We start from the raw sequence: 115,343 nt of genomic DNA, 5'->3' as shown, positions 1-115,343 counted from the left end.
ACATAAGACTCTGAATCAAATGGTAAATGGTAATTAAATACATGAGTAACATCATTTACATCTAAACCACGAGCAGCTACATCTGTTGCAATTAAAATTTCAAGTTTAGAAGTTTTAAACGCTCTAATTGCTTCTTCTCTTTGTCTTTGCTCCATATCTCCATGAAGACCTTTAGCCATGAATCCTTGAGAAACTAAGAAAGTTGATAATCTATCAACTTCCTTTTTAGTGCGACAGAATATAATTGATTTTTTTGGATTTTTAAAATCATAAAGTCTAATTAATGCATCATCTCTTTCTCTTTCATCAACAACATAGAAAGTTTGAGTAATTTTTGCATTTGTTACATCACTTTTAGTTAAAGTAACAAATTCTGGCTCATTTAAAATTGTTTTTGCAAGATTTTTAATAGCAACTGGCATAGTTGCAGAAAATAATAAAGTTTGTCTCTCTTTTGGTAAAAAAGTGAAAATTTCTTTTATATCATCTAAAAATCCCATATCAAGCATTTCATCTGCTTCATCTAAAATTACAAAGTCAGGCTTAATATCTATTTTTTCACCTCTTAATAAATCTAGAAATCTTCCAGGAGTTGCTACAATAATACTTGCATTTTCAATAAGTTTAATTTGTCTAGCATATGCTTGACCACCATAAACTGTTGCAGTATTTATTCCTAAGAATTTTCCAAATCTATATAATTCATCAGAAACTTGCATTGCAAGTTCTCTAGTTGGAACGATAACTACTGCTTCAACACCTGATTTACCTTTTAATCTGTTTAAAATTGGAAGTCCAAATGCTGCTGTTTTACCTGTTCCTGTATGTGCTTGTCCAACAATATCTTTTCCATTTAAAATAAATGGCATTGCTTGTTCTTGGATAGGACTTGGTTCTTTAAAACCTGCTTCTTCAATTGCTTTTTGCAATTGTTCTTTAAAATTGAAATCTTTAAAAGTCATTTTTTACCTTAGTATATATTTGTTAAAAAATACACACGGTTATATAAGTTAGATTTAAATCTCCCATAAATGTACAATTAAAACGCAATTTGAGTCTTGCAAGTAAGTCAGTTTAATGAAAATGAATCTTTGAAAATCTATCAAAGTAAAATGGGTATATAAATGTGTATAATTTTGCGGATTATAGCTAGTTTTATATAAATTTAAGCTTTAAGAAAAAGAGCTAAGCTCTAATTCTTATAATTCATCTAGACCTTTATAATTTTCTAGATATTTAGTGTCATAATTATTTGAAATAAAATCTTCATTTTGCATCATTTTTTGATGGAATGGAATAGTTGTTTTAATCCCTTCTACTTCAAACTCATTTAAAGCTCTTTTCATAATATTTATAGCTTTATTTCTATCTCTTCCCCAAACAATTAATTTTCCAATCATTGAATCATAATATGGAGGAACAACATAATTTGTATAGATATGAGAATCAACTCTTACATTTCTTCCCCCTGGAACCATCCATTGTGTTATTTTGCCTGGACATGGTAAAAATGTATTTGGATCTTCTGCAGTAATTCTACACTCAATAGCATGACCTCTAAATTTAATTGATTCTTGAGGAGGAACTTTTTCACCTTCAGCAACTTTAATCATAAGTTCAACAATATCAATACCTGAAACCATTTCAGAAACTGGATGCTCAACTTGAAGTCTTGTATTCATTTCCATAAAATAAATATTTTGTTTGTCATCAGCTAAAAATTCAAAAGTTCCTGCACCTTCATATTTTAAATATTTAGTAGCTTTTACAGCAACATCATGAAGTTTTGATCTAGTTTCATCATTTAATAAAATTGCAGGTGATTCTTCGATAACTTTTTGATGTCTTCTTTGTAATGAACAATCTCTTTCCCCAATATGAATAGCATTACCATGAGAATCACCAACAACTTGAACCTCAATGTGTCTTGGATTATTAATAAATCTTTCAAGATACATTGTTCCATCACCAAATGCTGCAAGTGCCTCACTTGATGCTGCCATAAACAGTTGTTCAAATTCTGATTCTTCTTTAATAAGTCTCATTCCTCTTCCCCCACCACCAGCAGCAGCTTTTGCCATAATTGGATAACCAATTTCAGCAGCAACTTTTTTACCTTCAGTTACAGAATGAACAGAACCTTTACTTCCTGGAACTACTGGAACTCCAGCTTTAATCATCTCTTCTTTTGCTTTTGATTTATCAGCCATTTTTTCCATAACTTCAACAGATGGACCAATAAATTTGATATTGTGTAATCTACAAATTTCAACAAAATCTTGATTTTCAGATAAGAAACCATATCCTGGGAAAATTGCATCACAACCTGTCATCTCTGCAGCTGTGATAATTGCTGGAATATTTAAGTATGATTCACTTGATTTTGCACCACCAATACATACAGCTTCATCAGCATGTTTTAAATATGATGCATTTTTATCACCAGCACTATAAATAGCAACTGATTTTTTTCCCATTTCTCTTATTGTTCTAACAGCTCTTTGAACGATTTCTCCTCTGTTAGCTATTAAAATTTTTTTAATTTCTGCCATATTTAACTCTTATAATTTTTCAACAACAAAAATTGGCATATCATACTCAACAGGAGAACCATCTTTTACTAAAATCTCTAAAATTTTACAATTAAATTCAGCTTCAACTTCATTCATAATTTTCATTGCTTCTAAAATACAAAGTGTTTGACCTTTTTTAATAGTATCACCTACATTTACAAATGCTGGAGATTCAGGAGATGGTGATGAATAAAATGTACCAACCATTGGTGAATTGATAAAATCTCCACTTTTAGTTGTAGTTGCCGTATCAGTCGAAACAACACTTGTAGTTGCAACTGGTGCACTAATTGCTGCAACAGGAGCTGCAACTGCAGGAGCTGCTGACACAGTAGTTACAACACCTTCAAAACCTCTTTGCATAGAAATTTCGAATTCACCCTCTTTAACTTTTAATTTGTTAAGTTCGCTTTTATCGAAAACTCTTATTAATTCTTTGATGTCTTTAAAATCCATACTTAGCCTTTTTATTTAGTAAAATTTTTTCTGATAATAGCACAATTTTTCTGATAAATATATTTTTAACTATTTAAATAAGCTTTATTTAAGTTTTAAAATAAAATATCTTAAAATATCTTTTAGATATAATTAAAAAAATAAATTTTAGGAATATTATGTTAAATGATCAAAGTTTTATAAACATAGCAAGAGAGATTGCACTTGCTTCAAAATGCGTATCAAAACAAGTAGGAGCAGTGATTGTAAAAGATGGAAGAATCCTTTCAACTGGTTACAATGGTACACCTGCTGGTTATATAAATTGCAGTGAACATTGGAATGATGAATATACAAAAGATCATCATGAGTGGTCAAAAACTTATGAAATTCATGCAGAAATGAATGCAATAATTTGGGCAGCAAGAAAAGGAATTTCAATTGAAGGTGGAACAATTTATGTAACTTTAGAGCCTTGTAGTGAATGTTCAAAAAATTTAATTGCAAGTGGAATAAAAAGAATTGTTTATGAAAAAGCTTATGAACATACAAATTCTGAAATTATTTCAAAATTCATAAAAGATAATGGTGTAATTATCGAACAAATTTCTTTATAGTCTTTTTAATGTCAAAAAAAAATAACACTCTATTTTATCAAAAAGCTATAAAAGAATATGGAGTTAGTGCAGAAGGTGTACATTGGAACTCTAAATATACTCAATATAAAAGGTTTGAAATATTAACAACTTTTATAAAAGATATAAAAAAATCAACTCTTATAGATGCAGGCTGTGGTTTTGGAGAATATTATAATTATTTAATAAAAAATAACAAAGAACCAAAAAGTTATATAGGTATTGATTGTGAAGATATAATGATAAATATAGCATCAAAAAGATTTGAAAATATAATATTTAAAAAACAAAATATTTTAATAGATAATCTAAAAATATCTGATTATTATGTTTGTAGTGGAGCTATGAATATCTTAGATAAAGAAGAAGTATTTTTATTTATAAAAAAATGCTTTGAAGCTTCAAATAAAGCTTATGCTTTTAATTTTTTGAAAAATGATTCCCTTACAACCATCCAAATAAATGAGATTTTATCTTTTTGTAAAACTCTAACTAATAACATAGAAATAAAAGAATATTATTTAGAAAATGATATATCTATATTATTAAAAAAATAAAATATCATATTTATTTCATACTTTAAATATAAAATTACTTTATTAAATATAAGGAGAAAGTATGAAAATTGGTTTATTTATTCCATGTTTTATGAATGAATTGTATCCAGACATTTGTAAAGCTACATACAAACTACTAAAAAATCAGGAATTAAACATAGAATATCCTCTAAGTCAAACTTGCTGTGGACAACCTATGGCAAACTCTGGCTGTTCAAAAGATGTAAAGACTTTAGCTATAAATTTTGTGAAAACATTTAAAGATTATGATTACATTGTAGCACCAAGTGGTTCATGTGTTTCAATGGTAAAAGAGCATTATGCAGAATTTTTTAATGATGATAAAGATTTTAATAAAGTAAAAACTTCAATTTATGAAGTTTGTGAATTTTTACATGATGTAATTAAACTTGAAAATATTAAATTTGACCACTCTTTCCCTTATAAAGTTGGAGTTCACAACTCTTGTCATGGACATAGAGTTTTAAAACTTGCAACTGCAAGTGAACTTAATATTCCTTATAATTCAAAATTAAAAAACCTATTAAATAAAGTAAATGATATTGAATTAGTTACATTAAGAAGAGAAGATGAGTGTTGTGGATTTGGTGGGACATTTAGTGTTGCAGAAGAAGCAATTTCAGTAGCAATGGGAAAAGATAGAATAAAAGATCACTTAGATTCATCTGCAGCAATTATTACAGGTGCTGATATGTCATGTTTAATGCATATGGATGGAATAATAAATAGAGATAAAAATCCTATAAAAGTTATGCATATAGTTGAAATTCTTGCAGGAGTTCGACCATGAGTACAAATCACAACCACTCAGATAATGCAACAAAGTTTGTAGCTAATGATGAAAGAATGCATTGGCATGACCAAGCATTATGGTTTGTAAGAGAAAAAAGAGACAAAGCTAGTAAATCTATTCCTGAATGGGAACAATTAAGAGAATATGCAAATCAAATAAAAACTCATACAATGGCTAATTTAGATAAATATCTATTAGAATTTGAGAAAAATGCTACAGAAAAAGGGATTACTGTTCACTTTGCATGTGATGCACAAGAGCACAATGAAATCGTTCACAAAATTTTAAGTGAAAATAACGTAAAAAAAATTGTTAAATCAAAATCTATGTTAACAGAAGAGTGTCACTTAAATCCTTACTTAGAAAGTAGAGGAATTGAAGTAATTGATACAGATTTAGGTGAAAGAATTGTACAACTTAGAAATGAACCACCTTCACATATAGTTCTTCCAGCAATTCACTTAAAGAAATCAGATGTTTCTGATACATTTCATGAAAAACTTGGAACCCAAAAAGGAAACTATGACCCAACTTATCTTACACGAGCTGCAAGAGCCGCGCTTAGAGAAGATTTTTTAACTGCAGATGCTGGATTAACAGGAGTTAATTTCGCAATTGCAAACACTGGTGGTGTTGTAGTTTGTACAAATGAAGGAAATGCTGATATGGGAGCTAGTGTTCCTAAACTTCATATTGCTTCAATGGGTATTGAAAAAATTATTCCAAGACTTGAAGATTTAGGCGTATTTACAAGATTACTTGCACGTAGTGCAACAGGACAACCAATTACTTCATATACTTCACATTTCCATGGAAGTGTCGAGGGTGGAAAAATGCACATAATTATAGTTGATAATAAAAGAACTCAATTTTTAAGTTCAACAAAAAATAAAAAAGCTTTAAATTGTATTAGATGTGGTGCTTGTATGAATACTTGTCCAGTTTATAGAAGAAGTGGTGGTCACTCGTATGAGTATGTAATTCCAGGACCAATTGGTTCTATTTTAGGAAGTGCAAGACATCCAGAACTTCATAACTCTTTACCATTTGCTTGTACATTATGTGGTTCTTGTTCAAATGTATGTCCAGTTAAAATTGATTTAGATTCACAACTTTATAGCCTAAGACAAGATTTAGGAAATATGGATTTAATTGGTAGTAAAAAGAAAATGGCTATGAAAGTAACCACTTGGCTTATGAGTAAACCAGCTTTATTTGAAATTGCTGGAAAAATGGCAAGAGTAATAGTTCCAAAACTACCAAATTTCATACTTTACAATAAAGCAAATGTATGGGGAAAACAAAGAGATTTACCAAAATTCCCAGAAAAAAGCTTTAAAGAGATGTTTAAAGAAGGAGAATTAGATGACTAGTAAAGAAAAAATTTTAAATGCAATTAGAGAAAACAATGTCGTAAAAGATGTAAAACTTCCTTCATATGATAATTTTGGAATAAAATTTGAAGATAAATTTCAAACATTTTCTACAATGATTGAAAGTGTTGGTGGAAAAGCTTTAATTATTGATAAAAAAGATTTAGACCAAACTATAAAAGATTTATATCCTGAAGAAAAACAAATAGCTTCTAATGTAGATTTTTGTAATTTAGGAAATTTTTATGCAAATAGCTTTGAAGATGCACATGATTTAAAAGATATTGATTTAGCTGTTGTAAAAGGAAATTTTGCAGTTGCAGAAAATGGTGCAATTTGGATGAAAAATCCATCAAATAGACATAGAGCTTTATATTTTATTGCACAAAATATCGTAATTGTTATAGATGAAAATGATATTTTAAACAATATGCATGAAGCATATGAAAAAATCTCTTTTGAAAACCAAGGTTATGGTGTATTTATTTCAGGTCCATCTAAAACTGCAGATATTGAACAATCACTTGTTATTGGAGCACATGGTCCAAAATCTGGATATGTGATTTTTGTGAAATCTTGATATAATAGCTAAATAGGGGATTTATGATGAGGTTTATTTTACTATTTAGCATTCTTTTTTTTAATTATCTCTTTGCTTCTAGCAAAGAGGTTCTTCTAATTCACTCTTATCATAAAGGTTATATTTGGAGTGATGATATTTCAAAAACAATAGAAAAAAACTTCAAACCAATAAAAGATATTGAATTAACAACTGTTTATATGGATACAAAAAGAATTGATACACCAGAATATATATCTAATCTAGTAAAATTATATAAACAGCAATTCGAACATAGAAAGTTCGATTTGATTATTGTTAGTGATAATAATGCTTTTGATTTTATGATTAAATATCATGAATACCTTTTTAAAAATATTCCTGTAGTTTTTTGTGGAATAAACAACTTTGATAAAGTTTTACTTCATGAAAATGATATGAAAAACTATATGACAGGAGTTGCAGAAGAAGTTGATGTTGCAAAAAATATAGAACTTATTTCAAAACTTCATCCAAATCTAAAAAATCTTCTAATAATAAATGATAAATCAACAACTGGTTTTGCTGTAAAAAGAGATTTAAATCCAATAATTGAAAAATATTCAAAAAAATTCAATATTGAATATACAGATAATCTTGAAATAAATAATCTAAAAGAAAAAGTATCTAATTTGGATAAAACAAATAGTGCAATTTTATTTGTACTTTTGTTCAAAGATACAACAGGAAAATATTTTACCTACAAACAAAGTTTTCAGGAGGTAAAAAAAGTAAGTCAAGTACCAATTTATGGACTTTGGGATTTTTATCTAAATGATGGAATAGTTGGAGGTCTTTTAACATCAGCTGTAGCACAAGGTGAAGCAGTTTCAAAAATGGCATTAAAAATATTAAATGGGGAAAAACCAAAAGATATACCTATTTTAGAAAAATCACCAAATCTTTATATGTTTGATTATAATGAATTAAAAAAATTTAGTATAAATATTTCAGATTTTGTAAATGACCCAATAATTATAAATGAACCAAGTTCTATATATAAAGAACATTATAAATTTTTTATAATATCAATTCTTACAATTTTAATATTAAGTATTATAGTAATTATATTAAAAGCGAATATTCAAAGAAGAGAAAAAGTAGAATTAGAACTCTCTAATAGACTTGAATTTGATAAAGTCTTACTTGATACTATTCCAAATCCAATTTATTATAAAAATATTGATGGCAAATTTTTAGGATGCAATACAAGTTTTGAAACTTTAGTAAATAGCACAAGAGATGAAATTATAGGAAAAACTGCTTTTGATTTTTTTCCATATAAAGTCGCATATGCAAATACACAAATGGATAAAGAGTTATTAAAAACTTTTTCAACTGGAACATCAGAATTTACTTTTTATACAAATTCTAATGAGATGAAACATATTATTTTAAATAAAGCTGTTTATAAAAATATAGATGGAAGTATAGGTGGAATTGTTTGTATTATGGATGATATAAGTGAACGTGTTCAACAAAAACAGTTTTTAATTCAACAAAGCAAATTAGCAGAAATGGGTGATATGATTGCTGCCATTGCTCATCAATGGAATGAACCATTAGTTGAATTATCCGCACTTGTACAAGATATTCAAACTTCATATTTATTAAATGAATTAAAAGATGTTGATGTAAAAGATTTTGTAAATGATTCTATGGTTCAAATAAAATATATGTCAAAAACACTAAGTGATTTTAGAAATTTTTTAAAACCTTCAACAAAGAAAAAACTATTTTCCATCTCTAAAGCTTTAAATGAAATAAATGAAATTATTGGAAAACAAATATTTTATTCTAATATAAAAATGAGTTTTAATTACAAAAATGAAAATGAAGAACTACTAATCTATGGTTATGAAAATGAATTTAAACAAGTCTTACTAAATTTAATAAATAATGCAAAAAATAAAATTGTAGAAAAATATAAAGATAATGATAAAAAAACAAAAATTGATATAAATATTCAAAGATGTACAAATTATAATACAATTGAAATTATAGATGATGGTGGAAGAATAGAAGAAAAAATCATAAAATCTATATTTGAACCATATTTCACAACAAAAGAAAATGGAACAGGACTTGGACTTTATATGGCAAAGGTTATTGTTGAAGATAAAATGAGAGGAACAATAAACGTAAAAAATGATGGTGAAAATGTAATTTTCACTATAAAACTTCCTCATAAAAAGGTTTAAAAATGAAGATTTTACTTTTAGAAGATAATAAAAAACTAAATGAAACAATAACAAAAAGATTGAAATTAAAAGGTTACAATGTATTATCTTTTATTGATGGAAAAGAAGCTTTTGAGAAGATAACTGAAGGATTTTCATGTTTTATTTTAGATATAAATGTACCAAATATTGATGGTATAAAAATACTTAAAAAGATTAGAGAATTTTATAGTTCACTTCCTGTTATTATAATAAGTGCAAGCGTTGAACTTGATGTTATAAAAGAAGCTTACGATTTTGGTTGTAATGATTTTCTAAAAAAACCATTTTTTATAGATGAATTAGAGATAAAAATAGAAAAACTTTGTAAGATACAAAATGAGAAAATCTATTTTGATGAAAACTCTTATTTTGATTTTAAATCAGCTTTAATTGTAATAAATGATGTTGAAATAAGATTAACAAAAAAAGAAAAACTCTTGATAAATCTTTTTTTAACTAAAAAAAATCAAGTTATTTCTTATGAATCTATAGAAAATTACGTTTGGGAAGGAAATTTTGCTTCACTTGAATCAATAAGAAGTTTAGTAAGACGCCTTAGAAAAATTTTTAACAATGAATATATCCAAACAATAGTTGATACTGGTTATATATTTAAATGTTCTTAATCTTAATAGGAGTTAACCATCATAATATAGCCTCTATTTGAAGATGATTTTATTGTTGAATTATCCATTTTTTTTCTCAATCTTCGAATAAGTGTTCTTATAGCATCTATTGAAGCATATTCACCTTTCCAAACATAATTTTGTATGCTTTCATAACTCACTAATTTATTTTTATTTAATAAAAATAAATTTACAAGTAAATTTTCTTTTTCAGTAAGATTTTTTTTACTACCAGCAATTGAAATAAAACTTTCATTAAAATTAAATGAACAATTATCATTAAAAATAACTTCATTATTAGGAATATTACAAAACTTATCAACTTTAATTTCTAATTCATCTATAAAAAAAGGTTTTTTTAGATAGTCATTACAACCAAAACTATATGATTTTTTTATAATATCAAGCTCAACAGTTGATGAGATAATTATAACTGGAACATTATCATAAAATTCTCTAATCTTTTTAAGTATTTTTATACCATCAATATTAGGAACATGTATATCAAGAAGAAAACATGAAAAACCATTTGTGATATTATCATAAGCTTCTTTACCACAAATATAAGAATAAACTTTATAACCTTTTAATTCAAATTTTAACTTAATTGCTTCATTAAGTGTTTTGTTATCTTCTAATAAAAATATTTTCATTTTTGTGCTTCTTTATTTTTAGGATTTTGATTGAGAATATTACATTATCACCATCATTTTTAACTTCAATTTTTCCAGACATTTTATCTTCAACTATAATTTTTGCCATATACAATCCAAATCCTGTACCATTTTCTTTTGTTGTAAAAAAAGGATCAAATAGTCGATCTAAAATACTTCCTTCAATTGCACCTGCGTTATCTATTACTTCAATAATATTGTATTTTTTGTTTTCAGTTATTTTAATTATTATAATTCCACTAAATGGTACTTTTTCATTGATTCTTATTATTTTATTTTTTGCATTATTTATAACATTTAATAAAACTTGTTTTAATTCATTTTTATAACCATAAAGATAAATTTCATTATCTATGTCATACTCAAAATTTACTTTTATATTAAAGTAAAAAATTTGTTTTCCAACTATTTCAAAAATCTCTTTAATAGCTCTTTTAATTCCAAATTCTTCTTTAACTACTGATGGTTTTAAGAAATTCCTAAAATCACTCAAAGTCTCAGACATATATTGAATTTGTACCATTGAATCTATTACAAAATTAGATACTCTTTCTTTATCTATAACATTTGAAGAGTAAAAAAGTTGCATTTTTTGAATTTGTGCAGAAAGTTCAACTAAAGGTTCATTCCATTGATGTGCAATTGCTGCAATCATTTCACCCATTTCTACAAATTTACTTTGTTGAATTAAAAGTTCTTTCTCTTTTATTCTTTCAGTGATATCTGTCATAATACAAACTATTCCAGCTACCATTCCTTTATAATCCAAACATACAGCTTTACTAAGATTGTAATATCTTACTTCTCCATCTTTTTTTATAAAATGAACTTCATCTTCATATGGTTCAAGAGTTTTCATAATTTGTCTATCAATCAGTTTGTGTCTATCAGCAGCACTCTTTGGAAAAAATTCATAAGCAGATTTACCAATAACTTTTTTTTTAGATGTACTAGCTAAATCCGCAAATCTAGTATTACATCTAATAAAATCTCCTTTTATGTCTTTATAATAAATAGGATTGGGTAATGCATCCAACAATACATCCTCAAAATTTAATCTTTTATTTAATTTGCTATAATATTTTTTACTCATTTATATCCTAATTAGTATATATAAATATAATATCATAATAATATAATCTCATATAAATTTATTATACTTTTTTAAGTAAAATAGCCGTACCTAGTCCCCCACCGATACATAATGAAGCTAAACCATAAGTTGAATTTTGTTTTAACATCTCATAAATTAGTGAAACAATAATTCTATTTGCACTAGCTCCAACAGGATGACCTAAGGCAATTCCACTTCCATTTACGTTCATTTTTTCATTTAATATTTCATCTGTTAAATTTACTTTTTCTTTTAATAATTCAAATACACCTAAAATTTGTGCAGCAAATGCTTCATTTATTTCAATTACATCAATATCGCTTATATCAACACCTGTTTTATTTAATAACTTTTCAATAGCATAAGCTGGGCTTAATCCCATAACAGAAGGTTCAATACCAACTTGGGCAATATCAACAATTTCAACTAAGGGTTTTAAATTATATTTTTTTACTGCATCTTCTGACGCTATTAGTGTGAAACTTGCACCATCATTTATTCCAGATGCATTACCTGCTGTAACTGTTCCATCTTTTTTAAAAACAGCTCTTAGATTATCTAGTTTCTCTAAAGATGTATTTCTATTAATATATTCATCTTTATCAAAAATAATCTCACCTTTTTTTGTTTTTACAGTGATTGGAGTTATTTCATCCTTAAACTTTCCAGCATCATCTGCTTTTATTGCTTTTTTTTGAGATTCTAATGCATATTCATCTTGCATTTGTCTAGTTATATTAAATTTTTCAGCAACATTCTCTGCTGTTATTCCCATATGATAACCTTCAAAAGCATCTGTTAATGCATCACTTATAGAATCAACCAATTTCCCATCACCTAATCCTAAACTTGTTCTTGCTTTTGAAGAAACTAAAAATGGTGCACCAGACATACTTTCAACACCACCTGCAACTATAACATCACATTCACCTGATTTTATTTGAGCAATGGCATTCATAACTGCTTTCATTCCAGATCCACATAACATATTTAAAGAATATGCAACTGTTGATTTTGGTAAGCCTGCAAAAATAGCTGCTTGTCTTCCGATTCCTTGTAAATGACCTGCACTTAATATATTTCCAACAATAACTTCATCAACAATATTTTTATCAATATTTTTTGTTAAATCTTTTATAACTTGTCCTGCTAAATCACCAGGTGTCACATCTTTTAAACTACCTAAAAAACTTCCTATTGCACTTCTTTTTGCTTCAACTATATATACTTTCAATTTCTTTATCCTCTTTTATTAATTTATCTTAAAGCTACAACATATGAAGCTAATGTAGCCTCTTCTATTTGTTTCAATGTTGTATCACCCATCAATTCTACAAGATGTAATTTTCCATCTATAAATTCAAAAACACCCATTTCTGTAATAATCATTTTTATTACATTTTTTCCAGTTAAAGGAAGAGTACATTTATCTAATATTTTAGGCATTCCTTTATCTGTATGAAGCATTGAAACAATTACTTTTTTAACTCCATTTACTAAATCCATAGAACCGCCCATTCCTGGTACAAATTTTCCTGGAATATTCCAACTAGCAAGACTTCCTTCTTGATCAACTTCTAATGCTCCCAAAACTGAAATATCTATATGCCCACCTCTAATAATTTCAAAAGAAGTACATGAATCAAAGAAAACTCCGCCTTCTCTTAATTTAACATTTGTACCACCAGCATCAATTTGATCTTTATCTATATTGGTTTCATCTGCTTTATCCCAAAGACCTGCAAATCCATTTTCTGAATGAAGCACAATATTTACATCTTCGGGTATATAATTAGCAACTTTTGTAGGAAGTCCTATACCTAGATTTATAAAATCTCCATCTTTAAACTCTTTTGCTACTCTTTGAGCAATAATATCTTTTGCTTCCATTTTATGCCTTTACAATATGATTTATATATACAAATGGAGTATGGATGAAATTAGGATTAAGTTCACCATTTTCAACAATTTCTTCAACTTCTGCTATCGTAACTTTAGCAGCTCCAGCCATTGGAACATTAAAATTTCTTGTTGCACCGTTATAAATCAAATTACCTGATTTATCTGCTTTTTGCGCTTTTACTATTGCTAAATCAAGATGTATAGGTTTTTCTAAAATATAATCTTTTCCATCAATATTTATTACTTCTTTACCTTCTTGGACTAAAGTTCCTAAACCTGTTCTTGTCAAAACGCCTCCAAGCCCAGCAGCTGCTGATCTAAGTCTTTCAGCAAGAGTTCCTTGAGGTATTAACTCTAATTCAATTAAACCTTCATTTACTTGTCTTTGAGTATCTTTATTTGTACCTATATGAGTAGCCATAAGCTTTGATATTCTATTATCTGCGATTAACTTGCCAATACCTTGACCATCTCTTACAGTATCTGATGATACTAATATCAAACCTTTTACATCTGTTTTTAATATCTCATCTATAATATTATGAGCATTTCCACAACCTAAGAAACCTCCTATGGAGATAGTCATTCCATCTTTTAGGAATTTTCCAATTTCAGACATTTCTATTACTTTTCCCATATCTCTCTCCTTTTTTATAAATGAATTACTTTACCTTGAAAGTATATGTATAAATAATGATAAAAAAATGGCAAATTTATTCCAAAAATAAGAAATTTAGAAATATTTATTTAGTAAAAATAATTGTTGTAGAAAATAGAAAAAGTAGTTAAAAGTTTGAGATAATTAATAAAAAAAGAGAAGAGTAATTATAGAATTTCTATGATTACTCCTTTAAGATTTGTATAGAATATTAATATTATTTGTTTTCTAAAATTTTAAAAATTCTATCTGGTATAGTTATAGCTTTGTAATTTTTAACATATACTAATACTACTTCTAATGAGCAAATAAGTTCTTTATCTCTTAAAATATCATGTTTTAAAATAATAGAACTATTTTTTCTTTTTAATATTTCTGTTTTAATATCAAGTAAATCACCTAAAAAAGCTGTTTGAAGGAAATCACATATAATATTTCTAATAACAAAATGCTCATTATTTTCTTTATCATGAGAACTAAATCCTTGTCGAAAAAATATCTCAGACCTAGCTCTTTCACAATATTTAATGAAATTTGCATGATACACTATTCCTGCTGCATCAGTATCTTCGTAATAAATTCTCACTTTCATAAAAATCACTCTTTTTCTTGTATAACAGCTACTGTTAAACGTGAAACACAAACAATTTTTTTTGTTTCTTTATGTGAGATTTTAATATCCCAAACTTGTGTAGTTCTTCCAATATGTATTGGAGTTGTTATACCAATAACCTCTCCACTACTAACTCCTCTTAGATGATTTGCATTAATATCTAAACCAACAACAGTAAAACCTACTTGTGAAGCCATTACACCCGCCATACTTCCCAAAGTTTCAGCAAAAAGCACAGAGGAACCTCCATGCAAAATACCGTGAATTTGATGTGTTCTTGAATCAATAGGCATTTCACCTTCTAAAAAATCACTTCCTATTTTAGTAATTCTTATACCTAAACTTTCAATTGCGGTGTTTGAACACATTTCATTAAGTTTTTCTAATGATATTTTTTTATTCCAGATACTCATAATAATTCTCCTAAAAAATCAAATTCATTATATAAATAATTTTAATAATAAGTTAAAATAATTTAATATATCTATCTAGTAGGAACAGGTTTATCCCCTGAATAATCATAAAAACCTTTTCCAGATTTTACTCCATACCATCCAGCTTCTACATATTTAACTAATAATGGGCAAGGACTATATTTTGGATTACCAAATCCTTCATATAAAACATTTAAAATTGCAAGACAAGTATCAAGTCCAACAAAATCTGCTAATTCTAATGGTCCCATTGGATGTCCCATTCCAAGTTTCATAGAAGTATCTATTGATTTAATATCCCCTACACCTTCATATAAAGCATAAACTGCTTCATTTATCATTGGTAATAAGATACGATTTGCTATAAACGCAGGAAAATCTTCTGCTGTAGCAATAGTTTTACCTAAAGATAAGGCAAATTGTTTTGTTGTTTCAAGCATTTCATCACTTGTTGCAATTCCTGGGATAATTTCTACTAATTTCATCACAGGAACTGGATTCATAAAATGTAATCCAATAAATTTATCAGGTCTGTCTGTAACAGCAGCTAATTTAGTAATAGAAAGACTTGAAGTATTTGTTGATAAAAGACAATCTTTTTTAATATGTTCTAAAATATCTTTGAATATTTTAACTTTTAAATCAAAATTTTCAGTTGCTGCTTCGATAATTAAATCTGCATTTTTAAGTGCTTTAGAATCAATATTTGTAGAAATATTCCCCAATGCTTTATCCATCTCTTCTTGAGAAATTTTTTCTCTTTGAACTTGTCTTTTTAGATTTTTTTCTATAGTTTCAAGAGCTTTTGTTAACGCTGTTTCGGCAATATCTATTAAAACAACTTTGTATCCAGCTAAAGCACTTACATGAGCAATACCATTTCCCATTTGACCTGAACCTATAATTCCTACTTCTTTAATTTTCATTATCTCTCCTTTTAAACTTTTTTATCATTTTTTAATAACCATACTTTTTCGATTCCATTTGATTTTCTTTTTAAACCACTTGGAAGATTCTCATTTTCTTCAAGTAAAATCAACGAATATTTATCTATATAGTAATTTCTTATTTCCATACTATCAACACAAAAAGGTGGTCCTTTCATCATATTTAAATCATATTCATAAGTTAAAAGTAGTTGAGAAGCTCCACTTGTAATATTTAATAAATGTGCTGAATATTTTTTTCTCATATTTTCAGGTAGAGCAACAAGTGCTGCTCTATCATAAATTAAATCAATCTTTCCAAGAATAGTTTCAGATAGATTAAAAAAATCACCTACAAATATATCTATATTTTTGTGTTTATAAATTATGAAATTATCTATTTCTAAAATCATTGGTTCAATTTTTAATTGATTAAATAAACTTTTTATAGCTAATTCATTTAATTCAACACCAACTATTCTATAATTCTTTGCTAATAACCATTCAATATCTAATGTTTTTCCACATAGAGGAATAAAGATTCTTTTTCGTTTTTCTAAAAATAATTCAGGAAAATACTTTATAAGCATTGGATTAACTTCATTCATATGAAAAGCTATTTCCTCTTTTTCCCATCTTTCATTCCAAAAATCTTTATCCAAAGTATCAACCTTTATTAAACTTTTTATAATTTATTTGTTAATGCAGGTACAAATTGAAGTACATCTGCAACTATTAAAACATCAGCTATTTCACCAATTGGGGCATCTTTATCTGTATTTATAGCAACTATAAATTCAGATTTTTTCATACCTGCAAGATGTTGAATTGCCCCTGAAACTCCACAAGCTATATATAATTTTGGAGATACTGTTTGCCCAGTAGTTCCAACTTGATGACTATGGTCAACCCACTCATTATCAGCAACTGGACGACTAGCACCTAATTCTCCACCTAGTTTTGTAGCTAGTGCTTGAATAATAGGAATATTATCTTTTTTCCCAATACCTCTACCAGCTGTAACGATAATATCCGCCTTTGTTAGATCTAAACCTTTTGCTTCTGCTGCTTCATAACTTACAAATTCTATATTTGAAGCTCCATTAGGAGTAATATTCTCAACACTTACAGAACCGTTTGGTTCTTCTAAAGGTGAAAATGCACCTGCTTGGATAGTTATTACAGTTTTATTAGTTTTTGCTTTTAATTCTCTTCTTAATTTTGAGTTACAAGAAGGAACAATAAAAGAGTTATCTTTAAAATCAATTACTTCTGTAAATTGTGCAGCTTTTAAAGCAGTTGCAACTCTTGGAGCTAAATCCCAACCAAAAGAAGAGTGAATAAATACAATTACATCTGGATTCTCTTTTTCAACCACATCCAAAATCATTTGTTTATGTACGTTTGGATTATATTCTCCAACATCATTTGCATTTGCCAAATATAGTTTTCCATCAAATTTTGGTAAATCAGATTCATAACCTGAGGCAACCATTACTTTTTCAGCTCCTAATTTATTTGCAAATCCAACTAAATCATAAGTTACATTTAATAACTTCTTTTCTTGATATTCACCAACTAATAATAATTTCATAATTACTTCCTTTCTTAAAGAACTGATGTCTTTTCTTTTAATATTCCGATTAATTTATCAACAAGTTCTGATACATCACCTTCTAAAATAAGGCTTCCTCCACTTTTTTGTGGGTGGTAAAAATTAACTGTTTCATAAGAACTATCAACTGAAAAAAGCTCAGTAGATGGAATCGTAACTAACTCTTTTTTCTTAGCTTTCATAATATTTGGCAAAGTAGGGTATCTTGGAGTGTTTAATCCTAATTGACAAGTTAAAACAACTGGTGTTGCAACTTTAATTACAGATTTCAATCCACCTTCAAGTTCTCTTTTAACAGTAATTCCATCTTTATACTCAAAATCTGCAATTGTTGAAACACAAGACATATTTAATAATTCAGAAAGGATAATTCCCACTTGTCCAGAACCTCTATCTTGAGACTGCATACCTGTAAATACAATATCAAAACCTTTATCTTTAGCAAAGTCAGCTATCAAATTTGCAATTTGGAAAGGCTCTTTTAAAGATGATTGCTCATCTTCAATATGAACTGCATCATCACAACCCATTGCTAATGCTTTTTTTAAAGCCTCTTTTACTCTTGCTGGTCCAACACTTAAAACTGTAATATCTACATTATTTAACTGCTCTTTTAACTGAACTGCTTGTTCAATTGCATACTCATCGTACTCATTTATACGATATGCTAAATCATTTTCATCAAACCAATTTGCATTAGCATTTATTTTAAATTTTGATTCCATATCTGGAACTTGTTTAATACATACAAGTACTTTCATATTTTTATCCTTTTACGATTTTTTAAGTCTTTCAACAATTATTTCTGATAAATCTTTTACTACTAAGCTATCTTCACAATCAGCCATTTTTATTCCATCTTCAAACATTGTAAGACAGAATGGACAATTTGAAATCAAAGTAGGGGCTCCTGTCTCTTGAGCCATATTAACCCTTGCAATATTTATCTTAGTTCCAAGATGTTCTTCTGCAAGGATTCTTCCTCCTCCTGCACCACAACAAGAAGTATTTTTTCTACTCTTATCCATTTCTATAATATTTGCACCAGCTGCATTTAAAAGAGATCTTGGTTGGTCATCTATATCATTGTGTCTTACTAAATAACAAGAGTCATGATATGTACAATCAAATGCTTCTTCTTTCATAGGAATTCGATTCTCTTTTTCTAATCTATCAAGGAAAACAGTATAGTGTTCAACTTGTGTTTCAAAACCTAAATCCCTATAATCTTTGTTTAGTGTATTAAAACAGTGAGGACATGTTGTTACAATTTTAAGAACATTATATTTTCCTAAATTTTCAATATTTTCTCTTGCTAATTCTTGATATAAATATTCATTACCCATCTTACGAATAGGCTCTCCACAACATTTCTCTTCTTTTCCTAAAATACCAACTTTGATTCCTGAGGCATTACATATTTCAACAAAATTCTTTGCAATTTTTTGATTTCTTGCATCAAAAGAAGCATAACATCCAACATAATAAAGAACATCAACAGGATTTTTAACTATTTCATAAGTATCACTCATGATAACTACATCAAGTCCTATTGCCCAGTCTCCTCGTGAAGCCATTGCTAATCCCATTGGGTTACCATTTACTTCAACATTATCCATAGCTTGCATAACCTCATCACCTGCAAACTCACCTTCCATAAGAACAAGATTTCTTCTAAAATCAATGATTTTATTTACATGTTCATTATTAGCAGGACAAATATCTTCACAAGCTCTACAAGTTGTACAAGACCAAATAGAGTCTCGTCCAATATCATCAATTAAATTTATACTTGGGTCATTAAATGCAGCATTTCCAATTCTGTTTATTACATTCATTGGAGATAATGGTTTCCCTGTTGCATTTGCAGGGCAAATATCTTGACAACGACTACAATTAATACACGCATCTGCATCAAATATATCTTTCCATGTAAAATCTGTTACTTTTGAGACACCAAAACTTTCTATATTTTCATCTTCCATATTCAAAGTTACAAGTTTTCCTGTAGGTCCATTATCTTTAAATACATAATTAGCTGTTATTGTAAACATATGTCTTAATTTTGTAACTGGTATTACAATAAAAAAAGCTAAAACTATAAATAAGTGTACCCACCAAATTATTTTATGAGAAAGAAGAAGAACTCCATCACTAACATCTGAGAGCATATTTGCGATAACCATACCAACTGGTGAAAAAATCATCCATTCAGGATTAGTTTTTAATTCAGTTGCGGCCATTCTTACACCTTCAATTAAAAATCCTGTAATAAGAATTGCAAATAAAAGAATATGAATAATAGTATCTTCTTTTGAAGTTACTAAACTTTTAGGTTTAAATACAAATCTTCTTATAAATAAACCACCTAACATAATAATTCCAACTAAACCTGCAATATCTAAAGAAAATGAATATACTTTATAAAAGTCTCCTTTTAAAAATACATAATCAAAAAATAAATCTGTAATATCAGCTTGAACAAAAACTAAAAATGTCCCAATAAACAAAATAGTAAATGACCAAAAGAATATACTATGTGCAATACCAGGACGACTTCTTCTTCTAACTTTAATCTGTCCTGCCATATTAGTTAGCATATATTTAATTCTTTCAGCAAGATTATCTGTTCTATTTAAAGGTTTCCCTAATTGGTATACTTTATATCTTTTGTAAAAAAGATATACAACATATCCCATAGCTAAAAAAGTAAAGAAGTACATAAGTGCGATTGTTGTTAAACTATTTCCAACATTCCAATATATTTCTCTAGATATTTCCATAATACTCTCCACATAAATCTAAAATCAAATCTCAAATAATCTAGGAGTAAAATATTTTTACTCCTAAAAAGATTTATTTAATCAACATCTTACCTATGATAACTCTTTGAATTTCACTAGTACCTTCATAAATCTCTGTAATTTTTGCATCTCTATACATTCTTTCCACTTCATATTCACAAATAAATCCATATCCACCATGAACTTGAATAGCATCTTTTGTTACAAAAGTAGCCGTTTCAGAAGCTGAAAGTTTTGCCATTGCTGATTCCATAATGTATGGTTTATTATTTTCTTTTAACCAAACAGCTTTATAAATCATCATTTTACTTTGTTCAATTCTAACTTTCATATCTGCTAATTTCATCGATACTGCTTGGAAAGCAGAAAGCGGTTTACCAAATTGTTTTCTTTCTTGAGTATAATCAACTGATCTTTCAAATGCACCTTCTGCAATACCTAAAGCTTGTGCCCCAATACTGATTCTTCCAGCATTTAGAGTTTCCATTGCTATTTTAAATCCATCACCTTCTTTTGATAATAAATTCTCTTTAGGGACTCTAACTCCATCTAATCCAAAAGCTGTTGTATAACTTCCTCTAATACCCATTTTTACTTCATTTTTCATAACTTCAACCCCAGGAGTTGATAAATCAACAATAAATGCTGATAATCCTTTATGTCCTAATGATTTATCTTTTGTAGCAATCACAATACCTGTACCTTTATAAGCACCATTTGTAATAAATATTTTAGAACCTGTAATTACATAACAATCTTCTTCTTCAACATATTTAGTTTCAATATTTGCAACATCGCTTCCTGCATTTGGTTCAGTTTGTAAAAAACATCCGATTTTTTCACCACTTGCAAGAGCTGGAAGAAATTTCTTTTTTTGTTCTTCTGTCCCATAAGATAAAATTGGTCCACAACATAAAGAAGTATGTGCGGCAATTAAAACTGCAGAAGAAGCGCAAGCTTTTGACACTTCTTCCACTGTTAAAATATAAGAGAAATAATCCATACCAGCACCACCATACTCTTCAGGTATATAAGTACCTAAAAATCCAAGTTCACTCATTTGAGAAATTAAAGATTGTGGGATTTCATGTTTTTCATCGATTTCTAAAGCAATAGGTTTTATTTCATTATCAACAAAATCTTTAATGCTATCTATCAAAACTTTGTGATCTTCACTTAATTCAAAATTCATAATTATTCTCCTTGATTTGTTTAATATAAGGCAGTATATTTAGAAAAAATGACATTTTAATGATATTGATTAAGAAGAAATAAGAAATAATCAGCCCTTAAAATAAGGCTGATTATATTAAAAAGTAAAAAATAATTATGATTTATTAGATAAAGAATTTTCTGTATCTTCTCCTAAAAGAACGCTACTTTCTTGATGTTTACCTAATAATTTTGGTCTTTCCAATAAAAAATATAGTACTAAACCAATTACAATTGCATAAATTGTAGATTTAGGATCTGGCATAGATAAAGTAATTGCAACAATTCCAGAGACACCTCTTTCTGTTGAATTTTTTAGTTGTTCCATTCCTACAAGAATACAAATATATGCTGTTAAAATTAATGTAAGTGAAAGTGCAATTGGTAATACTGGTTTGAAAAATGTCACAAGTGGCAACATAAATAATGCTATCATTCCGCTAAGCCAAAAAGTTCCTCCTCCACTATAAATAGAATCCATTGATTTTCGCCCCATTGCATATCTTTCTGCCAAAGTAGCATGAGCAGCTGTCCATAATGGACCAGCAAGTCCAGGCCAAGGAGCGAAAAAAGAGTGTAATCCATTTCGTATTGCTGTAATCAAATGAACTCTATCAACATTTTCTTCTATTTTTTCATCTGTTCTAATATGGTCAACTCTTTTTACTAAGGTAAAGCCAACAATAATATCTCCAAAAGCGATAACATAAGCAATAAGTGCAGTTGGTATTGCTAATAAAAATACATCCCAAGAAGGTAAACCTGTAGAAAATATTAAATAATTCCACATTAATTGGAAATCAGGTTGAGTTATTCCCATTTTAATATCAGGTAAGGGATATTCTCCAACTACCCAACCTATTATTATTGCTATAATCATTCCTGACACTAAACCAAAATTTGCTATTTGTTTTGCAAACTTATTATTTTGAATTACATTTTTAAATGATAATGAAAATAACACATAAGCAGAAACTAAAGAACCAATTATAATAGAAATAGGTGTCGTATCAACTCTACCACCAAATTTCAACTCACCCATAAGTGCAGCTATTCCAGCTCCTATAATAACTCCTGATTTAAGAGAATTAGGGATAACTTCAACTAACTTTGATCCTAACCTTGTTACTCCTAAAAATAAGAATATAATTGTCACCTCAATTTGTAAAACAAACATAGCCTTGATTGCTTCTGGACCTGGTTCAAATCCTTTTAAGTAAAGTAAAACTACAGGAATTGCAGGAGTAATCCAGCCTGGAACTAAAGGAACACCCAATAATGCAGGTAAAAGGTAACAAATTCCTGCTACAAATGTAAATGCTAATGCAGCTTCATATGGCATTCCTAAATAAGTTTCTAACAATGGAATCATTGCTAAACCAACAACAAACATAAAAAATCCCTGAATCATTTCAGGTAATTCCCAACGATAGTGAATAAATGGAAATCTTACTTTAAAAGGACCTAATGGCCAAAAAGGTTGTTCTTCACCTTGGTTTCTCTTGTTAAATTGCATGGATACCTCTTTATAACTTGATTTTAAATTAATAATTGTCTTAATCTCTCCTTATTAATTTAAAAAAGTATATTTATAAAACATGACAATTTAATGATATTGGATTATTAAATAAGTGGAAATTTAAAAGGAATAATATTGTTTAGGAAATCTGTTTTTGTGGGCTTAGTATAGCTATAAAATAAATATCTTATAGCTATACTAAAAAAGAAAAATTATACTTTAGGAACAAATACTTCACCTTCTCCATCTATCACTATTTCACCTTTTACGCTACATACTGTTCGTAAAAAAACTCTTCTTCTTTCTAAATTGATTTCTCTAACAATAACTTTTGCAGTAACAGTATCACCAATATATACTGGTTTTAAGAATTTTAATGTTTGAGAAACCCAAACACAACCAATTCCAGGTAACTTTGTTCCAAATAAACCAGAAAAGAATGATGCTGAAATCATTCCATGTGCGATTCTTCTTTCCCATCTTGAATTTGCTGCATATTCATCATTTACATGAACAGGATTATGATCACCTGACATTCCAGCAAAAGTTTTAACATCAGCATCAGTTATTGTTTGAGAATAACTAGCTTCCATTCCTTCAATAATATTTTCAATTGCTATACCATCAACTATAAGTTTATTAGACATATTTTTCTCCTGCTTTTAAAATTAAATTAGTATATTTTTATAAAATGACAATTTTATGGCAACATATGAAAAATTAAATAAATTTAATTTTATGACTATATGTAACAAATTTCTTTATTAGATGTGCAAAATAACCATCAACAAAATATTTATTATAAATAAGTCCAATTGCATAATTTCCACCTAATGAGATTAAAACACCATTTAATTTTGCAGAAAATTCATCTGTATATTTATATGATAATTCATTATGAATATACGTAGATACATATTCTCCTGATTGTATAGCAAGTTGAGCAGTTGGAGCTAAATATTTATCATCTGACATTATTTGAGCAGCATCTCCTATAACAAAAATATCATTTTCATCTTTTAATTGTAAATTTTTATTTACAACATATTGATTTAATTTATTTATTTCATAATCTTTATTAGATTTAATATTTACAGCTTTGATTCCACCTGTAAAAATAAAATAATCATATTCAACTATTGTTTCATTCGTTAAATAAATTTTATTTTCATCTACATCTTTTATAAAGGAACCTAAATATATTTTTATATCTAATTCTTCTAATCTTTTGTTACAAGCTTCAACTAATCGTTCATCCATATTTGGCAAAACTGTTTTCATACCATCTACAATTATAATATTTATCTTAAAATTATTATTTATAAAATTTGAAAACTTATCTTTTATCAAAGCTGCCATTTGGGCTGCTATTTCTACCCCAGAAAGACCAGCTCCTCCAATTACTATATTAAATTCATTGGGCTCATTATTAAGATAAACTTTTTTATTTATTAAAGAATTAAATGTTTCAACTACTTTACTAGCACTTTGAAGAGTTTTGATACCAACTGAATATTTTTGTATATTTGGAACCTGAATAGGAAAATTTGTAAGAGCTCCTGTTGCAATTATCAAATAATCATAAGAATATTTCATATTATTAGACGTAACAATTTCTTTTAAATCTGAATCAAAAAATTCAACTTTTTCTTTATGAAATTTTATATTTGTATTTAAACTATTTATATATTTGTTTATATCTATAGTAACATCTGAAATATCATAAGTAGTTGACACAAAACCATAAGATTCAACTTGTATATAGTGATAATCATTTTTATCAAATAATAAAACCTCTACATTTTTATACTTTGAAAATTTTTTAACTGCATAAAGCCCCGCATAACTAGCTCCAATAATAATCACTCTTTTCATTTTAAGCCTTAATTATATAATTTCTGAATATTAATTAAAAATAATGATAAAAATATGTCAAGCTTTAGTTAAATAAAATTTCTTTTTAAAGTAAAAATATCATATCATTTTCATTTCTAGCAGTTAGAATTAAAAAATAACAAATCTAAGGAGAAATGAAATGTTAAAAAAAACTACAAAACTACTTGTTACATCTGCACTTATTGCAGGGTTAGCTACAGTTGCAAATGCAGCAGAAAAAGTAAAATGGACACTAGCAACAACTTGGGGTTCAACTCTTAATCCATTTATTGATGCACCAGTAAATATGGCAAAACTTGTAGAAGAGATGTCAGATGGAAGATTTAAAATAAGAATTGATGCAGCTAATAAACACAAATCACCACTTGGTATTTTAGATATGGTAAAAGGTGGTCAATATGATATGGGACACTCAGCATCATACTATTGGAAAGGTAAAGATGTTGAATTATTACCTTTTACAACTATGCCTTTTGGTATGACTGCACCTGAACAATACGCTTGGTTTTACTATGGTGGTGGTATGGAGTTAATGCAGAAAGCCTATAAAAAACATGGTGTTTTATCTTTTCCAGGTGGAAATACTGGTAACCAAATGGGTGGTTGGTTTAGAAAAGAAATTAACTCACTTGATGACTTAAAAGGTCTAAAAATGAGAATTCCAGGATTTGCTGGAGAAGTTATGGCAAAACTAGGACTAACAGTTACAAACATTGCTCCAGGTGAACTTTATACTTCACTAGAACGAGGAACTATTGATGCATTAGAATGGGTTGGCCCAGGTATGGATATAAATATGGGATTCCACAAAATTGCACCATATTATTATACAGGTTGGCATGAACCAGCTACTGAATTACAATTTTTGATAAATGAAAAATCTTATGCAAAATTACCAAAAGATTTACAACAAATTTTATTAACGGCTATGAGAGTAAGTGCTTATGATATGTATATTCAAAACTATCATATGAGTAGTGAAGCTTGGGATACAATGTTAAAAGAGTATCCAAATATAAAAGTTAAAACTTTCCCAAAACCAGTTATGGATGCTATGAAAAAAGCTAATGATGAGTTATTAACAGAATTAAAAGCTCAATCACCATTATTAAAAGAGACTTTAGAATCTCAAGAAGCTTACCAAAAAAAATCTAGAAAATGGACAGAAATGTCAGACTATTTATACCTAAAAGACAATTTATAAAAAACACTAACCCTTAAAAAGGGTTAGTTACTTAACTTAAAATAGATATAATAAATTTGATAAATATATAAACTATTTATATTTATTTGACTTATTTATAATTTCAAAAGGATTTTTATGTTGTTAAAACTAGAACGAGGTTTTGATAAATTTGCTGATATTATAGGCTATTTTACTGCTTTTATAATGGTACTTATGATTTTAAATGTAACTTATGACGTAGTTATGAGATACTTTTTTCATACAGGAAGTATCGCTATGCAAGAGATGGAATGGCATCTATTCTCAGTTATTATTTTATTAGGAATATCTTATACATTAAAAGAAGATGGGCATGTAAGAGTTGATTTAATCTATGATAGATTGACAAATAAAAAGAAAGCAAAAATTAATATGGTTGGAGTTGTTTTATTTATAATTCCTGTTGCTTTACTAATTGCAGTTGAATCTATTCCATTTGTTATTGAATCTTTCACATCACACGAACAAAGTGGAGATCCAGGTGGTCTTCCTTTTAGATGGATTGTAAAATCATTAATTCCCTTATCATTTTTCTTATTGATTATTACATCAATTGGATTTTTTATAAAAAATCTAAATGTTTACATAGGTTTGCATGATATGGATGGATATAATCTAAAAGGTGAAATAGAAAATTTAAAAAATGAATTAAATAAACATACACATCATGTAGTTGATATTGATGGAAAAGAGGAAAACAAATGATTGGTATAATTATGTTTTTTGCTTCATTAGCAATGTTACTATATGGTTTTCCTGTAGCATTTACTTTTGCAGCTGTCTCTTTACTATTTGGTGTAATTGCAGGAATTGTTGAGGTTGGTTTTGATGATGGAGTATGGCAAGGCTTAGTTGATGGACTTGATGAAGGTCTTGGGCTGTTTGATTTTATGCCATATAGAATTATGTCAATTATGCAAAATACTATTTTAATGGCTGTTCCTATGTTTATTTTTATGGGGATTATTTTACAAAAAACTGGACTTGCTGAAAAACTTTTAGAATCTATGGGTTTTTTATTTGGTGAAGTAAGAGGTGGAGTTGCTATTTCGACTGTACTTGTAGGAACTTTACTTGCTGCTTCTACAGGAGTTGTTGGAGCATCAGTTGTAGCTATGGGAGTTATTTCACTTCCAGTTATGATGAAATACAAATATAATTTACCACTTGCAACTGGAACTATCTGTGCTTCTGGAACTTTAGGACAGATTATTCCACCTTCAATTGTTTTAATCATATTAGGAGATGTTTTCCAAGTTCCAGTTGGTGATTTATTTGCTGCTGCTGTTTGGCCTGGACTTTTTTTAGTAGGAGCTTATATTTTATTTATTTTGATTGTTTCATACTTTAAAAAAGATATGGCACCATCAATTCCAAAAGATCCATCAAGAGGTTCTAAATCAAAACAAGTAATAAGTGCTTTAATTGCAATTATTCCTTCTTTAACTTTAATTATTTTAGTTTTAGGTTCTATTTTTGCAGGAGTTGCAACACCAACTGAATCTTCAGCTGTTGGATGTATTGGAGCTATTTTACTTGCAGTTTTATATAAAAGTTTTTCAATTAATATGGTAAAAGAAGCAGCTTTTGAATCAGTAAAAGTAACTTCAATGGTATTTGGTATCTTAATTGGTGCAACAGCTTTCTCAATGGTATTTACTTATACTGGTGGAGATGAGATTGTTGAACATTTTATGACAAATCTTCCAGGTGATGAAAAAATTGCCTTTATTTTATTTACTATGTTAGCTATTTTTATTTTAGGATTCTTTATTGATTTTGTTGAAATTTCATATATTATTGTTCCAATTTTAGTACCAATAGCTGATGCTTTAGGAATAAGTCCTGTTTGGTTTGCGATTTTAATTGCGATGAATTTACAAACATCATTTTTAACACCGCCATTTGGATTCTCCCTTTTCTATCTAAAAGGAGTAGTTCCACCAAGTGTAAGAACAATAGATATTTATAAAGGTGTGTTACCATTTATTTTTATACAAGTGGCTGTTTTACTAACCCTTGTATTTTTCCCAGAATTTTTTGGAATAACACAGTAATATTGTAAGAGGTTTTTCCTCTTACCTTTAATCAAGAAGAGATATGAAAACTAAAAATTTTTTTATACTTATTTTAAATCTAATCTTTAAAACAAAAGATAAAATGTTCTCTTTTATAAATGACCCTCAACAAAGAATTTATACTGTACCAAGGCTTGAATAATTAAATCTTTTTTTCAAAACAAAACAACAATTAGAAAAAGGAAAAAAATGTTAGATAGCAAATACCAAAAATTTTTTGATGAGATTTCATTGAAAATCTCAAAAGATAAAATCTTCACAGATAAACTACACACTTTAGCATATGGAACGGATGCCTCTTTTTATAGATTGATTCCAAAGATTGTAATCAAAACTGATAACGCAAAAGAGGTTCAAGATATTATTGAATTATCTAATTCTATGAATTTAAGCATTACATTCAGAGCAGGTGGAACTTCACTTTCAGGTCAAGCAATTAGTGATTCTATTTTAGTTATAACTTCTAGAAATTTTTCAAACTTTAAAATAGCAAGTGATGCAAGTTTTATCTCACTTGAACCAGCACTTACAGGTGCTCAAGTAAATGGATTGTTAGCAAGATATTCTAAAAAAATTGGACCAGATCCAGCAAGTATAAATGCTGCTATGATTGGTGGAATTGCTGCAAATAATGCATCAGGAATGTGTTGTGGAATTTCTCAAAATTCTTATAAAACTTTAAAATCAATGAAATTAATCTTTGCAGATGGAACTAAACTTGATACAGCTTGTGAAGAGAGTAAAAATGAATTTAGAAAAACTCATGCAGATTTCTTAAAAGATTTAAAAAGCTTTTCAGATGATACAAAATCAAATGAAGAATTAAGAGCAAAAATTGAGAAAAAATTTAAAATCAAAAATACATGTGGTTACTCTTTAAATGCATTAATTGACTTTGATGATGAGTTTGAAATACTTCAACATTTAATAATAGGAAGTGAAGGAACTTTAGCATTTATTGAAGAAGTAACTTATTACACAGTTGAAGATTTAAAAGATAAAGCAAGTGCCTTGATTTATTTTAAAGATATGAATGAAGCCTGTCATGCGGTTACAAAACTAAAACTTGCAAGGGATTCTAAACAAATTATAGTTGATGCTGTTGAACTTATGGATAGAGCAGCTTTAAGAAGTATTGAACAAGACCCAGCAATGCCAAAATTTATAAAAGATTTTGATGATGAAGTAACAGCACTTTTAATTGAAACAAGAGCAATTAGTGATGAAAAACTAAATATCCAAATAGCACAAATAGAAGATTTATTAAAAGAATTTAGTGTAAAAAGAGAAATTTATTTTACAAAAGATGAACAAGAATACACACTATATTGGAAAATTAGAAAAGGATTATTCCCAGCTGTTGGAGCTGTAAGAGTAACAGGAACAACAGTTATTATTGAAGATGTTGCTTATCCTATTGAAGTGTTAGCTCAAGCTACACTTGAACTTCAAGAATTATTCCAAAAATATGGTTATAGTGAAGCTTTAATTTTTGGGCATGCACTAGAAGGGAATTTCCACTTTGTATTTACACAAGATTTCTCTGATGCTAAAGAAGTAAAAAGATATGATGATTTGATGAATGAAGTTGTTAATTCAGTGGCAGTTAAATACCAAGGAAGCTTAAAAGCAGAACATGGAACTGGGCGAAACATGGCTGCATTTATTGAAGTAGAGTGGGGACATGATGCATATATCATGATGAAAAAAATTAAATCTCTATTTGACCCAAAAGGTTTATTAAATCCAGGTGTTATAATAAATGATGATAAAGAAGCTCACTTAAAAAATCTAAAAACACTTCCAGCTACAAATGAAATTGTTGATAAATGTATTGAGTGTGGTTTCTGTGAACCAACTTGTCCATCAAATGAATTAACATTAACTCCAAGACAAAGAATTGTAATAAATAGAGAAATATCAAGACTTGAAAGTATTGGAAATCATAAAGAAGCCAAAGAGTATAAAAAACTTTATCAATATGATGGAATAGAAACATGTGCAACTTGTAGTTTATGTTCAACTGCATGTCCTGTTAAAATTGATACAGGAAGTTTAACTAAACATTTAAGAGCTGAACAACTAACTCCTGGGGCAAAATCAATTGCAAATTTTGTAGCAAATAATTTTAGTGGTACATTAAAAGGTATAAGATTTGGTCTTCATAGTGCAAACTTTATGCATAAAGTTTTAGGAACACCAAGTATGGAAACATTCACTAAAACTATGAGAGATTTAAGTAGAAATTCTTTACCAAAATGGTCTATAACAATGCCAAAAGGTACAAATATAAACTTAAACTTTGAGCAACAAGTAAAAGATAAAAAAGTAGTATATTTTCCATCTTGTATTAGTAGAACAATGGGATTAAATGATGCTTCAAAAGAAGAAAAAGAACTATTTGATGTTACAGTTGAACTATTACAAAAAGCTAATTATCAAATCATTTTTCCCGAGAATTTACCAAATTTATGTTGTGGAATGCCATTTAGTTCAAAAGGATTTAATGAAGCAGCCCATACAAAATCAAGTGAATTAGAAGAAGCACTTTTAAATGCAAGTGAATTTGGAGAGTATCCAATTTTATGTGATACAAGTCCATGTACTAAAAAAATGATGGAGAGTTTTTCACATAAATTATCTATTTATGAACCAATAGAGTTTGCATTAACTTTTTTAACAAAAGATTTAGAATTTACTCCAATAGATGAACCAATAACTATTCACACAACTTGTAGTTCAAGAAAAATGGGACTTGAAGATAAATTTAAAAAATTAGCACTTTTATGCTCAAACAATGTAATAATTCCAGCAGATGTAAAATGTTGTGGATTTGCAGGAGATAGAGGCTTTAATTTCCCTGAATTAAATGATTCTGCACTAAGATATTTAAAAAAGCAAACAAATGGTGCTAAAATGGCATTTTCTACAAGTAAAACTTGTGAAATAGGATTGAGCGAAAAATCTGGGCTTGATTATAACTCTATTTTTTATCTAATAAATAAAGTAACAAAAGCAAAAAATTTATAATCTTTTTTCCATAAAAACAGATATTTACCATTTTTTTGGTAAAATATCTGCTTTACGAAAGAAGGAATTATAATGTACAAACTTTTTTTATCTCTAATTATTGGTTCAAGTATTACTTATGCAGCAATGGTAAATGGTATTGCATTGACTGTAAATGACGAGCCAATCACTCTTTATGACATTGATAGAACAATGGCTGTTAACAAAGTTAGTAAAAATGAGGCTGTTAGTTACTTGATTGACAAAATTTTATATGATCAAGTAGTTCAAGAAAACAATATAACTGCTGATGTTTTTGATGTAAATGATTATATTGAAAAACTTGCAAATGCAAATGGGATGGATGTTTATTCATTTAAATCAATTGTAAAACAAAAATATCCTGATTATTCTGTTTTTGAAAATGAAGCCAAAAATGCGGTAATTAGACAAAAACTTGTTCAAAAAATTGTAAAAGGTCAATTGGCAATTGCAACTGAAGAAGATATGCAATTATATTATGAAAAAAATCAAAATCAATTTATGACTGCAAAAAGTTTTGATGTAATTCAATATGCTTCAAAAAATAAAAATGCATTATTAGAAACTTTAAAAAATCCTTTAATCATCTCTTCAGAAGTTCAAAAAGCACCTTTGACTTTAGAGACTCAAAGTTTACAAGCTCAAATGCAATATTTATTAAATGAAACAAAAATAAACTCTTTCACTCCAATATTTACAGCAAATAAACAGTTTATTTCACTATTTATTACAAGAAAAAATGGCTCAACAGCTCTTTCATTTGAAAGTGTAAAAGCTAGAATTTTCAATGATATTATGAGTACAAGAGAAAAAAAATATCTTAAAGATTATTTTGAAAAACAAAAATTAACAGCAGATATAAAAATAGTTAGATAAAGGGAAATTAGATGTCGAGTATGTTTGAAGTAATAATTGGACTAGAAGTTCATGCACAATTAAATACAAAAAGTAAACTATTTTGTTCTTGTGCAACAAGTTTTGGAGAAGAGCCAAATACAAATGTATGTCCTACTTGTTTAGGATTACCTGGAGCACTTCCTGTTTTAAATAAAGAAGCAGTTCATAAAGCTATTATGCTAGGTACTGCACTTAAATCAAAAATTAATCAAAAATCAGTATTTAATAGAAAAAACTACTTCTATCCAGATTTACCAAGTGGTTATCAAATTTCTCAATTTGAAGTTCCAGTTGTTGGACTTGGTGAATTAACTATTGATTTTCCAGATGGAAGACAAAAAACAATTGGTGTAACAAGAGCTCACTTAGAAAATGATGCAGGTAAAAATATCCATGCAGGAACTGTTTCTCATGTAGATTTAAATAGAGCTGGAACACCTCTACTTGAAATCGTAAGTGAACCTGATATGAGAAGTGCAGAAGAAGCAATCTTATATCTTAAAAAACTTCACTCAATTGTTAGATATCTTGGAATTTCTGATGCTAATATGCAAGAAGGAAGTTTTAGATGTGATGTTAATGTTTCAATTAGACCAAAAGGTGATACAAACCTATATACTAGATGTGAAATCAAAAATATGAACTCTTTTAGATTCATTGAAAAAGCAATTCATTATGAAGTAAATAGACATATTGAAGCTTGGGAAGATGGAGTTCATTCAACTGAAATCGTTCAAGAAACAAGACTTTTTGACCCAAGCACTGGTGAAACTAGAAGTATGAGAGGAAAAGAAGATGCTGCTGATTATAGATATTTTCCAGATCCAGACCTTTTACCTTTAATTATTACAGATGAAATGATAAGTGAATACTCAAATATTCCTGAGCTTCCAGATGAGAAAAAGGAAAGATTTGTAAAAGAGTATGGACTAAAAGAGTATGATGCTTCAGTTATCACAGCTTCACTTGAAATGGCTAACTTCTTTGATGAAATGATGAAAGAAGGAATTAGTGCTAAAAATGCGACTACTTGGTTAACTGTTGAATTACAAGGAAGATTAAAAGAGGGTGTTACAATTGAAGAATCTTCAATAACATCAAAAACTTTGGCAACACTTGTAAAAAGAATTGAAGACAATACAATTTCTGGAAAAGCAGCTAAAGAAGTTCTTGATTATTTAATGGAAAATGATAGTGATGTTGACTCAGTTATTGAAAAACTAGGACTAAAACAAGTAAGTGATGATGGAGCTTTATTAGCTATTATTGATGAGATTTTAAATGCAAATCAAGATAAAGTAGCTGAATATAAAGCTGGTAAAGAAAAAATGTTTGGATTCTTCGTTGGACAAGCTATGAAAGCTAGTAAAGGAAGTGCTAATCCAAATAAAATCAATGATTTATTAAAAGAAAGATTAGCTTAATGAATCAAGGGTCTATTGCAGTAATTGGTGCAGGTAAGTGGGGACAAGCTCTTCATTTTGCACTAAGCCAAAAACAAAAATGCCTAATATCTTCAAGAAGTAAAAGAGAAATAGAAAATTTTGTTGATTTAGAAACTGCAATGGATTGCGAATATTTAGTAATCGCCATTCCTGCTCAAGAGATTAGAGGTTGGTTAAAAGAGAATTTTGTTTTTAAAGGACAAAAAATTTTAGTAGCTTCAAAAGGAATAGAAGCAAAAACTGGCGAATTTTTAAATGAAATTTATTCAAATTTTGTTCCTGATAAAAACATTGGATTTATTTCAGGTCCTTCATTTGCAGCAGAAGTTATAAAAGGTTTACCTTGTGCTTTAGTAATAAACTCAAAATCAAAAAAACTTTATAAATCCTTTCAACCATTTTTCCCAAATTTTATAAAAACTTATTTTAGTGCAGATGTAATTGGAGCAGAAATAGCAGGAGCTTACAAAAATGTTTTAGCAATAGCTAGTGGAATTTGTGAAGGTTTACAACTAGGCAAAAATGCACAAGCTTCACTAATTGCTAGAGGACTTGTAGAGATGCAAAGATTTGGAAAATATTTTGGTGCAAAAAAATCTTCATTTTTAGGATTAAGTGGAGCGGGAGATTTATTTCTTACTGCAAATTCTACTATGAGTAGGAACTTTAGAGTTGGACTTGGATTATCTCAAAATAAAAAATTAGAAGATATATTAAAAGAGTTAGGAGAAGTTGCAGAAGGTGTTAAAACAGCTGATGCAATTCATAATTTATCAAAAAAATACTCTATTTATACTCCAATTGCAAACGAAGTAAAACTAATATTAGATGGTAAAAATCCAAAAGATAGTCTAAAAGATTTATTGAAAAATTAGAGTTATGAATAGAATAATAATTCTAATATCTTTTTCTTTTGTATTAGCTATCCACCTTTTACTCCTATATTTTTACAAAAATTCTCAAATTCTAAAACCATATACAAAAGAAAATTCTAGTGTACAAATTCAACTAACTAAAATATCAAAAGTTGAAAAAGAACAAGAAAAACAACAACCCCAACAAGAACAAACAATAGTTAAAAAAGAGATACCAAAAATTCCTCAAAAAGAACCATTGAAAAAAAGTGAAAATGTTAAAAATATTGAAAAACAAAAGGTTATTGAAAAACAAGAAACAATAAAAGAAGAAACAGTTACAACAAAAACTGAAGAAAAAAATATAACACAAGAAAACATCACTAAAAAAGATTCAACAATAGATGAAATTAACGAAAATGTAAATAAAGAGATTGAAGCATTAATTGATGATTATGGTAAAAAACTCAGAGATGAAATAAATAAAAATAAAAACTATCCAACTATTTCAAAAAAGTTAAAAGAACAAGGTAAAGTAATAGTACGTTTTAGAGTGCTCAAAAACGGATTATTTGATGATATTAGTATTTTGATATCAAGTAATAAAGAAAGACTTGATAATGCAGCTTTAAATGCTTTATATGATACAAAAAAATATTTGCCCTATGATAATAGAATAAAAAAAGAGTTTATTGAATACAATTTGCCTTTAGAGTTTGTATTAAATTAACTCTAAAAAATGATAAGATTTAATTTATGAAAACAATATCACTTTTAAATCTTTTATATGCACTAATACCTTTGAGTTTAGTATATATTTACTATGTTAGATTAACAAACAACAAAACAGAAATAATTTATGCAACATTTAGAATGGTTATTCAACTTTTAGGTGTTGGTTATCTGCTTATTTATATTTTTGAAGAAAAAAATATTTTTATAGGAAGTTTAATACTTCTATTTATGATATTGATTTCAACATTTATTAGTATTAGAAATACGTCAAATAAAACATCAACTCATTTTATAAATATCTTTCTTTCTATATTACTATCAGGAATTTTTCATCTTATTCTAATGATTTATTTTATTCTAGATTTTGATACATTTTATGAACCAAGATATGTTATTCCAATTGCAGGGATGATATTTGCAAATTCTATGAATGTTTTGTCACTGTGCATAGAAAGATTTGAAAAAGAACTAATAAGAAATGATTCATTTGAGAAGTCAAAAGCAATAGCTTTTAAATCAGCGATGATTCCTCAAATAAACTCTTTTTTAGCAGTTGGATTAGTTACACTTCCAGGAATGATGACAGGACAAATTTTATCAGGTATAGATCCATTAATTGCTGTTAGATATCAAATAATGATAATGAGTACAATACTTTCAAGTGCAGGTTTATCAATGATGATATATTTTGCACTTAAAAAGAATTAACTATTTAATTTTTTATGAGTATCGCCCCAAAGGTAAAGCTGTTTTATAATTGGTTTTAATGTTTTTCCATATTCAGTTAAAGAGTATTCAACTTTGGGAGGAACAACCGGATAAACTTCTCTATGAACTAAACCATCCATTTCTAACTCTCTTAATTTTTGTATTAACATCTTTTGAGTTGCATTTGGTAATAATTTTTGAAGTTCACTAAATCGTTTTTTTTCATCCCTTAAATACCAAATAATTAATATCTTCCACTTTCCTGCTAATACGTCAATAGCTGTTTCTACGGGACATTTAAAATCTTTATCAAAATTTTCATTTTCAATTTTTTTATTCATCTTTTCTCCAAAAGTATCTTTTTAGATAGTACCTTACTTTAAAGTCAGTTCTTGTTCTTTTGTTATATTTTAGCTAAAGTTACAGTTGAAGTAAATAAATTAAGGAGAAAATTAATGAAAGCTTTTGTAGTTGAAAAAATCACAGATAAAGAATTTACAACAGAAATAAAAGAGTTACCTATACCTAAATGTAAAGAAAATGAAATTGTTATAAAAGTAAGTTACTCTTCACTAAATTATAAAGATGCATTAAGTTCAGTTGGAAATCCAGGAGTTACAAGAAAGTTTCCTCACATAACAGGAATTGATGTTGCAGGAACTGTATATGAATCAACATCTACAATATTTAAAGTTGGTGAAAGAGTTTTAGTAACTGGTTATGATATGGGGATGAATACAGATGGTGGACATGCTGAATATGTAAAAGTTCCAGCTTCTTGGGTTGCTAGAATTCCTGATTCAATCACTGATAAAGAGATAATGACTTTTGGAACAGCTGGATTAACAGCAGCATTAAGTATTAATGAACTTATTTCAAATGGTGTAAAAGCTGAATCTGGAGATATTTTAGTAACTGGTGCAACAGGTGGAGTTGGTTCAATTACAGTTTCAATATTAAGTAAATTAGGTTATAACGTAACAGCACTTTCTGGGAAAAAAGAGAAAGCTGAATACTTAAAAAGAATTGGAGCAAATGAAGTTATATCAAGAGAAGAATTTCTTGATTCATCTAATAAACCATTATTAAGCGAAAAATATGCAGGTGTAATTGATACTGTTGGTGGTGAAATTTTAGCACAAGCATTAAAACAAATAAAATATGATGGAGTAGCAACTTGTTGTGGATTAACATCTTCTCATGAGCTAAATACAAATGTATTTCCATTTATTTTAAGAGGTGTTAGATTAATTGGTATTGATTCAGTTGAATGTAAATTAGAGAAAAAACAAGCTGCTTGGGAAAAACTTGCAAGTAGATGGAAAATAAATACTTTAAGTAATATAACAAATGAAATAACATTAAACGAAATAAAAGAGGCTTATGAACATTTATTGTCAGGAAAAGCAGTAGGAAGATATGTAGTAAAAATAAAAGAGTAGATTAATTTTAATCTACTTTTATTTCGCCTGTTTCAACTTTTTGACTATATATAGTCTCTTTCCCTAATTGTAAAATTTTTGCTTGGTCAATCCATTGAAGATTTTTTGCATAACCAGGAAGAAGTAGAAAATTCTCAATCCATTCTGCATTTTTATTTGACCATCTTGCAATTTGTTCAAAGTGATAAATTCCTAAATTATTTAAATCATTTTCAACTTTTGAGTCAATACCTTTTATTTTTTTTAGATTATCTTTACCTGTTGGTTTTGGAGAACTTAAAACTAAAGGTTTATAATCTAAAGGAGAACTTCTCTTAAAAATAGGATTAATTGAGGTTCTTGTTCCAACTTCATCTTTTGTTTCTGACGAACTATCACTTTTAATAGGTTTTATATTTGGATTAGACGCTTTTGCAACAATATATCCTATAAAAAAACCTATAATTAAAGCTATAACTAAGTTTGTCACTATAAGTGGAGCAATCTCTAACATTATATTAATCTCCTAAAATATTAAATTCAACTCTTCTATTTATCTCTGACAAACCATTTTCATCATCTTTTGCAATAGGAAATTCTTCACCATATCCAATAGCAGTAATTTTATCTTTTGAAACACCTAAAGAAACAAGAAATTCTTTTACACTATTTGCTCTATCTTGAGAAATTTGTTTATTAAGTTCATCTTTCCCTCTTGAATCCGTATGACCTGCTACTTCAACTTTTAAAGTTGGGTTATCAATTAATATTTTTGAGATATCTTGAATTACCAATTTAGAATCTTCTGTTAAAGTTGTACTTCTTCTTTCAAAAGTAATCTTTCTAGTTTGTAAAAGATTATTTATTAATAATTGTACATCTTCTTTTGTTGAAACTTGATTAGAAGTCTGTTCATTTTGTACTTTAATTTCATTATTTGTTTCATTTTGTACAGTATTTGTAGTATTTTCTGAAATTATTTCTTCTTTTTTAGGTGTATTATTTTGAACAATTACATTTGGAAGTCTAATATCTGTTTTTAAATCTATATTTAATCTTGAAATAAGAGTTTCTAATAAGTCTTTATAATTTGAATCTTTCAACTCACCAGATAAAGTAATTTCATTATCAACTACAGTAATTTTTGAATTATCCGAGAAAAAATCTTTAAATGGTATTATTAATGGTGAAACACTTTCTAATACATTTTCATCTAAAACTCTATTATCTTCAAATTTATAATCACCTTCTCTATTTACATTTAAAAAATCAGCTACTATTGATGCATCTTCTTGATTTGCAAACAAACCACTCATTTCAATAACACCAGATTTTTTTTCAAGTACAAAATTAGCTGGTTTATCCTCTTCTTTTTCACCGAATAAATTGAAGATTTTATCTTTAAAAGATATTAAATCATCTGTAAAAGTATCCTCTTTTATAGAAGTTGAATTTGTTTTTTTACTAAAATAATCATTGTAATCAAAACCATAAATTGAGAAAACATTCAAAAGAAGAAAACACACAAGTAAAAAAAATATTTTTCGCAGAAGAGACATCCAAACCCTTTTTATAATATAATTTGCTTTATTATATCTTTAGTATACTAACTATAAGTTAAATTGGTTTTACATTATACACAAAAGAAAAAGAAATATGTAGAAGTTTTACTTAGTAAAATAAATTAAATATAGAATTTACAGAAGAGATATAAGATTTAAACATACAAATCCAGATAAAATGTACGGATTTGGATTTGAAAAAGCTGATTCAATTTTAATTGCAATTAGTCAAACAGCAAGGATTTAATCGTAAAAATAATACAGGATTAAGTCTTGGAGAAAATAGTTTATTACAAAGCGATGAAAATGGAGTTACAACTAGACGTGGAGTTTTCGCTTCTGGTGATGTGGTAACAGGTGCACGAACAGTTGTAGAAGCAGTTGCAATTTCAATTGAAGAGTATATAAATACTTTTCCACCTAAAATGAAGCCTTATTAGGCTTTATTTAGGATTTCTAACCAAAAATATTTATTTGCTACACCTTTTTCTACTGGCTTCCAACCATAAGTTATAGAATGTAAATATAAAACATCATCTAATAATTTAAAAGTTAATTCTTTATTTGTATATTTTCCTAAAATTTCTGAAAAAATTGCATAAACATGATTTTCATCTTCATCAATTTTGTAATTAAAATTATCTAAATTTTCTAATTGTTTATCTAAAAAATCTTTGATTCTATCTTTTGACATAATTATCCTTTTTGTAATGAAAGCGCGTATTGTATAGTTTTAATACTTGTATCTATATAATTTATATACTATTGATTACAATCAATGATTGACAAAATCTAAACACCTATAATTTCTGAAAAATTTTTAAGGATTATAAATATGAGTATGTTTTGTTATCAATGTGAAATGAGTCAAAAAGGTGGTTGTGGAAGTACAGGAGCAACAGTTGGAACGTGTGGAAAAGATGAAAATCTTTCAAGGCTTCAAGATATTATGATTTTTGGTTTAAAAGGTCTTAGTGCATATAGAGAACATCTAAACACTTTTAAACCAGAACTTACAAAAGAGATAGATGATGTTATGAGTGAAACTTTATACTTTACTCTTACAAATGTAAATTTCAATTTTAATGACCATATAAATCAACTAATGAAAGTTGGAAGTGCTGGAGTTAAAGTTATGAATTTATTAGGTGAAGCACATACAAATAGATTTGGTATTCCAACACCAGTTAGAGTTCCTCAAAATAAAGTTGAAGGAAAAGCTATTTTAGTTTCTGGACATGATTTAGAGTTTTTTGAAAAACTATTAATTGCAACTAAAGATAAAGGTATAAATGTATATACACACTCTGAAATGTTACCAGCTCACGGTTACCCAGAACTAAGAAAATTCAAACACCTAAAAGGAAATGTAGGAAAAGCATGGTTTGACCAAGCAAAACTAATGGAGAAATTTACAGGAACATTTGTAGTAAATACAAATTGTATTGTTCCTCCTAAAAAGAATTGTTCTTATATTGATAGAGTATTTACACATAAAATTGTTGGAATTGAAGGTTCAACTCCTATTGAAAATTATGATTTTACTGCATTAATCGAAAGAACTTTAGCTTGTCCTGACGCGAATGGAATTGATTTAAATGAAAATACAACACTTGTAACTGGTCACAACTATAAAACAGTTCTAACACTAGCTCCTCAAATTTTAAAAGCAATAGAAGAGAGAAAAATCAAACAATTCTTCGTAGTTGCAGGTTGTGATGCACCAGGGAAACCAGGAGAATATTATAGAGAATTAACTCAAAACTTACCAAAAGATACTGTGATTTTGACTTCATCTTGTGGGAAATTTAGATTTAACGATATTGATTTTGGAGAAATTGAAGGAACAGAAATTCCAAGATATTTAGACTTAGGACAATGTAATGACTCTTATGGAGCAGTAGAAATTGCTAAAGCTTTAAGTGATGCACTTAAAACTCCAATCAATGATTTACCAGTATCAATTGTATTATCATGGATGGAACAAAAAGCTGTGATTATTCTTTTAGCTTTATTCTCACTTGGAGTGAAAAATATCTATCTTGGACCAAAACCTCCACAATTTGTAAATGAAGATATTTTCAACTTCTTAGCTGAAAATTTCAACCTTACACTTACAACAAATGCGAAAGATGATTTGAAAAAACTTCTTATTGCATAAAAATAAAGGGACTTTTTCCCCTTTATTTATTCCAGTTTTTATATGGATTTTTCATCAAATTTGAGTTGTAATATCTTTCATCTGATGTAACTTCTTCTTTTATCCAAGAAGGAAGTTTTATAGTTTCATTTTCATCTAAAAGTTCAACTTCTGCAACAACTAAACCATCATTGTCGCCATAAAAAATATCAAGTTCAAAAGTATGATTTTCATAATCTATCAAATATCTTGTTTTATCAATAACTGGCTTTTGACAAAGTTTATCAAGCATCTCATTTGCTTCATCTACTGGTATTTCATATTCAAACTCCAATCTAGTTGCTCCAATATTTGAACCTTTTATAGTTAAATATGCTTTATCATTTTTTACTCGCACTCGAACAACTGCATCTTTATTTGTTGATAAATAACCTTGTTTTATTCTATTTCCATTTTCTAAAGTTCCAAGTTTTTCCAAATCTACAAGGTATTTTCTTTCTATTTCTAAGGCCATATATATCCTCTTTTTTGTTTTTGTAATTTTATCGAAAAAATTTATTTGAAACTATTTTTTTGTGATAGAATTAAAAAAAGGAGTTATAATGAAAACAATAGTAAGTTTATTGGTGTTTTTAAGTGCTATTTTTGCTTCAGATGTTCCTGAAGAATTTGATAAACTTCTTTACGAAAAAGGTGAAAAAGTTTTTGAAAAAAAATGTATGGAATGCCATGAAAAATATATGGATATTCCACTTTTAATGAAAAATTTTATAGAAGAAAATAATAAACTATTAAATCTAAAAGCTCCAACTGGAAATGAAATCTCTTTTAGATTAAAACAACAAATCGGTCATAGAGATGATATAGAGTTCCAACTTCATCAAACAGAAGAGTTTATGAAAGATTATCTATTTAATCCAGATAGAGCAAAAACTATCTGCTTAGAAGGTGTAATAAGACACTTTAAAACTATGCCAAGCCTTGAAGGAAAAGTTAGTGAAGAAGAAATCTATCAAGTAAATCACTACTTATACTTTTTAGAAGGATTCAATGGAATTAATAGCTTCTTCCACAAAGAAGAATTAGAATTAAAATAAGGAAAATATATGAAAAAATTTGTTTTATCTATGGTTACTTTAGTTTCACTTGCTTTTGCAGATGGAAATATTACTTATAAAATTGATGGAAAAGATTATGAAGGCTACTATGTAAGTGCATCAAAAAATGCACCATTAGTTTATATGGTTCATGATTGGGATGGAATTACTGATTATGAAATAAAAAGAGCCTCTATGTTAAAAGATTTAGGTTATTCAGTTTTTGCAGTTGATTTATATGGAAAAGGTATTCGTCCAACTGAACTAGCAGATAAAAAAGCTATGACAAAATCTTTATATGATAATAGAGAAGAGATGAGAAAAAGACTAAATGCTGGATTTGAAGAGGCGAAAAAACTAGGTCTAAATACAACTAATTCATTAGGAATGGGTTATTGTTTTGGTGGAAGTTCTATTTTAGAAATGGCAAGAAGTGGAGCTGATTTAAAAGCATTTGTTCCTTTTCATGGAAATTTAGCGACACCAGCAGGAGAAGACTATAAAAATACAAAAGGAAAAATTGTAGTTTTCCATGGAAGTGCAGATACAGTTGTGCCTTTTAGTGAATTTGCTGATTTAGCAGTAGAACTAGAAAAAACTGGACTTAACCATGAAATGATAACTTATAGTGGAGCACCTCATGCTTTTACAGTATTTGGAGCAAAAAGTTATAGGGAAGATGCAGATAAAAAATCTTGGAAAAGATTTACAGAAGTTTTAGAAGAAACTTTAAAATAAAAGCAAGTTTTACTTGCTTTTATAGTTTGATAATTCTATTAGATTCTTATCTGGATCTCTTACATAAATAGATTCTATTTCGCCATTAGCTCCTGTTCTACTTACAATTCCTTCTTCAATTTCTATACCTAAATTCTCTATATGATTTTTTGCTTCACGTAAAGGTGTTTCTATTATGAAACACAAATCAGCACTACCAGCTTTAACATTAAATGCTTTTGGCTCAAATTCGCTTCCTAATAGATGTAGATTAATTTTCTGATTGCCAAATTTTAAAGCAACTCTTGTACCTTTGAAAATCTCTTTTTCCATACCTAAAACATTTGTATAAAACTCTACTGTTTTATCTATATTTTTTACAGTTAAAACTAAGTGGTCTAATCTATTTATTTTTATCATCTTAACTTTCAAGTATATCTAAAGTTGATTCCCAAGTATCTATAAAGATATGTTTTTCTAATCTTGCTTTTATTTCATCAGGAATTTTTATAGCCATTTTTGTAGTAAAATCATAATGAATCAAAACTGATTTTGAAGAAGTACATAAAACTCCCTTTTGATAAACTGCATGTTTTAATTCAAAAGATGAATTTCCTATCTTTGAAACTGCAGTTTTTACAACCACTTCATCACCCCAAAAAACCTCTTTTAAAAAGTCATTTGAACTGTGAGCCATCACTAAGTTCCATTTTTTTACATCTAAGTTTGGTAAAAATAGTTTGTATATTGGCTCTCGTGCCGCTTCAAACCAAACTCCGTAAGTATTATTATTTATATGCCCTAAAGCGTCTGTTTCGCTAAATCTTGGCATTATATTTTGTGTTAACATTATTTTCTCCAATCAAAAAAAATAGTTTAACAAAATGAGTTTAGAGAAAAGTTAATTACTATTTAGTTTCTTTTAATTCTTCATATCTTTTCAAAATCTTCTCATTTTTTCCAAAAGCTTTTTTATCATATTCTAATAATTGTTTTTCAATATATTCATTTAATATAATATGTTCAAAAAACTCATAATATTCAACTAGTTTTTTAAATCTTCTTTTTCCAATATTTCCTAAACAATGATAAAACAAAAATTCTAATTCATCTTTTGTAAATTGTGCTCTGAAAATATTTATATATCTTTGTTTATTTTGAAGATTACTTTTATCTATAAATTTTAAGATTTGATATATTTGACCAAAATAGACTCCTGTAATAAATTCATAATTTTTATTAAAATCATCATAATTTGGATATCTTTTTAAAACTTTAAATAATTTAGTAAAAGCTACATAACCTGAATCATCACCCAAAGAAATACTTCCTTTAGTATTTGATAATAACTCTACTAATTTAAAAAAGTATTCTCAAACATTTGTAATTTTGTAGCTTCATTCTGAAGTTTTAAAGATTCACTCTGTTCTTGTTGTGCAATACGTGATTCTTTTAATTCTTCCTTTGTTTCTCTTAACTCTTCTCTTGATAACTCTAATTCTTCAGTCTGTATTTTAATTGTATAAATTATTGCAAATAAGCTAAATAAAGCAAAAATTGGATTTAAAGTTCCACCTATGAAATCTCCAAATGTTCCCCAATCAGCTTTTTTTGTAGTATCTAAATCGAATATATTAAAAAAATAAAATACTAATAAAGCAATAAATAAAAATATTGCAAAACCTAATATCAGATTTAAAAAATTTAATTTTGATGAGTTTTTTTCTTTAGAAGCCATAAAAATCCTTTTTAATAGTTATTTTATTCAAGGTCAAGGCGGGGTGATTTTTTTGCGAGGGAGCATACAAGCAGTATGTGACTGAGTAAAAAAATTGCTCCAACGCTGAGATTGGGTAAAAGAACTATTAAAAATCGTCGAAGTCAATAGAACCTTTTGAGTAGTTTACTACATTCCCTTCGAAGAAATTCGTTCTTTGGTCATTAAAACTTGCATAACCATCAACCCATGGAATAGGGTGTTTTACATTGTATTCTGGTTTATATCCAACAGCTTCAAGTCTTCTATCTGCTAAATATTGAATATATTGTTTGATTATTCCATCTGTAAATCCAAGAATTTGTCCTTGAGTGATATACGCTCCCCAAGATGCTTCAAGCTCTACCGCTTTTCTAAACATTGCTCTTACAGTTTCTTCTAACTCTTGTGTGAATAAGTCAGGTCTTTCTTTTCTAACACTATTTATCATATTTTGGAAAAGTAAAAGGTGAGTCACTTCATCTCTTTGGATAAATCTAATCATTTGTGAAGACCCAAGCATTTTTCCTGATTTTCCAAGGGCATAAATAGCTGCAAATCCTGCATAAAAATATAAACCTTCTAAAATCTGATTTGCAAAAAGTGCTAAAACAATCTTTTCATCAGTGATTTCACCTGAAAGATTTTTATAAACATCTGCAATATACTTGTTTTTTTCTCTCAATTTTGCATCATTTTTCCACATATCATAAATCAAATCTGTATTATCTGAAATAGACTCAACCATAACCGCATAAGATTTACTATGATTCGCTTCTTCATAAGATTGTCTTGCTAAACAAGCATTTATTTCAGGTGCAGTTATATATGGATTTATATTATCCATCAAATTATTTGTTTGTAATGAATCCATAAAAATAAGCTGACTTAAAACTAAATCATACATTCTTTTTTCAGCTGGTGTTAAAAACTTATAATCCTTTGCATCACCTGTCATCTGAACTTCTCTTGGAAACCAAGTATTTGCTTCCATTGTATCCCAAAGATTCAACGCCCATTGATATTTCATTTTTGTGAAATTGATCATTCCATCACTATTTCCACCAAAAACTCTTCTATCATTTAAGCTCTCTTTAGAATCAGGGTTATAATTAGTTTTTCTTTCCATTAGTAGTCCTCTATATTTTCAATATTTTATTCAAATCTATTTTATGAAATGAGGTTATCTTATTGACAACCTGCACACTCCATACTTCTATCTTCTACATCATTTTTTGCTTCTGGACTTTGGCTTCTTAAATAATATGTTGATTTAAGTCCGAGCTTCCAAGCTAATGTATAGATTTCATGTAAATATTTCCCACTTGCTTTATCTAAACTCATAAAAATATTTGTTGATTGCCCTTGGTCTATCCATTTTTGTCTAATTGCAGCTGCTTTAATAACTTGTAATTGATCAATTTCAAATGCAGGTGTATAATATGCCCAAGTTTCAGGTGATAATTTTGGTACAACAACAGGGATTAATCCTGATAAATTCTCTTCAAACCATTTTCTTTTGTAAACTGGCTCAATTGCTTGTGTAGTTCCAACTAAAATTGAAATAGATGAAGTAGGAGCAACAGCCATTAAGTAACCATTTCGCATACCATCTTTTTTAACTTTTTCTCTTAATACATCCCAATCATAAGAAGTATCAAATAAGTCTTTATCTACAAGTGCATTTACAGCTTGTGGTGCATGATCATGAGGCATAATTCCTAAAGACCATTTTGAACCTTCAAATGTTGGATAAATACCTTTTTCAATTGCTAAATCTGAACTTGATTTAATTGCGTTATATGAAATTGCTTCCATAACTTGGTCAATTTTTTTGAAGTGTTCATTTGAACCCCAAGCTAGTTTATATTCAGCTAACATTTCAGCTTCACCCATAACACCAAGACCAATACTTCTTGATTTTAGGTTTGTTACTTTTACTTTTTTAAGTGGATAGAAGTTTAAATCTATTACATTATCAAGCATTCTAATAGCAATTGGAACTACTCTTTCGATGTCTTCTTTTGTATTTATTCTTGAAAGATTTACAGAAGCTAGGTTACAAACAGCTGTATCTCCATCAATTTTTTCTTTCTCAACTATAAATACTCTTTTTCCATTGATACTATCAAGTGCAGAAACTTTGTTTGCTTTTTTAGTAATTCCACCATCAACTAATACTAAATCTTCTTCATCAAAAGTTTGAACAGAACCATCTACAAACTCTAATCTGATTTTGTAGTAGTTAGGATTTGTATTTTGGAAAATCTCTGTACAAAGATTTGAGCTTCTGATGTGTCCCACGTGTGAATTTGGATTTGCTCTATTTGCATTGTCTTTGAAACATAAAAATGGACTTCCAACTTCAAAATATGAAGTTAAGATTTTTTTCCATAAATCTTTAGCTTTCATTCTATCTTTTGTGATAGATTCATCATTTTCATAAGCAATATATTTTGCTTTGAACTCATCACCATAACATTCACTTAAATCTTTAACTTCATAAGGATCAAACAAAGTCCAATGAGAATCTTCTAAAACTCTTTCCATAAATAAATCTGTAATCCAAAGAGCTGGGAATAAATCGTGAGCACGTCTTCTTTCTTCACCAGAGTTTTTCTTTAAATCAACAAAATCTACAATGTCCATATGCCATGGTTCCATATAAACAGCAATTGCACCTTTTCTTGTACCTAATTGGTCAACAGCAATTGCAATATCATTTGTAATTTTTAAAAATGGTACAGTTCCACCAGCAGCACTTTTGTGGTCATCAATAACTCCACCTAAAGCTCTGATTTGGTTCCAATCCCAACCAATTCCTCCACCATATTTAGATAGAAGTGCCATCTCTTTGTATCCATCAAAAATACCTTCTATGTTATCAGGACTTGACCCAATATAACAAGATGATAATTGATGTCTATTTGTTCTAGCATTTGATAATGTTGGAGTTGCAAGCATTACTTCAAATTTAGAAATAACATCATAAAATTGTTTTGCACATTGTTGTTTATTTTTTTCATCTTGAGCTAAGAACATTGCAATTGCCATAAACATTTGTTGAGGAAGTTCTATTGGCTCTGCATTTCTATTTTTGATTAAATATCTATCGTATAAAGTTTTAATACCTAGGTAGTTAAATAAAAAGTCTCTTTCAGGTTTAATATATGCATTTAAGTCTTCTAAATCATAACCTTCACCCAAACTTGGAATTAATCTTCCAGCTTCTTTACCATATCTTAGATAATCTCTTAAATGGCAATATGGCTCACCTTTAATACCATGAGTTACTTTTCCAACCCTATGGTATAAATCAAATACAAATAATCTAGCAGCTACAAATGTCCAGTTTGGAACATCTATATCTATTTTTTCAACTGCTGTTTTTATTAAAGCATCTTGAATATCTGAACTACTCATACCATCAATAAATTTGATTTGAGCATCAAGCTCTAACTCACTTTGACTAACACCATCTAAATCAGCTGTTGCCTCTACAGTCATTTTTTGAATTTTAGTAATATCTAAAACTTCTTTACGACCATTTCTTTTTTGAATCATAATTCCCATAAAATACTACCTTATTATTTAAAAACTCTATTAAAAATAGCGTCTACATTTTTTGTGTAATAATCAAAGTTAAAACACTCTCTAATTTGCTCTTCACTTAATGATGCTCTTAACTCTTCATCACCTAATAGATATTGAAGATATAAAGATTCACCTTTTTCATTTGTAGTTGGTTTTCCTTTTTGAATCTCTTCCCAAACTTTCATAGCATTTCTTTGAACAATTCTATAAGCATCTTCTCTACTTACACCAGCAAGTGGAAGTTCTAATAAAACTCTTTGAGAGAATACTAATCCACCAGTTAAGTTTAAGTTTTTCATCATATTTTCAGGCATAACTGTAAGATTTGCAATAACGCTATTCATTCTGTGTAACATAAAATCAGTTGTGATAAAAGCATCTGGTAACCAAAATCTTTCAGTTGAAGAGTGAGAAATATCTCTTTCATGCCAAAGTGCAACATTTTCCATAGCAGGAATTGCATATGCTCTTATCATTCTTGCAAGTCCTGTAATATTTTCAGTTAATATTGGGTTTCTTTTATGTGGCATTGCAGAAGACCCTTTTTGCCCTTTTGCAAAATACTCTTCAGCTTCGTAAACTTCTGTTCTTTGTAAATGTCTTACTTGAACTGCAAATTTTTCAACAGAAGATGCTAAAAGTGCTAAAGCCGTAGCAAGTCTAGCATATCTATCTCTGTGAATTACTTGATTTGAACAAGGTTCTGGTTTAAGACCAAGTTCTGCCATCGCATACTCTTCAAGTTCAAGTGGTGCGTGAGCAAAGTTACCCATAGCTCCTGAAATTTGTCCAACTGCAATAACATCCATAGTTTCTTCTAAATTTTTTAAGTGCCTTGCAACTTCATCATACCAAACAGCTAATGTTAAACCAAAAGTAATTGGCTCACCATGAATACCATGGCTTCTACCTACCATTAGAGTCATTTTGTGTTCAAATGCTCTTTTTTTGATAGATTCCATCAACATTTTTACATCTTCAATAATAATTTTTAAAGAGTCTCTCATTTGAAGTGCAACACCTGTATCAACAGCATCTGATGAAGTCATACCATAATGGAACCATCTTGATTCATCACCTAATGATTCAGATACACTTGTATTAAAAGCAATTAAATCATGTTTTGTAATAGCTTCGATTTCTTCGATTCTTTCAACTGAAAAAGTTGCATTTTTTACAATTTTCTCACAATCAGAATCTGGAATAAGTCCTAATTTATTCCAAGCTTTTACAGCAGCCTTTTCAACTTCAAGCCATGCTGCATATCTTGCATGTTGCGTCCAATTCTTTGCCATTTCTTCTCTTGCGTATCTTTCAACCATCTAATGTCCCTTGTAATCATATTTTCTATAAATTTTATTAAAAATTTTCATTAATTTTAGTATGATATTGTATCTAAAAAGACAAAATCTAAAATTAAAAAATCTAATAAAAAATAATAGAATTTGAAAAAAAACATAGGAAAAAAATTTGCCATTTACATTAAGAAAACATAAAGCAATTAAAGATAAAAAAATACAAATATTTTTAATTCAGAATTTAGGATTAGACCCAAAAGTAGGGCAAAGACTAACATCAAAAGGAAGAATTTTTGATGAAAATATGAATACAATAAATACAGGAGACGTTATACCTACTGATTATATCTATATTGCTGTTTTTGAGGGAATGACAAAAGGATTAAAGCCTCTTTTAGAGTTCAAAGATTTTGCCATATTTGATAAACCTACAAATCTTATGGTTCATCCTATTTCAAAAAATACTCCTTACTCTTTACTTGATGAAATTCGTTACCATTTTGGAGAAAATGCAAATTTAATACATAGAATTGATGCAGAAACATCTGGGCTTGTAATTGTAGGAAAAAATAAACAAAGTGAGATTGATTTAAAAGAGATGTTTCAAGAGAAAAAATATCATAAATCTTATTTAGCAATTGTTCAAGGTGAATTAAAAGAAGAGATAACAATTAATAAAGGACTTGATAGAGAAGGAAAAGCTATTGGGGTTAGAATGATGGTTTGTGATAAAGGCAAAGAATCAATAACAATTATAAAACCTATCAAATATAATAAAGAAAAAGATTTAACACTAATTGAAGCTTTACCACTAACTGGAAGACAACATCAAATTAGAGTTCATCTTCACTCAATTGGTCATACGATTTTAGGTGACCCAATTTATGGAGTTGATGATGAAAATGCAGAAAACTATCTAAATAAAACTTTGAGTGAAGAAGATAGATTTACTGTAACAAAATCAAATCGTTTATGGCTTCATGCAAATTATTTAGAATTTGAATATAAAAATGTTACTTATAAAATCTTCTCAAAAAATAGAGATTTATATAAAGAATTTCTATTTTAGTGATATAAATTTTTATTATAAATTAGCTTTACACAAAAAGATTATTTTATTATTTAAGAAAAATACACATCATAGATATAATCGCCTATGTGAACCTTCATTCATTGATTTAATATATATTAATAATTTTTATCAAATATTATTAAAAATAAATATTTATCATTTTTTAAGGGAAAAATATTAAAATCACTAATAAAATTTAACTGTTAAAGAAGAGAGATGCATTTGAAAAATAGAGAAATTGAACTAAATAAAAAAACGATGATTGTTTCTGAAACAAATGAAAAAGGGATAATAACTTACGCAAACAGTGACTTTTGCATAATTGCAGGCTACACAAAAGAAGAATTAATTGGAAATCCTCATAGTATGGTAAGACATCAAGATATGCCAAAAGCTGCTTTTGAAGATTTATGGAAAACAGTAAAAGCAGGTAAGATTTGGAATGGAATAGTTAAAAATAGTACAAAAAATGGTGGATATTATTGGGTAAATGCAACTGCGTATCCATCAAAAACTAGAAATGGGGAGATTCGTTACATTTCTGTTAGAGTAAAACCTACAAAAGAAGAAATAAAAAAAGCCGAAATGCTTTATAGAACAATGAAATAAGGAGCTTTATGTTTTTTTCAAATAAAGGTAATATTGACATATTAGAAGCTCTTGATAACATTGATTTATTTATAAATAATAAAATAAACTCTCTACCTGAAATAACTGGTACTTGTACAGGATTTAACGAACAAATAAAGAATAAAATAGAAAAAATAAATAACTCTTTAAAATTAAAAAATGAAGAAGAGTTAAAAGTATTTGGCGAAATAATGCTGATATCTGAGAAATTAGCAGATGGAAACATTGATGATGAAATTCATCATGTAGAAACATCAAATGAAAAATTAAACTATATATCAAACACATATAACACTTTAGTAGAAAATCTACGAGTTATAATAGAAACTATTCTTCAAACACTAAAAGATTACTCAAATCATAATTACGTAAAAAAAATCGAAATGCCACATCTTCAAGGTGAATTTAAAATGCTTGTTGATGGAGTAAATGATTTAAGAAAAACAATTACTACTATGTTAATTGAAAATAAATCTAATGGTTTAACTTTAGATATAAAATCAGAAATCTTACTTGAAAATATTGATAAGCTAAATAAAAGCTCAAATCAAACAGCAGCATCATTAGAAGAATCTGCTGCTGCATTAGAAGAGATTACAAGCAATATAAGAAATACAACTGATAAAATATCTAAAATGACAGAATTATCAAAAGAGTTAATTCTTGTTTCAAATAATGGTGAAGCATTAGCAAATAAAACGACAATTGCTATGGAAGAGATAAATACTGAAGTTAATTCAATAAATGAAGCAATAACTGTAATTGATCAAATAGCTTTTCAAACAAATATTCTTTCACTAAATGCTGCTGTTGAAGCAGCAACAGCAGGTGAAGCAGGAAAAGGATTTGCAGTTGTTGCACAAGAAGTAAGAAATTTGGCAAATAGAAGCGCTGATGCAGCTAAAGAGATTAAAAAAATAGTTGAAAATGCTACACTAAAAGCTAATAATGGAAAAAATATTGCTAATAATATGATAGAAGGTTATAAAGAATTAAGTGAAAATATTTCTTCAACAACAAGTATAATTAATGATATTCAGAATGCATCAAAAGAACAATTATTAGGAATTGAGCAAATAAATGATTCAATAAATCTTTTAGATAGACAAACTCAATTAAATGCAACAATTGCAAATGAATCTTATGAAGCAACTCTTGTTACAGATAAAATATCAAAATTAATTGTTGCAAATGCAAATGAAAAAGCATTTGTTGGGAAAGATTCTGTGCATCCTAAAGATAACTTATAATTTTACTCATAAATTAGAAAAAAAGACATTAAGATAATAGTTACCTCAAAAGAGACTAAAATAACTAAATCCTTATTACCCGAGACAAATCTCTGAGGTAAAAGGATTTCTTTATTCTCTTTTTTTTCTGGATTTAAAGTGCAGTTAAAACAGTTTGAAATATCTCCACAAGTGGCACATGCAGGTGCTGTTTTTCCTATACAATCATATAAATATTTTTTCCATCTAATATCTTCTGGTTTTAAATTTGCTAAAGATGTGAAATTTTTTGACATAAGTTCTCCCATCTCTTTTCTGCTTGCTAATCCCAAATCTGAATACAAATGTCCTAATTCTAAAGATGTTTTAGCAATTAATGGAGCTAGTTCATCTTTTGCATAATCATCATTTGCATGAAATTGTAACAATTGTAAAATTTGTTTTTCCATTAATACTAAATCTCTCATCTTCTTCTCCTACTTGACATCACAAAATTCTAATTCTAATTTTTCTGGTTTCTTAAGATTTTTGTTATTATCTATATACAACTCTTTTAGATTTTCTAACTCTTCTATTGATTTTGGTAAAGTTTCAAGCTCATTATCTTCCACATCCAGCTCATGAAGAGTATTGATATTTCCTATATTTTCAGGAAGAATTTTTAATTTATTTGAACTAACACTTAAACTCATAAGATTTTGTAAATTACAAATTTCATTAGGAATTGATGTTAAAAGATTATTATCAAGTCTAAGAATTTTCAAATCTTCTAATTTACTAATATCAAAATCTAAACTTTCTAAATTATTATCACTTAAATCAAGTTTCAAAAGCATATCATGACTCTCTAAAGATGGCAATTCTTTTATAGTGTTCCCTTCTAAAAGTAAAGTTTCTAACTCTTTAATTTTTGATAAAGAAGATGGTAAATAATTAAGATGATTAAAAGATAAATCTAAATAATAAAGTTGTTTCATCAATTCAAAGATATCAACAGGCAACTCTTCTAATTCATTTGTTTCTAAAGATAAATATAAAAGCTTTGATAAGTTTTTAAACTCTGAATCTAATCTTTCAATTCTGTTTGAAGCAAGAGTCAATCTTGTGAGTGAATCTAGTTTATAAAATCCTTTTGGTAAAACTTTTATTCTGTTTACATTTAGATTTAAAATCATTAGATTTTCTAAATCACCTATAGTTTCAGGAAGTTCTTCAATCAAATTATTTTCACATTGTAAATTTCTAAGTTTTTTTAACTCTCCAATTGCTTTTGGAAGTTTTCTGATTCTATTATTTGATAGTTTTAAAACATTAAGATTTTTTAAAACGCCTATAGATTCAGGTAAATCTTTAAGATTTCTTTTTGATAAATCAAGATGTGTTAAAAACTCCAAATCATCACTATGCGTTGACATTATTGGAGTTAAATCATTTGCTCTAATCCATTTAACGAAGTTTTCAATATCACTTCCCATAGCTTAATCCTTTAACCTATCATTTTTTGCATCAATTAAAAAAGCTATCTCTTCATAGTCGATTTCACCAAATTCAACCATATTAAACAATGCCATTAAAGGTCTTCTACAACAGGTTTGATTACAACCTGTTACGAGTTTTTTTGCTTTTTTATATGGCAAATCAGTATGTTTGAAGATTTCTATAGCTTGGGCAACAGTTTTTTCACCGCACTCACAAATGACTTTATCTTCTAATTTTTCCATGGTATACTACTTATTTTAAATATGGATGTAGTTCTTGAAAATCAAGGACCTCTTTCATAGCAAGGTTTATCTCTTCACTTAATTTAGGTAAATTTACATAATCTGTCCAGATTCTATCTTCAACTATATCATGTACTTCACCAGCAAGTTCAACCACTTTTCTTTTGTATTTTGCTAACTCTTTCTTTAGTTCTTTTTGCTCTTCGTGAGTTGGTTCCATTTTATCTCCTTATAATCCATATAGGTTTTCAAGTTTTATATCTGGCAATTCAGTCAAATACATAAGTTTAAAATCTCCATCGATTTTAAACTTATAGCTTTGGTAAAGTTCAATAATCTCTTTTTCATTTGACGGTGCATATGCATAAATCTTTTTTAATCCTCTATAATATAAAACTCCTCGAAGAAGTTTTTCTGCATCAATAAAAGCTTCACTATCCATAAGCCATGGAGAGATCTTGATAAATCTTTTATTTACAACATAAGAGTGTAAAAATCCATGCATTGTAGAAAGTTTTAAAGAATTTGAGAAAACACAATCTTTTTTTATGTAATCTTCTCTATTTTGATGAAAAACTTTTTTATCAATTCTTTTTGAAACTTCGTCATAAAACTCACCACTTACTTGTTTTGCAGTTGAATTTGAAAAATTAAAAGCAACTGCCTCACCAGAATGAGTCATTCTTGAGAAATTACAAAACTCTTTAAAACCTAATTCAATTAATTTTATACATTTTTTATTTTCAACTAAGAGAACAACATTTTCATTTGGTATATTTTTTAATAAAAGTGAAATCAATCTAGTAAATACATCTTCATATTTTTCTAGAACTTCAAATACATTTACATAAACATACTTTTCAAAAACATAAGCACTTAATATCCCAACAATTTCTGCTTTTTCATAAGCAGCAAAGCAGTATTCAGGAAAAACTGTATATGTTTGTTTTAACAACGATATGTCTAAAAGAGGATTTTGAGTAAATAACTCTTCTAAATTCTCTTCAAAATCACTTTTCAAATATCCAATGAACATAGGTATAACTCTTTTAATTCTTTTGTACTTAATACTTTTTTTCTATTAGTTACAATTTCTCGAACTTTTGGAAGTATTTTTTGTACGATTTCCATATTAGGCTCAATACCTAATGATTGTAGATGATAAACCAAAGTAGAACTTCCTGAGTGTTTTCCTATAGGAAACTCTCTTTTTAATCCAACTTCGTCTGGATTAAAAGGTTCATATGCAGCTTTTGATTTCATCATACCATTTACATGAATTCCAGATTCATGACAGAATATATTTTTTCCGATAATGGGTAAATTAGCATCAACTCTTCTATTTGATGCGCTACTTACTGTTTTTATCAAAGATTTTAGAGCGTTTGAATTAATCTCTTTTTTCACTTCAAGTAATCGAACAAGTGACATTAAAACTTGTTCAAATGACGCATTACCAGCTCTTTCGCCTATGCCAATAACAGTGGTGTTCGCGCTGATAGCTCCTGCTTCATAACCAGCTATGGCATTTGCAGTCCCCATCCCAAAGTCATTATGTGTATGCATTTCGATGTCTAATAAATTAGCAGAACTTAAATTTTTTATGTTTTCGTATGTCGTGTTTGGTGTTAAAATACCAACAGTATCACAATATCTAAATCGATTTGCCCCTAGCTCTTTTCCTAAAGTCATAATCTCTTTTAGGAAATCTAGATTTGCTCTACTTGAATCTTCTCCACCAATACAAACAAATAGATTCTCTTTTTTAGCTTGTACAACTACTTTTTCAAGTTGTTTTAACAACCTGTTTTTATCGCCATTAAATTTCACGTCAATTAATATATCTGATACAGGGATTGATAAATCCACAGCTTTAAGTCCACACTTCAATGATTCATCCAAATCGCTCAATGTAGCTCTATTCCAGCTCATTATTTGAATAGGTAAATTAAGTGCCAGAATCTCTTTTAAATCATCTTGTTCTTTTTTACCCATAGCAGGAATCCCAACTTCTAGTTCATCAGCTCCAGCTTCATAAAGAAGTTGTGCTATTTGTAACTTTTCTTTTGTGTTAAATGCTACGTATGGCGTTTGTTCACCATCTCTTAAAGTTGTATCATTAATTATTGACATATACTAACCTTTAATTTCGATATTAATTTATTTGCAAATAGTGTTCCGAAGTGAGAATTATTGGAAAAGATTTGTTAAAGTAGATATAAAAGTATTGATTGATATTGAGATATTGACTAAAGTATATTAAATATACATTCCCAAACTAGATTATGAATGAAAAACGAAGAATAAAGAAATAAAAAAGATTATTGACTAGTTTTCTACTGATTAAGATTATTTATTATCATCGATAAGTTTATTCCAATTAACATATTGTCCTATGCTTTTAAAGCTTACAATATCAATATATTTTTTTTCTAATTCTTTTTCACATCTTTCTAGATATTGTAAGATTGAATTATAAATTTCATCATTTGTTTGATTCATAATATTAATCTCTGATACTAATTTATGTGTTATATAAATAAATGACTTCTTTCTAGTTTTTACAATTCTTTTTGATTTATGTTGAAAATATTCACCTCTAATTTGAGTACCTAAAATATAAAGTCTTATATATCCAATAATTTCATTATATCTCCACATATCACGAAATATTGATGATTCTTCATAAAATTTTTCATATGAAACTAATGGATTCCGCTTAGTACCATCAATTCTTGTATAAATGTATTCATAAAGTTTTTTAGAGTGATTTTTTTCTTCTAAATAATATTCTTGCTCAGATAATCTATACACTAGCACATCAAAAAAGTATTTTATGATTTATTCTTCAACTAAAAATATTCTATCTGCCCAATAGTTTGGTTTTCTACTGTTATGCATAACTACAATTATAAATATTTCTTCATTTGCTTCTTTGTATATTATGGAAAAAGGGAATTTATTTAGGATATATCTTTTAAAATCATATTGATAATTAGCCCACGCATTTGGAAAGTTTTGAATAGCTTCAAAACCATTTTCTAGCTCATATAAAAACTCTTTTCCTAATCCCTCAAGTTGCTTTTCATACCAATTATATGAGCCTTTAATATCTATTGCTATTTCAGGGTGAAAAGATAAGGGTTTCATTTTAAGATAAAACTTGTTGTTTTATTTGATTCCAATTTAGAGTTTGAACTTTTTTTGATTCTATTTCTTCAAATCTATTTTTAGCTATATCTGCCCAAAATTTATCAGAATCATTATCATGATTTTCATCCATAGATGCAATAAGAATTTTCATTAAATCGTTTTTTTCATTTAAAGACAATATTTGTATATCTTGTAAAACTCTATTCATGATTTTAGTCATTTTCAAATCCTTATAAAAAGTTAACTGATTCTAACATTTTGGAGCAAAATTTGCTATAAAGAGTTAAAAATTATTTTAAAATTTCTAACTCTTCTGATTTAATAAGGTCAAAATCTTTTGATTGTAATTCGTCGTAAGAAAATATAAAACAGCAAGGTTTTGTTGTGATTTCTTTTTCAATTGTTAAGAATTTGTCATAATCATTTAAAACAACAACTTTTTGTGCACGAAGTTGTTTTAGAGGAAAACCAATAAATCCATGAGAGGTAGTTATTGTGATTAATTCCATTAATTCATTATTTATAGAAACTGGACCATTTCCTTTTAAAAGTATGACTGTAGGTTTGTTCTTCATTGACATAAAAAGTTAGGTTTTACCCTAACTCTTTTTCAGATTTTGCAGTATCTGAATAAAAATATTTTTGAACTGCTGCAAATACTGATTTTTCAATTGGTTGAAGTGCATAAGAATCATCACAAATCAAGTTAATTGATTTTAATTCATCCATTGGACAACCACCAATTTTTTCTGTTAATAAAATATCAACATCTTTTAGTGTATTTTTAATCTCTTCAATTGGATAAGAACCATCACAATCTTCAGGTCCTTTACAATATGGATTTTCAACTTTTCTGTGCATTACAAATTTGATAGCTTTGTCTCCAGCTTCATAGATTAGGAACTCTTTAGCATTACCAAAGTGTAAGTTGATAGTTCCCTCACCAGCAGTTGTAACAGCTACAAGTTTAGTCTCACCTGTTGAACTTAATTGCTCTTTGCTAGCTTGTGCAATTTTGATTTTTTCATTTGCAATTTCTAGTGCAGCTCTCCAGTTTTCTATAACTTGATGTTTTGCAGCTCGTGCATTGATATCATATTTTTTAGTTAATTCTTCCCAATCCATTTTTACAAATGAATCTTTAGTGAACTCTTCACCTCTATCTTCACCAATTAGACCAACAGCATCAGCTCTACATTGTCTACAGTGTGACATTAATTTCATATCCATTCCACAAGCTTCTTGAGCAGCCATAACTTCTTGGTCAGTTGCACTTGCTTGCCCATTTAGTCCATAATATGTACCAAATTCAGGTTTTGATAATAAAGGCATGATATTATGTAAGAATACACCTAATTCTTTTAATTTTTTAGCAACATTTGGTAATTCTTGGTCATTAACACCTGGAATTAAAACAGAGTTAGCTTTTACTAAAATTCCTCTTTCAGTTAACATCTTGATTCCCTCAAGTTGTCTTTGTAAAAGGATTTTTGCTGCTTCTTTTCCAAATACTTTTTTGTGATTCCATAAAATCCATGGATAAATTTTTGAACCAACTTCACCAGTTTCATCAACAGAATTGATAGTAACCGTTACGTGGTCAACATTATATTTTTGGATTTGATCAATATAATCTGGTAACATAAGTCCATTTGTTGATAAACACATTTTTAAATCTGGTGCTTTTTCATATAGCATTTTAAATGTTTTAAAAGTTTTTTCAGGATTTGCTAATGCATCACCAGGTCCTGCAATTCCTACAACAGAAAGTTGTTGAATTTCACCACCAACATATAAAATCTTCTTAACTGCTTCTTCTGGTGATAATTTACTACTAGTAACACCTGGTCTACTCTCATTTGAACAATCATATTTTCTATTACAGTAGTTACATTGAATATTACAAGCAGGTGCAACGGCAACATGAATCCTTGCATAGTGTTGGTGAGCACCTTCACTATAACATGGATGATTATTAATTTTTGCCATTATATCTTCTTGGATTGATTCTTGAGAACTACTTGAAGTACACGAACAACTCATAGATAACTCCTTATTTGATTTATCAACACAATGCATTTAATGTTCCATACAAAAAATAGGAATAAAAAATGCATATAAAATCCATATCAAATAAGGAAGATATTATGAGAGTTCAAGAAGAGATAAAAAAAGAGTTATTAAAAGAGATATATGGAAATATAGATAATATTTATGACTTTATAGAAGCAAGATACAAATTAGATAAACCTTGTAATGATGCAGTAATAAAAAAATTAAATGAGTTAAAAGATATAATTTACAAAGTTTCTAATTTAAGTGACTTATCATGATGAGAGAATAAAATAAAAACCAAAAAATATTAAAATAGCTCCTATAACTTTATTTATAATATTTGAATATTTATCAAAAAGTTCAATACTCTTTTTTCTAGTAAGAAAAAGAGCAATTAAAGAATACCAAACAAAATTTGCTATAACACAAAAAAGACCAAATAAAAGTTGAACATACATAGGTGTTGATTCATTTACAATGATTGAAAATATAGATAAAAAAAACATTGTTGCTTTGGGATTAAAAACATTACAAAAAAATCCTAACATAAAAGCTTTTTTGATAGTCATCTTTTTTTGATTATCTTTTTCAATTTTTATGTGAGAAGATTTAAAACTTTTATATCCTATGTATATTAAATAAGTAGCTCCAATGTATCTTATAATATCTAAGAACATTGGAAAAACTTTTATTATAAAAGAAAAACCTAAAATCGTATAAGCTAAGTGGAAAACTATTCCTATACTTATACCAAAACTACTTATAATTGCATATTTTCTTTCATGATTTATACTTTGTTTTAAAGTAACCATAAAATCAGGTCCTGGACTCATAAGAGCCAAAAAAATTGCACTAGCTAAAAATACAAATTCGTTTAAATACTGTTCCAATAAAATTCCTAAATTTTTTCCGTTTCAAATTTTTTGGCAATAAAAAGTAATAATACTCCTCCAAAAACTATAAAAGCAGTTAGATATAAAGCATAATCATAATTACCAAATTTTTCAATCAAATATACACTATAAAGTGGAGCAATAACTTGTCCAATTCCATAAGAAGTAGTTAAAGCTCCCATTAAAACAACTGGATTATGTTTTGCAAGTTGCCCACCAAGATTCATAAAAAGGGCAACTAAACCAATAAAAGTTCCACCATAAAAAATACCACTTAAAAGATTCAAATAGATATTATTTGTAAATGTTGGTATTAAGATACCTACCATTTGAATCAATAAAGCAATAATAATTATATTTATACTTCCATATTTGTGAGCTAATCTCATCCAAATAATACAAGAAGGAATTCCAGCAAGTCCTACTAAAGTCCAAGTTAAATTTCCATAACCTGCAAGTCCTGGAAGATTATTTATAATATCAGGCAAAAATGTTCCTTGAACAACAAAACCAACACCTTCTGTAAAGTATGCCATAATCAATAAAATAACAAATATTGTAAATATTGAGATATCAAATTTGTGTTTTACCACATTTTGTTTTACTTCTTTATCAAATGATAAGATATAAATCGAATAAATTGATAAAATTGCTCCAAAAATAGCCAAAATCTTCCAAGATTCTTGCCAAGTTCCACCACTACTTAAAATATATCTATTTATTAAATCTGTAGTTAAAATAGAAAATCCAATACCACTAAAGTGTATCCCCATCGCTTTAGTTTTACTCTCTATTTTCAATTTTGTCATAACAATAGCAGAACCAACTACCAAAGCCATGGCACCTGCAAATCCAGCTATTATTCTTGCAATTATCCAATATGTTTCATTTGTACTAAATCCTAAAACAAAAGTTGTAAGTATTGCTAAAACTAACCCAATTCTAAACAATACTACTTTTTGATTTATATCTTTTATAAATACAGATAAAATTGAACCTGTTAAATACCCTGCAAAATTTAGTGAAGCTAAAATTCCTGCAAAAGTAATATCTAAATAATCCTGCAACATTGAAGGTATTAAAGAAGTAAAGGCAAATCTTGCAACTCCAATACCAACAATAATTGCAAATATACCAGCGATTAAGATGGATAAATTATCATCTTTATTTAAAAGTCTATTCATGTTTAAAGCCTTCGTCTGTTAAGTTACGGTATCATATCACTAAAGGTTATCTAGTGTCAAATAATCAATAATGATAGGTGATATAAGGGAAAATGATATGGATATGAATTTATTAAAAGTTTTTGTTAGTGTTGCAAATAAAAAAAGTATTTCTCTTGCTTCAAATGAACTAAAATGTGCCCAATCAAACGTAACTTCAAGAATAAAACAACTTGAAAAGATTTTAGGACTTGAACTATTTTATAGAGTTCCAAAAGGTGTGATTTTAACACCTTCAGGTGAAAAATTTTATCCACAAGCTTTAGAAATAATAAGTAAGATGGAAAATGCAATATCAAGTTTAAATCAAGATGAACAAATGAGTCATTTAAAAGTTGGCTCAACTGAGTGTAATGCTGTTGTTAGAATCTCTCCTTTTTTAATACAACTTCACAAAGATTTTCCAAAAATGCAACTAGAACTTTTTACGGGAACAACTAAAGATATTATGCAATTGATATTAGATTATAAAATTGATATTGCTTTTATTAGTGGTGAACCTAAAAATGATTCTCTAATGATTTTAAAAAAATATGAAGAAGAGATAGCCATTTTAGAACCACAAGAAAACAACACTCCAAATGTAACTCTAACTTTCAAAGAGGGTTGTGTTTATGATGAATTTTTAAGAGATTATTATAAACAAAAAGATATTTTTGTAGAAAAATCTCTATGCTTTGGAAGTTTAGAAACTATTCTTTCTTGTATAAAAGTGGGAATGGGAAAAAGTTTACTTCCTACAAGTATTGTAAAAAAAATGGGTTATGATAAAGATATTAAAATCACTGTTTTACCAAAAAAAGAGGCAAATATCCCAACTTGTTTAGTTTGTAGAAAAGATTATATTCCCAAAATTAGTGAATATTTAAAAGATATGGAGTTGTAAAATTAATAAGCGATGAGTATCGTTTTAGTTAAACCCCTGTAAAGTTTTATACTCATCGGTAATTAATTTTTTAATTCATATCTATTTCAATCATTTTGCCATTTACAATTTGAGCAAACTCCTTTCCAAAATTAAAACAATTTTCTAATTCTTCATCATTAGGAATAAGTCTTATTTTCATTGGCTCTATTGGAGGAACTCTAAAATGAAGTGATTTCATTCTATCTAAAATCATATTTACAGCTTCACCACTCCAACCATAACTTCCAAAAGCCTGTCCTGTTTTTCCTCTTTTTTCTAAATACATCATACAAGATAATAAATCCCAAACAGGTTTTGGAGCATCAGCGTTTATTGTTGGTGTTCCAATAAGTATTCCATCACTCTCTTCAAGAATATTTATCATATTTTGCTCTTCTATTGAAGCTAAATCATATAAACTAGCCCTTATAGTTTTTATACTTTCTGCCCCATCAAAGATAGCTTCTGCCATATCCCTTGTATTTTTATAACTTGTTAAATAAAATATAGAGATTATTTTATTTGAAGAACTAATATTTTCAGGTCTATCTAAACTCCATTTTCTATAAAGTTCAATATATTTATATGGTTTTTCTCTAATTATTGGTCCATGTAAAGTTGCAATAATATTAATCTCCAGTTTATCATATAACTTTAGAGCATTCAAAACATATGTTTTAAAAGGTCTCATAATATGGTCATAATAATATTTGAAAGCATAAGAAAAATCTCCAACTAAATCATCAAATAATCTATTATCATAAAAATGGCTACCAAAAACATCTCCACTAAAAAGAAGAGAGTCTTCAACAACATAAGAACTCATTGTTTCTGGCCAATGTAAATATGGAGTAGTTAAAAACTTAATTGTTTTTTCTCCTAATTTCAACTCTTTATTTGTCCAAACGGTTTCAAAATCAATATTTTCATTATTTGTTATTGCTTTTAACATAGGAGTTGCTTGAGGAGAAATCAAAACTTTTGCTTGAGGAGCTCTTTTTATAAGTTCTGGAATTGCACCTGCATGGTCAGGTTCTAAGTGGTGACATAAAACATACTTAATTTCATCATAAGAACAAAGTTGTTCTATTTTTGAAAAAAACTCTTGTTGAAACTCTAGTTTTACAGTATCAACTATTATTACACCTTCAGAAGTTTTTATCAAATAAGCATTATATGAAGAACCATTTGCAGTTTTCATAATAATATCAAATGTTCTAATATCAGGATCAAAAGCACCTATAAAATAAATATTTTCAACTATTTGTATTGGTTTTTTATGATTCATTTTGTAATAACCTTCTCATCCAAAGAGGAGGATTTTTTTGCATTTTTATAAATTGCTCCAAAATATCAATAATTTTTTCATTTTCTCTACTTGATTGCATTGGAAAAATTTTACATGATTTAACCATCATTGAAGCCTTTGGTCCAATTTGCTGTACATATAAAATATCACTATCTTCAAGACACTCTATTTTATATGAAAGTTTTTCTATTTCATCATCAATTTCAAGTGAAGAATCAACTGATTTTAAAAAAGTATAATCTTCACCAATTATTTCATAAATAAAAAACTCTTTACACCAACCAAAATGTTGATTAACATGAATATTGTCTTGTGAAGCAAACGCAATTTTCATAATATAAAAATCCTAACCCTTTTATCTATTATTTGTTCAATAGTATTTTTAATCATCTCATATGTTCCAGTTGAAGCTATTGAACAGCCAACACAAGCCCCTTGATATGCAAGTCTTAACTCAATTTCTGGTTCATTTTTATAATCAATTAAAACTATATCTCCACCATCTTTTTTCAATATTGGTCTTATATATCTTTCAAGAGCATCATTTACTGTAATTAGTTGTGTTTCTAAATCTTGTGCTCTAAAGAATTGGTTTAATTCATTTATATCAGTTATATTTTTGTCTGAACCTGTTAGTTGAACTTTTGCCATAACATGCCCATTTAATGCAGCTTTTATCATACAGTCAAAACCTTCTTTTAATCGCTCAAGGTTTTGTCTATCTTTTAATAAAATTAAAGCTAATCTAAACGCTGCTTGAATGTGATTTTTCCTAACAGCTTTTCTAAAATATTCTATTGCTTTTTCAATATCTTCTTCAACACCAATTTTTGTTTGATACATCAAAGCTAAATTGAAATTTGCTGAATCATTATCATAAATACTTGCTTTTTCAAACCACTCTTTTGCCTTTGAGAAATCTTTTTCTACACCTTCACCTTTTAGGTACATTAAACCTAAATTTGCCATTGCTTGATCATTTTTATGATTAACCTCTTGGCTCCAAATTTCAAAAGCCTTTTTAAAATCTTGATTCTTATATGCTTCTAATGCTGTTCTATGTTCCATAAATCTCATTCCTTCATTTGGATTTGGTATCTCTTTGTTTAATTCCAATTGTTTTTTTATATATTCTTTTAGATAGGATTTTGCAAGTTCTACTGCTTCTTCATAATCTTCACTTGCAGCTTTTATATCAAAATCTAAATATTGAACTAAATAAGCATCACCTATCTCATTTTCACCAAAATAACTTTCAAAGGGATACTCTAAATTAAGATAATATTCCAAATCCTTTTTCATAAATTATTCCTATTTTGCTGAACTACAAGCACAACTACCACTTGGCATTCCTGAATCCAAAAGAGTAGAACAATTTGATTTTGTTACAAGTTTACATTTGTCAGATAATATCTGTCTGTAAATTTCATCTATACTTAGATAGTTTTTTACGCAACTATAAACTTTCAATTTCTTTTCTTGAAAAAAGTTGAAAATTCCTTCTCCCATATGATAAAAAATTGTACTGTCAATATTTTGTTTTGAAAGAAACTTAGCTGTTTCTAATCCATCTCCACAAGCTTGATTTTTAACTACTTTAAAATGTCCTGTTTCTTCATTTAAAAAAGCAAAATAAGCTGAATTTCCAAACAATTCGGATATTGTTGTTGAATCTTTTTTGTCTAATGGTATAGCAATCATTGTAAGACTCCTTTTGTTTAACAAAAAGAGTAATGCAAATACTATTCCTTAATAATGAAAGAGTGATTTTTTATTTTAAATAATACAATTTATGTCAGGTCTTTCTTTATAACCCCATTCACACATTGCATCTAAAATAGGAATAAGAGATTTTCCTCTTTGTGTTAAACTATATTCAACTTTTGGTGGAATCATTGGATACTCTTTTCTTGTGATTAATTTATCCGCTTCTAACTCTTTTAATTGTGAACTGAGCATTTTATAAGTAATTGCACCTATTTTTCTTTGTAGTTCATTGTATCTTATAACTTCATACTCTGATAATAAGTATAAAATTATCATTTTCCATTTCCCAGAAATTAGGGATAAAGTATAACCAAATGGTGTTTGCGTGATATGATTTTCTTCATTTTTTTTCATTGACACTTTCCTAATTGATAGTATATTACATAAAAGTACATACTTACATTTTATTTTATATTTATATATAATCCAATTAAATTTATAAAAAAGGCTTTAATTATGAAAAAAATATTAGTAAATTTAGTTCACCCAAATATTGAAAATTCAATTGTAAATAAAAAACTTACAAATGCAATTAGTAACTTAGAAAATGTAACTATAAACAATTTATATACAAACTATCCAGACTTTAAAATAGATATAAAAAAAGAGCAAGAGTTATTGTTAAAACATGATGTAATAATTTTTCAATTTCCAATGTATTGGTTTAGTTCACCTTCACTTTTAAAAGAGTGGTTTGATCTTGTACTTGAATATGATTTTGCTTATGGTGCTAATTATAAATTAGAAAATAAACCTTTTGCTGTTGTTGTTAGTTGTGGCGGAGATGAAAAAGCGTTTAGTGAAACTGGAAAAGATAAGAAAAGTGTTGAAGAGTTTCTTTTTCCGTTTTTAGGTACGTCAAACTACATAAAAATGGATTACAAAAAACCTTTTATTATTTATGGAACAGAATATAAACTACCAGAAGAAATATTAAATAAATACACAGAAGATTATATAAAATATATAAATCAACTATCTAAATAATTCTTTTAATTCTAAACGTCTAAACAGACATTTAGAACTTATCTCTTATGGGAATAGAATTTGCATAAATCATAAAAAAATCCAAAACAAAAGAGGACGTTATGGTAAATAAAAAATTAATCAAAGAATTATTAAGCGAAAGTGCATGTTCTCATAATAAAACAAAAAAATCATCATGTGATAAACCAAAACCAGGAGCAACAAGTGGAGGTTGTGCATTTGAGGGAGCTCAAATCGCACTTTTTCCTTTTGCTGATGTTGTTCATTTAGTTCACTCTCCTGCAACTTGTATTGGGGCTTCTTGGGAGACAAGACAAACTTTAACTTCTCATCATGGTGAGAATAACACAGTAACAGGATTTACAACAGATGTTAATACAAATGATGTAATCTTTGGTGGTGATAAAAAACTTGAAGAAGCCATAGATTATATTGTTGAACATAAAAATCCAAAAGGTATTTTCGTATATGAAACTTGTGTAACTGCAATGATTGGTGATGATATGGATAATACATGTGATAGAATGGAAAAAAAACATGGTATTCCTGTAGTTGTTATTCACTCTCCAGGTTTTGTTGGTGGTAAAAATTTAGGCTCACGTCTAGGTGGTGAATCTGTTTTACATCAATTAATTGGAACACGAGAACCAGAAGAGATTCATCCTTTTGGAATTAATCTGATTGGAGAATATAATGTAACTGGTGATATGTGGCAGTATACACCACTACTTGAAAAAATTGGAATAAAAGTTGTTTCAACACTTGCAGGAGATGGAAGAATTGAAAATATTCAAATGGCTCACACTGCAAAATTAAATGTAATTGTTTGTGCAAAATCACTTATAAGTCTAACAAGAAAAATGCAAGAAAAATATGAAATTCCATATATCTCTATCTCATTTTATGGAAAACGTGATACTTCAAATGCAATTAGAAGTATAGTTAATGCTTTTGGAGATGAAGAGTTATCAAAAAGAGCTGAAGCTGTTATTGCTGAAGAAGAAGCAAAACTTGAAGTTGCACTTATTCCATATAGAAAAGTTTTAGAGGGCAAAAAAGCAATTTTAAATACAGGTGGAAATAAAACTTGGTCAATTGCTTCTGCACTTCAAGATATAGGTATTGATGTTGTTGCTACAAGTGTTAAAAAAGCTACATTAGAAGATAGAGAAATCTGCGCTCAATATGTAAAAATTTTGATGGAAGACCCAAGTGAACAATCAAAACTTATTGATGAACATAATATTGATATTTTACTTGCAGGTGGAAGAAGTTTATATACAGCAATTAAGAAAAAAGTAGCTTTTGTGGATGTAAACCAAGAGAAAAAAGTAAGTTATGGAGCTTATGCTGGACTTATAAATCTTGCTATTGATGTATCTAATGCAGTTAATAACAAAGTATTTAAAATAGTTGGTAACCCTGAACCTTGGGGAGAAAATCACTAATTGTGTAAAAATTATGTTAAAATTACAAATAAATAATATATCAAAATATATTAGTAATTTGTTTATAATTTATACATTTTTCTTGATTATTTGATAATTAAGTTGAGTTAGAATTACCCTTTTAAAGGGGTAATTAATGAGTGAATATAAATTTGTTTATGGTAATAAAACTTATCATTTCAAAGATTTAAAAGATTTGATGGCAAAAGCAACGCCAAAAAGATCTGGAGATATATTAGCTGAAGTTGCAGCTAATAATGAAGAAGAACGTGTAATTGCACAAATGAGACTTTCAGAAGTTCCATTAAAAGAGTTTTTAAACACTGCATTAATTCCCTATGAACAAGATGAAATCACTAGACTTATTATTGATGAACATGATAAAAAGGCATTTGAACCAATTTCAAATTTAAGTGTTGGTGAGTTTAGAAACTGGCTACTTTCAGATAATACAACAACAAAAACTTTACAAGCTGTAAAAGATGGTTTAACACCTGAAATGGTTGCAGCTGTTAGTAAAATCATGAGAAATCAAGATTTAATAATGGTTGCTAAAAAATGTGAAGTTATAACAAAATTTAGAAACACTATTGGTCTGAAAGGACATTTATCAACAAGACTTCAACCAAATCACCCAACTGATGATGTTATGGGAATAGCTGCAAGTACACTTGATGGATTATTATATGGAAATGGTGATGCTGTTATTGGAATAAATCCAGCAACTGATAATGTTAATCAAGCTACAAAACTTTTAAAACTACTTGATGAAGTAATTTCAAAATATCAAATCCCAACACAATCTTGTATCTTAACACACGTTACAAATACAATCGAATGCATTGAAAAAGGAGCACCTGTTGATTTAGTTTTCCAATCTATTGGAGGGACACAAGAGACTAATTCAAGTTTTGGATTTAATCTAGCAACACTAAAAGAGGCTCAGGAAGCTGCACTTAGTCTAAATAGAGGAACAGTTGGAAACAACGTTATGTATTTTGAAACTGGACAAGGAAGTTCTCTTTCAGCAAATGCGAACTTTGGAGTCGACCAACAAACATGTGAAGTAAGAGCTTATGCAGTTGCAAGAAAATTCTCTCCACTTTTAGTAAATACAGTTGTTGGCTTTATTGGACCTGAATATTTATATGATGGAAAAGAGATAAGTAGAGCAGGGCTTGAAGACCACTTTTGTGGAAAACTTTTAGGTGTGCCAATGGGTTGTGATATTTGTTATACAAATCATGCAGAAGCTGACCAAAATGATATGGATAATTTATTAACTCTTTTAGGAGTTGCTGGAATTAATTTTATTATGGGAATTCCTGGAAGTGACGATATTATGCTTAACTATCAAACTACATCTTTTCATGATGCACTATATGCTAGACGAGTATTAAATCTTGACCCAGCTCCTGAATTTAAAGCATGGCTTGAAAAAATGGAAATTTTTAAAAGTATGGATGGCTACCTTTTAAACAATAATATTCCTCCTCTTTTTGCAAACTCTTTATCTAAAGTTATAGGAAATTAATATGAATGAATTAGTGATTAAAAATCCTTGGGAAGCTTTAAAAGAATATACTGATGCAAGAATAGGACTTGGAAGAACTGGGGTTAGTTTACCAACTGAAAAGTTATTGGATTTCCAATTGGCTCATGCAAAAGCAAGAGATGCTGTTCATTTACCACTTGATATAGAAAAACTTGAAGATGACTTTTCAAATATGCCACTGGAACTCGAACTACTTGGAAGTAACAATGCAAAAGGTTTATTAAGTGAAGGAGTAACTCCAATATTACTTCATTCTCAAGCAACAAATAGACATATTTATCTTCAAAGACCTGATTTAGGAAGAAGATTAAATAAAGAATCAAAACATAAACTACAAAATCTTCAAAAAGAAGAATCCTATGATTTAGCAATTGTTGTAGTAGATGGACTTTCATCACTTGCAATAAAAGAAAATGCAACAAACTTTATTCACAAACTTTCAAAAGAACTTGTAACTGATGATGAAGAGTGGTTACTTGCACCTTTTACAATAGTTGAGCAAGGAAGAGTTGCGATTGGTGATGAAATTGGTGAACTTTTAAATACAAAAGCTGTTTTAGTTTTAATAGGTGAAAGACCTGGGCTAAGCTCACCTGATAGTTTAGGTTTATATCTAACTTATTCACCAAAAGTTGGGCTAAATGATTCAAATAGAAATTGTATTTCAAATGTTCGTATGGACGGACTAAGTTATGAGGAGGCTACAAAAAAGAGTGTTTATTTATTAAAAGAATCAAGAAAACTACAATTATCAGGTGTAAATATAAAAGATAGAACATCAGATGATGAAATAACAAATGTAATAGAACAAAAAAATTTTTTATTAAATTAATTAAGGAAATAAAATGAAAAATAAAATCGACGAAGAATATCTTGCTAAACGTCAATTGAAAAAAGGAACTGCTGGTTGGATGTTACTTGCAGGACTTGGAATATCTTATGTAATTTCTGGTGATTTTGCTGGATGGAATTTTGGTATAGCTGAAGCTGGATGGGGAGGATTTTTAATCTCAGCCATTCTAATGGCACTTATGTATGTATGTTTGGTATTATCTTTAGCTGAAATGTCAGCGATGATTCCAGCTGCTGGTGGTGGATATAGTTTTGCTAGACAAGTTATGGGTCCAATAGGTGGGTTTTTAACTGGTCTTGCCATACTAATAGAGTATGCTTTAGCACCTGCTGCTATAGTTATATTTATAGGTGCTGCAACTGAGAGTTTATTAGGTGTTAATGGTCCAATTGTTTATGCAATATTTTATATTGTATTTATTGCTATTCACGTTTTAGGTGCTGGTGAAGCATTAAAAACAATGATGGTAATTAGTGCTTTAGCTGTATTTGCCATTATTGCAACTGCAATTGCTTTAATTGGTGATTTTAATACAGCAAATTTATTTAATATTGCACCATCTGCTGATGTTGTAGGTGCAACTGAATTTTTACCATTTGGTTGGCATGGAGTATGGGCTGCGCTTCCTTTTGCTATGTGGTTATTTTTAGCAGTTGAAGGTGTTCCATTAGCAGCTGAAGAAGCAAAAAATCCTGCTAAAGATGTACCAAAAGGTATTATTGGAGCTATGATGTTCCTATTATTTACGGCTGTTTTAGTTTTATTTTTACTTGCAGGAGCAAGTGGCGCTGAAATGATTGGGAAAAGTACAGTTCCATTAGTTGATGCCTTAAATTTTACAGGAAATGAAACTTTAGGAACAATTGTAAATGTTCTTGCATTAGCTGGTCTTGTTGCATCATTCTTCTCAATTATTTATGGTTATAGTAGATTAATCTTTGCTTTATCAAGAGCTGGATATTTACCACAATTCTTATCACTTACAAGTAAAAGAAAAACTCCAACTTGGGCACTTATTGTTCCTGGTGTTTTAGGATTTTTAGCATCTTTAAGTGGAGAGGGTGATTTAATGCTTGGTATGGCAGTTGTTGGGGCAACTATCTCTTATGCTCTTATGGCATTAAGTCATATTTTATTAAGAGTTAAACAACCTGATATGAAAAGACCTTATAAAACTCCTGGAGGAATGGCAACTTCTGGTGTGGCATTAGTTTTATCACTTATTGCTTTAACTGGGGTTTATGCATTTGACCCAAGAGCATTTAACTACACAATTATTTTATATGTAGTTTGTTCATTATATTTCTTCTTATATAGTAAAAATCATCTTGTTGCAAAAACTGCACAAGAAGAGTTTGCTATGATTGAAAAAGCTGAAAAAGAGTTAGAACACGAACTATAAAATTATATTCAAGTACATTTAGTACTTGAATATAAACTACATTTTCTTTATTTATAAAATTCCCTTAGCTTAGGAACACTTCTTGCAAGTTTTTAAAAAAAACCTAGGAAATTCCATGGAAGCTATTAGTAAAAAACCTTTACAACTAAACCCTATTAAACTATCACAGCCAATGGGAGCGATGCTATTTTTTTTAGGAATAAAAAACTGTATGCCATTGATGCATGGTGCTCAAGGTTGTGCCTCATTTACAAAAGTATTTTTCACTAGACACTTTAATGACCCAATTGCTGTTCAAACAACAGCTGTAAATGATATAACTGCTGTTATTGATGGTGGAGATTATGCTATTAGTGAAAGTATTAAAAATATCACAAAAAAAGTAAAACCTGATTTAGTTGGTCTTTTTACAACTGGACTTACTGAAACAAAAGGTGATGATATAAAAGGTGCAACTTTACTTGTAAAAGATCAACAACTAATGGTTTATGTAAATACACCTGATTTTGAAGGCTCAATTGAGAGTGGTTTTGCAAAAGCAGTTGAAGCAACTATTGACCAACTTGTTGAAAAAGATTCTGAAATAGATACAAATAAAGCTTTAATAATTCCAAACGTAAATCTAAAACCAATAGAAATTGAAAAAATCAAAGATACTATTTCACTTTTTGGATATGAAGTTTTTGCACTTCCAGATTTGAGTGAATCACTTGATGGTCACTTAGGTTTAAAACAAGGAGCTTTAAGTAGTGGAGGAATAAGTGTTGAAGATATTAAAAAATTGGCAACTTCACATTTAGTAATTACTATTGGACAAAGCGTTCAAAAATGTGGACAAAAAATGCTTGAAAAAAATACAAATCTAAATCTATTTCATTTTGATAGTTTAGGTGGATTAGAACAAAGTGATAATTTTTATAAAGCTTTATGCAACTTAAAAAATATTTCTCAACCGCATCCATCAATTGTTAGATGGAGAAAAAGATTACAAGATGCCCTTTTAGATACACACTTTGCAATAGGTAGTTCAAAAGTTGTAATTGCTCTTGAACCAGACCAAGCAATCAGTGTTGCAAATACAATAATAGAAGCAGGAGCTACAATAAAAGCGATTGTTACTACTCATAGAAATGACCTATTAGATGAAATCCCATGTGAAAATCTTTTAATTGGAGATTTTGAAGATGTGGAATCATTTTTGCAAGAAAGTGATGTATTAATTTCAAACTTTCATGGAGAAAGACTTACTATAAAACATAAAAAAGCCTTGATGCTAAGAGGTTTCCCAGATTTTGAAGGATTAGGAAATCAACTAAAAAATGATGTTTTATATGAAGGAAGTACTTATGTACTTTTTGAATTAGCAAATTTGATAAATCACCATAAACTAGGAGAGAGTCATGAGCATTAATCCAAATCTTCCAATAGTTCCATTTACATCAATAAAAATGTTAAATGAGAGTACAAAGCTACTTGGTCTTCCAAAATTACAAGCTCAAGTGATTGTTATTCTTCCAAATATATTGGAGTTTAACGATAAATTAAAAGAGAGCATAAACTTTTCAAAAGACAAAATTGAGTGTTTTATTATAACTTCAAGTTCACAAAATGAAATAAAAGAGCTTATTGAAAAATATGAATTAAATGAATCATTTATTTCAAATGACTTTAAATCATTTGCAAAACAGTTTAATCTAAATGATGAAAAAAACAATTTAATAAAATCATTAATAATGATAAATAAAGATTGTCAAATAATACACAAGGAAATTTTATAATATGGAAATTACATTTAAAAATAATAAATATACATTAGGTAAAAAAGAGAGAAAAGTTGAAGGTGAAGCACCTGCTGTTAGAGTAAAAATGCTAAATGATGAAGTTAAAGTTATTGGTTTGATGGCACCTTCTGTTCAAGTTATGATTACTTTAAATGATGTAAGTAAATATAACTCTGATTTACATCAAATAATTAATACAACAAAAAGAAAAGTTTTCCCTTATATCATCACTTCAAGTAGTCAAGAAATAATTGAAGACATTGCAGAAAAGTATGCTTTAGATAGAGAATTTATTTCAAATGACTTTGTTGATTTTTCAAATAAATTTGGAGTAAATATAGATGATTCAATGGTTGCAAACTCGATTTTCGTAATTGATAAAGAGGGTGTTATAAAATATAAAGAGATTCCAACAGATTTAGAAGATGATTTTAAAATGGAAGATTTTTCACAAACTTTAAATGAAGTTGTTAACTTTAAACCAAAAGGTCACACTCACGAAAATTGGATGGGTGTTTAAATGACAACTCAATTAAAAAAATGGTTAGAAGAAAACGAATATGATTTAACTAATCTAAATAGTGCAGGAAAATATGGAAATTCTGCACTTATGAAAGCATGTCGTGAAGGGGAAATAGAGTTAGTAAATGAACTTTTATCTATGAATGTTGAATTAAACATGAAAAATGTAGATGGGAACTCTGCACTTTGGAACTCATGTTTTGCAAACTCTTATGAATGTTTTGAAGCTGTTATCAAAGCAGGGATTGATATAGATTCACAAAATGTAAATAATGTAACTGCATTAATGTATTGTGCAAGTGCAGGAAAAGATGATTTTGTAGAACTTCTTTTAAAACATGGTGCAAAAACAGAATTTGAAAGTTTAGATGGATTTAAAGCTATTGATTTAGCGGTTACTCCAAAAATTGTGAAACTATTAAAAAATGCAAAAGTTTCATGATAAAACTGATATTAATGCTAAAAAGTATTTAACTGGCTCAAATTTTATAGATTATAGGACTCAACCAAGAGCCTATAAATCTTATCCTTCCTTTTTTTTATCCTTCAATTTAGATGATTTTGAAGAATTAAAATTTATTAAAAATATTGGAAAAATTACAGCATCTAAAACCTATGGAAATGTAAAAGTTGATTTAAGAGCAAATCCAAGTGCTGGAGGTTTATATCCAAGTGAAATTTATATCCAACTTCGAGGAATAAAATCTTTAGTAAATGGAATTTATCACTATGAAGCAATAGAAAACAGAATCACTTTAATCCATGAATTAAGTAATGATGGAGTTGAATACTATTTTGAAGATAAATTTCAAAAGAAAATCATATTCTTAATAAGTAATGCCTATTTCCGCTCAGCTTGGAAATATGAAAAAAGAGCAATAAGATATATTTTACTTGATACTGGTCATCTTTTGGGTTCTATTTATGCTGCTTTAGAACTTGAAAATTTACCTTTTAACATAGATTTTAATTTTGATAAAGACTCTTTAAATGAGGATTTTTCATTTGATAAATTTGAATCATTTTATACTTCTGTATTCACTCAAATTCATAAAGAATTGGAGTGTAAAAAGTTAAGAACTCCAATAGTAAATGTAAGTGCTTGTGATTATCAGTTAAAAGAAAATTTTATCGAAGAGTTTTACATAAAAGCACAAAAAGACTTTTTTCCTATTGTTTCAAATATAAATTTATTAAATGATTTAAAAAAAGAAGATTTACAAGAAGCTATAAATAATCGCCGTTCAATTAGAGCTTTTAAAAAAGATGAAATCTCTAAAGATGATTTTTTATTTATTACAAAAAATATTTTTGAATTTGCACAAAAATATGAAATAGAGATTTACTTTATAAATAACAATCTAAAAGATATGAAAAAAGGTCTCTACAAAAATGTGGATTTACAAAAAGAGGGCGATTTTAAAGAAATTGCAACTAAATTAGCTTTAAATCAAAAACTTTCAGGTGATAGTGCAATAAGTCTATTTTTTACAGCAAAAAATAGTGAAGAATATTTTTATTTATATATCTTAACAGGATTTATTTCTCAAATTTTATATCTACGCTCAACACACTTAAATATTTCATGTAGTGGCTTAGGTGCTTATTTTGACGATATTTCTAAAGAATTTCTTGAAACTGAAAATAATATATTTTATCTTTTTGCAATAGGAAAATAAAACAAAAAAAGTTGTGGAACACTAATTGCATATAGGTCTTTATATATAACTTTTAGGATATAACATGAAAAGCATAAAAATAAAATCAAATGAACCGTCAACTGGTAATCTAAAAGTTGCATTTGCAACTAGCGATTTAGAAAATATTGATTCACATTTTGGAAGTGCTAAGCAATTCGCTGTTTATGAAATAGGGAAAGACCTTACTAACGTTTGCGAAATCATTAAAATTGAAGATAAAGATACAGATAAAACTGTTGAACTTTTAAAAAATATTGATATTGTTTATTTTACAAATATTGGAGCAATTGCTGCTGCAAAGATTATAAATAGTGGAATCTTTCCTATTAAATACAAAGAAAGCGTTTCAATAGAAGAAGAAATAAAAAAACTAACAACTATGCTAAATACAAATCCACCTCCGTTTATTAAAAAAATCATTGAAAAAAAGGCTGCATAATGGACGCTAAAAAACTATTTATTGATACATTAATCGGTCAGATTAGAGCCTTAGACCAGTTTGGAACTTGGGCAAATAAAAGTGATAAAGACTTAATAGAAGAGAAATATATCAAAACAAAAGAGGATTTGAAAAATATCCCTATTATTGCTGATATTGATGAAATGCAAATCAAAGATATAAGACTTATCTATCAAGCTGTTGCACTTGCTTTTGAAAAATTAACAGGAATTATGTGTTCTGTTGTTATGGAAATGAGTCACGAAGGTTTTGGAAGAGTTGTTGTTTTCACAGATAAAATCGTTATTTGTGAAAAGTTCTTTAAAGATGCACATAGATTCTCATTTAGAGCTTATGAGGATTTAGAAAAAGAGGGTGAAAAATACCTTACAAATGCGCAAGAAACTTACAATAAATATAAAAACGTATAAGGATTGAGAAATGTCGAAAATGGGAATATTTTGTGGAACTGCAGGTGGTACATCTATGAAAGTAGCTAAAGCTTTAGCTAAAGAGTTTGATATAGATGAAGATGATGTAATAAACATGGAAGAAGATTTTGATAGCATCGAACAATTTGAAGACTACGATATCTTATTCATAGGAAGTTCTACATGGGGACAAGGAGATGTACATTTCTCATGGGTTGATGTTCAATTAGAACTAGAAGATGAAAAACCAGACCTTTCTGGAAAAACAGTTGCTTTCTTTGGAGCAGGTGATAGTGTAAAACATGGTGAACAATTCTGTTCAGCATTAGGGAAGTTATATAAAACTTTTACAGATTTAGGAGCAACAGCTGTTGGATTTGTGGATAAAGATGATTATAAATATGAGTTTTCTTTGGCTGAAATGGATGGAAAATTATGTGGTTTGGCTATTGATGACCACAATGAAAAAGGTAAAACTAAAGAAAGAATCAAAAATTGGATAGAACAATTAAAAGGTGAATTAGACCTATAAAAGGATGAATTATGGGAACTGTAGAAGAATTTTATAAATTAAGAGATACGGAAGATTTTTTTAACTTTTTTGGTATTGAATTTGACCAAAAGTTAATAAATGTAAAAAGATTTCATATGATGAAAGAGTATGGAAGTCTAATAAAAAAAGGTTTAGAGTCAATTGCAGAAGAAAATAAACTTTTAGAATTTCTAAAATTTTCTTTACTAAGAGTATATGGTGACTATAAAAATGGTCATGCACCAAGTGCAGCTGAAGTTTGGAATATGTATGAAACTGGAAAACTAGAAGGTTGTTCTTCTTGTGGTTCAAGTTCATCATCTACAGGAGGAAGTTGTGGCTGTTGATCATAAACAAATCGTTGATGCAAACACTTTTTTGCACGATAGTGTAACGGCTAACCGTTCAGGAAGAGATGAAGAAGTTGCAAAATTTGGAATAGGGCAAAAAGTGCAACTTCTTGAAGATATAAAAAATGATGGAACATATCCACATGCACCAATTGGAGCCATAATGGTTCAAAAAGGTGCTATTGGTTACATCAAATCTATTGGAGAATTTTTACAAGTAATTAGAGTTTATGAAGTTCATTTTTTAGATGTAAATGCACTTATTGAAGTTGTAGGTTGTAGGGAACATGAACTACTTGCAATGGAAGATTATAGGGATGAAGTTCAAGAAGAATTAGAGTTTATGAAAAAACATAGAGAAAAATACTATTCAAAATAGTATTTTTACTCAAGTCAAATGAAAGGATTTAATGAATCTTATCACTTGGCTTGGTAAATTTTATACAAGTCTAAAAAAAGTAGGAGGAAAATATGGCAAAAGTAATTTTTATGCATTTTGACATGGAAACTGACGGAGTGTATGAGGGAAAAATAGGAGAGCCTATTGTTAGGTTAGCAAAGGAAAAGAATATTCCAATTCCATTTGCAGTTGATGGTGATTATTCTAATTGTTTAATTTGTGTTGAAAATTTAAGTAATGAAGAGCCAACTAGCTACATGGAAGATGAAGAGTTAGACATCTTAGTTAAACTTGGAGCAATCAGTCAAAAAGAAGCTGATCAATGTCAACAATTCACAATAAGCCCAAAAATCAGAATTGCACCAATGATGTTAATCAAAGGTGATATTTTAGTAAAACCATTCAAATTAAAATAAGGAATATAAAATGACAACAAGAGTAGAAATCGTAAATGACTTTTTAGCAATCAACGTAAAACCTGGAAGTACAATTCAAGATGTAGTTGAAGCATCAGGTTCAGCTTTACCATTTGGTTGTAGAGATGGACAATGTGGTACATGTTTAGTTTCAATTGAACAAGGTATGGAATTTATTTCTGAAATAAATGAAAAAGAGAAAAAAGTAATCGCAGAAGCAGGTGCTGGAACAAACACTGAAAAAGCTAGATTATCTTGTCAAATGAAAATAATTAAACCAAATGGTGTAGTTAGAATTAAGTATTAAAAAATATACGAAGGAAAGTCCAAATTCTTTTTGAATTTGGGCATAATAAAATTATGGCACAAACATTATCTATATCAACTTCTCAAAAACAGAATTTAAATTTATCATTGAAATTGTGGCTACCAATGCTACAAACATCAATACAAGATTTAGAATCATATCTTACTAATTTATCTTATGAAAATCCATTTTTGGAAGTTAAAAAACCAAAAGAGTTTTATAATAATTTTACATCAAATGGAACAAGTGGTGAATTTATTGAATCACTTGCTTTTTATGCAAAATCTTTAAATGATAAATTAAGTGAACAAATAGAAGATGATACGCTTTTCCCTACACCAAATTCAAAAAAAGTTGCACTTGAAATTTTGTGTGATATAGATGAAAATGGTTATTTTGATGGAGATATAGAAAAAATTGCTATAACTTGTAATGTTTATAAAGAGTATGTTGAATCAATTAGACAAAGATTTTCAAGGCTAGAACCAAGTGGAGTTGGGGCACTTAATCTTGAAGAATCATTTTTATTTCAGCTTGATTCAATTGATAGAAGTATTGATGATGAATTATATAATTTCACTAAAAAAATCATAAAAGACATAACACATATTGATAAATATGCTGCACATCATAGATTTAATGATGCAAAAGATATTATTAAATATTTCAACAACCCTCCAGCTATTGATTATATAAATGACAATGTTCAAGTTATACCTGATTTTTTTGTTGAGATTAATGAAGATATTGAGATAAAAATAAACAACTCTTATTATCCAGATATAAAAGTAAAAAATCCTTTTAATACAAAAAACGAAAATATAAAAGAGAAACTAAAAGAAGCAAAAGATTTAGTAAATTTATTAAACCTTAGAAAAGCAACTTTATATAAAATCGTTTTAATTATTGTAGAAAAACAAATCTCATTTTTTGTTGGAGGAGAACTTAAACCATTTTCTATGCAAGAAATAGCCGCAGAATTAGGATTTGCAGAATCAACTATAAGTAGAGCTGTTTCAAATAAATATATAGAGTGTAACTTAGGAATTTTTCCATTAAAATATTTCTTTACAAATGCTGTTGATAAAGATTTATCATCTTCACAAATAAAAAGCTATATAAAAAGTTTAGTTGATTATGAGAATAAAGACGAACCTTTGACTGACGAAGCTATTTTGGAGTATATTGAAGAAAAATTTTCTCTAAAAATGGTAAGACGAACTATCACAAAATATAGAAAAATATTAGATATACCTTCATCTAAAGAGAGAAAAAAACTCTACAAAGTTGAGAATTTGTAAGATTATTGCTATTTTATTTCTATATAATGACGATTATATAGAAAGGACTTCTATGAACATTCAACAACAAACTTTGTTATCAACTTTATTTAATGAATCACTTGATGCCATTTTAGTTCTTGATTTAAAAACACAAAAATTTATTTTATTTAACCAAAAAGCTTTAGAATTATATAACTATACAAAAGAAGAGTTCAAAGAAATCACTCCAAAAGATTTAACTTTAGAATTTCTGACACTCGAAGAGATGGAGAAAAGACAAAAGAATATTTTGGAAAAAGGTTGGGATAGATTTAAAACAAAACATAAAACAAAAGATGGAAAAGCATTAGATGTTTTAATCAAAAGTAAAAGAATTGAATTAAATGTAGAATCTATTTTGTTATATATAACAGTTATTAATTTAGGAAAAGAACAAAAAATTGAACAAGAGTTTGAGACAATATTTTATAGCTCAAAAGATGGAATTGCAACTATTGATTTAGATGGAAAATTTATAAGATTTAATGATTCATTTAAACAATTGAGTGAATATAGTTACAATGAACTTATTAATATTCCGGTTTTTGATTTATTCCATCAAGAAAACAAAGAAAAAATAAAAGAACTAATACCGCAAGTAATTAAAAAAAAATATATAGAAAACTTTGAAACTACCTTTATTACAAAATATGAAAAATCAATGATTACTTATATTACAATGAATTTAATGCCAAATCAAAAAGAGATTTTATTAATTATTAAAGATTTCACTCTTTTAAAACTTATTGATTTGGAGAAAAAATTTAAATCTTTAAATGAATTAATTCAAAATATTTCACATCAATGGAAACAGCCATTAAGTACAATTTCAATTATTGCAAGTGGAATAAAACTACAAAATGAATTAAAGTTATATGATGTTTCAAATTTAGATAATGATATGAGCAAAATTGTAGAAATTACAAATTATTTATCAAATATAATTAATAATTTTGATGATATGGCTTTTGAGAATCTTGAAAAATCTTATAGCCTTTGCCAATTAATGAACGAAATCTTGCATGATATGAAAAATCTTTTGAACAAAAATCATATAAAAATTATTACTGATTATAAAATTGATAATAAAGTATATATAGATAAATTTAGATTCTCTGAAGCAATAAAAAATATTTTAAATAATTCAATTGAAGCTTTTATTGAAAAAAATATTGATAATAGAATTATTCTAATAAAAACTGAAAATATAGATAACCATATTACTCTAAAAATCCAAGATAATGCAGGAGGAGTTGATGAAGATATACTTCCTAAAATACTTGAACCATATTTTACAACTAAACATCAAAGTCAAGGTACGGGATTGGGATTAACAAATAGTTATAAAATAATAGTAGAAATGCATAAATATTTATTCTCTTTTGATAATTGTCATATAAAATTTGATAATGAAGAATATAAAGGTTTTATTGTTTCTATAACTTTTTAAAGTAGGAGTTCTATAAAAGAAATCCTACTGCTATTGTTAAAATTCCTAAAATTAGTAGCAAAATAAAACTTGTATATGTTTTATCTTTTCCAAACCAAAAAGTATAAATTGCTTTTAAAATATTATTGCTACCAGAAGATATGATTATTGCTGATGCGATATGAGATGACTCAATTGTATATTTTCCAGTTAATAAAGACAAAATAAATGGATCAATATCGGTAAATCCAATAATTGTAGATAAAAATTGTAATCCACTTGTTCCATAATTTTCAACAACAAAATTTGTAATTAACATAGTAATAATAAATAAAAATGCAAAAATAAATGCTGTTCCTAATTCTAAAGGATTTGAGTCTTTCATTTCAATATTATTAATTGATTTTGATGCTCTTTTGTAATAAATAAATGTAATTACAGCAGTTAAAACTATAAAACATAAAAAAGGTAACAAAATTGTTTTTGCAACTTCAAAATTGAAAATATATGAAATTATAAGTATTCTAATATACATCATAGATGTTGCAGCTATTATTGAAGCTGTTATAATATGATTTTTATCTAAAGTTTGTGCTTTTTTTGATAATACAACAGTTGTTGCTGTTGAAGAATAACTTCCACCTATCAAACCTGTAAGAAAAATTCCTTTTGAAGGGAAAAGATATTTTTGAACTAAATATCCAGTATAAGAAATTCCAGAAATTACAACTACAGTTAACCAAATTTTATAAAGTGAAATTCCCAAATAAGGAATTAGTTTGTCTTCTGGAAGTAAAGGAAGAACAACTGCTGAAAGCAAAATCATTTTACCTAAAGTTTCAAATTCATAAATATTTATATTCATATTAAAACTTAATATTTTATTTTTTGCATTTAATAAAAATATAGTTAATACAAAAACTAAAGAAGTCAGCCATAAAGGGAAAAGATTTGACAAAGGACCAAAACTATAAACTATCAATAAAACTAAATATAAAACAATACTATGTTTTCTTTCATCCAATAATCTATTATAAAAAAGTGAAAATAAAAGAGTAATTCCAATAAATCCAGCGATATAAATTGAAAAATTAACGGGTTCTATTTTATAAAAAATAAAACCTAATATTCCTACAAAAGTGTAAGTTCTTGCTGTTCCAAAAAACTCCTTATCTGTGGGATGGAATTTTAATTTATAAGCTCTTATTTCTAAACCTATCAAAAAACTAAACAAAATTGTAAAAATTAAATGTGTAAAAAGTGAATCTATTATCATTTTTTAATTAATCCTTTTTCATAACAAATAGGATCGAACTTACAAACAATATCACCACTAAAAGCTAAAAGTTTTTCATTCTTTTTATCATAATCCATATTTGACAAAAAATGTTTTATCACATTTAATCTAGCTTTTTTCTTATTATCTGCATTAACTACATACCAAGGAGCAAAACTAAAAGAAGTTCTAATAAACATCTCATCCCTTGCTTTTGAATATTCATCCCAATACTCTTGAGCTTTATTATCTATAGGACTTACTTTCCACTGTTTTAGTGGATTTGTTTTTCTATCTTTTAATCTTTCTTTTTGTTCATCTTTTGATATATCAAGATAATATTTAAAAAATATCACACCTGAATGAGTTAGCATTTGTTCGAAACTTCCAACCTCTTCAAAAAAAGATTTTAACTCCTTTTGAGTACAAAAGTTCATAACTTTTTCAACTCCTGCACGATTATACCAACTTCTATTAAATAAAATAATCTCTTGCTTTGAAGGTAAAAAATGAACATATCTTTGAAAATACCAAGACATATGATCTTTATCACTAGGTTTATTAAGTGCTACAGTTCTTACTTCTCTTGGACTTAAATGTTGTAAAAATCTTTTTATAATTCCATCTTTACCTGCTGTATCTCTTCCTTCAAAGATAATACACACTTGTAATTTTTTCTCAATTACCTCTTTTTGAAACTTTACAAGCTCAACTTGTAAATCATATAACTCTTTTTTATATTCTTTTATTTTCATTTTAAACTCTTTTTGTAATGAGATTTGAAAAATAGTATACATTTAATCTATTTGAATTACATTTAAATATTAAAGACTTTATTATTTTTTTGCCAAAAAATCTATTCTTTATTTTTAAATTTACAAAATTATTTACAAATTTTGTTCTAATAAAATAGGATAAAAAAACTCCAAAAAAGAATATTCAAAAAAAGATTTTATTAAGAAGTTCCTATTTTAGGGCTTTTTAAAAATTTCAAAAAAAATTTCAAAAAAAAACTTTCTGTGGAACACAAAGTGCAATTACCAATTTCGTAAACATAAAAATCAAAGGAGATAAAATGTCAGCATTAAGACAAATCGCGTTTTACGGAAAAGGTGGGATTGGTAAATCTACTACATCTCAAAACACATTAGCAGCTATGTGTCATTATTATGGTCAAAAAATATTAATCGTTGGATGTGACCCAAAAGCAGATTCAACAAGATTAATCTTACATGAAAAAGCACAATCTACAATTATGCAATTAGCTTCTGAAGCTGGAACAGTTGAAGATTTAGAATTAGAAGATGTATGTAAACCAGGTGCTGGTGAATTCCACTACGATAACAATGAAATAACTGAAGGTTATATCAATTGTACTGAGTCTGGAGGTCCTGAGCCAGGTGTTGGATGTGCAGGTAGAGGAGTTATTACAGCTATTAACTTCTTAGAAGAAGAAGGTGCTTATGATGACGAATTAGATTTCGTTTCTTATGACGTTCTTGGAGACGTTGTATGTGGTGGATTTGCTATGCCAATTAGAGAAGGTAAAGCACAAGAAATCTACATCGTAATGTCTGGAGAAATGATGGCTATGTATGCAGCTAACAACATTTCTAAAGGTATTTTAAAATATGCAAATACTGGTGGGGTAAGACTTGCTGGATTAATTTGTAACGCTAGGATGACAGATAAAGAGTATGACCTTGCAAAACACTTAGCAATGCAAATTGGTACTCAAATGATTCACTTCGTTCCAAGATCTAACCACGTTCAAAGAGCTGAGTTAAGAAGAATGACAGTTGTTGAATTCGCTCCAACATCTGACCAAGCTATGGAATACAAAGAATTAGCAAGAAAAATCATTGCTAATGACTTAAAAGTTATCCCAACTCCATTAGAAATGGATGATTTAGAAAACCTATTAATGGAATTCGGTTTAGAAGAAGAAGCAGATTTAGATAACATCGGTAAAAAAGCTGAAGAAGCTTAATAATTAAAATTCAAAAATAAATAGTAGTAAGGAGAAAATCATGTTTATATGTGGATACCACTTCCCAGCAAGTGAAGGAAATGATGTAAGTTTTGACAAAGTTATTGAAAAAGTTCAAGAAGGTATAGATGCAACTGGGAAAACTGTAACTTTGACAAGTGAAACAAGAGAAGGTGTTAAATTAGAAGAACTTTCTGTGCCAGCTGGTACTTTTTTACATACAGCTTTAGTTGATTATTATACAAACACAGAATGTGCACCTAAAGACGATTTCAAAATGATTTATTACACAAATAAATATCAAATTTCTGAAATTTCAAAAAACGTAGATGGTGATTCAACTAAAGATATTTGTAAAAAATTAGATGACATGAATCTATACAGAGTAAAAGTAGCGTAAGCTACTTAACTCTTATATAAAGAGGAGAAAACTATGGGACCAGAAACATTAGAAAGTCTACAAAAAGAAGCTCTTGCTGAAGTACTTGAATCATATCCTGAGAAAGTAAAAAAAAGTAGAGCAAAACATTTAGGTATTGATTCACCAGAAACTTCAAAAGGTTCTTGTGATACAACAAAAAGTAATAAACAAACAGTTCCAGGAGTTATGTCTCAAAGAGGATGTGCTTATGCAGGTTCTAAAGGGGTTGTTTGGGGACCAATTAAAGATATGATTCATATCTCTCACGGACCAATTGGATGTGGACAATATTCAAGAGGTGGTAGAAGAAATTATTACATTGGAACAACTGGTATTGATACATTTGTTACTATGAACTTCTCTACAGATTTTAATGAGAAAGATATCGTATTTGGTGGAGATAAAAAACTTAAAAAAGCACTAGCAGAAATTGATGAATTATTCCCATTAAATAATGGTATTTCAATTCAATCTGAGTGTCCAATTGGATTAATTGGAGATGATATTCATGCAGTTGCAAAAGTTTATAAAAAAGAGTCAGGAACTCAAACTATAGCTGTTTCATGTGAAGGATTTAGAGGGGTTTCTCAATCACTTGGTCACCACATTGCAAACGATATGATTAGAGATTATATTATGCCTGATAACTCTTATAAAAAAGATTTCGAATCAACTCCTTATGATGTATCAATTATTGGAGATTATAACATCGGTGGAGATGCTTGGTCAACGAGAATTATCTTAGAAGAAATGGGATTAAGAGTTATTGCTCAATGGTCAGGAGATGCTACTTATAAAGAGTTAGCAATTGCACCAAAAGCAAAACTAAATTTATTACATTGCTATAGATCTATGAACTATATTGCAAGACATATGGAACAAGAATTTAACATTCCTTGGATGGAATATAACTTCTTTGGACCTTCAAAAACAACTGAGTCTTTAAGAAAAATTGCTTCATTCTTTGATGAATCAATTCAAGAAAAAACTGAAGCTGTTATCGCTAAATATACTGCTATGACTGACGCTGTTATTGCAAAATACAGACCAATGTTAGAAGGTAAAAAAGTTATGCTTTATGTTGGAGGATTAAGACCAAGACACGTTATTGGAGCTTATGAAGATTTAGGAATGGAAGTAATTGGAACTGGTTATGAGTTCGCTCACGGTGATGATTATAAAAGAACTAAAGATGAGATTGAAAGATCAACTCTAATTTATGATGATGCAAATGAGTATGAATTAGAAGCTTTCGTTAAAAAATTAAGACCTGATTTAGTTGCAGCAGGAGTAAAAGAGAAATATGTATTCCAAAAAATGGGATTACCATTTAGACAAATGCACTCTTGGGATTATTCAGGACCATACCATGGTTATGATGCATTCGCAATTTTCGCTAGAGACATGGATTTAGCAATTAACTCACCAGTATGGAACCACACAAAAGCTCCATGGGAAAAAGAAGCGTAAGGAGAAGGCTATGCAAGACGTTGAAAACATTGTAAATGGACAAAAACTATTTTTAAAACCTGAATATCAAGAAGTTTTAAAAAATAAAAAACAATTTGAAAGTGCAGCTGGTGCTACATCACCTGAAAAAGTTGCAGAAATTCAAAAATGGACTGAATCTTGGGATTATAGAGAAAAAAATTTAGCTAGAGAAGCAATCACTGTTAATCCTGCTAAAGCTTGTCAACCTTTAGGTGCTGTAATGGTAGCTTTAGGATTTGAAAATACTATGCCTTACGTTCATGGATCTCATGGTTGTGTTGCGTATTTTAGAACATATTTTACAAGACACTTTAAAGAACCAACTCCTTGTGTTTCAGATTCTATGTCTGAATCAGCAGCGGTATTTGGGGGATTAGCAAATATGAAAGATGGTTTAAGAAACTGTAATGCTTTATATAAACCTGAAATGATTGCTGTATCTACTACTTGTATGGCAGAGGTTATTGGAGATGACTTAAATGCATTTATCATAGGTGCTAGAGAAGAAGCTGAAGGTGAATTAGATAATATCTTAATTCCTCATGCACACACTCCATCTTTCGTAGGATCTCATATTACTGGTTATGATAATATGATGAAATCAACTTTAGAGCAATTAAGTGAAGGTGTAACTAAAGAAGTAGATGCAGAAAGAATTAACATCATTCCTGGATTTGAACCATATTTAGGATCATTAAAAGAGATCAAAAAAATCTCTAAAATGTTCGGTGACAAAATCATTATGATTGGTGACCATGAAGAACAATGGGATACAGGAGCAGGAGAATATAAATTATATGCTGGTGGAACAAAAATAGCTGATGCTAAAACAGCTATCAATGCAAGTGCAACTATCAGTTTACAAAAATATTCAACTGTTTTAACAGCTAAAACTATTAAAAATAAATGGAAACAAAAATATGAAACTTGTAACCCAATTGGTTTAAGTGGAACTGATGGATTCGTTATGAAACTTGCTGAATTAACTGGAAAAGAAGTACCTGAAGAGTTAAAACAACAAAGAGCAAGATTAGTAGATGCAATGCAAGATTCTTATCCATATATGCACAGCAAAAAATTTGCTATCTGGGGAGATCCTGACTTCTTATTAGGAATGGTTTCATTCTTAGTTGAAATGGGAGCAATTCCAACTCACGTTCTTTGCCACAATGCGCCAAGAAAAGGTTGGGAAGAAGATATGAAAGAAATTTTATCTAAATCTCCAAGAGCTGCTGAATGTAATATTTGGGCAGGAAAAGATTTATGGCATTTAAGAAGCTTACTATTTACTGAGCCTGTTGATTTTATGATTGGAAATGTTTACGGAAAAGAGTTATATAGAGATACTAAAACTCCATTAATCAGAATTGGATTCCCAATTTTTGATAGACATCATTTACATAGATATTCTATTAGTGGATATGAAGGTGGTATTAATCTATTAACATGGATTACTAATAGTATTTTAGATAATCTTGATGAACAAACAAAAAATATTGCTGAAACAGATTATTTCTTCGATTCAGTTAGATAATTTTTATACTAGAAGTTTTTATAACTTCTAGTTTTTTTTAGGTATCATTATATATTCAGTTATATAATGATACTATTTTTTTGTTTATCGTTATATACTATTAAATATAGCCAAAAAGGATTTTTGTGGAAATATCATCAAACTTGACATTAGAAATTTTAAATCAACCCTTTTTATTGGAAAAAAGAATTGAATTATTAATGGCAATACAAAAAACTGGTTCTATCAGTAAAGCGGCAAAAGAAGTTCCCATGAGCTATAAATCTGCTTGGGAAGCAGTTGAAGCCATGAATAATTTATCAATTAGTCCAATAGTACAAAGAGAAACAGGTGGAGTTGGTGGTGGAGGAACTACTCTTACAACATATGGAGAGAATCTACTAAAAACTTATCATTTATTAAAAGAAGAACAAAAAAAGTTTCTTGAAAATCTAAATAGAATGACTGATATTAACACAGGTACATTAAAAGCTATAAGGAGATTATCAATGCAATTAAGTGCAAGAAATCAAATAAGTGGAATTGTAGAATTAATAGAGCATGGAAAAGTAAATGCAGAAGTATTTATAAGACTAAAAAGTGGTTATACACTTGTTTCTGTTATTACAAATTCTGCTGTTAAAAATCTAGACTTAAAAGCTAAAGATGAAGTTGTTGCAATTTTTAAATCAAGTACTGTTTTATTAACAACAGATATTACTTTAAATATTAGTGCAAGAAACAAATTCCAAGGTGTAGTAGACAACATAAATCAAGGTGAAATAAATTCTGAAGTAGTAATCGATATAGGCAATGCAGATAAAATTGCTTCAGTTATAACAACAAGTTCTGTAAATAGATTAAATCTTAAACCAGGTTCTAATGTGAGTGCAATTATAAAAGCCTCGGATATTATGATAGGAAAATAAGGAAAAAAAATGAAAAAGATAATTTTAGGATTAGTATTTTTATGTTCAAGTATATTTGCTGGTCAAGTAAATATAGCTGTTGCTGCAAATGTTAGTTATGCAATAAATGAACTTATTGCAGAATTTAATAAAACAAACCCTGATACAAAAATTCAAGTTACATTAGGAAGTAGTGGAAAATTAACTGCTCAAATTAAAAATGGTGCTCCATTTAATATTTTTATGGCTGCAAATATGAAATTCCCTGAGTCTTTATATGAAGATAAAATTGCAATTACAAAACCTGTTGTTTATGCACAAGGTGCTTTAGCTATGTTAAGTTCAAAAGAACTTGATTATTCAAAAGGTATAAATTTAATTAAAGAAGATTCAATTTCTAAAATTGCAATCGCTAATCCTAAAACTGCTCCTTATGGAACAGCAGCTGTTGAAGCAATTAAAAATGCAAATTTAGAAGAAGCAACTAAAGATAAATTTGTATACGCAGAATCAATTTCACAAACAGTTACTTATGCAACAACTGCTGCTGATATAGGCTTTATTGCAAAATCATCTTTATATGATGAAAAATTATCAAAATATAAAGAAAATGTAAATTGGGCAAGTGTTGATCCAACTTTATATACACCGATTAAACAAGGTATTGTAATCATTAATAATGCAGTTGATAATGCAGAAGTTAAAGCATTTTATGACTTTATTTTAGGTGAAAAAGCTAAAAAAATATTTGTTGATTATGGATACATTGTAAAATGAATAAATTAGTTGCAACAATAAAAAAAATAAATTCTATTGATAGTTTAAATATTGTTGAGTTCGATTTTTTTGGGAAAAATCTAAAAATGATGAGTTTAGATTTAGGCAAAAATATACAAATTGACAAAAAGGTAACTCTTAGTGTTAAACCAACAAATATAATTATTGCAAAAAATTTATTTGGAGAGATTAGTTTATCAAACCAATTTGTTGCAACTATTCAAAAGATAGAAAATGGTCACCTTCTATCTAACATAATATTAAAAATCAATGATACTTATCTTGAAAGTATTATAACTGTAGATTCATCTAAAAAGATGAATCTACAAAAAGATGAAGATGTTTTAGTTTTAATTAAAGCAAGTGATTTATCTATTCAGGATGTTTTAGATGATTGAATTGTTAAAAAATATAGAGTTTGAACCTTTTTTAATATCTTTTAAATTAGCTGGTATCACTACTTTGATTTTGTTTTTTATAAGTCTTCCAATTGCATGGTACTTATCTCAAACAAAATCAAAATTAAAACCTTACTTAGAAGCTGTTACTGCCTTACCTTTGGTTTTACCACCTTCAGTTTTAGGATTTTATATACTTTGGGCTTTATCATATAATTCACCAATTGGAGCTTTTTTTGAAGAACATTTTGGAATAAAACTTGTTTTCAATTTTTATGGTTTAATTATTGCTAGTTGTTTTTATAGCTTACCATTTATGGTTCAACCTATGCAAAGTGGCTTAGAAAGTATCAATAAAAATTTATTAGAAGCAAGTTATATAAGTGGGAAAAGTAAATTTCAAACTCTTTTTAGAATTGCTATCCCAAATATAAAACCTTCTTTAATGACTGCTATTATAGTAACTTTTGCACATACAGTTGGAGAGTTTGGAGTTGTGTTAATGGTTGGAGGAAGTATTCCAGGAGAAACAAAAGTTGCATCAGTTGCAATATATGAATTTGTTGAAATTATGGATTATACAAATGCACATATTTACAGTTTAATTATGGTAATTCTAAGTTTCTTAACTCTTCTTGGAGTTTATATATTTAATGGAAAACAAAAAAAGTTAACAGGTTTACATAAATGATAGAAATTAATATAAATAAATTACTTCATGGTTCAAATGGTGAAATGAATTTAGATGTAAATCTAAAAATAAATAAGGGTGAATTTATTGCTCTTTCTGGTTTTAGTGGTAGTGGGAAAACTACACTTTTACGAATACTTGCAGGACTTGAAGAGGCTAAAGGTACTTTAAAAATTGATAATGAACTTTGGCTTGATGATAAGTTTAGTTTAGCTCCACAAAAAAGAGATATTGGTTTTGTATTTCAAGATTATGCACTTTTTCCTAACTTTTCAGTAATTGATAATCTTTTATATGTAAAAAAAGATATAGACTTAGCAAATAAATTGCTTGAAATGACAGAAATGACGGAATTAAAAAATAGATATCCAAATACATTAAGTGGAGGACAAAAACAAAGAATTAGTTTATGTAGAGCTTTAATGAATAAACCAAAACTTTTATTGATGGATGAACCTTTATCTGCACTTGATCCAGAAATGAGAACAAAATTACAAAATGAAATATTAACTTTACATAAAGAGTTTAATACCACAACTATTATGGTAAGTCATGACCCAAGTGAAATGTATCGCTTGGCATCAAGAGTTGTTGTTTTAAATCTTGGGAAAATCATAAATGATGGTTTTCCTAAAGATATTCTTCTTAAAACAAAAGGTAGCCAAAAATTCTCATTTGAAGGTGAACTACTTGATATTGTAAAAATAGATGTAATTCACGTTGCAATTGTATCAATAGGTCAACAATTAGTAGAAGTTGTTGTAGGAAATGAAGAAGCAGCAAATTTAAAAATAGGGCAAAGTGTAAGTGTTAGTACAAAAGCATTTACACCGATGATGCAAACTTTATAATGAAAACTGCATTATTTTGCCTATTTGAAAATTGGGAAAATAATTATCAAAAAGCAATCACTGAACAACTTGATTTAATTTGTTACTGTGAAGATTTAGGTTTTGATGAAGCTTGGATAACAGAACATCACTTCAATAATTTTAGTGTCATTCCTTCTCCACTCACTGCTGTTTCTTATCTTTTAGGAAAAACTAAAAGTATAAAAATAGGAACAGCCGCTATTTTACTCCCTTTATACAATCCTATAAAACTTGCAGAAGAAATTGCTATGATAAAAGCATTTGATGAAAATAGATTTTTATATGGAATTGCAAAAGGAGCATTTCCTATTTATGATAAAACTTTTAAAGCAGATGCTTTCACAAATAGAGAAGTTATGTTTGAAGCAAATGAATTAATTCACAAACTATTAAATGAAGAACTTGTAACTTTTAAAGGTAACTTCTTTACTTGTGAAAACATTTCAATAAGACCAAAATTAAATGAACCAATAAATACATATATCGCTTCTGAATCTTTTGAAGCAATAAAAGAAGCTGCTACAAAAGGTTATGGATTGATTGGAAGTATTGGAATAAGTAAAGAAAAAATAAAATTTATATTTGATACATATAAAACATTTAATCCAACAAAACCTTTATCTTTTAGAGTTGCAAGAGGTATAAATATTGGCGTTAACAAAGAAGAGATTATAAAAGAGTCCCAATATTGTACAGATTTATTTTTAAAATCAATGAGAGCTTCAAAAGATACAAGCCCAACTTTAGTAAAACTTTTAACAAATGAATATATAGACATACGAAATAAACTTTTTGATAGTAATAAACTTTTTGAAAATGCAATTTGTGGCACACCAAAAGAGTGTATTGAACAAATCAAAGCTCTAAAAAAAGAGTTTGATATAGAAGCATTATTACTAAAACCACTTACAACTTCAACAAAAAAAGCAAAAGAGATATTAAATTTATATACAAAGGAGGTAAAACCTTATGTTTAAAATCTTACTTTTAATATTTAGTTTTTATCTATATAGTAATGCCGTTATTTTTGAAGATATGTTTAAAGAAAAAAGTGAAATAAAAGATGATATAAAAAAGATTTATGCTTCAAATCCTGTACTTTTATACTCTTTGTATGCTGTGGATAAAAGTAAAATTGCTGGATTAAATTTTCCATTTAATGAAAATGAAGCTAAATTTTTAGATGAAAAAACGAAAAATCTTCCAGTTCTTGGTGGTTGGTTTGGGCAAGGAAAAACTCCAAATAGTGAAATGATTTTACAAATAAATCCTGATGTAATTTTATTGACAGATAATACAAAAAAATTAGGAGATGAAAAAATAAAAGCCTCTTTAGGTGGAGCTAAAAATATCCCTCTAATTTATCTAAAATCAAATAGTTTAGAGGAATTAGTAGATTCTTTTTTATATATTGGAAAATTAACAAATAATGAGAAAAGAGCAAAAGAGTTAGAAAATTATGGGAAAGAGAGTTTAAATTTAGCAAAAGAAGTTTCACAAAAAGCTTCTAAAAAACCTAAAGTTTATTATGCTGAGGGGAAAAATGGACTTGAAACAGAATGTAACACTTCAATTCATTCTGAACTTATAAATTTAGCTGGTGGAAAAAATGTTCATCAATGTGAAACAACAAATCTTTTTGGAAAAGAAGCTATAAATTTTGAACAAGTTTTAGCATACAACCCTGAAATTATTTTGGTTTACGATAAAGAGTTTTATCAAAAAATCTATAAAAATTCCAATTGGAAACATATAGATGCAGTGAAAAATAGAAGAGTATATTTTTTACCTTTTGGTCCTTTTAGTTGGTTTGATAGACCTCCATCATTTATGAAATTATTAGGTTTAAGATGGTTACTTTCTGTTTTTCATCCTGAAGTTTATAAATTAGATATAAATAAAGAAGCAAAAGAGTTTTACTCTTTATTTTTAGGTATAGATTTAAGTGATGAACAATTGAATGAAATAATAGGTAAAAATCTTGAATAAACTAGGATTTTTTATACTAATTATCTTTTTATTTATTTTAATGAATAGTTCCCTTTTTATTGGAAATTATCAAATAACTTTAGATGAATATATAAACTTTTTTAAAAGTTTTATTGGGTTTAACTCAAATATTTCTTTAGAAAAATATGAAATGCTTCAAAGTGTGATTTTTGATATAAGGCTACCAAGGATTATAGCTGCTGTTTTAATAGGAAGCTCACTAGCTATTTCAGGAGCTGCATTTCAAGCTATGTTTGTAAATCCACTTGTTTCTCCTGGGATTCTTGGAGTTCTAAGTGGAGCTTCCTTTGGAGCTGCTCTTGGTATGGTTCTTGGATGGAATTGGTTTTTTATAAACCTTTCTACTTTTTTATTTGGCTTAATTGCTGTTTTATTTGCACTTACTATTTCATTTATTTACTCAAATGCAAAAAATATGATTATTTTAGTTTTAGGTGGAATAATAAGTAGTTCACTTTTTTCTGCATTTTTATCAATAGTAAAATATGCAGCTGATCCATATGATGCACTTCCTGCAATTACTTATTGGTTAATGGGAAGTTTATCTTTTAGTACACCAAACATTGTATGGAATCTTTCCATTCCTATGTTTTTAGGAATGATTATTTTACTTTTTGTATCAAAATATTTAAATGCATTAAGTTTAGGTGATGAAGAAGCTAAAGCATTAGGAGTTGATACAAAAAAAATCAAATTAATTGTAATCATAAGTGCTACTTTTATTAGTGCATTAAGTGTAATTCTTGCAGGAATAATTGGTTGGATTGGATTAATTATTCCTCATATAGCAAGACTTCTTTTTGGAGCTGATAATAAGATAATATTGCCAATAAGTGCAATTTTAGGGGCTACTTTTTTACTAATTGTTGATAATTTTTCAAGAATTATTTTTAGCTTTGAAATTCCTATTGGAATAGTTACAGCAATAATTGGAATACCTATTTTTATAATGGTTTTAAAAAATGCAAAAAAGGGATTTTGATGTTATTAATTGATGCTAAAAATATCTCTTTTTCTTATGGAAATAAACAAATATTAACTAATATAGATTTCCAATTATATCAAGGAGATGTTTTATCTTTAGTTGGACAAAACGGCTGTGGAAAAACTACTTTATTAAAAATACTTTTGGGAATATTTAAATCAAATGGTGAAATAAAAATTCTCTCAAAAAATATAAATGAATACAAAAATAAAGAACTAGCAAAACTAATTTCTTATGTTCCACAAACTCATCAGATTCCTTTTGATTATACTGTATTTGATGTAGTTTTAATGGGAAGATTAGCACATATTGGACTATTTTCAAACTATTCATTAAAAGATAAAGAAATTGCACTTAAAGCTTTAGAAAAAGTAGGGATTGGTCACCTAAAAGATAATATCTACTCAAAAATAAGTGGAGGAGAGCGACAACTAGCCTTTATTGCTCGAGCTTTAACCCAAGAATCAAAAATCATCTTTATGGATGAACCAGTTACTGGGCTTGATTATGGAAATCAACTAAAACTTTTAAAATTTTTAAAAGAACTCTCAAATGAAGGTTACACTTTTGTAAAAACAACTCACTATCCAGACCATGCTTTATATGCTTCAAGCAAAGTAATGATGCTAAAAAATGGTCAAATTTTAGATGTTGGAAATATAAATGAAAAACTAACTTCTACAAATATTAAAAAACTTTATGATGTAGATGTTGAAATTATTTCAAAAGAAAATGGTTACAAATTTTGTATACCAAGTATTTAAAAAGGAGAAAATATGCCACTTATAAAAACAAATTTAGATAGTTTAGATTTTGCAAATTTATATGCTAAACAGATGGAACTCTCAACTTTCAAAGGTAAAAGTAGCCAAGAATGGGATAAAAGAGCAAATAGTATGAATATAAATGTTCATAAAAGTATCTATACAAAAACTTTTGTAGATAAAATTGAAACAACGGATTGTGATTCTTTACTTGATATTGGTTGTGGTCCTGGAACTATTTCTTTGGCAATGGCTTCAAAACTAAAAGAGATTTATGCATTAGATTACTCTTTAGGAATGTTAGATTGTGTAAAAGAAAATTGCAAAGAAAAAAATATAGAAAATTTAAAAACAATTCATAAATCTTGGTATGACGATTGGGAAGATGTTCCAAATGCAGATATTGTAGTTGCAAGCCGTTCAATGGAAGTAAAAGATATAAAAGATGCTTTAATAAAACTAAACTCAAAAGCAAATAAAAGAGTTTATTTAACTACAAAAGTTGGTGGCAGTTTTATTGATACTGAGATTCTAGCTCAATTAAAAAGAGAGATTATTCCAAGACCTGATTATATTTATTTAGTTAATGTTTTACATAGTATGGGAATATTTGCGAAAGTTGATTTTATAAAAAGTGAAAACAATAAGTTTGAAAGTTCAACATCTGAAGAGTTTGTAGAAAAAGTTGGTTGGAGTTTAGGTGAATTAGATGTTGAAGAAAAAAATGTTTTAAAAGAGTATTTTAATTCAACATATAAATATAAAAAAACAGCCGATTATATAAACTGGGCAATGATTTCATGGGAGAGTAAAAAATGAAAAAACTACTACTTATTTTACTTTTTCTTACCTCTTTATTTTCAAAAGATGTTTCATATGAAACAAATGAGTTAAAAATCGAAGCTTTAGTAGAAAAAAAATTGGTTCTAAATATGGATAAACTACAAGAGATAAACGATTTGCGAACAGGTTCAAAAACCATAACTCTTACAAAAAATGACACAACTTATGAAGGTGTTTTGCTAAAAGAGATAATCGACCAAGCAAAAATAAATGTAAAAAATAGAAAAGATTTAAACAAAGTCTATATTATGGCTATTGCTAGTGATAACTACAAAGTATTATTTTCTTGGAATGAACTATTTAACTCTAAAATTGGTGACAATGTTCTTATATTTTTAAAAAAGAATGGAAAGTTACTTGATAAAAATGAAGGAAAATTAGCACTTATTAGTGTTGAAGATATAAATGAAAATCCAAGACATATAAAATGGCTCGAAAAAATTATAGTAAATAAAATTGATTAAAAGGAGAAATGATGTTTAAAAAAGTTTTATTGATTGTTATAACTTCGATTTTAGCTCTTAATGCAGCTGATTTGAAAGTAGCAGCAGGTGCAGGTTATAAAAAACCTTTGATGGAGATTTTTAAAGAGTATGAAAAAGTTGGTGGTAAAGTTGATGGTGTTTTTGGACACTTAAAACAAGTGACAACACAAGCAACACAAACAAATATACCTTTGATTATTGGAGATAAAAAATTTTTGGAAACTAAAAGTGGACTAAAATTTAAAGATTATGTACTTTTAGGTGAAGGTGAACTTGTTGTTGTTTATCCAAAAGATAAAAAACTATCATCAGTTGAAGATTTAACAAGTGAAAACATAAAAAAAATCACTATTCCTGATCCATCAAAAGCAATATATGGAATAGCAGGAAAAGAGTTTTTAAAAAATGCTAATTTAGAAGAAAAACTAAATAATAAACTTATAATTGTTGCAACTGTACCACAAGCTATGACTTATATACTTACAAATGAAGTTGATGCTGGATTTGTAAATCTTTCAGAAGCAATTGCAAATAAAGAAAATATTGATGGCTTTATTAAAATTGATAAAAAATACTACACTCCAATAGAAATCGTTGCTGGAAAACTTGATAGCTGTAATGAAAGTTGCGAAGAATTTGCAAATTTCTTAACTACAAAAACAGCAAAAGAGATATTTAAAAAATACGGTTTATAATGAATTTTGATTTTGCACTTATATTTGAGCCATTTTTATTAAGTCTGAAAACTATCAGTGTAAGTGCATTTTTATTTATAGTTATTGGTATTCCAATAGCTTATTTACTTGCAAAAGAAAATCTAAAATTCAAATGGTTACTAAATACAATAGTAACTCTTCCTTTAATCTTTCCACCAATTGCTGTTGGTTTTTTTCTTCTTTTGATTTTAGGAAGAAACGGTTTTATTGGAAGTTTTTTTTATAAATTTGATATTAGTTTGATTTTTAGTTTCAGTGGAATTGTAATTGCTGCATTTATCGCAGGTCTTCCACTTATGGTAAAACCTTTACAAGCTAGTATTGAACTTTTTCCAAAAGATATAAAAGAAGCTTCATATATAAGTGGAAAAAGTGAATTAAAAACTTTTATATTTATTGTATTGCCAAATATAAAAAATAGTTTGATTGTTGCACTTTTAATCTCAACTGCAAGAGCTTTAGGAGAAGTTGGAATTACTTTGATGTTAGGTGGAAATATCATAGGAAAAACTGATACTATTTCCCTTGCTATTTATAATGCTGTATTTGATGGAAACTATAATTTAGCTATGATTTTAAGTGGTATATTGGTTTTTATATCAGTGCTTTTTTTTATTGCACTAAATTTTTTTGAAAAGAGAAAAAATGTTTAATTTATCAATTAGTGAATTGGAAAAATATATTCAAGATGATTTACCATATTTTGATTTAACTACAAGTTTACAAAATGTAAATAATAAAAAAGCTCAAATTGAAGTTTATACAAGAGAAGATATTATCGTATCATGTAGTGAAGAAGCAGCAAAAATCGCTGAACTTTTGAATTGTAAAGTAGAATTTTTTGAAAAAAGTAAAACTAAAATCCAAAAAGGAAATACAATTCTAAGATTTTCTGGTGATTATGAAGATATACATAAAGCTTGGAGATTAACTCAAATTCTTTTAGAATATAGTTGCAAAATAAGTACATATTCCTATCAAATGAAAGAAAAAATAGAAAAAACAAATCCAACTTGTGAACTTCTAACTACAAGAAAAACTTTTCCTTTTTCAAAAAGATTTTGTATAAAAGCAGCTATTTGTGGAGGAGCGATGCCTCATAGATTAAATTTATCTGAAAGTGTACTATTTTTTGAAGGTCATAGAATTTTATATAAAAACAACGAAGAGTTTTATGAAGATTTAAAAAGAATAAAAACAAAAATACCAGAAAAAAAACTAAATGTTGAAAGTGATAATCTACAAGATTGTATAAATCTAATGAAAATTGGTGTTGATGTTCTTCAACTTGATAAAATAGATTTTGAAGAACTTGAGAAAATCATAAATTACAAAAATGAAAATTTCCCAAATGTTAAAATTTTAGTTGCTGGTGGAATAAATCTATCAAATATTGAAAAATATGCTTCATTTAAAATAGATGGAGTGGTTACAAGTTCTGTTTATAATTGTGGAATGGCAAATATTAGCAGTAAATTAAAAATAATATAGGGAAATTCCCCATATTATTAAGCTATTAAGATTACACTTGAAGCTTTAAATATTGCATAAGCTTCTTCTGAAGCTTTGATAGATAAATCTTCAATAGCATCATTTGTCACAATTGCAGAAATTACACTTGTTCCTAAAGAAAGTTTTACTTCACTATTAACAGCACCTTTTATAACTTCTACAACTTTACCTTTTAATACATTTCTAGCTGTTGTTTTTACAGCATCTTTTGTGATTATAATTGAAGATGCTTTAATAATTGCAGTTATATTATCATTTAATTTTGCTCCTAAAGATTCTATTCCATCTTTTGTAACTGTTGCACTTATTGTTACCTCAGGAGAAACTGTGATTTTAACTTCACTCATTACAGCACCATTGATAATATTTGTAATTTTTCCACTTAACTCATTTCTTGCACTTGTTTTCATCTCAATCCTTTTACTATAAATTATAAGAAAATTCTAAACTTTAAATTATAAATTCAAGCTTAATCTAGTTATTTATTTATAAATATATTGTATATTAATTAGACATCGTTGCTTATATATATGCCTAAACAACGATAATTTAATACTTTAGTAAAATAAATTTAAGTTAGTAAATAAAAATTATTTTTATAGTACTTTTATACTATGGAACACTTATTGCATATAATTAATACACCCTTTAAGCTTAGAAATAAAAAGAACAATTTTTGTTCTTTTTATTTGCAAGAAGTTCTTAAAATAAGTGTATTTTATAAATAAAAAGAGTTAAGATTATGATTGCTACATTTGATGATACTTACAATTTTGCAAAAAAATTTGCTCATTATAAAGATTTCTATGTAAAACACAATGATTTAATATTTTCAAAACTAGGGCTAGGTACTTTTAATAAAGAGCCTTATAAAGAAGAAAACTATCTATTTCACTATATAGCTGGTGTAAAAGAAGCTATAAAAAGTGGTATTAATCTTATAGATACAGCAAGTAACTATAGATATGGACAAAGTGAAAAAGAGATTGGTATTGCTTTAAAAGAACTATTTGAAGAGGGTGATACAAAAAGAGAAGAGTTAATAATATGTTCAAAAGGTGGATTTATTCAACTTGATTATCCATTTCCACAAAATCCTTATGCTTGGATTGAAGAAAATATTATTAATACTTCATTGGCAAAACTTGAAGATATAGAACTTGACCAACACTGTATGACACCTGATTATTTAGAGTGGTCATGTCAAAAATCTTTAGAAAATCTAGGTGTAAAAACACTTGATATCTATTTTTTACATAATCCAGAAATACAAATAAGTAAACTAGGGTATAAAAATTGGTTAAAGAAAATCGAAACAATATTTAAAAGATTTGAAAAAATGGTAACTAAAGGAATGATAAAATCTTATGGTGTTGCCGTTTGGAATGGTTTTATTGATAAAAGTACAAATGAACATATCAATTTAGAAGATTTAGTTGAAATAGCTATTAAAGTAGGTGGAGAGAATCACAACTTTAAATATATTCAAACACCTTTTAACATGGCAAAAACTTCAATTTATACGATGCCAACACAAACTGTAAAAGGTGAAGAGTGTACTTTACTTCAAGCAGCGCACCGATTAAAAATAGGAGTAATTTCAAGTTCTTCACTTTTACAAATGAATCTATTTAAAAAATCATTTAATGCCCAAGTTGGTTACTTGCTTGATTCTAAAATGGTTTTAGAAAATGACATCCAACTAGCACTTCAATTTGTTCGCTCAACTCCTGGATTGATTTCATCGCTTTTTGCATCAAAAGTTCCAGTACATATTAAAAAGAATTTAGAAATCACAAAAGTTCCTGCAACATCAAGAGCTAAATATGATTTAATGTATCGAGTATAAATGATTTATGATGTAATAGTAGTTGGAGGTGGAATTGCAGGATTAATGGCTGCAATTGAAGCTAAAAATGAGAATAACAAAGTTGCCCTAATCACAAAAGGAAATGTTTTTAAATCTAACTCTTCAATGGCAAGTGGTGGAATAAATGCAGTACTTGACTCAAATAATACAAAAGAGATAAACCAACATGTAAATGATACTTTGATTTCAGGAAAAGGTTTAGGAAATAAAAAAGCTATCACTTACATGTGTAAACAAGCCTCTAAAATAGTAAATAAATTAGTTGAATATGGTGTAGAGTTTGATAGAAATGAAGATGGAACAATAGCTCAACGACCTTTTGGTGGAGGAAGTTCAAATAGAACTTGTTATGTTGGAGATAAAACAGGAAGTGCAATTACGATGGCACTTATAAAAAAGGCTAAAGCTAAAGGCATAACTTTTTTACCAAACAACTATATTTTAAATCTTGCAAAATATCAAGATAGAGTAAGTGGAGTAGTATCTTTAAATAAAGAAAATTCACAAGTAATGATATATTCATCAAAAGCTGTTATTTTAGCAGGTGGTGGATATGCTGGTATTTATAGAGGTTTTTCTACAAATGCTCCTGATTATACGGGAGATTTATTAGCTGTTGCATTACGAGCTGGATTATATTTAAAAGATATGGAATTTGTTCAATTTCATCCAACTGGTTTTGTAAAAACAAACTATTTAGTAACTGAAGCTGCAAGAGGTGAGGGTGGTTACTTAGTTAATAGTGATGGAAATAGATTTGTAAATGAACTTGATACTAGAGATAAAGTTGCAAGGGCCATTTTAAAAGAGCAACTTGAAGGTAAAAAAGTTTTTATGGATTTAAGACATCTTGGAGTTGAAAAAATTCAGCAAAAACTACCATCTTTATACAATGCAGCATTAAACCAAACGGGAATTAATCTATCAGAAGAACTACTTGAAATAAAACCCGTAGCTCACTATACAATGGGTGGAGTTGATGTAAATATGACAAAATGTGAACTAAAAGGTTTATATGTTTGTGGCGAAATGGCATCAAATGGAGTTCATGGAGCAAATAGACTTGGAGGAAACTCTTTACTTGAAGGTTGTGTATTTGGTGAATTAGCTGGAATAGAAGCACTAAAGTTTTCACAAGAAAATGAATACTCACCAATAGATTATAACACTGTAATAAAAGATATAGAGATGATAGATTTTATTTTTTCTAGTGATACAACAAAAAACTTCAATGCAATTAGAATAAATTTAGGAAAAACACTTTTTGAAAAAGTTGGAATTATCAAAAATGAACTAAGCCTTACTTTGGCTTTTGATTATATTAAATATTTAAGGCAAATTTCTTATACCCTTCACTGTATAAATAAAGAAAAAAACAATAATGTCGAACTTACAGCTATTTTAGAATTAAGAAATGCTCTAGAAATTTCTGAAGCAATAATTCTAAGTGCTTTAAAAAGAAAAGAGAGCCGAGGAGCTCATTTTAGAGAAGATTTTCCTACAACTTCTAAAGAATATAATAGAAGTTTTGTAGTTAAAGAGCTAAAAAAAGGTTTCTTTAAAATTTCATTCAAGGAGAATGATATTTTAAAAATTATCAAAAATTTATTTATAAATAAGGAGTAAAAAATGGCAAAAGTAATGTTAAGAGAAGTGGATGGAATTGTATCGTTTTATTTTCCAAAAAAAGATATGGAAGAAACTATTGAAGAAATAGAGTTTGATACAGAAGAAAACTGGGGTGGAAATGCTGTTTTATCAAATGGTGAAACATGGTGGATTCAACCAGGAGCTAAAAAATTACCTAAAGAAGAAGTTTGTAAAAAAATTTCAGATTAATACTGGTTACTTATTATACAAATGGCTGTTCATTTAGTCATATTAACTAACTATAATTAAACTAAAAATATTGAGGAGGCATAGATGTTTGATAAATCTGCCTGTATGGGCTGTCTTACCATAAGAGAGCTAACAACACTATATGAAATATCATCAATTATTTCTAATCATTATGATTTACAGACTTCTTTAGAAAAGTCTATGAGGATATTAAAACATAGTCTAAATTTAGACAATTGTGTTGTACATATTTTAGAAGATGATGTTTTAAATGTTTTTGCTTCTATTGAATTGTCAAAGTTCCAAAAAACTTTATCTAGTTATAAAGTAGGTGAAGGTGTTACTGGAATGGTAATAGAATCAAAAGAACCAGTAGTAGTTGAAAATATTCATAATAATTCTCTTTTTTTGAATAAATCAGGAAAAAGAGATTTTAATGGTAAATCTTATGTTGCAGTTCCATTAATGATTGACAATGTTGCTATTGGTGTTTTAGGAACTGTTATAACAAAAACAGCTGAAATTGAACTAGACGATACAGTTAGAATTTTGACAATTGTAAGTTCAATTTTTGCACAGACTATTCACTCTTATCAACTAAACAAAAAAGAGAAAGATAGACTTCAAGAGTTAAAGCTTTACTATAAAATGGAGTGGGATTCAAAAGTACATAACTTTGGAGATATTATAGGTGATAGTCCAAAAATGCAACAAGTGTTCAAAGTTATTCAAAGAATCGCTCAATCTGATGTTACTGTACTTGTTAGAGGTGAAACGGGAACAGGAAAAGAGTTAGTTGCAGCAGCAATTCACAAAAGAAGTAATAGAAAAGATGAACCATTTATTAAATTAAACTGTGCAGCAATTACAGATACTTTACTTGAAAGTGAACTTTTTGGTCATGAAAAAGGTGCATTTACAGATGCAAGAGAGACAAGAAAAGGAAGATTTGAACTTGCTGATGGTGGAACTTTGTTTTTAGATGAGATTGGAGATATTAGTGCATCTGCTCAAGTAAAACTGCTAAGAGTTTTACAAGAAAGAGAGTTTGAAAGAGTAGGCGGAAGTAAAACAATAAAAGTAAATGTTAGACTTGTTGCAGCAACAAATAGAAATTTAGAAGAGATGGTAAAAGATGGTAAATTTAGAGAAGATTTATATTATAGATTAAATGTAATTCCTATTGATTTACCTCCACTTAGAGAACGTGGTGAAGATATAAAACAACTTGTAAATTTCTTTTTAGAACGTTCAATGAAAAATCATAAAAAAATGGTAACCATAACAGATGAAGCAATGGAAGCTTTATGCAACTATCCATGGCCTGGAAATGTTAGGGAACTTGAAAATACAATTGAAAGAATTGTTCTTATGGGAAATGAAGAAGGAATTAGTAAATATGATATGTTATTACTACTTCCAGCACTAAATGATCAAAAGTTAAAAAGTGATTATAAACCTATTTCAAAAAGAACTTTAACTTTAGATGAAATGGAAAAAGAAGCAATTATTGAGGCACTTGAGAATAATGACTATAATCATTCAAATGCAGCAGCTGAGTTAGGTATAACTCTTAGACAAATAGGGTACAAAATAAAAAAATATGAAATCTAAAATAATATATAAAAATGAAGAGATGGAATTAACTGATGATTTTATTGATATTGGTTATATGGCTGAAAATTTTGAAGCAATAGATATTAATAAAAATGTGATTGAAATAAAAAGAGCTAGTCCAAATAGAAATATACAAATATTTATGTCTTTTCCTTCATTTGATGAATTTTTAAATGAAATTGTAAATTTTGATGAATTTATGAATAATGCAAAAGTTGATATTTTTACTTATATAATTTTTAATAAAGAGTTTGAAATTCCTTATAAATTTAAAAAACTAATTCCAATATTTGATATAAATGAAGAGTTCGCTTCTATGTACGGAACAAAAATTGTAAGTGGTACATTAGATAATAAATTAACAAAAGCACTTTTTTTAATCGGTAAAGATGGTGCCATTTATCATATTGATATGCCTAGTGATTTAGAAAAACCTTTAGATATAGAAAGAATTAGGGTTGAACTAAACAAAGTCTATCAGTCATACACAGGAGCAGGTTGTCATGGATAGTATAGTTGAAAAGATAAAAAGTGGGGAACTTATTCCGTTCTTAGGAATGGGAATATTTGGAGATACAAAATGTAAGGATGGGTCAACTCTTCCTTATGATAGCGATTCAATGATTTTAGCTTTGAATAATGGTAGAGCCATGAGTCCAAGACTTATGTATGAGTATAGCCGAGCTGCTATGAGTTTAGAACAAAGAAAAGGTAGAGAGTTCATTATTCAAATGACAAATCATATCTACTCTTCAAAAGAGTATGAAATTCCAGATACTTACAAATGGTTAGCAACTTTAAAACCAAAATATGTAATCGATACAAATATGGATGATAGCTTACAAAAAATCTATAGTGACTGTAATCACTTCTTAATTACAGGTGTATCAAGAATAACTGCTGATTGGGACAGATATCTTATTTATTTTTACGATGTTGATACAAAAGCTTATACAAGAGTAGAAAAAGATAAATTAACTTTAGATTTACCTATTTTATTTAAACCAATGGGTTCTACAAAACCTGAAATGAACTTCATCATCTCTGATGCTGATTTTGTTGATTGGTTAACTGAAGCTATGGGTGGGTATGCAATGCCTGAAATTTTAAAAGAGTATAGAAAAAATAAAGAGTATCTATTTTTAGGTGTGGATTTTTCAAGAGATACTTTTAGAATGGTTACTAATGAAGTTACTATTGGTCTAGAAAGTGGAATTGTTTTATTTAACAAAGATGAATTAACTAAAAAAGAGGATAAATTTATTAAAACTCATAATTTGACATCGTTAAATATGAGTATTAATGAGTTTATAAAAAGCCATGAGTGAAATACATAATTGCGACTTCTGTGGAAAAGAGATAACAGAAGTAAAAAAAATATTCTCTAGTGAAGAGGCTCACATTTGTGATGAATGTGTAACTATGTGTGCAAAAGTTTTAGAAAAAGAACTTATAAAAGATAACAAAAAAGAGTTCCAAAAAGGACTTAGTGTTCCAGTTAAAATAAAAGAACATTTAGATGATTATGTAATTGGACAAATTGAAGCAAAAAAAGTTCTAGCAGTTGCTTTATATAACCACTATAAAAGAATTGATAAACCAATAGTTAAAAATGTTGAGATTGAAAAATCAAATATAATGCTAATAGGACCTACAGGTTCTGGAAAAACACTACTTGCAAAAAGTTTAGCAAGAATTATGGATGTTCCATTTGCCGTTGCAGATGCAACAGCTTTAACTGAAGCTGGTTATGTTGGAGAAGATGTTGAATCAATACTTTCAAGACTTCTTGCAGCTGCTGATTTTGATGTGGAAAAAGCAAAAAGAGGTATTGTTTATATCGATGAAATAGACAAAATTGCAAATAAAAGTGAAAGTTCAACAAGTGGAAGAGACGTTTCAGGAGAAGGAGTTCAACAAGGACTTTTAAAAATTCTTGAAGGTGCTGAAGTTTATGTTCCTGTAAAAGGAAGTAGAAAGAATTCTAGTGCTGAAACAATTCTTTTTGACACTACTCACGTACTATTTATTTGTGGTGGAGCATTTGTTGGTTTAAGAGAAGATGATAGCCCAAAAAAAACTAAAAAAGCCCCTAAAATGGGATTTTTGAAAAAAGAAGATATCCAAGAAAATAGAAAAGCAATTGAAGCAAAAGAGTTAATATCTTTTGGTTTAATTCCTGAATTTATTGGAAGAATACCTGTTATTGCAGAACTTAATAAACTTTCAAAAGAAGATTTAATACGTGTTTTAAAAGAGCCTAAAAATGCAATCACAAAACAGTATGAAATCTTATTTGAATTAGATGGTGTTGAACTTGTTTTCACTGATGATGCACTTGAAAGAATTGCTGAGATTGCTTATGAAAAAGATGTTGGAGCAAGAGGATTAAGAGGTATTATAGAAAATATAATGCTTCCTTTACAATATATTATTCCTTCTGAAGATAATTTGGAAAAATGTATTATTACAAAAGAGTATATAAACAAAGAAAAAGATATTGAGTTAGTTTATAAAGAAAATAATGATATTCAAGAATCAACAAAAGAGATTTTATTCAAAAAAATAGTTAACTAATTTTAGAATGGAATAGCTTTTGCAACGTCATATTTATATTTTTATAAAAAAGGATAGAAAATGGCAGTTAAAATTACAGAAGAATGTATAAGCTGTGAGGCCTGTGCTTCTGAATGTCCAGTTGCAGCTATATTACCAGATGGAAATGAAAAAAATCCAAAAGATGGGATTTTATATGTAAAACCTGAATCATGTGTTGAGTGTGTTGACCATGCTGATTCTCCAAGATGTGCTGAAGCATGTCCAACTGAAGGTGCAATTGTTTGGGATATGCCTTACACAGTTGACTTCAATTCTTATTATTTAACTGGAAATGAAAAAGGTGAATATAAAATTAGAGAACATAAAGCAAAAGGGTTAATGCTTCCAGAAGTTAAAGAGCAAAAATTTAGAGCTGATATAACAATGGCTACAAGAGAAGCTCACGCTAACGTATCTGATTTTTAATATTAAAACAAAGGTTTTTCCTTTGTTTTAAACTACTAAAGCAATAAATAAATATCTAGAAAACTTCGAAATAACTACTAAAATCATAAACTTCTTAAAATCATATTTTAAAATACCTGCTACAAAAGTTATTGGATCACCAATTATTGGTAACCATGAAAATAAAATTGTAATAAAACCATATTTATCAAAATATTTTTTTGAAATATTTATATATTTTTCATTTAAAAGCTTTTTTTCTATTAGATATTCTTCACCTTTTAAACCTAAAAAATAATTTATTATTGAACCTAAACTATTTCCTAAAGTAGCAAAAAACAGTAATAAATATATATTATATCCTTCTTTAATATCATAAATAAATAATGCTTCACTTCCTAAAGGAAACAAAGTTGCAGATATTAAAGCAGAAAAAAATAGTATTAAATAAACCATACATCTCTTTTATTATAAATTAAAGATTGCTAAGATATAATTCCACTTCTTAGAGAAGAACATTGAAAATACTTTGGTATTTTGAATGCTCTTCTTTAGACCTTTTCAAGCATTTCTAAAGACAACGCCCCAGGATGGGAACATAGCAAGGCACCTTTTTTAGTGTTGTGTTTGGGTATCTGGAGAAGAGTACTTTATGTACTCTTTTTTTTGTAAAAAATCAAATCAAATCTTCAAAATTAGCATCTAAAATTAACAATTTTTTTTCAATTTTATTATAAATAAATCTTCTATCACCTTTTTTTATTGCATTAAAAATTATATGTTTAATTTCTAATTCTGTTTTATTTTCACGTTTCATTAAAATAAAAAAATCTTTCAAAGATAAAAAACCACTTGATTGTTTTTGTTTCTCATCAACTTTATTTGCAATTTGAGGTTTATATATTGAACGCATTTCATTAAATGCACTTTGAAGCAATTTTATCTCTGAATTAAAAACCTCTATTATTCTTTTTTGATTTTTTTCAAGTCTAAAAATTTCTGAGATATACTGTTTTTTCATCCATTTCATAGATTTCTTTAAAAGTTCAATTTGTTCATTTTTTACTTCAATAATTGCTTCAAAATTATTAGAATTATTAGAAGTTATTGGTTCAATTTTTTCTTGTGAGTTATAATTTTTTTGGCTGTCATCAACATAAACAAAAATTTTTCCATCTTTTTTGATTGATTTTAATTGATTTTTTTTAATACGATAATGTATTCCTTGTAAAGATAAGCCCAATATTTCAGCAGCTTGTGAAGTTGTTACTAATCTTTCCAAGGTTTAATTCCTATAATTTTGAGCTATCTATTTCAATAACAGTGTGTACATTTCCTCTTGGTTTAAAGTCAGCAATAACTTTAAGCCATTTTGGCTCTAATTTACTATTTAAAGTATCAAAAATTTCATTTGCTGAATTTTCATGCGAAATATATCTATTCATAAAAGAATTAATATAAATTTTTAAAGCTTTTAATTCAATAACTTTTTTGTTTGGAGTATATTGTATTTTAATTGTTGCAAAATCTGGATAACCACTTCTTGGACATTTTGCCATAAATTCAGGTAATTCAATATCAATTATATAATTTTTATCATGTTCATTTGGCCAAAAATTTTCATCTTTATTAATATCAAATTCTAAAATCTCTTTTTCACCATATTTGATTTCCATATCTTTACTAACCTTTATAAATATAAAATTTTTGCCAATTTTATCCAAAATTGCCTTATAAGTGTTACTTATTGAAAAAACTAATTATTTAAAGTATAATTTTTAACTATTCCAATAATATAAGAGAGAATTATATGAAAAATAAAATTTATGATATAGTAATTATCGGTGGAGGACCAGGAGGAATTGGTTGTGCGATTGAAGCATCTGCTCATAAAATAGGTAATATTCTATTAATTGAAAAAACAGAAAATCACTCAAACACAATAAGAAAATTTTATAAAGATAATAAAAGAGTTGATAAAGATTATAAAGGTCAAGTTATAACTTTACAAGGAAATGTTGATTTTTTTGATGGTACAAAAGAGACAACATTGGATTATTTTAATGATTTGTTAGATAATGAAAAAATAGATTCAATATTCAACACTGAAGTTGAAAAAATTACAAGAAATCAAGAAACAGATTTATTAGAAGTTCATACATCAAAAGGTTTAATTCAAACAAAAAATGCAATAGTAGCTATTGGTAAAATGGGAAAACCAAATAAACCTGATTATAAAATTCCTCCATCTATTAAATCACAAGTTGGTTTCAATTTAGATAAATGTTCATCAAATGAAAAAATATTAGTTGTTGGTGGAGGAAATAGTGCAGCTGAATATGCTTATCATCTTGCTGATCAAAATAACAATGTGACTTTAGTATATAGAAAACCTACTTTTACAAGATTAAATGATCTAAATGAAGAGCTTTTAAATAAATATAATGGTGAAGAAAAACTTAGACTTAGAATGAATACTGATATTGAATCACTGGAAAATGAAGAAGGAAAAGTAAAAGTTCTTTTTACAGATGGCTTTACTGTTCTTTATGACAGAATAATATATGCAATTGGAGGAACAACACCTATTGATTTCTTAAAAGCCTGTGGAATTGAAGTAGATGAAGATTTAAAACCTATATTTGATAAACATCAAGAAACAACTGCAAAAGATATATATGTGGCTGGAGATATTGCATTTGCAAGTGGTGGTTCAATTGCTATTGCTTTAAATCATGGTTATCATATTGTAAATAACATTTTGAGAAAAAGAGGGGAGATTTTTTCTTTTACAGAAAATTTTTCAAAATAAAAAAAGCATAGTAAAAACTATGCTTTAAAAAAATTAAACGTCTAAGTGTTCAACGTCTTTTGCGTGTTCTTCAATATAATTTCTTCTTGGTTCTACTTCATCACCCATAAATAAAGTAAATGTATCTGAAGCAATTTCTGCATCTTCAATTTTTACTCTTAAAAGTCTTCTATTATCAGGGATCATAGTTGTTTCCCATAATTGTTCAGGATTCATTTCCCCTAAACCTTTATATCTTTGAATATATGCACCTTTTTTAGCAAGAGTTTCTATATCATCTAATATTTCTAATAAATCTCTTCCTTCAAAAACAGTTAAATCTCTTTCTATTAATTTATTATAAATGTATGTAGCTTCACTAAAATATGGTGATGCAAATAACTCTTCATCAATTATTAATTCTTCTAAACCTTCATTTGTTTGAACAAATAATTGAATTTTATCATCAAGAACAGTTTTTGATAAGATGTTATAACCTTTAGCATCTAAAAATTCTTTTACTTTTTCATATAAAGATGAAAAATCTAAATTAACTAATTCATTATTTTCAATTAAATATTTTAAAACTTCAAGTAAAGAATATCTTTTTCCTAATTGTCCTAACATACTTCTATATCTTGCAACAATTTTAAATAAATCAAGTAAATCATTGTAACCTAAACCTTCAAAAGTAAATGATTCTAAACCATTTTCAATTAAAAATGCAGATAATGCTGTATCATCTTTTAAATATATTTCATTTTTACCTTTTTTATATCTATAAAGTGGTGGTTGTGCAATATATAAATAACCTTTTTCAACTACAGGTCTTAAAAATCTAAAAAAGAAAGTTAATAATAAAGTTTGAATATGACTACCATCAACATCGGCATCCGTCATAATTATAATTTTATGATATCTTATTTTTTCATCATCAAAATCTTCACCAATTCCACAACCTAAAGCTGTAATCATATTTCTAATTTCATCAGATTTAAGAATCTTATCAAGTCTACTTTTTTCAACATTTAAAATTTTACCTTTTAGTGGTAAAATTGCTTGGAAAACTCTATCTCTTCCTTGTTTTGCTGAACCTCCAGCAGAATCTCCCTCAACCAGATATAATTCTCTAATTGCTGGATCTTTACTTTGACACTCTGCAAGTTTACCTGGAAGTGTTCCAACTGTCATAGCATCTTTTTTTCTAGTTAAATCTCTTGCTTTTTTAGCAGCTTCTCTACCTCGTGCAGCCATTAAAGCTTTTTCCATAATAGCTTTAGCTTGAGTTGGATTTTCTTCAAAATATTTATCTAATGCATCACCAGTTAATTTTTGAGTAATTGCTTTTACATAAGAAGAACCTAATTTACTTTTTGTTTGTCCTTCAAATTGAGGTTCAGGAACTTTTACTGAAACAACTGCAATTAAACCTTCTCTTACGTCATCACCAGTAATTTTTGTATCTTTTTCACGTGCTGCTGCATTCTCATTTAAATATTTAACAATACTTCTTGTAAGACCTGCTTTAAATCCAGCTTCATGAGTTCCTCCGTCAATTGTTCTAATATTATTTACAAATGATAAAGTTTTTTCAACATAAGTTTCATTATACATAACTGCAATATCAACTTCAACACCATCAATATTATCATTAAATGCAACAGAATCACAAATTGCAGTATCTTTATTTAAATCTTCAACAAATTGTTTAATTCCACCTTCAAAGTGATAAACTTCTTTAGTTTTAGTTATTTCATTATCTAAAGTTATAGATATAAAAGAGTTTAAATAAGCAACTTCTCTAAATCTTTTTGCTAATACTGCAAATTCGTATTTAGTAACTTCAAAAATAGAATCATCAGCTAAAAATTCAATTGTAGTACCAGTTTTTCTTGGACTATCTCCAATAACTTCCAATGAACCTTGAGGAATACCGCATTTAAATTCTTGATAATGAATTTTTCCTTCTCTATAAATTGTCATTTTTAAGTGTTTTGATAATGCATTTACAACAGAAACCCCAACACCGTGAAGTCCCCCAGAAACTTTATAAGTATCTTTATCAAATTTTCCACCAGCATGAAGAACAGTTAATACAACAGTTGCAGCACTTATACCTTCACCTTGGTGTATAGCTGTAGGAATTCCTCTTCCATCATCTTCAACTTTAATCCAATGATCTTTTGTCATAGTAATTTTTATATTTTTACAATAACCAGCCATTGCTTCATCAATAGAGTTATCAACTACTTCATATACTAAATGATGAAGACCATTTGTATTAGTATCACCAATATACATTCCTGGTCTTTTTCTAACAGCTTCAAGACCTTTTAAAACTTTAATGTTATTAGCACCGTATTCTTGTTGACTCATTATAGATTTCCTTATTTTTGTTTAATTTTTATTTTTCTAAAACTATTGGCATTACAATAGTAAAAAATTTATCATCTTCAAGTAAAAATGGTAAATTTGATTCATTAAATCCAATTTTGATTTTTTCATTATTTGACATACTTAAAAAGTCTAATAAATATTTTGCATTAACAGCTAAATAAAACTCTTTATCAATATTTAAATCAATATCAATTTGAGTTTTTGCTTCACTATCTTCATCTAATGATTCAAAAATTATTGATTTTGAATTAAATGTAATTTTAATATTTGAAAATAGAGATGTTACAAGTTTAATTGATTCTACAAGCATATTTTTTGGTAATGGAAAATTGTATTTTAATGTTGCAGGAATAATTCTTTCATAATCAGGAAATTTACCATTTATTAATTTTGTAAAAAATTTAGTTTGTTCGCTTGAAATTACTAAGTTTGTGTCATCATAAGAAATTTTTGCTTCATCTAAAAATAGTTTTTGAATTTCAATAATTGCTTTTTTAGGAATAATAAATTGTGCTTCATCATTATTTATATTTTGTAAAAATGAAACTGCTAATCTTCTTGTGTCAGTTGAAACAAAATTAATTTTTTGACTTTTTATATCAAGTAAAGCACCATTTAATTCAAATTTTGGATTATTATTATCAATTGCAGGTGTAATTTTTCTAATAGAATTTATAAAATTTATTGTTGACATAGATAATTCTTTTAAATTTTCTGATTTATTTAATGATGGAAATTCATTTGCATCATATGTTGGTAATTTAAAAGTTGATTTATTTTGTTTAATAATTAAATTGTTATTTGAAGCTTCTATATTTATTTCTTCATTTTTTAATCTTTTAATTATTCCTAATAAATTTGAACCATTTACTGTTGCTTTTCCATCAACTGTATCTAAAATATTATCTATGTGAGATTCTAATCCTATTTCATAATCAGTTGCTTTTATGATTAATTTAGCATTATTAATTTCTAAATAAATATGTGATGTTATTGAACTAGAATCTTTTTTTTCTAAAAAAGGTTGCATTGAAGCTATTACATTTTCAAAAATACTTTTAGTGATTACAAACCTCATTTTTCTCTCCTATATTTTTTATTTAATTTAGTAAAAGTAGTAGTGTATGTGAAAAGATGAAAACACTTCTTAAAGCACTGATATAGCGAACTTTTACCAGTGATTAAAAAACTCAATGTATTCACATCTTTTCACATAAGTCTTTAAAACTTTTTGTTTTAAAAGCTTTTACTACTCCTTATTTATGATTTTATTTTTTAAATTTTCAATGATTAATTTAAAGTTTTCATCTTTTTCAATTAATTCATTTGCTTTTTTAATATTATGCGAAATTGCACTGTGATCTTTCATACCTAAAAACTTTGCAATATCTGGCATAGAGTTGTGAGTTAACTCACGTGCAAGATATATTACTATTCTTCTAGCATTTGCAACTATTGCTGTTCTTTTTTTAGATTTAATGTCACTTGGTTTAATATTTAATTGATTTGCAACGATATTAATAACATCAGGAAGTTTGATGTTTTCTTTTGTCTCTTTAATTTGTTCTTTTAATAGACTTTGAACCATTGGAAGAGTGATTTCTTGATTTAATAAAGAAGCACTAGCGTTAATTCTGATTAATACACCTTCAATTTCTCTAATTGAATTATCTAAAGTTGTTGCAATAAAATTGATAATTTCTCTACTTAAGTGTATTCCATTTAATTCAGATTTTTTTTCAATAATTGCAATTTTTGTTTCAAGTCCTGGAATTTGAACATCAGCTGTTAATCCCCATTCAAATCTAGATTTTAATCTATCAACAAGTCCTGCAATTTGTGAAGGAAGTCTATCACTTGTCATAACAATTTGTTTTTTTGCATTGTGAAGTTCATTAAAAGTGTGAAAAAATTCTTCTTGAGTTTGTTCTTTTCCAGATAAAAACTGAATATCATCAATTAAAAGTACATCACATTTTCTATATTTATTTCTAAAATGTTCCATATTTTTGTTTTTTATTGAAAAAGTAAAATCATTCATAAATTGTTCAATTGTTACATAAATAACAGTGCTTCCTTTTTCAATTGCATGATTTCCAACTGCTTGTAAAAGGTGTGTTTTTCCAAGACCCGTCCCACCATAAATAAAAAGTGGATTGTATTGAGTTCCAGGTTTGTTTGCAACAGCTAAAGAGGCATTATATGCCATTTGATTAGATGGTCCAACTACAAATGAATCGAATGTGTAAGATGGGTTAAGTATCGTACTTTCGGCAGTTTCATTTTTTACTTTTTCTGAAATAATCTCTTTTTTAGATTTTTTTTCACCGGCAAGCTTTATTTCAATTGATGGCTTTGAACCATCATAAATTTCAAAACAGTGTTGAATTAAATTTGTAAATTTACTCTTTATCCAAGAGGCAATATACTTGTTATTTACTTCAAAAATGGCAATTTTTTCATCAGAAGAAACTTTTTTATATACCAATTGTTTTAGGTATCTTTCATAGTCAACTTTGTTTGCTTCTTTTTGAATAATTGTTAAAAAATCTTTGCTTGTCAT

The 115,343-nt window shown here is 28.0% G+C and carries 130 protein-coding genes (1 of these 130 running past the window's edge); 72 read left to right on the top strand and 58 right to left on the bottom strand.

What is annotated here, in order from left to right; genetic code table 11:
* From ABLL_RS00650 to accB, 3 genes are all read right to left on the bottom strand, one after another.
* Positions 1-962: the 5' portion of a DEAD/DEAH box helicase gene (locus tag ABLL_RS00650; protein WP_014472845.1), read on the bottom strand. It extends 574 nt beyond the left edge of the window; the window shows 962 of its 1,536 coding nt (coding positions 1-962); it begins with the start codon at positions 960-962; the stop codon falls past the left edge of the window.
* 237 nt (positions 963-1,199) lie between these two features.
* Complete coding sequence (locus tag ABLL_RS00645; protein WP_014472844.1) at positions 1,200-2,552, bottom strand: acetyl-CoA carboxylase biotin carboxylase subunit; 1,353 nt, start codon at positions 2,550-2,552, stop codon at positions 1,200-1,202.
* Positions 2,553-2,561: 9 nt separating this feature from the next.
* On the bottom strand, positions 2,562-3,029 hold the full coding sequence (gene accB / locus ABLL_RS00640) for an acetyl-CoA carboxylase biotin carboxyl carrier protein (protein WP_014472843.1): 468 nt from the start codon (positions 3,027-3,029) through the stop codon (positions 2,562-2,564).
* 158 nt (positions 3,030-3,187) lie between these two features.
* Here accB and ABLL_RS00635 point away from each other — a divergent pair, with 158 nt between their 5' ends.
* The 7 genes from ABLL_RS00635 to ABLL_RS00605 all read left to right on the top strand — a co-directional run bounded on the left by ABLL_RS00635 (position 3,188) and on the right by ABLL_RS00605 (position 9,833).
* Positions 3,188-3,625: a dCMP deaminase family protein gene (locus tag ABLL_RS00635; RefSeq protein ID WP_014472842.1), complete on the top strand. Its 438-nt coding sequence runs from the start codon at positions 3,188-3,190 to the stop codon at positions 3,623-3,625.
* A gap of 8 nt (positions 3,626-3,633) precedes the next feature.
* The gene (locus ABLL_RS00630; protein ID WP_014472841.1) at positions 3,634-4,200 is read left to right on the top strand and encodes a class I SAM-dependent methyltransferase; all 567 of its coding nucleotides are present in this window, start codon (positions 3,634-3,636) and stop codon (positions 4,198-4,200) included.
* Positions 4,201-4,261: 61 nt separating this feature from the next.
* The gene (locus ABLL_RS00625; protein WP_014472840.1) at positions 4,262-5,011 is read left to right on the top strand and encodes a (Fe-S)-binding protein; all 750 of its coding nucleotides are present in this window, start codon (positions 4,262-4,264) and stop codon (positions 5,009-5,011) included.
* Positions 5,008-6,387, top strand: coding sequence for a lactate utilization protein B (locus ABLL_RS00620; protein WP_014472839.1), 1,380 nt, complete (start codon positions 5,008-5,010; stop codon positions 6,385-6,387). The genes ABLL_RS00625 and ABLL_RS00620 overlap by 4 nt, the downstream gene beginning before the upstream one ends.
* On the top strand, positions 6,380-6,967 hold the full coding sequence (locus ABLL_RS00615; RefSeq protein WP_014472838.1) for an LUD domain-containing protein: 588 nt from the start codon (positions 6,380-6,382) through the stop codon (positions 6,965-6,967). Before ABLL_RS00620 ends, ABLL_RS00615 begins: the two co-directional genes overlap by 8 nt.
* 23 nt (positions 6,968-6,990) lie before the next feature.
* On the top strand, positions 6,991-9,186 hold the full coding sequence (locus ABLL_RS00610) for a sensor histidine kinase (RefSeq protein WP_228712388.1): 2,196 nt from the start codon (positions 6,991-6,993) through the stop codon (positions 9,184-9,186).
* Positions 9,187-9,188: 2 nt separating this feature from the next.
* Positions 9,189-9,833, top strand: a complete 645-nt coding sequence (locus ABLL_RS00605; protein WP_014472836.1) for a response regulator transcription factor — start codon at positions 9,189-9,191, stop codon at positions 9,831-9,833.
* 2 nt (positions 9,834-9,835) lie between these two features.
* Here the strand turns inward: ABLL_RS00605 and ABLL_RS00600 are convergent, their stop codons facing one another.
* The 16 genes from ABLL_RS00600 to ABLL_RS00525 form a co-directional block, all read right to left on the bottom strand.
* Positions 9,836-10,486 carry a response regulator transcription factor gene (locus tag ABLL_RS00600; protein WP_014472835.1) on the bottom strand — a complete coding sequence of 217 codons (651 nt, stop codon included), beginning with the start codon at positions 10,484-10,486 and terminating at the stop codon, positions 9,836-9,838.
* A complete protein-coding gene (locus tag ABLL_RS00595; protein WP_050989838.1) occupies positions 10,461-11,600 on the bottom strand; it encodes a PAS domain-containing sensor histidine kinase in 1,140 nt (379 codons plus the stop codon). The genes ABLL_RS00600 and ABLL_RS00595 overlap by 26 nt, the downstream gene beginning before the upstream one ends.
* Before the next feature lie 61 nt (positions 11,601-11,661).
* Complete coding sequence (locus ABLL_RS00590) at positions 11,662-12,855, bottom strand: thiolase family protein (protein ID WP_014472833.1); 1,194 nt, start codon at positions 12,853-12,855, stop codon at positions 11,662-11,664.
* A gap of 23 nt (positions 12,856-12,878) precedes the next feature.
* On the bottom strand, positions 12,879-13,511 hold the full coding sequence (locus ABLL_RS00585) for a 3-oxoacid CoA-transferase subunit B (protein ID WP_014472832.1): 633 nt from the start codon (positions 13,509-13,511) through the stop codon (positions 12,879-12,881).
* 1 nt (position 13,512) lies between these two features.
* Positions 13,513-14,160 (bottom strand): CoA transferase subunit A, encoded by a 648-nt coding sequence (locus ABLL_RS00580; protein ID WP_014472831.1) that lies wholly within the window; start codon positions 14,158-14,160, stop codon positions 13,513-13,515.
* 238 nt (positions 14,161-14,398) lie between these two features.
* Positions 14,399-14,773: a YbgC/FadM family acyl-CoA thioesterase gene (locus ABLL_RS00575; RefSeq protein ID WP_014472830.1), complete on the bottom strand. Its 375-nt coding sequence runs from the start codon at positions 14,771-14,773 to the stop codon at positions 14,399-14,401.
* A gap of 5 nt (positions 14,774-14,778) precedes the next feature.
* On the bottom strand, positions 14,779-15,207 hold the full coding sequence (locus tag ABLL_RS00570) for a hotdog fold thioesterase (RefSeq protein WP_014472829.1): 429 nt from the start codon (positions 15,205-15,207) through the stop codon (positions 14,779-14,781).
* A 71-nt stretch (positions 15,208-15,278) separates the two neighbouring features.
* Positions 15,279-16,154, bottom strand: coding sequence for a 3-hydroxybutyryl-CoA dehydrogenase (locus ABLL_RS00565; RefSeq protein WP_014472828.1), 876 nt, complete (start codon positions 16,152-16,154; stop codon positions 15,279-15,281).
* 11 nt (positions 16,155-16,165) lie between these two features.
* The gene (gene tmpT / locus ABLL_RS00560; RefSeq protein ID WP_014472827.1) at positions 16,166-16,816 is read right to left on the bottom strand and encodes a thiopurine S-methyltransferase; all 651 of its coding nucleotides are present in this window, start codon (positions 16,814-16,816) and stop codon (positions 16,166-16,168) included.
* A 23-nt stretch (positions 16,817-16,839) separates the two neighbouring features.
* Positions 16,840-17,748, bottom strand: coding sequence for an electron transfer flavoprotein subunit alpha/FixB family protein (locus ABLL_RS00555; protein WP_014472826.1), 909 nt, complete (start codon positions 17,746-17,748; stop codon positions 16,840-16,842).
* 14 nt (positions 17,749-17,762) lie between these two features.
* Positions 17,763-18,530, bottom strand: coding sequence for an electron transfer flavoprotein subunit beta/FixA family protein (locus ABLL_RS00550; RefSeq protein WP_014472825.1), 768 nt, complete (start codon positions 18,528-18,530; stop codon positions 17,763-17,765).
* A gap of 12 nt (positions 18,531-18,542) precedes the next feature.
* Positions 18,543-20,552, bottom strand: a complete 2,010-nt coding sequence (locus ABLL_RS00545) for a heterodisulfide reductase-related iron-sulfur binding cluster (RefSeq protein WP_014472824.1) — start codon at positions 20,550-20,552, stop codon at positions 18,543-18,545.
* Between the two features lie 73 nt (positions 20,553-20,625).
* Entirely contained in the window at positions 20,626-21,765 is a 1,140-nt protein-coding gene (locus tag ABLL_RS00540; protein ID WP_014472823.1) for an acyl-CoA dehydrogenase family protein, read from the bottom strand.
* 135 nt (positions 21,766-21,900) lie between these two features.
* Positions 21,901-23,301: a solute carrier family 23 protein gene (locus tag ABLL_RS00535; protein WP_014472822.1), complete on the bottom strand. Its 1,401-nt coding sequence runs from the start codon at positions 23,299-23,301 to the stop codon at positions 21,901-21,903.
* Positions 23,302-23,516: 215 nt separating this feature from the next.
* Positions 23,517-23,951 (bottom strand): MaoC family dehydratase, encoded by a 435-nt coding sequence (locus tag ABLL_RS00530; protein ID WP_014472821.1) that lies wholly within the window; start codon positions 23,949-23,951, stop codon positions 23,517-23,519.
* Between the two features lie 73 nt (positions 23,952-24,024).
* The gene (locus tag ABLL_RS00525) at positions 24,025-25,179 is read right to left on the bottom strand and encodes an NAD(P)/FAD-dependent oxidoreductase (RefSeq protein WP_014472820.1); all 1,155 of its coding nucleotides are present in this window, start codon (positions 25,177-25,179) and stop codon (positions 24,025-24,027) included.
* Positions 25,180-25,339: 160 nt separating this feature from the next.
* Between ABLL_RS00525 and ABLL_RS00520 the strand changes: the two genes are divergently transcribed.
* The 9 genes from ABLL_RS00520 (at position 25,340) to ABLL_RS00480 (ending at position 36,193) form a co-directional block, all read left to right on the top strand.
* Positions 25,340-26,404, top strand: coding sequence for a TRAP transporter substrate-binding protein (locus ABLL_RS00520; protein ID WP_014472819.1), 1,065 nt, complete (start codon positions 25,340-25,342; stop codon positions 26,402-26,404).
* A gap of 117 nt (positions 26,405-26,521) precedes the next feature.
* Positions 26,522-27,130, top strand: coding sequence for a TRAP transporter small permease subunit (locus ABLL_RS00515; protein WP_014472818.1), 609 nt, complete (start codon positions 26,522-26,524; stop codon positions 27,128-27,130).
* Positions 27,127-28,482 carry a TRAP transporter large permease subunit gene (locus ABLL_RS00510; protein ID WP_014472817.1) on the top strand — a complete coding sequence of 452 codons (1,356 nt, stop codon included), beginning with the start codon at positions 27,127-27,129 and terminating at the stop codon, positions 28,480-28,482. The genes ABLL_RS00515 and ABLL_RS00510 overlap by 4 nt, the downstream gene beginning before the upstream one ends.
* Before the next feature lie 210 nt (positions 28,483-28,692).
* Positions 28,693-31,533 carry an FAD-binding and (Fe-S)-binding domain-containing protein gene (locus tag ABLL_RS00505; protein WP_014472816.1) on the top strand — a complete coding sequence of 947 codons (2,841 nt, stop codon included), beginning with the start codon at positions 28,693-28,695 and terminating at the stop codon, positions 31,531-31,533.
* A 72-nt stretch (positions 31,534-31,605) separates the two neighbouring features.
* On the top strand, positions 31,606-32,430 hold the full coding sequence (locus ABLL_RS00500; RefSeq protein WP_014472815.1) for a peptidylprolyl isomerase: 825 nt from the start codon (positions 31,606-31,608) through the stop codon (positions 32,428-32,430).
* Positions 32,431-32,450: 20 nt separating this feature from the next.
* Complete coding sequence (gene gatB, locus ABLL_RS00495) at positions 32,451-33,875, top strand: Asp-tRNA(Asn)/Glu-tRNA(Gln) amidotransferase subunit GatB (RefSeq protein ID WP_041654972.1); 1,425 nt, start codon at positions 32,451-32,453, stop codon at positions 33,873-33,875.
* Positions 33,875-34,771: an NAD(P)H-dependent glycerol-3-phosphate dehydrogenase gene (locus ABLL_RS00490; protein WP_014472813.1), complete on the top strand. Its 897-nt coding sequence runs from the start codon at positions 33,875-33,877 to the stop codon at positions 34,769-34,771. The genes gatB and ABLL_RS00490 overlap by 1 nt, the downstream gene beginning before the upstream one ends.
* Before the next feature lie 4 nt (positions 34,772-34,775).
* Positions 34,776-35,480: an energy transducer TonB gene (locus ABLL_RS00485; RefSeq protein ID WP_014472812.1), complete on the top strand. Its 705-nt coding sequence runs from the start codon at positions 34,776-34,778 to the stop codon at positions 35,478-35,480.
* 26 nt (positions 35,481-35,506) lie between these two features.
* The gene (locus ABLL_RS00480) at positions 35,507-36,193 is read left to right on the top strand and encodes an ABC transporter permease (RefSeq protein WP_014472811.1); all 687 of its coding nucleotides are present in this window, start codon (positions 35,507-35,509) and stop codon (positions 36,191-36,193) included.
* Here the strand turns inward: ABLL_RS00480 and ABLL_RS00475 are convergent.
* Positions 36,190-36,534, bottom strand: a complete 345-nt coding sequence (locus tag ABLL_RS00475) for a helix-turn-helix domain-containing protein (protein WP_014472810.1) — start codon at positions 36,532-36,534, stop codon at positions 36,190-36,192. The two genes, ABLL_RS00480 and ABLL_RS00475, sit on opposite strands and share 4 nt — an antisense overlap.
* A gap of 114 nt (positions 36,535-36,648) precedes the next feature.
* Here ABLL_RS00475 and ABLL_RS00470 point away from each other — a divergent pair, with 114 nt between their 5' ends.
* The gene (locus tag ABLL_RS00470; protein ID WP_014472809.1) at positions 36,649-37,635 is read left to right on the top strand and encodes a YhdH/YhfP family quinone oxidoreductase; all 987 of its coding nucleotides are present in this window, start codon (positions 36,649-36,651) and stop codon (positions 37,633-37,635) included.
* Between the two features lie 7 nt (positions 37,636-37,642).
* On the opposite strand, the gene ABLL_RS00465 is transcribed toward ABLL_RS00470, so the two are convergent.
* Both ABLL_RS00465 and ABLL_RS00460 read right to left on the bottom strand, forming a co-directional pair.
* Positions 37,643-38,128: a hypothetical protein gene (locus ABLL_RS00465; RefSeq protein WP_014472808.1), complete on the bottom strand. Its 486-nt coding sequence runs from the start codon at positions 38,126-38,128 to the stop codon at positions 37,643-37,645.
* 4 nt (positions 38,129-38,132) lie between these two features.
* Positions 38,133-39,125 (bottom strand): OmpA family protein, encoded by a 993-nt coding sequence (locus ABLL_RS00460; RefSeq protein WP_014472807.1) that lies wholly within the window; start codon positions 39,123-39,125, stop codon positions 38,133-38,135.
* A gap of 269 nt (positions 39,126-39,394) precedes the next feature.
* On the opposite strand from ABLL_RS00460, the gene ABLL_RS00455 reads away from it, so the two are divergent.
* The gene (locus ABLL_RS00455; RefSeq protein ID WP_014472806.1) at positions 39,395-39,616 is read left to right on the top strand and encodes a hypothetical protein; all 222 of its coding nucleotides are present in this window, start codon (positions 39,395-39,397) and stop codon (positions 39,614-39,616) included.
* On the opposite strand, the gene ABLL_RS00450 is transcribed toward ABLL_RS00455, so the two are convergent.
* Positions 39,613-39,870 (bottom strand): hypothetical protein, encoded by a 258-nt coding sequence (locus ABLL_RS00450; protein WP_014472805.1) that lies wholly within the window; start codon positions 39,868-39,870, stop codon positions 39,613-39,615. The genes ABLL_RS00455 and ABLL_RS00450 overlap by 4 nt on opposite strands.
* Before the next feature lie 141 nt (positions 39,871-40,011).
* Between ABLL_RS00450 and hcp the strand changes: the two genes are divergently transcribed.
* Entirely contained in the window at positions 40,012-41,337 is a 1,326-nt protein-coding gene (gene hcp, locus ABLL_RS00445) for a hydroxylamine reductase (protein WP_014472804.1), read from the top strand.
* A 22-nt stretch (positions 41,338-41,359) separates the two neighbouring features.
* Here the strand turns inward: hcp and ABLL_RS00440 are convergent, their stop codons facing one another.
* Positions 41,360-41,830 (bottom strand): CYTH domain-containing protein, encoded by a 471-nt coding sequence (locus ABLL_RS00440; RefSeq protein WP_014472803.1) that lies wholly within the window; start codon positions 41,828-41,830, stop codon positions 41,360-41,362.
* Positions 41,831-41,918: 88 nt separating this feature from the next.
* On the opposite strand from ABLL_RS00440, the gene ABLL_RS00435 reads away from it, so the two are divergent.
* Together ABLL_RS00435 and ABLL_RS00430 are read left to right on the top strand one after the other, a co-directional pair.
* Complete coding sequence (locus ABLL_RS00435) at positions 41,919-42,413, top strand: hypothetical protein (protein ID WP_014472802.1); 495 nt, start codon at positions 41,919-41,921, stop codon at positions 42,411-42,413.
* 9 nt (positions 42,414-42,422) lie between these two features.
* Positions 42,423-43,151, top strand: a complete 729-nt coding sequence (locus ABLL_RS00430; protein ID WP_014472801.1) for a dienelactone hydrolase family protein — start codon at positions 42,423-42,425, stop codon at positions 43,149-43,151.
* 9 nt (positions 43,152-43,160) lie between these two features.
* On the opposite strand, the gene ABLL_RS00425 is transcribed toward ABLL_RS00430, so the two are convergent.
* The 7 genes from ABLL_RS00425 to purB form a co-directional block, all read right to left on the bottom strand.
* Positions 43,161-43,550, bottom strand: a complete 390-nt coding sequence (locus ABLL_RS00425; protein ID WP_014472800.1) for a VOC family protein — start codon at positions 43,548-43,550, stop codon at positions 43,161-43,163.
* Position 43,551: 1 nt separating this feature from the next.
* A complete protein-coding gene (locus ABLL_RS00420; RefSeq protein ID WP_014472799.1) occupies positions 43,552-43,980 on the bottom strand; it encodes a thioesterase family protein in 429 nt (142 codons plus the stop codon).
* Between the two features lie 58 nt (positions 43,981-44,038).
* A complete protein-coding gene (locus tag ABLL_RS00415) occupies positions 44,039-44,449 on the bottom strand; it encodes a putative phage abortive infection protein (protein WP_014472798.1) in 411 nt (136 codons plus the stop codon).
* Between the two features lie 35 nt (positions 44,450-44,484).
* Positions 44,485-44,868, bottom strand: coding sequence for a hypothetical protein (locus ABLL_RS14580; RefSeq protein ID WP_014472797.1), 384 nt, complete (start codon positions 44,866-44,868; stop codon positions 44,485-44,487).
* Between the two features lie 127 nt (positions 44,869-44,995).
* Positions 44,996-46,015, bottom strand: coding sequence for a ribonucleotide-diphosphate reductase subunit beta (locus ABLL_RS00405; RefSeq protein WP_014472796.1), 1,020 nt, complete (start codon positions 46,013-46,015; stop codon positions 44,996-44,998).
* A gap of 59 nt (positions 46,016-46,074) precedes the next feature.
* On the bottom strand, positions 46,075-48,459 hold the full coding sequence (locus tag ABLL_RS00400; RefSeq protein WP_014472795.1) for a ribonucleoside-diphosphate reductase subunit alpha: 2,385 nt from the start codon (positions 48,457-48,459) through the stop codon (positions 46,075-46,077).
* 14 nt (positions 48,460-48,473) lie between these two features.
* On the bottom strand, positions 48,474-49,802 hold the full coding sequence (gene purB, locus ABLL_RS00395; protein WP_014472794.1) for an adenylosuccinate lyase: 1,329 nt from the start codon (positions 49,800-49,802) through the stop codon (positions 48,474-48,476).
* Between the two features lie 148 nt (positions 49,803-49,950).
* On the opposite strand from purB, the gene ABLL_RS00390 reads away from it, so the two are divergent.
* From ABLL_RS00390 to ABLL_RS00380, 3 genes are all read left to right on the top strand, one after another.
* Positions 49,951-50,847 (top strand): RluA family pseudouridine synthase, encoded by an 897-nt coding sequence (locus ABLL_RS00390; RefSeq protein WP_014472793.1) that lies wholly within the window; start codon positions 49,951-49,953, stop codon positions 50,845-50,847.
* 219 nt (positions 50,848-51,066) lie between these two features.
* Positions 51,067-51,459 carry a PAS domain-containing protein gene (locus ABLL_RS00385; RefSeq protein ID WP_050989837.1) on the top strand — a complete coding sequence of 131 codons (393 nt, stop codon included), beginning with the start codon at positions 51,067-51,069 and terminating at the stop codon, positions 51,457-51,459.
* An 8-nt stretch (positions 51,460-51,467) separates the two neighbouring features.
* Positions 51,468-52,730: a methyl-accepting chemotaxis protein gene (locus ABLL_RS00380; protein ID WP_014472791.1), complete on the top strand. Its 1,263-nt coding sequence runs from the start codon at positions 51,468-51,470 to the stop codon at positions 52,728-52,730.
* Between the two features lie 2 nt (positions 52,731-52,732).
* On the opposite strand, the gene ABLL_RS00375 is transcribed toward ABLL_RS00380, so the two are convergent.
* The 11 genes from ABLL_RS00375 to nifB form a co-directional block, all read right to left on the bottom strand.
* Entirely contained in the window at positions 52,733-53,176 is a 444-nt protein-coding gene (locus tag ABLL_RS00375) for a nitrogen fixation protein NifQ (RefSeq protein WP_014472790.1), read from the bottom strand.
* 9 nt (positions 53,177-53,185) lie between these two features.
* Complete coding sequence (locus ABLL_RS00370) at positions 53,186-54,184, bottom strand: leucine-rich repeat domain-containing protein (protein ID WP_014472789.1); 999 nt, start codon at positions 54,182-54,184, stop codon at positions 53,186-53,188.
* Positions 54,185-54,187: 3 nt separating this feature from the next.
* Positions 54,188-54,430 (bottom strand): hypothetical protein, encoded by a 243-nt coding sequence (locus ABLL_RS00365; RefSeq protein WP_014472788.1) that lies wholly within the window; start codon positions 54,428-54,430, stop codon positions 54,188-54,190.
* Between the two features lie 10 nt (positions 54,431-54,440).
* Positions 54,441-54,650, bottom strand: a complete 210-nt coding sequence (locus tag ABLL_RS00360) for a CCE_0567 family metalloprotein (RefSeq protein ID WP_014472787.1) — start codon at positions 54,648-54,650, stop codon at positions 54,441-54,443.
* Between the two features lie 9 nt (positions 54,651-54,659).
* On the bottom strand, positions 54,660-55,466 hold the full coding sequence (locus tag ABLL_RS00355) for a hypothetical protein (RefSeq protein ID WP_014472786.1): 807 nt from the start codon (positions 55,464-55,466) through the stop codon (positions 54,660-54,662).
* Positions 55,448-56,563, bottom strand: a complete 1,116-nt coding sequence (gene nifV / locus ABLL_RS00350) for a homocitrate synthase (RefSeq protein ID WP_014472785.1) — start codon at positions 56,561-56,563, stop codon at positions 55,448-55,450. Before nifV ends, ABLL_RS00355 begins: the two co-directional genes overlap by 19 nt.
* A 216-nt stretch (positions 56,564-56,779) precedes the next feature.
* Complete coding sequence (locus tag ABLL_RS00345; protein WP_014472784.1) at positions 56,780-57,244, bottom strand: hypothetical protein; 465 nt, start codon at positions 57,242-57,244, stop codon at positions 56,780-56,782.
* A 27-nt stretch (positions 57,245-57,271) separates the two neighbouring features.
* Entirely contained in the window at positions 57,272-57,580 is a 309-nt protein-coding gene (locus ABLL_RS00340) for a hypothetical protein (protein ID WP_014472783.1), read from the bottom strand.
* Between the two features lies 1 nt (position 57,581).
* Entirely contained in the window at positions 57,582-57,803 is a 222-nt protein-coding gene (locus ABLL_RS00335) for an addiction module protein (protein ID WP_014472782.1), read from the bottom strand.
* A gap of 70 nt (positions 57,804-57,873) precedes the next feature.
* On the bottom strand, positions 57,874-58,164 hold the full coding sequence (locus ABLL_RS00330; protein ID WP_014472781.1) for a hypothetical protein: 291 nt from the start codon (positions 58,162-58,164) through the stop codon (positions 57,874-57,876).
* Positions 58,165-58,177: 13 nt separating this feature from the next.
* The gene (gene nifB / locus ABLL_RS00325) at positions 58,178-59,626 is read right to left on the bottom strand and encodes a nitrogenase cofactor biosynthesis protein NifB (protein ID WP_041654602.1); all 1,449 of its coding nucleotides are present in this window, start codon (positions 59,624-59,626) and stop codon (positions 58,178-58,180) included.
* A gap of 68 nt (positions 59,627-59,694) precedes the next feature.
* On the opposite strand from nifB, the gene ABLL_RS00320 reads away from it, so the two are divergent.
* Complete coding sequence (locus ABLL_RS00320) at positions 59,695-59,916, top strand: hypothetical protein (protein WP_129011439.1); 222 nt, start codon at positions 59,695-59,697, stop codon at positions 59,914-59,916.
* Here the strand turns inward: ABLL_RS00320 and ABLL_RS00315 are convergent.
* The gene (locus tag ABLL_RS00315) at positions 59,911-60,528 is read right to left on the bottom strand and encodes a LysE family translocator (RefSeq protein WP_014472779.1); all 618 of its coding nucleotides are present in this window, start codon (positions 60,526-60,528) and stop codon (positions 59,911-59,913) included. The two genes, ABLL_RS00320 and ABLL_RS00315, sit on opposite strands and share 6 nt — an antisense overlap.
* An 8-nt stretch (positions 60,529-60,536) precedes the next feature.
* Positions 60,537-61,715: a YbfB/YjiJ family MFS transporter gene (locus ABLL_RS00310; RefSeq protein WP_014472778.1), complete on the bottom strand. Its 1,179-nt coding sequence runs from the start codon at positions 61,713-61,715 to the stop codon at positions 60,537-60,539.
* A gap of 97 nt (positions 61,716-61,812) precedes the next feature.
* On the opposite strand from ABLL_RS00310, the gene ABLL_RS00305 reads away from it, so the two are divergent.
* Positions 61,813-62,640 (top strand): LysR family transcriptional regulator, encoded by an 828-nt coding sequence (locus tag ABLL_RS00305; RefSeq protein ID WP_014472777.1) that lies wholly within the window; start codon positions 61,813-61,815, stop codon positions 62,638-62,640.
* Positions 62,641-62,710: 70 nt separating this feature from the next.
* On the opposite strand, the gene ABLL_RS00300 is transcribed toward ABLL_RS00305, so the two are convergent.
* The 5 genes from ABLL_RS00300 to ABLL_RS00280 all read right to left on the bottom strand — a co-directional run bounded on the left by ABLL_RS00300 (position 62,711) and on the right by ABLL_RS00280 (position 66,091).
* On the bottom strand, positions 62,711-63,949 hold the full coding sequence (locus tag ABLL_RS00300; RefSeq protein WP_014472776.1) for an FprA family A-type flavoprotein: 1,239 nt from the start codon (positions 63,947-63,949) through the stop codon (positions 62,711-62,713).
* A complete protein-coding gene (locus ABLL_RS00295; RefSeq protein ID WP_014472775.1) occupies positions 63,939-64,304 on the bottom strand; it encodes a NifB/NifX family molybdenum-iron cluster-binding protein in 366 nt (121 codons plus the stop codon). Before ABLL_RS00295 ends, ABLL_RS00300 begins: the two co-directional genes overlap by 11 nt.
* Complete coding sequence (locus ABLL_RS00290; protein WP_014472774.1) at positions 64,301-65,272, bottom strand: NifU family protein; 972 nt, start codon at positions 65,270-65,272, stop codon at positions 64,301-64,303. Before ABLL_RS00290 ends, ABLL_RS00295 begins: the two co-directional genes overlap by 4 nt.
* 9 nt (positions 65,273-65,281) lie before the next feature.
* Positions 65,282-65,671 (bottom strand): NifB/NifX family molybdenum-iron cluster-binding protein, encoded by a 390-nt coding sequence (locus ABLL_RS00285; protein ID WP_014472773.1) that lies wholly within the window; start codon positions 65,669-65,671, stop codon positions 65,282-65,284.
* Positions 65,672-65,746: 75 nt separating this feature from the next.
* Positions 65,747-66,091, bottom strand: coding sequence for a helix-turn-helix domain-containing protein (locus ABLL_RS00280; protein WP_014472772.1), 345 nt, complete (start codon positions 66,089-66,091; stop codon positions 65,747-65,749).
* Positions 66,092-66,193: 102 nt separating this feature from the next.
* On the opposite strand from ABLL_RS00280, the gene ABLL_RS00275 reads away from it, so the two are divergent.
* The 19 genes from ABLL_RS00275 to ABLL_RS00185 all read left to right on the top strand — a co-directional run bounded on the left by ABLL_RS00275 (position 66,194) and on the right by ABLL_RS00185 (position 81,632).
* Positions 66,194-66,724, top strand: a complete 531-nt coding sequence (locus tag ABLL_RS00275; RefSeq protein WP_014472771.1) for an NAD(P)H-dependent oxidoreductase — start codon at positions 66,194-66,196, stop codon at positions 66,722-66,724.
* A 101-nt stretch (positions 66,725-66,825) separates the two neighbouring features.
* Entirely contained in the window at positions 66,826-68,172 is a 1,347-nt protein-coding gene (locus ABLL_RS00270; protein ID WP_014472770.1) for a nitrogenase component 1, read from the top strand.
* A 136-nt stretch (positions 68,173-68,308) separates the two neighbouring features.
* On the top strand, positions 68,309-69,706 hold the full coding sequence (locus ABLL_RS00265; protein WP_014472769.1) for an ethanolamine ammonia-lyase subunit EutB: 1,398 nt from the start codon (positions 68,309-68,311) through the stop codon (positions 69,704-69,706).
* Position 69,707: 1 nt separating this feature from the next.
* Positions 69,708-70,559: an ethanolamine ammonia-lyase subunit EutC gene (eutC, locus tag ABLL_RS00260; RefSeq protein WP_014472768.1), complete on the top strand. Its 852-nt coding sequence runs from the start codon at positions 69,708-69,710 to the stop codon at positions 70,557-70,559.
* 13 nt (positions 70,560-70,572) lie between these two features.
* The gene (eat, locus tag ABLL_RS00255; RefSeq protein ID WP_014472767.1) at positions 70,573-71,982 is read left to right on the top strand and encodes an ethanolamine permease; all 1,410 of its coding nucleotides are present in this window, start codon (positions 70,573-70,575) and stop codon (positions 71,980-71,982) included.
* A gap of 115 nt (positions 71,983-72,097) precedes the next feature.
* On the top strand, positions 72,098-73,393 hold the full coding sequence (gene nifN / locus ABLL_RS00250; RefSeq protein ID WP_014472766.1) for a nitrogenase iron-molybdenum cofactor biosynthesis protein NifN: 1,296 nt from the start codon (positions 72,098-72,100) through the stop codon (positions 73,391-73,393).
* Entirely contained in the window at positions 73,383-73,760 is a 378-nt protein-coding gene (locus tag ABLL_RS00245) for a hypothetical protein (RefSeq protein WP_014472765.1), read from the top strand. The genes nifN and ABLL_RS00245 overlap by 11 nt, the downstream gene beginning before the upstream one ends.
* A 1-nt stretch (position 73,761) precedes the next feature.
* Entirely contained in the window at positions 73,762-74,283 is a 522-nt protein-coding gene (locus ABLL_RS00240; protein WP_014472764.1) for a hypothetical protein, read from the top strand.
* Entirely contained in the window at positions 74,284-74,727 is a 444-nt protein-coding gene (locus ABLL_RS00235) for an ankyrin repeat domain-containing protein (protein WP_014472763.1), read from the top strand.
* Positions 74,711-75,964 (top strand): SagB/ThcOx family dehydrogenase, encoded by a 1,254-nt coding sequence (locus ABLL_RS00230; protein ID WP_014472762.1) that lies wholly within the window; start codon positions 74,711-74,713, stop codon positions 75,962-75,964. Before ABLL_RS00235 ends, ABLL_RS00230 begins: the two co-directional genes overlap by 17 nt.
* A gap of 64 nt (positions 75,965-76,028) precedes the next feature.
* Positions 76,029-76,424: a nitrogen fixation protein NifX gene (nifX, locus tag ABLL_RS00225; protein ID WP_014472761.1), complete on the top strand. Its 396-nt coding sequence runs from the start codon at positions 76,029-76,031 to the stop codon at positions 76,422-76,424.
* Complete coding sequence (locus tag ABLL_RS00220; RefSeq protein ID WP_014472760.1) at positions 76,424-76,855, top strand: NifX-associated nitrogen fixation protein; 432 nt, start codon at positions 76,424-76,426, stop codon at positions 76,853-76,855. The genes nifX and ABLL_RS00220 overlap by 1 nt, the downstream gene beginning before the upstream one ends.
* Positions 76,856-76,865: 10 nt before the next feature.
* A complete protein-coding gene (locus ABLL_RS00215; protein ID WP_014472759.1) occupies positions 76,866-77,387 on the top strand; it encodes a flavodoxin domain-containing protein in 522 nt (173 codons plus the stop codon).
* An 11-nt stretch (positions 77,388-77,398) separates the two neighbouring features.
* A complete protein-coding gene (locus ABLL_RS00210; protein WP_014472758.1) occupies positions 77,399-77,734 on the top strand; it encodes a nitrogenase-stabilizing/protective protein NifW in 336 nt (111 codons plus the stop codon).
* Complete coding sequence (locus ABLL_RS00205; protein WP_014472757.1) at positions 77,724-78,116, top strand: nitrogen fixation protein NifZ; 393 nt, start codon at positions 77,724-77,726, stop codon at positions 78,114-78,116. Before ABLL_RS00210 ends, ABLL_RS00205 begins: the two co-directional genes overlap by 11 nt.
* A gap of 92 nt (positions 78,117-78,208) precedes the next feature.
* Complete coding sequence (locus ABLL_RS00200; RefSeq protein ID WP_014472756.1) at positions 78,209-78,553, top strand: hypothetical protein; 345 nt, start codon at positions 78,209-78,211, stop codon at positions 78,551-78,553.
* Between the two features lie 10 nt (positions 78,554-78,563).
* Positions 78,564-78,860: a 2Fe-2S iron-sulfur cluster-binding protein gene (locus tag ABLL_RS00195; protein WP_014472755.1), complete on the top strand. Its 297-nt coding sequence runs from the start codon at positions 78,564-78,566 to the stop codon at positions 78,858-78,860.
* A gap of 53 nt (positions 78,861-78,913) precedes the next feature.
* Entirely contained in the window at positions 78,914-80,161 is a 1,248-nt protein-coding gene (locus ABLL_RS00190; RefSeq protein WP_014472754.1) for an RNA polymerase factor sigma-54, read from the top strand.
* 52 nt (positions 80,162-80,213) lie between these two features.
* A complete protein-coding gene (locus tag ABLL_RS00185; RefSeq protein ID WP_014472753.1) occupies positions 80,214-81,632 on the top strand; it encodes a PAS domain S-box protein in 1,419 nt (472 codons plus the stop codon).
* Positions 81,633-81,642: 10 nt separating this feature from the next.
* Here ABLL_RS00185 and ABLL_RS00180 read toward each other — a convergent pair whose 3' ends face one another.
* Both ABLL_RS00180 and ppk2 read right to left on the bottom strand, forming a co-directional pair.
* Positions 81,643-82,887, bottom strand: coding sequence for a DUF4010 domain-containing protein (locus tag ABLL_RS00180; protein ID WP_014472752.1), 1,245 nt, complete (start codon positions 82,885-82,887; stop codon positions 81,643-81,645).
* Positions 82,884-83,684 (bottom strand): polyphosphate kinase 2, encoded by an 801-nt coding sequence (ppk2, locus tag ABLL_RS00175; RefSeq protein ID WP_258239360.1) that lies wholly within the window; start codon positions 83,682-83,684, stop codon positions 82,884-82,886. Before ppk2 ends, ABLL_RS00180 begins: the two co-directional genes overlap by 4 nt.
* A 278-nt stretch (positions 83,685-83,962) precedes the next feature.
* Here ppk2 and nifH point away from each other — a divergent pair, with 278 nt between their 5' ends.
* The 18 genes from nifH (at position 83,963) to modD (ending at position 99,242) form a co-directional block, all read left to right on the top strand.
* Positions 83,963-84,877 (top strand): nitrogenase iron protein, encoded by a 915-nt coding sequence (nifH, locus tag ABLL_RS00170; RefSeq protein ID WP_014472750.1) that lies wholly within the window; start codon positions 83,963-83,965, stop codon positions 84,875-84,877.
* 40 nt (positions 84,878-84,917) lie between these two features.
* Positions 84,918-85,277, top strand: coding sequence for a hypothetical protein (locus ABLL_RS00165; protein ID WP_014472749.1), 360 nt, complete (start codon positions 84,918-84,920; stop codon positions 85,275-85,277).
* A 33-nt stretch (positions 85,278-85,310) separates the two neighbouring features.
* The gene (gene nifD, locus ABLL_RS00160) at positions 85,311-86,768 is read left to right on the top strand and encodes a nitrogenase molybdenum-iron protein alpha chain (RefSeq protein WP_014472748.1); all 1,458 of its coding nucleotides are present in this window, start codon (positions 85,311-85,313) and stop codon (positions 86,766-86,768) included.
* A gap of 10 nt (positions 86,769-86,778) precedes the next feature.
* The gene (gene nifK, locus ABLL_RS00155) at positions 86,779-88,323 is read left to right on the top strand and encodes a nitrogenase molybdenum-iron protein subunit beta (RefSeq protein ID WP_014472747.1); all 1,545 of its coding nucleotides are present in this window, start codon (positions 86,779-86,781) and stop codon (positions 88,321-88,323) included.
* A 125-nt stretch (positions 88,324-88,448) separates the two neighbouring features.
* Positions 88,449-89,231 (top strand): TOBE domain-containing protein, encoded by a 783-nt coding sequence (locus ABLL_RS00150; protein WP_014472746.1) that lies wholly within the window; start codon positions 88,449-88,451, stop codon positions 89,229-89,231.
* Between the two features lie 9 nt (positions 89,232-89,240).
* Positions 89,241-89,987 carry a molybdate ABC transporter substrate-binding protein gene (modA, locus tag ABLL_RS00145; protein ID WP_014472745.1) on the top strand — a complete coding sequence of 249 codons (747 nt, stop codon included), beginning with the start codon at positions 89,241-89,243 and terminating at the stop codon, positions 89,985-89,987.
* The gene (locus tag ABLL_RS00140; protein WP_014472744.1) at positions 89,984-90,385 is read left to right on the top strand and encodes a molybdopterin-binding protein; all 402 of its coding nucleotides are present in this window, start codon (positions 89,984-89,986) and stop codon (positions 90,383-90,385) included. The genes modA (ABLL_RS00145) and ABLL_RS00140 overlap by 4 nt, the downstream gene beginning before the upstream one ends.
* Positions 90,378-91,076: a molybdate ABC transporter permease subunit gene (gene modB / locus ABLL_RS00135; RefSeq protein ID WP_014472743.1), complete on the top strand. Its 699-nt coding sequence runs from the start codon at positions 90,378-90,380 to the stop codon at positions 91,074-91,076. The genes ABLL_RS00140 and modB (ABLL_RS00135) overlap by 8 nt, the downstream gene beginning before the upstream one ends.
* On the top strand, positions 91,073-91,927 hold the full coding sequence (locus ABLL_RS00130) for an ABC transporter ATP-binding protein (RefSeq protein WP_014472742.1): 855 nt from the start codon (positions 91,073-91,075) through the stop codon (positions 91,925-91,927). The genes modB (ABLL_RS00135) and ABLL_RS00130 overlap by 4 nt, the downstream gene beginning before the upstream one ends.
* Positions 91,927-92,925, top strand: coding sequence for an LLM class flavin-dependent oxidoreductase (locus ABLL_RS00125; RefSeq protein ID WP_014472741.1), 999 nt, complete (start codon positions 91,927-91,929; stop codon positions 92,923-92,925). The genes ABLL_RS00130 and ABLL_RS00125 overlap by 1 nt, the downstream gene beginning before the upstream one ends.
* Positions 92,918-93,937 carry an ABC transporter substrate-binding protein gene (locus ABLL_RS00120; protein ID WP_014472740.1) on the top strand — a complete coding sequence of 340 codons (1,020 nt, stop codon included), beginning with the start codon at positions 92,918-92,920 and terminating at the stop codon, positions 93,935-93,937. The genes ABLL_RS00125 and ABLL_RS00120 overlap by 8 nt, the downstream gene beginning before the upstream one ends.
* Positions 93,930-94,940, top strand: a complete 1,011-nt coding sequence (locus ABLL_RS00115; RefSeq protein WP_014472739.1) for an iron ABC transporter permease — start codon at positions 93,930-93,932, stop codon at positions 94,938-94,940. The genes ABLL_RS00120 and ABLL_RS00115 overlap by 8 nt, the downstream gene beginning before the upstream one ends.
* Positions 94,940-95,707: an ABC transporter ATP-binding protein gene (locus ABLL_RS00110; protein ID WP_014472738.1), complete on the top strand. Its 768-nt coding sequence runs from the start codon at positions 94,940-94,942 to the stop codon at positions 95,705-95,707. Before ABLL_RS00115 ends, ABLL_RS00110 begins: the two co-directional genes overlap by 1 nt.
* A 12-nt stretch (positions 95,708-95,719) precedes the next feature.
* Positions 95,720-96,526: a class I SAM-dependent methyltransferase gene (locus ABLL_RS00105; protein WP_014472737.1), complete on the top strand. Its 807-nt coding sequence runs from the start codon at positions 95,720-95,722 to the stop codon at positions 96,524-96,526.
* Positions 96,523-97,014 (top strand): molybdopterin-dependent oxidoreductase, encoded by a 492-nt coding sequence (locus ABLL_RS14575; protein WP_014472736.1) that lies wholly within the window; start codon positions 96,523-96,525, stop codon positions 97,012-97,014. The genes ABLL_RS00105 and ABLL_RS14575 overlap by 4 nt, the downstream gene beginning before the upstream one ends.
* Positions 97,015-97,025: 11 nt before the next feature.
* Positions 97,026-97,730: a molybdate ABC transporter substrate-binding protein gene (modA, locus tag ABLL_RS00095; RefSeq protein WP_014472735.1), complete on the top strand. Its 705-nt coding sequence runs from the start codon at positions 97,026-97,028 to the stop codon at positions 97,728-97,730.
* Positions 97,730-98,404 carry a molybdate ABC transporter permease subunit gene (modB, locus tag ABLL_RS00090; protein WP_014472734.1) on the top strand — a complete coding sequence of 225 codons (675 nt, stop codon included), beginning with the start codon at positions 97,730-97,732 and terminating at the stop codon, positions 98,402-98,404. Before modA (ABLL_RS00095) ends, modB (ABLL_RS00090) begins: the two co-directional genes overlap by 1 nt.
* Entirely contained in the window at positions 98,397-99,242 is an 846-nt protein-coding gene (modD, locus tag ABLL_RS00085; RefSeq protein ID WP_014472733.1) for a ModD protein, read from the top strand. The genes modB (ABLL_RS00090) and modD overlap by 8 nt, the downstream gene beginning before the upstream one ends.
* Positions 99,243-99,259: 17 nt before the next feature.
* On the opposite strand, the gene ABLL_RS00080 is transcribed toward modD, so the two are convergent.
* Positions 99,260-99,673 carry a molybdopterin-binding protein gene (locus ABLL_RS00080; protein ID WP_014472732.1) on the bottom strand — a complete coding sequence of 138 codons (414 nt, stop codon included), beginning with the start codon at positions 99,671-99,673 and terminating at the stop codon, positions 99,260-99,262.
* Between the two features lie 332 nt (positions 99,674-100,005).
* On the opposite strand from ABLL_RS00080, the gene ABLL_RS00075 reads away from it, so the two are divergent.
* From ABLL_RS00075 to ABLL_RS00040, 8 genes are all read left to right on the top strand, one after another.
* Positions 100,006-101,112 (top strand): aldo/keto reductase, encoded by a 1,107-nt coding sequence (locus tag ABLL_RS00075; RefSeq protein ID WP_014472731.1) that lies wholly within the window; start codon positions 100,006-100,008, stop codon positions 101,110-101,112.
* Positions 101,113-102,759, top strand: coding sequence for an L-aspartate oxidase (locus tag ABLL_RS00070; protein WP_014472730.1), 1,647 nt, complete (start codon positions 101,113-101,115; stop codon positions 102,757-102,759).
* Positions 102,760-102,762: 3 nt separating this feature from the next.
* Complete coding sequence (gene nifT / locus ABLL_RS00065) at positions 102,763-102,972, top strand: putative nitrogen fixation protein NifT (RefSeq protein WP_014472729.1); 210 nt, start codon at positions 102,763-102,765, stop codon at positions 102,970-102,972.
* An 84-nt stretch (positions 102,973-103,056) separates the two neighbouring features.
* On the top strand, positions 103,057-104,586 hold the full coding sequence (locus ABLL_RS00060) for a sigma-54-dependent Fis family transcriptional regulator (RefSeq protein WP_014472728.1): 1,530 nt from the start codon (positions 103,057-103,059) through the stop codon (positions 104,584-104,586).
* Positions 104,576-105,100 carry a hypothetical protein gene (locus tag ABLL_RS00055; RefSeq protein WP_014472727.1) on the top strand — a complete coding sequence of 175 codons (525 nt, stop codon included), beginning with the start codon at positions 104,576-104,578 and terminating at the stop codon, positions 105,098-105,100. Before ABLL_RS00060 ends, ABLL_RS00055 begins: the two co-directional genes overlap by 11 nt.
* Complete coding sequence (locus tag ABLL_RS00050; RefSeq protein ID WP_014472726.1) at positions 105,093-105,917, top strand: SIR2 family protein; 825 nt, start codon at positions 105,093-105,095, stop codon at positions 105,915-105,917. Before ABLL_RS00055 ends, ABLL_RS00050 begins: the two co-directional genes overlap by 8 nt.
* Positions 105,910-107,166: an ATP-dependent Clp protease ATP-binding subunit ClpX gene (gene clpX / locus ABLL_RS00045; protein WP_014472725.1), complete on the top strand. Its 1,257-nt coding sequence runs from the start codon at positions 105,910-105,912 to the stop codon at positions 107,164-107,166. Before ABLL_RS00050 ends, clpX begins: the two co-directional genes overlap by 8 nt.
* A 60-nt stretch (positions 107,167-107,226) precedes the next feature.
* A complete protein-coding gene (locus tag ABLL_RS00040; RefSeq protein WP_014472724.1) occupies positions 107,227-107,613 on the top strand; it encodes a 4Fe-4S dicluster domain-containing protein in 387 nt (128 codons plus the stop codon).
* 27 nt (positions 107,614-107,640) lie between these two features.
* Here the strand turns inward: ABLL_RS00040 and ABLL_RS00035 are convergent, their stop codons facing one another.
* From ABLL_RS00035 to queF, 3 genes are all read right to left on the bottom strand, one after another.
* Complete coding sequence (locus ABLL_RS00035) at positions 107,641-108,048, bottom strand: YqaA family protein (protein ID WP_014472723.1); 408 nt, start codon at positions 108,046-108,048, stop codon at positions 107,641-107,643.
* A 220-nt stretch (positions 108,049-108,268) separates the two neighbouring features.
* Positions 108,269-108,874 (bottom strand): helix-turn-helix domain-containing protein, encoded by a 606-nt coding sequence (locus ABLL_RS00030; protein WP_014472722.1) that lies wholly within the window; start codon positions 108,872-108,874, stop codon positions 108,269-108,271.
* 10 nt (positions 108,875-108,884) lie between these two features.
* On the bottom strand, positions 108,885-109,262 hold the full coding sequence (gene queF, locus ABLL_RS00025; protein WP_041654956.1) for a preQ(1) synthase: 378 nt from the start codon (positions 109,260-109,262) through the stop codon (positions 108,885-108,887).
* A gap of 140 nt (positions 109,263-109,402) precedes the next feature.
* Between queF and ABLL_RS00020 the strand changes: the two genes are divergently transcribed.
* A complete protein-coding gene (locus tag ABLL_RS00020) occupies positions 109,403-110,404 on the top strand; it encodes an NAD(P)-binding domain-containing protein (RefSeq protein ID WP_014472720.1) in 1,002 nt (333 codons plus the stop codon).
* 33 nt (positions 110,405-110,437) lie between these two features.
* Here ABLL_RS00020 and gyrB read toward each other — a convergent pair whose 3' ends face one another.
* The 3 genes from gyrB to dnaA all read right to left on the bottom strand — a co-directional run bounded on the left by gyrB (position 110,438) and on the right by dnaA (position 115,343).
* Complete coding sequence (gene gyrB, locus ABLL_RS00015; RefSeq protein WP_014472719.1) at positions 110,438-112,759, bottom strand: DNA topoisomerase (ATP-hydrolyzing) subunit B; 2,322 nt, start codon at positions 112,757-112,759, stop codon at positions 110,438-110,440.
* Between the two features lie 28 nt (positions 112,760-112,787).
* Positions 112,788-113,858 carry a DNA polymerase III subunit beta gene (dnaN, locus tag ABLL_RS00010; RefSeq protein WP_014472718.1) on the bottom strand — a complete coding sequence of 357 codons (1,071 nt, stop codon included), beginning with the start codon at positions 113,856-113,858 and terminating at the stop codon, positions 112,788-112,790.
* A gap of 171 nt (positions 113,859-114,029) precedes the next feature.
* Positions 114,030-115,343, bottom strand: coding sequence for a chromosomal replication initiator protein DnaA (dnaA, locus tag ABLL_RS00005; protein ID WP_014472717.1), 1,314 nt, complete (start codon positions 115,341-115,343; stop codon positions 114,030-114,032).

This window comes from Arcobacter sp. L, assembly GCF_000284235.1.
GTDB lineage: Bacteria > Campylobacterota > Campylobacteria > Campylobacterales > Arcobacteraceae > Aliarcobacter > Aliarcobacter defluvii.
The sequence above is the reverse complement of the archived record's forward strand: the minus strand, read 5'-3'. Positions and strand labels throughout refer to the sequence as shown.

What these genes read in the sequence shown, in the direction of transcription:
- nifN (WP_014472766.1), top strand. Translation starts at nt 72,098, where the DNA reads ATGGAAGCTATTAGTAAAAAACCTTTACAACTAAACCCTATTAAACTA.
- modA (WP_014472745.1), top strand. Translation starts at nt 89,241, where the DNA reads ATGAAAAAGATAATTTTAGGATTAGTATTTTTATGTTCAAGTATATTT.
- ABLL_RS00380 (WP_014472791.1), top strand. Translation starts at nt 51,468, where the DNA reads ATGTTTTTTTCAAATAAAGGTAATATTGACATATTAGAAGCTCTTGAT.
- ABLL_RS00285 (WP_014472773.1), bottom strand. Translation starts at nt 65,671, where the DNA reads ATGATTGCTATACCATTAGACAAAAAAGATTCAACAACAATATCCGAA.
- ABLL_RS00105 (WP_014472737.1), top strand. Translation starts at nt 95,720, where the DNA reads ATGCCACTTATAAAAACAAATTTAGATAGTTTAGATTTTGCAAATTTA.
- ABLL_RS00240 (WP_014472764.1), top strand. Translation starts at nt 73,762, where the DNA reads ATGGAAATTACATTTAAAAATAATAAATATACATTAGGTAAAAAAGAG.
- ABLL_RS00580 (WP_014472831.1), bottom strand. Translation starts at nt 14,160, where the DNA reads ATGGGAAAAGTAATAGAAATGTCTGAAATTGGAAAATTCCTAAAAGAT.
- ABLL_RS00050 (WP_014472726.1), top strand. Translation starts at nt 105,093, where the DNA reads ATGGATAGTATAGTTGAAAAGATAAAAAGTGGGGAACTTATTCCGTTC.
- gyrB (WP_014472719.1), bottom strand. Translation starts at nt 112,759, where the DNA reads ATGAGTCAACAAGAATACGGTGCTAATAACATTAAAGTTTTAAAAGGT.
- ABLL_RS00465 (WP_014472808.1), bottom strand. Translation starts at nt 38,128, where the DNA reads ATGTTAGAGATTGCTCCACTTATAGTGACAAACTTAGTTATAGCTTTA.
- ABLL_RS00615 (WP_014472838.1), top strand. Translation starts at nt 6,380, where the DNA reads ATGACTAGTAAAGAAAAAATTTTAAATGCAATTAGAGAAAACAATGTC.
- ABLL_RS00555 (WP_014472826.1), bottom strand. Translation starts at nt 17,748, where the DNA reads ATGAAATTATTATTAGTTGGTGAATATCAAGAAAAGAAGTTATTAAAT.
- ABLL_RS00575 (WP_014472830.1), bottom strand. Translation starts at nt 14,773, where the DNA reads ATGAAAGTGAGAATTTATTACGAAGATACTGATGCAGCAGGAATAGTG.
- ABLL_RS00265 (WP_014472769.1), top strand. Translation starts at nt 68,309, where the DNA reads ATGAGTGAATATAAATTTGTTTATGGTAATAAAACTTATCATTTCAAA.
- ABLL_RS00630 (WP_014472841.1), top strand. Translation starts at nt 3,634, where the DNA reads ATGTCAAAAAAAAATAACACTCTATTTTATCAAAAAGCTATAAAAGAA.
- ABLL_RS00235 (WP_014472763.1), top strand. Translation starts at nt 74,284, where the DNA reads ATGACAACTCAATTAAAAAAATGGTTAGAAGAAAACGAATATGATTTA.
- ABLL_RS00330 (WP_014472781.1), bottom strand. Translation starts at nt 58,164, where the DNA reads ATGTCAATGAAGAACAAACCTACAGTCATACTTTTAAAAGGAAATGGT.
- ABLL_RS00165 (WP_014472749.1), top strand. Translation starts at nt 84,918, where the DNA reads ATGTTTATATGTGGATACCACTTCCCAGCAAGTGAAGGAAATGATGTA.
- ABLL_RS00530 (WP_014472821.1), bottom strand. Translation starts at nt 23,951, where the DNA reads ATGTCTAATAAACTTATAGTTGATGGTATAGCAATTGAAAATATTATT.
- ABLL_RS00535 (WP_014472822.1), bottom strand. Translation starts at nt 23,301, where the DNA reads ATGCAATTTAACAAGAGAAACCAAGGTGAAGAACAACCTTTTTGGCCA.
- ABLL_RS00200 (WP_014472756.1), top strand. Translation starts at nt 78,209, where the DNA reads ATGGCAAAAGTAATTTTTATGCATTTTGACATGGAAACTGACGGAGTG.
- ABLL_RS00230 (WP_014472762.1), top strand. Translation starts at nt 74,711, where the DNA reads ATGCAAAAGTTTCATGATAAAACTGATATTAATGCTAAAAAGTATTTA.
- ABLL_RS00220 (WP_014472760.1), top strand. Translation starts at nt 76,424, where the DNA reads ATGGACGCTAAAAAACTATTTATTGATACATTAATCGGTCAGATTAGA.
- dnaN (WP_014472718.1), bottom strand. Translation starts at nt 113,858, where the DNA reads ATGAGGTTTGTAATCACTAAAAGTATTTTTGAAAATGTAATAGCTTCA.
- ABLL_RS00055 (WP_014472727.1), top strand. Translation starts at nt 104,576, where the DNA reads ATGAAATCTAAAATAATATATAAAAATGAAGAGATGGAATTAACTGAT.
- nifX (WP_014472761.1), top strand. Translation starts at nt 76,029, where the DNA reads ATGAAAAGCATAAAAATAAAATCAAATGAACCGTCAACTGGTAATCTA.
- ABLL_RS00305 (WP_014472777.1), top strand. Translation starts at nt 61,813, where the DNA reads ATGGATATGAATTTATTAAAAGTTTTTGTTAGTGTTGCAAATAAAAAA.
- ppk2 (WP_258239360.1), bottom strand. Translation starts at nt 83,684, where the DNA reads ATGTATACTATTTTTCAAATCTCATTACAAAAAGAGTTTAAAATGAAA.
- ABLL_RS00340 (WP_014472783.1), bottom strand. Translation starts at nt 57,580, where the DNA reads ATGAAACCCTTATCTTTTCACCCTGAAATAGCAATAGATATTAAAGGC.
- ABLL_RS00385 (WP_050989837.1), top strand. Translation starts at nt 51,067, where the DNA reads ATGCATTTGAAAAATAGAGAAATTGAACTAAATAAAAAAACGATGATT.
- ABLL_RS00190 (WP_014472754.1), top strand. Translation starts at nt 78,914, where the DNA reads ATGGCACAAACATTATCTATATCAACTTCTCAAAAACAGAATTTAAAT.
- ABLL_RS00570 (WP_014472829.1), bottom strand. Translation starts at nt 15,207, where the DNA reads ATGAGTATCTGGAATAAAAAAATATCATTAGAAAAACTTAATGAAATG.
- modB (WP_014472743.1), top strand. Translation starts at nt 90,378, where the DNA reads ATGATTGAATTGTTAAAAAATATAGAGTTTGAACCTTTTTTAATATCT.
- ABLL_RS00120 (WP_014472740.1), top strand. Translation starts at nt 92,918, where the DNA reads ATGTTTAAAATCTTACTTTTAATATTTAGTTTTTATCTATATAGTAAT.
- ABLL_RS00295 (WP_014472775.1), bottom strand. Translation starts at nt 64,304, where the DNA reads ATGAAAATTGCGTTTGCTTCACAAGACAATATTCATGTTAATCAACAT.
- ABLL_RS00375 (WP_014472790.1), bottom strand. Translation starts at nt 53,176, where the DNA reads ATGAGAGATTTAGTATTAATGGAAAAACAAATTTTACAATTGTTACAA.
- nifB (WP_041654602.1), bottom strand. Translation starts at nt 59,626, where the DNA reads ATGAGTTGTTCGTGTACTTCAAGTAGTTCTCAAGAATCAATCCAAGAA.
- ABLL_RS00110 (WP_014472738.1), top strand. Translation starts at nt 94,940, where the DNA reads ATGTTATTAATTGATGCTAAAAATATCTCTTTTTCTTATGGAAATAAA.
- ABLL_RS00565 (WP_014472828.1), bottom strand. Translation starts at nt 16,154, where the DNA reads ATGAAAATTAAAGAAGTAGGAATTATAGGTTCAGGTCAAATGGGAAAT.
- ABLL_RS00310 (WP_014472778.1), bottom strand. Translation starts at nt 61,715, where the DNA reads ATGAATAGACTTTTAAATAAAGATGATAATTTATCCATCTTAATCGCT.
- ABLL_RS00620 (WP_014472839.1), top strand. Translation starts at nt 5,008, where the DNA reads ATGAGTACAAATCACAACCACTCAGATAATGCAACAAAGTTTGTAGCT.
- hcp (WP_014472804.1), top strand. Translation starts at nt 40,012, where the DNA reads ATGAGTATGTTTTGTTATCAATGTGAAATGAGTCAAAAAGGTGGTTGT.
- ABLL_RS14575 (WP_014472736.1), top strand. Translation starts at nt 96,523, where the DNA reads ATGAAAAAACTACTACTTATTTTACTTTTTCTTACCTCTTTATTTTCA.
- ABLL_RS00040 (WP_014472724.1), top strand. Translation starts at nt 107,227, where the DNA reads ATGGCAGTTAAAATTACAGAAGAATGTATAAGCTGTGAGGCCTGTGCT.
- ABLL_RS00545 (WP_014472824.1), bottom strand. Translation starts at nt 20,552, where the DNA reads ATGGAAATATCTAGAGAAATATATTGGAATGTTGGAAATAGTTTAACA.
- ABLL_RS00625 (WP_014472840.1), top strand. Translation starts at nt 4,262, where the DNA reads ATGAAAATTGGTTTATTTATTCCATGTTTTATGAATGAATTGTATCCA.
- ABLL_RS00195 (WP_014472755.1), top strand. Translation starts at nt 78,564, where the DNA reads ATGACAACAAGAGTAGAAATCGTAAATGACTTTTTAGCAATCAACGTA.
- ABLL_RS00515 (WP_014472818.1), top strand. Translation starts at nt 26,522, where the DNA reads ATGTTGTTAAAACTAGAACGAGGTTTTGATAAATTTGCTGATATTATA.
- ABLL_RS14580 (WP_014472797.1), bottom strand. Translation starts at nt 44,868, where the DNA reads ATGGCTTCTAAAGAAAAAAACTCATCAAAATTAAATTTTTTAAATCTG.
- ABLL_RS00595 (WP_050989838.1), bottom strand. Translation starts at nt 11,600, where the DNA reads ATGAGTAAAAAATATTATAGCAAATTAAATAAAAGATTAAATTTTGAG.
- ABLL_RS00140 (WP_014472744.1), top strand. Translation starts at nt 89,984, where the DNA reads ATGAATAAATTAGTTGCAACAATAAAAAAAATAAATTCTATTGATAGT.
- ABLL_RS00270 (WP_014472770.1), top strand. Translation starts at nt 66,826, where the DNA reads ATGGTAAATAAAAAATTAATCAAAGAATTATTAAGCGAAAGTGCATGT.
- ABLL_RS00185 (WP_014472753.1), top strand. Translation starts at nt 80,214, where the DNA reads ATGAACATTCAACAACAAACTTTGTTATCAACTTTATTTAATGAATCA.
- ABLL_RS00435 (WP_014472802.1), top strand. Translation starts at nt 41,919, where the DNA reads ATGAAAACAATAGTAAGTTTATTGGTGTTTTTAAGTGCTATTTTTGCT.
- ABLL_RS00080 (WP_014472732.1), bottom strand. Translation starts at nt 99,673, where the DNA reads ATGAAAACAAGTGCAAGAAATGAGTTAAGTGGAAAAATTACAAATATT.
- ABLL_RS00490 (WP_014472813.1), top strand. Translation starts at nt 33,875, where the DNA reads ATGAATCAAGGGTCTATTGCAGTAATTGGTGCAGGTAAGTGGGGACAA.
- ABLL_RS00275 (WP_014472771.1), top strand. Translation starts at nt 66,194, where the DNA reads ATGAAAAAAATATTAGTAAATTTAGTTCACCCAAATATTGAAAATTCA.
- ABLL_RS00245 (WP_014472765.1), top strand. Translation starts at nt 73,383, where the DNA reads ATGAGCATTAATCCAAATCTTCCAATAGTTCCATTTACATCAATAAAA.
- accB (WP_014472843.1), bottom strand. Translation starts at nt 3,029, where the DNA reads ATGGATTTTAAAGACATCAAAGAATTAATAAGAGTTTTCGATAAAAGC.
- ABLL_RS00020 (WP_014472720.1), top strand. Translation starts at nt 109,403, where the DNA reads ATGAAAAATAAAATTTATGATATAGTAATTATCGGTGGAGGACCAGGA.
- ABLL_RS00400 (WP_014472795.1), bottom strand. Translation starts at nt 48,459, where the DNA reads ATGGGAATTATGATTCAAAAAAGAAATGGTCGTAAAGAAGTTTTAGAT.
- ABLL_RS00360 (WP_014472787.1), bottom strand. Translation starts at nt 54,650, where the DNA reads ATGGAACCAACTCACGAAGAGCAAAAAGAACTAAAGAAAGAGTTAGCA.
- eutC (WP_014472768.1), top strand. Translation starts at nt 69,708, where the DNA reads ATGAATGAATTAGTGATTAAAAATCCTTGGGAAGCTTTAAAAGAATAT.
- ABLL_RS00510 (WP_014472817.1), top strand. Translation starts at nt 27,127, where the DNA reads ATGATTGGTATAATTATGTTTTTTGCTTCATTAGCAATGTTACTATAT.
- ABLL_RS00035 (WP_014472723.1), bottom strand. Translation starts at nt 108,048, where the DNA reads ATGGTTTATTTAATACTATTTTTTTCTGCTTTAATATCTGCAACTTTG.
- ABLL_RS00070 (WP_014472730.1), top strand. Translation starts at nt 101,113, where the DNA reads ATGATTTATGATGTAATAGTAGTTGGAGGTGGAATTGCAGGATTAATG.
- modD (WP_014472733.1), top strand. Translation starts at nt 98,397, where the DNA reads ATGTTTAATTTATCAATTAGTGAATTGGAAAAATATATTCAAGATGAT.
- ABLL_RS00425 (WP_014472800.1), bottom strand. Translation starts at nt 43,550, where the DNA reads ATGATAAAAATAAATAGATTAGACCACTTAGTTTTAACTGTAAAAAAT.
- ABLL_RS00125 (WP_014472741.1), top strand. Translation starts at nt 91,927, where the DNA reads ATGAAAACTGCATTATTTTGCCTATTTGAAAATTGGGAAAATAATTAT.
- ABLL_RS00485 (WP_014472812.1), top strand. Translation starts at nt 34,776, where the DNA reads ATGAATAGAATAATAATTCTAATATCTTTTTCTTTTGTATTAGCTATC.
- ABLL_RS00075 (WP_014472731.1), top strand. Translation starts at nt 100,006, where the DNA reads ATGATTGCTACATTTGATGATACTTACAATTTTGCAAAAAAATTTGCT.
- ABLL_RS00645 (WP_014472844.1), bottom strand. Translation starts at nt 2,552, where the DNA reads ATGGCAGAAATTAAAAAAATTTTAATAGCTAACAGAGGAGAAATCGTT.
- ABLL_RS00300 (WP_014472776.1), bottom strand. Translation starts at nt 63,949, where the DNA reads ATGAATCATAAAAAACCAATACAAATAGTTGAAAATATTTATTTTATA.
- ABLL_RS00605 (WP_014472836.1), top strand. Translation starts at nt 9,189, where the DNA reads ATGAAGATTTTACTTTTAGAAGATAATAAAAAACTAAATGAAACAATA.
- clpX (WP_014472725.1), top strand. Translation starts at nt 105,910, where the DNA reads ATGAGTGAAATACATAATTGCGACTTCTGTGGAAAAGAGATAACAGAA.
- ABLL_RS00600 (WP_014472835.1), bottom strand. Translation starts at nt 10,486, where the DNA reads ATGAAAATATTTTTATTAGAAGATAACAAAACACTTAATGAAGCAATT.
- nifH (WP_014472750.1), top strand. Translation starts at nt 83,963, where the DNA reads ATGTCAGCATTAAGACAAATCGCGTTTTACGGAAAAGGTGGGATTGGT.
- ABLL_RS00420 (WP_014472799.1), bottom strand. Translation starts at nt 43,980, where the DNA reads ATGTTAACACAAAATATAATGCCAAGATTTAGCGAAACAGACGCTTTA.
- ABLL_RS00280 (WP_014472772.1), bottom strand. Translation starts at nt 66,091, where the DNA reads ATGAAAAAAAATGAAGAAAATCATATCACGCAAACACCATTTGGTTAT.
- ABLL_RS00320 (WP_129011439.1), top strand. Translation starts at nt 59,695, where the DNA reads ATGCATATAAAATCCATATCAAATAAGGAAGATATTATGAGAGTTCAA.
- ABLL_RS00550 (WP_014472825.1), bottom strand. Translation starts at nt 18,530, where the DNA reads ATGAAAGTACTTGTATGTATTAAACAAGTTCCAGATATGGAATCAAAA.
- ABLL_RS00470 (WP_014472809.1), top strand. Translation starts at nt 36,649, where the DNA reads ATGAAAGCTTTTGTAGTTGAAAAAATCACAGATAAAGAATTTACAACA.
- ABLL_RS00450 (WP_014472805.1), bottom strand. Translation starts at nt 39,870, where the DNA reads ATGTCAAAAGATAGAATCAAAGATTTTTTAGATAAACAATTAGAAAAT.
- ABLL_RS00210 (WP_014472758.1), top strand. Translation starts at nt 77,399, where the DNA reads ATGGGAACTGTAGAAGAATTTTATAAATTAAGAGATACGGAAGATTTT.
- ABLL_RS00480 (WP_014472811.1), top strand. Translation starts at nt 35,507, where the DNA reads ATGAAAACAATATCACTTTTAAATCTTTTATATGCACTAATACCTTTG.
- ABLL_RS00335 (WP_014472782.1), bottom strand. Translation starts at nt 57,803, where the DNA reads ATGACTAAAATCATGAATAGAGTTTTACAAGATATACAAATATTGTCT.
- nifK (WP_014472747.1), top strand. Translation starts at nt 86,779, where the DNA reads ATGCAAGACGTTGAAAACATTGTAAATGGACAAAAACTATTTTTAAAA.
- nifT (WP_014472729.1), top strand. Translation starts at nt 102,763, where the DNA reads ATGGCAAAAGTAATGTTAAGAGAAGTGGATGGAATTGTATCGTTTTAT.
- ABLL_RS00505 (WP_014472816.1), top strand. Translation starts at nt 28,693, where the DNA reads ATGTTAGATAGCAAATACCAAAAATTTTTTGATGAGATTTCATTGAAA.
- modB (WP_014472734.1), top strand. Translation starts at nt 97,730, where the DNA reads ATGAATTTTGATTTTGCACTTATATTTGAGCCATTTTTATTAAGTCTG.
- ABLL_RS00585 (WP_014472832.1), bottom strand. Translation starts at nt 13,511, where the DNA reads ATGGAAGCAAAAGATATTATTGCTCAAAGAGTAGCAAAAGAGTTTAAA.
- ABLL_RS00370 (WP_014472789.1), bottom strand. Translation starts at nt 54,184, where the DNA reads ATGGGAAGTGATATTGAAAACTTCGTTAAATGGATTAGAGCAAATGAT.
- ABLL_RS00430 (WP_014472801.1), top strand. Translation starts at nt 42,423, where the DNA reads ATGAAAAAATTTGTTTTATCTATGGTTACTTTAGTTTCACTTGCTTTT.
- ABLL_RS00475 (WP_014472810.1), bottom strand. Translation starts at nt 36,534, where the DNA reads ATGAATAAAAAAATTGAAAATGAAAATTTTGATAAAGATTTTAAATGT.
- ABLL_RS00130 (WP_014472742.1), top strand. Translation starts at nt 91,073, where the DNA reads ATGATAGAAATTAATATAAATAAATTACTTCATGGTTCAAATGGTGAA.
- gatB (WP_041654972.1), top strand. Translation starts at nt 32,451, where the DNA reads ATGTTTGAAGTAATAATTGGACTAGAAGTTCATGCACAATTAAATACA.
- ABLL_RS00215 (WP_014472759.1), top strand. Translation starts at nt 76,866, where the DNA reads ATGTCGAAAATGGGAATATTTTGTGGAACTGCAGGTGGTACATCTATG.
- ABLL_RS00365 (WP_014472788.1), bottom strand. Translation starts at nt 54,430, where the DNA reads ATGGAAAAATTAGAAGATAAAGTCATTTGTGAGTGCGGTGAAAAAACT.
- nifD (WP_014472748.1), top strand. Translation starts at nt 85,311, where the DNA reads ATGGGACCAGAAACATTAGAAAGTCTACAAAAAGAAGCTCTTGCTGAA.
- dnaA (WP_014472717.1), bottom strand. Translation starts at nt 115,343, where the DNA reads ATGACAAGCAAAGATTTTTTAACAATTATTCAAAAAGAAGCAAACAAA.
- ABLL_RS00060 (WP_014472728.1), top strand. Translation starts at nt 103,057, where the DNA reads ATGTTTGATAAATCTGCCTGTATGGGCTGTCTTACCATAAGAGAGCTA.
- ABLL_RS00540 (WP_014472823.1), bottom strand. Translation starts at nt 21,765, where the DNA reads ATGAATTTTGAATTAAGTGAAGATCACAAAGTTTTGATAGATAGCATT.
- ABLL_RS00635 (WP_014472842.1), top strand. Translation starts at nt 3,188, where the DNA reads ATGTTAAATGATCAAAGTTTTATAAACATAGCAAGAGAGATTGCACTT.
- ABLL_RS00405 (WP_014472796.1), bottom strand. Translation starts at nt 46,015, where the DNA reads ATGGAAAGAAAAACTAATTATAACCCTGATTCTAAAGAGAGCTTAAAT.
- ABLL_RS00180 (WP_014472752.1), bottom strand. Translation starts at nt 82,887, where the DNA reads ATGATAATAGATTCACTTTTTACACATTTAATTTTTACAATTTTGTTT.
- nifV (WP_014472785.1), bottom strand. Translation starts at nt 56,563, where the DNA reads ATGTCAATAATTAATGATACAACTTTAAGAGATGGTGAACAAACGCCA.
- purB (WP_014472794.1), bottom strand. Translation starts at nt 49,802, where the DNA reads ATGGTTGAAAGATACGCAAGAGAAGAAATGGCAAAGAATTGGACGCAA.
- ABLL_RS00525 (WP_014472820.1), bottom strand. Translation starts at nt 25,179, where the DNA reads ATGAAAAGAGTGATTATTATTGGAGCTAGTTATGCGGGGCTTTATGCA.
- ABLL_RS00355 (WP_014472786.1), bottom strand. Translation starts at nt 55,466, where the DNA reads ATGTTCATTGGATATTTGAAAAGTGATTTTGAAGAGAATTTAGAAGAG.
- modA (WP_014472735.1), top strand. Translation starts at nt 97,026, where the DNA reads ATGTTTAAAAAAGTTTTATTGATTGTTATAACTTCGATTTTAGCTCTT.
- ABLL_RS00520 (WP_014472819.1), top strand. Translation starts at nt 25,340, where the DNA reads ATGTTAAAAAAAACTACAAAACTACTTGTTACATCTGCACTTATTGCA.
- ABLL_RS00290 (WP_014472774.1), bottom strand. Translation starts at nt 65,272, where the DNA reads ATGAAAAAGGATTTGGAATATTATCTTAATTTAGAGTATCCCTTTGAA.
- ABLL_RS00500 (WP_014472815.1), top strand. Translation starts at nt 31,606, where the DNA reads ATGTACAAACTTTTTTTATCTCTAATTATTGGTTCAAGTATTACTTAT.
- eat (WP_014472767.1), top strand. Translation starts at nt 70,573, where the DNA reads ATGAAAAATAAAATCGACGAAGAATATCTTGCTAAACGTCAATTGAAA.
- ABLL_RS00610 (WP_228712388.1), top strand. Translation starts at nt 6,991, where the DNA reads ATGATGAGGTTTATTTTACTATTTAGCATTCTTTTTTTTAATTATCTC.
- ABLL_RS00440 (WP_014472803.1), bottom strand. Translation starts at nt 41,830, where the DNA reads ATGGCCTTAGAAATAGAAAGAAAATACCTTGTAGATTTGGAAAAACTT.